The organism is Terrabacter sp. Root85, assembly GCF_001429185.1.
Lineage (GTDB): Bacteria > Actinomycetota > Actinomycetes > Actinomycetales > Dermatophilaceae > Terrabacter.
Genome location: NZ_LMIW01000001.1, coordinates 833,391 through 945,042 on the forward strand (window position 1 = coordinate 833,391; position 111,652 = coordinate 945,042).

At 71.0% G+C, this 111,652-nt stretch carries 110 protein-coding genes and 1 pseudogene (1 of these 111 running past the window's edge); 48 read left to right on the plus strand and 63 right to left on the minus strand.

Annotation, left to right across the window (positions count from 1 at the left end; genetic code table 11):
• A pseudogene (locus ASE25_RS23375) lies at positions 1-283 on the plus strand (HNH endonuclease); the annotation flags it as partial.
• Positions 284-328: 45 nt separating this feature from the next.
• Here the strand turns inward: ASE25_RS23375 and ASE25_RS03950 are convergent.
• Complete coding sequence (locus ASE25_RS03950) at positions 329-1,204, minus strand: CPBP family intramembrane glutamic endopeptidase (RefSeq protein WP_056822926.1); 876 nt, start codon at positions 1,202-1,204, stop codon at positions 329-331.
• 217 nt (positions 1,205-1,421) lie between these two features.
• Between ASE25_RS03950 and ASE25_RS03955 the strand changes: the two genes are divergently transcribed.
• On the plus strand, positions 1,422-1,874 hold the full coding sequence (locus tag ASE25_RS03955) for a GNAT family N-acetyltransferase (RefSeq protein ID WP_056822928.1): 453 nt from the start codon (positions 1,422-1,424) through the stop codon (positions 1,872-1,874).
• Positions 1,875-1,946: 72 nt separating this feature from the next.
• Complete coding sequence (locus tag ASE25_RS03960) at positions 1,947-2,339, plus strand: hypothetical protein (protein ID WP_056779034.1); 393 nt, start codon at positions 1,947-1,949, stop codon at positions 2,337-2,339.
• A gap of 19 nt (positions 2,340-2,358) precedes the next feature.
• Here the strand turns inward: ASE25_RS03960 and ASE25_RS03965 are convergent, their stop codons facing one another.
• The 4 genes from ASE25_RS03965 to ASE25_RS03980 form a co-directional block, all read right to left on the minus strand.
• Positions 2,359-2,682 carry a hypothetical protein gene (locus ASE25_RS03965; RefSeq protein WP_157623305.1) on the minus strand — a complete coding sequence of 108 codons (324 nt, stop codon included), beginning with the start codon at positions 2,680-2,682 and terminating at the stop codon, positions 2,359-2,361.
• A 153-nt stretch (positions 2,683-2,835) separates the two neighbouring features.
• Positions 2,836-3,144: a GNAT family N-acetyltransferase gene (locus tag ASE25_RS03970; RefSeq protein ID WP_235508528.1), complete on the minus strand. Its 309-nt coding sequence runs from the start codon at positions 3,142-3,144 to the stop codon at positions 2,836-2,838.
• Between the two features lie 177 nt (positions 3,145-3,321).
• Entirely contained in the window at positions 3,322-4,164 is an 843-nt protein-coding gene (locus tag ASE25_RS03975) for a uracil-DNA glycosylase (RefSeq protein WP_056822933.1), read from the minus strand.
• Positions 4,165-4,201: 37 nt separating this feature from the next.
• Entirely contained in the window at positions 4,202-4,723 is a 522-nt protein-coding gene (locus ASE25_RS03980) for a hypothetical protein (protein ID WP_056822936.1), read from the minus strand.
• A gap of 147 nt (positions 4,724-4,870) precedes the next feature.
• Here ASE25_RS03980 and ASE25_RS03985 point away from each other — a divergent pair, with 147 nt between their 5' ends.
• Entirely contained in the window at positions 4,871-5,359 is a 489-nt protein-coding gene (locus ASE25_RS03985; protein WP_020141884.1) for a sigma-70 family RNA polymerase sigma factor, read from the plus strand.
• A complete protein-coding gene (locus ASE25_RS03990; RefSeq protein WP_056822938.1) occupies positions 5,356-6,048 on the plus strand; it encodes a zf-HC2 domain-containing protein in 693 nt (230 codons plus the stop codon). Before ASE25_RS03985 ends, ASE25_RS03990 begins: the two co-directional genes overlap by 4 nt.
• Before the next feature lie 220 nt (positions 6,049-6,268).
• On the opposite strand, the gene ASE25_RS03995 is transcribed toward ASE25_RS03990, so the two are convergent.
• Genes ASE25_RS03995 through ASE25_RS04020 form a run of 6 tightly spaced genes read right to left on the minus strand, consistent with a single transcriptional unit; the run spans position 6,269 to position 14,327 of the window.
• A complete protein-coding gene (locus tag ASE25_RS03995) occupies positions 6,269-7,303 on the minus strand; it encodes a glycoside hydrolase family 43 protein (protein WP_056822939.1) in 1,035 nt (344 codons plus the stop codon).
• Positions 7,300-9,621 (minus strand): family 43 glycosylhydrolase, encoded by a 2,322-nt coding sequence (locus tag ASE25_RS04000; protein WP_082622671.1) that lies wholly within the window; start codon positions 9,619-9,621, stop codon positions 7,300-7,302. Before ASE25_RS04000 ends, ASE25_RS03995 begins: the two co-directional genes overlap by 4 nt.
• 9 nt (positions 9,622-9,630) lie before the next feature.
• Positions 9,631-10,458 carry a carbohydrate ABC transporter permease gene (locus ASE25_RS04005; RefSeq protein WP_056822941.1) on the minus strand — a complete coding sequence of 276 codons (828 nt, stop codon included), beginning with the start codon at positions 10,456-10,458 and terminating at the stop codon, positions 9,631-9,633.
• Positions 10,455-11,426 (minus strand): carbohydrate ABC transporter permease, encoded by a 972-nt coding sequence (locus tag ASE25_RS04010; RefSeq protein ID WP_056779056.1) that lies wholly within the window; start codon positions 11,424-11,426, stop codon positions 10,455-10,457. The genes ASE25_RS04005 and ASE25_RS04010 overlap by 4 nt, the downstream gene beginning before the upstream one ends.
• Positions 11,427-11,430: 4 nt before the next feature.
• The gene (locus tag ASE25_RS04015) at positions 11,431-12,795 is read right to left on the minus strand and encodes an ABC transporter substrate-binding protein (protein ID WP_056779059.1); all 1,365 of its coding nucleotides are present in this window, start codon (positions 12,793-12,795) and stop codon (positions 11,431-11,433) included.
• Positions 12,792-14,327 carry an alpha-N-arabinofuranosidase gene (locus ASE25_RS04020; protein ID WP_056822944.1) on the minus strand — a complete coding sequence of 512 codons (1,536 nt, stop codon included), beginning with the start codon at positions 14,325-14,327 and terminating at the stop codon, positions 12,792-12,794. Before ASE25_RS04020 ends, ASE25_RS04015 begins: the two co-directional genes overlap by 4 nt.
• A gap of 245 nt (positions 14,328-14,572) precedes the next feature.
• Here ASE25_RS04020 and ASE25_RS04025 point away from each other — a divergent pair, with 245 nt between their 5' ends.
• Positions 14,573-15,589 (plus strand): LacI family DNA-binding transcriptional regulator, encoded by a 1,017-nt coding sequence (locus ASE25_RS04025; protein ID WP_255358373.1) that lies wholly within the window; start codon positions 14,573-14,575, stop codon positions 15,587-15,589.
• A 10-nt stretch (positions 15,590-15,599) separates the two neighbouring features.
• Here ASE25_RS04025 and ASE25_RS04030 read toward each other — a convergent pair whose 3' ends face one another.
• The 4 genes from ASE25_RS04030 to ASE25_RS04040 all read right to left on the minus strand — a co-directional run bounded on the left by ASE25_RS04030 (position 15,600) and on the right by ASE25_RS04040 (position 17,948).
• Entirely contained in the window at positions 15,600-16,298 is a 699-nt protein-coding gene (locus ASE25_RS04030; protein WP_056822951.1) for a hypothetical protein, read from the minus strand.
• Between the two features lie 142 nt (positions 16,299-16,440).
• Complete coding sequence (locus ASE25_RS04035; protein WP_056823852.1) at positions 16,441-17,037, minus strand: DinB family protein; 597 nt, start codon at positions 17,035-17,037, stop codon at positions 16,441-16,443.
• A gap of 49 nt (positions 17,038-17,086) precedes the next feature.
• Positions 17,087-17,254 (minus strand): hypothetical protein, encoded by a 168-nt coding sequence (locus ASE25_RS23135; RefSeq protein WP_200958960.1) that lies wholly within the window; start codon positions 17,252-17,254, stop codon positions 17,087-17,089.
• Positions 17,255-17,264: 10 nt separating this feature from the next.
• Positions 17,265-17,948: an alpha/beta fold hydrolase gene (locus tag ASE25_RS04040; protein WP_056822954.1), complete on the minus strand. Its 684-nt coding sequence runs from the start codon at positions 17,946-17,948 to the stop codon at positions 17,265-17,267.
• 53 nt (positions 17,949-18,001) lie between these two features.
• Between ASE25_RS04040 and ASE25_RS04045 the strand changes: the two genes are divergently transcribed.
• Positions 18,002-18,250, plus strand: coding sequence for a DUF2630 family protein (locus ASE25_RS04045; RefSeq protein WP_020141871.1), 249 nt, complete (start codon positions 18,002-18,004; stop codon positions 18,248-18,250).
• A gap of 16 nt (positions 18,251-18,266) precedes the next feature.
• Here the strand turns inward: ASE25_RS04045 and ASE25_RS04050 are convergent, their stop codons facing one another.
• From ASE25_RS04050 to ASE25_RS04085, 8 genes are all read right to left on the minus strand, one after another.
• The gene (locus ASE25_RS04050; protein ID WP_056822958.1) at positions 18,267-20,093 is read right to left on the minus strand and encodes a glycoside hydrolase family 3 protein; all 1,827 of its coding nucleotides are present in this window, start codon (positions 20,091-20,093) and stop codon (positions 18,267-18,269) included.
• A gap of 39 nt (positions 20,094-20,132) precedes the next feature.
• Positions 20,133-21,758 carry a glucoamylase family protein gene (locus ASE25_RS04055; protein ID WP_056779077.1) on the minus strand — a complete coding sequence of 542 codons (1,626 nt, stop codon included), beginning with the start codon at positions 21,756-21,758 and terminating at the stop codon, positions 20,133-20,135.
• Positions 21,759-21,790: 32 nt separating this feature from the next.
• Positions 21,791-22,705: a carbohydrate ABC transporter permease gene (locus ASE25_RS04060; protein ID WP_082622672.1), complete on the minus strand. Its 915-nt coding sequence runs from the start codon at positions 22,703-22,705 to the stop codon at positions 21,791-21,793.
• Between the two features lies 1 nt (position 22,706).
• On the minus strand, positions 22,707-23,717 hold the full coding sequence (locus ASE25_RS04065) for a carbohydrate ABC transporter permease (RefSeq protein ID WP_056822961.1): 1,011 nt from the start codon (positions 23,715-23,717) through the stop codon (positions 22,707-22,709).
• Positions 23,718-23,721: 4 nt separating this feature from the next.
• Positions 23,722-25,008: a sugar ABC transporter substrate-binding protein gene (locus tag ASE25_RS04070; RefSeq protein WP_056822963.1), complete on the minus strand. Its 1,287-nt coding sequence runs from the start codon at positions 25,006-25,008 to the stop codon at positions 23,722-23,724.
• A 102-nt stretch (positions 25,009-25,110) separates the two neighbouring features.
• Positions 25,111-26,142 carry a LacI family DNA-binding transcriptional regulator gene (locus ASE25_RS04075; protein ID WP_056822965.1) on the minus strand — a complete coding sequence of 344 codons (1,032 nt, stop codon included), beginning with the start codon at positions 26,140-26,142 and terminating at the stop codon, positions 25,111-25,113.
• Between the two features lie 314 nt (positions 26,143-26,456).
• On the minus strand, positions 26,457-26,987 hold the full coding sequence (locus ASE25_RS04080) for a pyridoxamine 5'-phosphate oxidase (protein ID WP_082622673.1): 531 nt from the start codon (positions 26,985-26,987) through the stop codon (positions 26,457-26,459).
• Positions 26,984-27,322 carry a VOC family protein gene (locus ASE25_RS04085; protein WP_056822967.1) on the minus strand — a complete coding sequence of 113 codons (339 nt, stop codon included), beginning with the start codon at positions 27,320-27,322 and terminating at the stop codon, positions 26,984-26,986. The genes ASE25_RS04080 and ASE25_RS04085 overlap by 4 nt, the downstream gene beginning before the upstream one ends.
• A gap of 111 nt (positions 27,323-27,433) precedes the next feature.
• Between ASE25_RS04085 and ASE25_RS04090 the strand changes: the two genes are divergently transcribed.
• The 5 genes from ASE25_RS04090 (at position 27,434) to ASE25_RS04110 (ending at position 33,038) form a co-directional block, all read left to right on the plus strand.
• The gene (locus ASE25_RS04090; RefSeq protein ID WP_056822969.1) at positions 27,434-28,354 is read left to right on the plus strand and encodes a sigma-70 family RNA polymerase sigma factor; all 921 of its coding nucleotides are present in this window, start codon (positions 27,434-27,436) and stop codon (positions 28,352-28,354) included.
• Positions 28,355-28,396: 42 nt separating this feature from the next.
• Positions 28,397-29,410, plus strand: coding sequence for a patatin-like phospholipase family protein (locus ASE25_RS04095; protein ID WP_235508530.1), 1,014 nt, complete (start codon positions 28,397-28,399; stop codon positions 29,408-29,410).
• A 117-nt stretch (positions 29,411-29,527) separates the two neighbouring features.
• On the plus strand, positions 29,528-30,550 hold the full coding sequence (locus ASE25_RS04100; protein WP_056822972.1) for a DNA polymerase IV: 1,023 nt from the start codon (positions 29,528-29,530) through the stop codon (positions 30,548-30,550).
• A 33-nt stretch (positions 30,551-30,583) separates the two neighbouring features.
• Complete coding sequence (locus ASE25_RS04105; RefSeq protein ID WP_056779105.1) at positions 30,584-31,381, plus strand: arylamine N-acetyltransferase; 798 nt, start codon at positions 30,584-30,586, stop codon at positions 31,379-31,381.
• A gap of 58 nt (positions 31,382-31,439) precedes the next feature.
• Positions 31,440-33,038 carry an MFS transporter gene (locus tag ASE25_RS04110; protein ID WP_056822973.1) on the plus strand — a complete coding sequence of 533 codons (1,599 nt, stop codon included), beginning with the start codon at positions 31,440-31,442 and terminating at the stop codon, positions 33,036-33,038.
• A gap of 16 nt (positions 33,039-33,054) precedes the next feature.
• Here the strand turns inward: ASE25_RS04110 and ASE25_RS04115 are convergent, their stop codons facing one another.
• The 3 genes from ASE25_RS04115 to ASE25_RS04125 form a co-directional block, all read right to left on the minus strand.
• Positions 33,055-33,465: a VOC family protein gene (locus ASE25_RS04115; protein ID WP_082622724.1), complete on the minus strand. Its 411-nt coding sequence runs from the start codon at positions 33,463-33,465 to the stop codon at positions 33,055-33,057.
• 282 nt (positions 33,466-33,747) lie between these two features.
• Positions 33,748-35,292, minus strand: a complete 1,545-nt coding sequence (locus ASE25_RS04120) for an HNH endonuclease signature motif containing protein (RefSeq protein ID WP_056822975.1) — start codon at positions 35,290-35,292, stop codon at positions 33,748-33,750.
• Between the two features lie 111 nt (positions 35,293-35,403).
• Complete coding sequence (locus tag ASE25_RS04125; protein WP_056822977.1) at positions 35,404-36,825, minus strand: triacylglycerol lipase; 1,422 nt, start codon at positions 36,823-36,825, stop codon at positions 35,404-35,406.
• A 196-nt stretch (positions 36,826-37,021) separates the two neighbouring features.
• Between ASE25_RS04125 and ASE25_RS04130 the strand changes: the two genes are divergently transcribed.
• Positions 37,022-37,654, plus strand: a complete 633-nt coding sequence (locus ASE25_RS04130; RefSeq protein ID WP_056822979.1) for a hemerythrin domain-containing protein — start codon at positions 37,022-37,024, stop codon at positions 37,652-37,654.
• Here ASE25_RS04130 and ASE25_RS04135 read toward each other — a convergent pair whose 3' ends face one another.
• The 3 genes from ASE25_RS04135 to ASE25_RS04145 are packed head-to-tail and all read right to left on the minus strand — an operon-like array spanning position 37,655 to position 41,302.
• Complete coding sequence (locus tag ASE25_RS04135; RefSeq protein WP_056823861.1) at positions 37,655-38,890, minus strand: benzoate/H(+) symporter BenE family transporter; 1,236 nt, start codon at positions 38,888-38,890, stop codon at positions 37,655-37,657. It abuts the gene before it with no gap.
• A gap of 7 nt (positions 38,891-38,897) precedes the next feature.
• On the minus strand, positions 38,898-39,698 hold the full coding sequence (locus ASE25_RS04140) for an inositol monophosphatase (protein WP_056822981.1): 801 nt from the start codon (positions 39,696-39,698) through the stop codon (positions 38,898-38,900).
• Positions 39,699-39,727: 29 nt separating this feature from the next.
• Positions 39,728-41,302: a hypothetical protein gene (locus ASE25_RS04145; protein WP_157623306.1), complete on the minus strand. Its 1,575-nt coding sequence runs from the start codon at positions 41,300-41,302 to the stop codon at positions 39,728-39,730.
• Positions 41,303-41,756: 454 nt separating this feature from the next.
• Here ASE25_RS04145 and ASE25_RS04150 point away from each other — a divergent pair, with 454 nt between their 5' ends.
• The 3 genes from ASE25_RS04150 (at position 41,757) to ASE25_RS04160 (ending at position 44,677) form a co-directional block, all read left to right on the plus strand.
• Complete coding sequence (locus ASE25_RS04150) at positions 41,757-42,965, plus strand: GNAT family N-acetyltransferase (protein ID WP_056822985.1); 1,209 nt, start codon at positions 41,757-41,759, stop codon at positions 42,963-42,965.
• Between the two features lie 129 nt (positions 42,966-43,094).
• A complete protein-coding gene (locus ASE25_RS04155) occupies positions 43,095-43,649 on the plus strand; it encodes an SRPBCC domain-containing protein (RefSeq protein WP_056822990.1) in 555 nt (184 codons plus the stop codon).
• Positions 43,646-44,677, plus strand: a complete 1,032-nt coding sequence (locus tag ASE25_RS04160) for an NAD-dependent epimerase/dehydratase family protein (RefSeq protein WP_056822991.1) — start codon at positions 43,646-43,648, stop codon at positions 44,675-44,677. Before ASE25_RS04155 ends, ASE25_RS04160 begins: the two co-directional genes overlap by 4 nt.
• Here the strand turns inward: ASE25_RS04160 and ASE25_RS04165 are convergent.
• Positions 44,674-45,426 carry an SDR family NAD(P)-dependent oxidoreductase gene (locus tag ASE25_RS04165; protein ID WP_056823864.1) on the minus strand — a complete coding sequence of 251 codons (753 nt, stop codon included), beginning with the start codon at positions 45,424-45,426 and terminating at the stop codon, positions 44,674-44,676. The genes ASE25_RS04160 and ASE25_RS04165 overlap by 4 nt on opposite strands.
• A 300-nt stretch (positions 45,427-45,726) precedes the next feature.
• On the opposite strand from ASE25_RS04165, the gene ASE25_RS04170 reads away from it, so the two are divergent.
• The gene (locus ASE25_RS04170; RefSeq protein WP_056822995.1) at positions 45,727-46,092 is read left to right on the plus strand and encodes an antitoxin; all 366 of its coding nucleotides are present in this window, start codon (positions 45,727-45,729) and stop codon (positions 46,090-46,092) included.
• An 84-nt stretch (positions 46,093-46,176) separates the two neighbouring features.
• On the opposite strand, the gene ASE25_RS04175 is transcribed toward ASE25_RS04170, so the two are convergent.
• From ASE25_RS04175 to ASE25_RS04185, 3 genes are read right to left on the minus strand one after another with little or no spacing between them, the layout of a single operon-like run.
• Positions 46,177-47,109 carry a DUF4097 family beta strand repeat-containing protein gene (locus tag ASE25_RS04175; protein WP_056822998.1) on the minus strand — a complete coding sequence of 311 codons (933 nt, stop codon included), beginning with the start codon at positions 47,107-47,109 and terminating at the stop codon, positions 46,177-46,179.
• 10 nt (positions 47,110-47,119) lie between these two features.
• Positions 47,120-47,761, minus strand: coding sequence for a response regulator transcription factor (locus ASE25_RS04180; RefSeq protein ID WP_056779137.1), 642 nt, complete (start codon positions 47,759-47,761; stop codon positions 47,120-47,122).
• Positions 47,749-48,996 carry a sensor histidine kinase gene (locus ASE25_RS04185; RefSeq protein ID WP_082622674.1) on the minus strand — a complete coding sequence of 416 codons (1,248 nt, stop codon included), beginning with the start codon at positions 48,994-48,996 and terminating at the stop codon, positions 47,749-47,751. The genes ASE25_RS04180 and ASE25_RS04185 overlap by 13 nt, the downstream gene beginning before the upstream one ends.
• Before the next feature lie 174 nt (positions 48,997-49,170).
• Between ASE25_RS04185 and ASE25_RS22225 the strand changes: the two genes are divergently transcribed.
• From ASE25_RS22225 to ASE25_RS04215, 6 genes are all read left to right on the plus strand, one after another.
• Complete coding sequence (locus tag ASE25_RS22225; RefSeq protein WP_082622675.1) at positions 49,171-49,605, plus strand: NINE protein; 435 nt, start codon at positions 49,171-49,173, stop codon at positions 49,603-49,605.
• Between the two features lie 186 nt (positions 49,606-49,791).
• Entirely contained in the window at positions 49,792-50,343 is a 552-nt protein-coding gene (locus ASE25_RS04195) for a DoxX family membrane protein (protein WP_056823000.1), read from the plus strand.
• 84 nt (positions 50,344-50,427) lie between these two features.
• On the plus strand, positions 50,428-50,883 hold the full coding sequence (locus tag ASE25_RS04200; protein ID WP_056823002.1) for a hypothetical protein: 456 nt from the start codon (positions 50,428-50,430) through the stop codon (positions 50,881-50,883).
• Between the two features lie 32 nt (positions 50,884-50,915).
• The gene (locus tag ASE25_RS04205) at positions 50,916-51,626 is read left to right on the plus strand and encodes a dienelactone hydrolase family protein (protein WP_056823005.1); all 711 of its coding nucleotides are present in this window, start codon (positions 50,916-50,918) and stop codon (positions 51,624-51,626) included.
• Positions 51,627-51,754: 128 nt separating this feature from the next.
• Positions 51,755-52,102 (plus strand): YciI family protein, encoded by a 348-nt coding sequence (locus ASE25_RS04210; RefSeq protein WP_056823008.1) that lies wholly within the window; start codon positions 51,755-51,757, stop codon positions 52,100-52,102.
• A gap of 187 nt (positions 52,103-52,289) precedes the next feature.
• Entirely contained in the window at positions 52,290-52,736 is a 447-nt protein-coding gene (locus ASE25_RS04215; protein ID WP_056779155.1) for a hypothetical protein, read from the plus strand.
• A gap of 76 nt (positions 52,737-52,812) precedes the next feature.
• Here ASE25_RS04215 and ASE25_RS04220 read toward each other — a convergent pair whose 3' ends face one another.
• The 5 genes from ASE25_RS04220 to ASE25_RS04240 form a co-directional block, all read right to left on the minus strand.
• Entirely contained in the window at positions 52,813-53,508 is a 696-nt protein-coding gene (locus tag ASE25_RS04220; protein WP_235508531.1) for a phosphodiesterase, read from the minus strand.
• Positions 53,509-53,582: 74 nt separating this feature from the next.
• Positions 53,583-54,215 carry an isopentenyl-diphosphate Delta-isomerase gene (idi, locus tag ASE25_RS04225; RefSeq protein WP_056823010.1) on the minus strand — a complete coding sequence of 211 codons (633 nt, stop codon included), beginning with the start codon at positions 54,213-54,215 and terminating at the stop codon, positions 53,583-53,585.
• Complete coding sequence (locus ASE25_RS04230) at positions 54,212-55,333, minus strand: NAD(P)/FAD-dependent oxidoreductase (protein ID WP_082622676.1); 1,122 nt, start codon at positions 55,331-55,333, stop codon at positions 54,212-54,214. The genes idi and ASE25_RS04230 overlap by 4 nt, the downstream gene beginning before the upstream one ends.
• Complete coding sequence (locus ASE25_RS04235) at positions 55,330-55,881, minus strand: isoprenylcysteine carboxyl methyltransferase family protein (protein WP_056779160.1); 552 nt, start codon at positions 55,879-55,881, stop codon at positions 55,330-55,332. The genes ASE25_RS04230 and ASE25_RS04235 overlap by 4 nt, the downstream gene beginning before the upstream one ends.
• A 12-nt stretch (positions 55,882-55,893) precedes the next feature.
• A complete protein-coding gene (locus ASE25_RS04240) occupies positions 55,894-56,964 on the minus strand; it encodes a type III polyketide synthase (RefSeq protein WP_056823012.1) in 1,071 nt (356 codons plus the stop codon).
• Positions 56,965-57,071: 107 nt separating this feature from the next.
• Here ASE25_RS04240 and ASE25_RS04245 point away from each other — a divergent pair, with 107 nt between their 5' ends.
• On the plus strand, positions 57,072-57,863 hold the full coding sequence (locus ASE25_RS04245) for a UbiA family prenyltransferase (protein ID WP_056823014.1): 792 nt from the start codon (positions 57,072-57,074) through the stop codon (positions 57,861-57,863).
• A 12-nt stretch (positions 57,864-57,875) separates the two neighbouring features.
• On the opposite strand, the gene ASE25_RS04250 is transcribed toward ASE25_RS04245, so the two are convergent.
• On the minus strand, positions 57,876-58,277 hold the full coding sequence (locus tag ASE25_RS04250; RefSeq protein WP_056779166.1) for a PPOX class F420-dependent oxidoreductase: 402 nt from the start codon (positions 58,275-58,277) through the stop codon (positions 57,876-57,878).
• 170 nt (positions 58,278-58,447) lie between these two features.
• Entirely contained in the window at positions 58,448-59,116 is a 669-nt protein-coding gene (locus ASE25_RS04255) for a hypothetical protein (protein ID WP_157623308.1), read from the minus strand.
• A 130-nt stretch (positions 59,117-59,246) separates the two neighbouring features.
• Here ASE25_RS04255 and ASE25_RS23745 point away from each other — a divergent pair, with 130 nt between their 5' ends.
• Positions 59,247-61,448: an ATP-dependent DNA ligase gene (locus ASE25_RS23745; RefSeq protein WP_082622678.1), complete on the plus strand. Its 2,202-nt coding sequence runs from the start codon at positions 59,247-59,249 to the stop codon at positions 61,446-61,448.
• Positions 61,449-61,504: 56 nt separating this feature from the next.
• On the opposite strand, the gene ASE25_RS04265 is transcribed toward ASE25_RS23745, so the two are convergent.
• Positions 61,505-61,846, minus strand: coding sequence for a hypothetical protein (locus tag ASE25_RS04265; RefSeq protein ID WP_235508532.1), 342 nt, complete (start codon positions 61,844-61,846; stop codon positions 61,505-61,507).
• Between the two features lie 210 nt (positions 61,847-62,056).
• Between ASE25_RS04265 and ASE25_RS04270 the strand changes: the two genes are divergently transcribed.
• The 3 genes from ASE25_RS04270 to ASE25_RS04280 all read left to right on the plus strand — a co-directional run bounded on the left by ASE25_RS04270 (position 62,057) and on the right by ASE25_RS04280 (position 65,272).
• Positions 62,057-63,058 carry a methyltransferase gene (locus ASE25_RS04270; RefSeq protein ID WP_056823020.1) on the plus strand — a complete coding sequence of 334 codons (1,002 nt, stop codon included), beginning with the start codon at positions 62,057-62,059 and terminating at the stop codon, positions 63,056-63,058.
• Between the two features lie 69 nt (positions 63,059-63,127).
• Complete coding sequence (locus tag ASE25_RS04275) at positions 63,128-64,789, plus strand: hypothetical protein (RefSeq protein ID WP_157623309.1); 1,662 nt, start codon at positions 63,128-63,130, stop codon at positions 64,787-64,789.
• Between the two features lie 42 nt (positions 64,790-64,831).
• Complete coding sequence (locus tag ASE25_RS04280) at positions 64,832-65,272, plus strand: SRPBCC family protein (RefSeq protein WP_056823024.1); 441 nt, start codon at positions 64,832-64,834, stop codon at positions 65,270-65,272.
• A gap of 39 nt (positions 65,273-65,311) precedes the next feature.
• Here the strand turns inward: ASE25_RS04280 and ptsP are convergent, their stop codons facing one another.
• The 5 genes from ptsP to ASE25_RS04305 all read right to left on the minus strand — a co-directional run bounded on the left by ptsP (position 65,312) and on the right by ASE25_RS04305 (position 71,231).
• Positions 65,312-67,018 carry a phosphoenolpyruvate--protein phosphotransferase gene (ptsP, locus tag ASE25_RS04285; protein ID WP_056823025.1) on the minus strand — a complete coding sequence of 569 codons (1,707 nt, stop codon included), beginning with the start codon at positions 67,016-67,018 and terminating at the stop codon, positions 65,312-65,314.
• A gap of 5 nt (positions 67,019-67,023) precedes the next feature.
• Positions 67,024-67,293 (minus strand): HPr family phosphocarrier protein, encoded by a 270-nt coding sequence (locus ASE25_RS04290; RefSeq protein ID WP_020141825.1) that lies wholly within the window; start codon positions 67,291-67,293, stop codon positions 67,024-67,026.
• A gap of 75 nt (positions 67,294-67,368) precedes the next feature.
• Positions 67,369-69,459 carry a fructose-specific PTS transporter subunit EIIC gene (locus ASE25_RS04295; protein ID WP_056823028.1) on the minus strand — a complete coding sequence of 697 codons (2,091 nt, stop codon included), beginning with the start codon at positions 69,457-69,459 and terminating at the stop codon, positions 67,369-67,371.
• Positions 69,460-69,528: 69 nt separating this feature from the next.
• Positions 69,529-70,473 carry a 1-phosphofructokinase gene (gene pfkB / locus ASE25_RS04300; protein ID WP_056823031.1) on the minus strand — a complete coding sequence of 315 codons (945 nt, stop codon included), beginning with the start codon at positions 70,471-70,473 and terminating at the stop codon, positions 69,529-69,531.
• On the minus strand, positions 70,470-71,231 hold the full coding sequence (locus tag ASE25_RS04305) for a DeoR/GlpR family DNA-binding transcription regulator (protein WP_056779207.1): 762 nt from the start codon (positions 71,229-71,231) through the stop codon (positions 70,470-70,472). The genes pfkB and ASE25_RS04305 overlap by 4 nt, the downstream gene beginning before the upstream one ends.
• Before the next feature lie 267 nt (positions 71,232-71,498).
• Here ASE25_RS04305 and ASE25_RS04310 point away from each other — a divergent pair, with 267 nt between their 5' ends.
• Positions 71,499-72,425, plus strand: a complete 927-nt coding sequence (locus ASE25_RS04310; protein WP_056823032.1) for an alpha/beta hydrolase — start codon at positions 71,499-71,501, stop codon at positions 72,423-72,425.
• 69 nt (positions 72,426-72,494) lie between these two features.
• Here ASE25_RS04310 and ASE25_RS04315 read toward each other — a convergent pair whose 3' ends face one another.
• Entirely contained in the window at positions 72,495-74,279 is a 1,785-nt protein-coding gene (locus ASE25_RS04315) for an alkaline phosphatase (protein ID WP_056823034.1), read from the minus strand.
• Positions 74,280-74,462: 183 nt separating this feature from the next.
• Between ASE25_RS04315 and ASE25_RS04320 the strand changes: the two genes are divergently transcribed.
• Entirely contained in the window at positions 74,463-74,651 is a 189-nt protein-coding gene (locus tag ASE25_RS04320; protein ID WP_020141819.1) for a hypothetical protein, read from the plus strand.
• 36 nt (positions 74,652-74,687) lie between these two features.
• Here the strand turns inward: ASE25_RS04320 and ASE25_RS23140 are convergent, their stop codons facing one another.
• Genes ASE25_RS23140 through ASE25_RS04335 form a run of 3 tightly spaced genes read right to left on the minus strand, consistent with a single transcriptional unit; the run spans position 74,688 to position 78,216 of the window.
• Entirely contained in the window at positions 74,688-76,304 is a 1,617-nt protein-coding gene (locus tag ASE25_RS23140) for a DUF4389 domain-containing protein (protein WP_200958962.1), read from the minus strand.
• Between the two features lie 5 nt (positions 76,305-76,309).
• A complete protein-coding gene (locus ASE25_RS22645) occupies positions 76,310-76,795 on the minus strand; it encodes a hypothetical protein (protein ID WP_056823037.1) in 486 nt (161 codons plus the stop codon).
• Entirely contained in the window at positions 76,792-78,216 is a 1,425-nt protein-coding gene (locus ASE25_RS04335; protein ID WP_056823878.1) for a cyclic 2,3-diphosphoglycerate synthase, read from the minus strand. The genes ASE25_RS22645 and ASE25_RS04335 overlap by 4 nt, the downstream gene beginning before the upstream one ends.
• 186 nt (positions 78,217-78,402) lie before the next feature.
• Between ASE25_RS04335 and rocD the strand changes: the two genes are divergently transcribed.
• Both rocD and ASE25_RS04345 read left to right on the plus strand, forming a co-directional pair.
• Positions 78,403-79,623, plus strand: coding sequence for an ornithine--oxo-acid transaminase (rocD, locus tag ASE25_RS04340; RefSeq protein ID WP_056823039.1), 1,221 nt, complete (start codon positions 78,403-78,405; stop codon positions 79,621-79,623).
• Positions 79,624-79,695: 72 nt separating this feature from the next.
• Positions 79,696-79,935, plus strand: a complete 240-nt coding sequence (locus ASE25_RS04345; RefSeq protein WP_056823041.1) for a hypothetical protein — start codon at positions 79,696-79,698, stop codon at positions 79,933-79,935.
• A gap of 29 nt (positions 79,936-79,964) precedes the next feature.
• On the opposite strand, the gene ASE25_RS04350 is transcribed toward ASE25_RS04345, so the two are convergent.
• From ASE25_RS04350 to ASE25_RS04365, 4 genes are all read right to left on the minus strand, one after another.
• Entirely contained in the window at positions 79,965-80,597 is a 633-nt protein-coding gene (locus tag ASE25_RS04350; RefSeq protein WP_056823881.1) for a hypothetical protein, read from the minus strand.
• A 310-nt stretch (positions 80,598-80,907) separates the two neighbouring features.
• Entirely contained in the window at positions 80,908-82,056 is a 1,149-nt protein-coding gene (locus ASE25_RS04355; protein WP_056823043.1) for a hypothetical protein, read from the minus strand.
• A 94-nt stretch (positions 82,057-82,150) separates the two neighbouring features.
• Entirely contained in the window at positions 82,151-82,675 is a 525-nt protein-coding gene (locus ASE25_RS04360; protein WP_056823045.1) for a 2'-5' RNA ligase family protein, read from the minus strand.
• Between the two features lie 68 nt (positions 82,676-82,743).
• Positions 82,744-82,965 carry a hypothetical protein gene (locus tag ASE25_RS04365; protein WP_056823046.1) on the minus strand — a complete coding sequence of 74 codons (222 nt, stop codon included), beginning with the start codon at positions 82,963-82,965 and terminating at the stop codon, positions 82,744-82,746.
• Between the two features lie 70 nt (positions 82,966-83,035).
• Here ASE25_RS04365 and ASE25_RS04370 point away from each other — a divergent pair, with 70 nt between their 5' ends.
• The 5 genes from ASE25_RS04370 to ASE25_RS04390 all read left to right on the plus strand — a co-directional run bounded on the left by ASE25_RS04370 (position 83,036) and on the right by ASE25_RS04390 (position 86,962).
• Entirely contained in the window at positions 83,036-83,425 is a 390-nt protein-coding gene (locus ASE25_RS04370; RefSeq protein ID WP_056779232.1) for a hypothetical protein, read from the plus strand.
• Positions 83,422-84,774 carry a hypothetical protein gene (locus tag ASE25_RS04375; protein WP_056823048.1) on the plus strand — a complete coding sequence of 451 codons (1,353 nt, stop codon included), beginning with the start codon at positions 83,422-83,424 and terminating at the stop codon, positions 84,772-84,774. Before ASE25_RS04370 ends, ASE25_RS04375 begins: the two co-directional genes overlap by 4 nt.
• Positions 84,775-84,846: 72 nt before the next feature.
• On the plus strand, positions 84,847-85,242 hold the full coding sequence (locus ASE25_RS04380) for a PPOX class F420-dependent oxidoreductase (RefSeq protein WP_056823049.1): 396 nt from the start codon (positions 84,847-84,849) through the stop codon (positions 85,240-85,242).
• 62 nt (positions 85,243-85,304) lie between these two features.
• Positions 85,305-86,261, plus strand: a complete 957-nt coding sequence (locus ASE25_RS04385) for an oxygenase MpaB family protein (RefSeq protein ID WP_056823885.1) — start codon at positions 85,305-85,307, stop codon at positions 86,259-86,261.
• 182 nt (positions 86,262-86,443) lie between these two features.
• Complete coding sequence (locus ASE25_RS04390) at positions 86,444-86,962, plus strand: glycine cleavage system protein R (protein ID WP_056823052.1); 519 nt, start codon at positions 86,444-86,446, stop codon at positions 86,960-86,962.
• Positions 86,963-87,260: 298 nt separating this feature from the next.
• Here the strand turns inward: ASE25_RS04390 and ASE25_RS04395 are convergent, their stop codons facing one another.
• The 3 genes from ASE25_RS04395 to ASE25_RS04405 are packed head-to-tail and all read right to left on the minus strand — an operon-like array spanning position 87,261 to position 88,488.
• Positions 87,261-87,689, minus strand: coding sequence for a type II toxin-antitoxin system VapC family toxin (locus ASE25_RS04395; protein ID WP_056823054.1), 429 nt, complete (start codon positions 87,687-87,689; stop codon positions 87,261-87,263).
• Positions 87,686-87,967 (minus strand): type II toxin-antitoxin system Phd/YefM family antitoxin, encoded by a 282-nt coding sequence (locus ASE25_RS04400; RefSeq protein ID WP_200958966.1) that lies wholly within the window; start codon positions 87,965-87,967, stop codon positions 87,686-87,688. Before ASE25_RS04400 ends, ASE25_RS04395 begins: the two co-directional genes overlap by 4 nt.
• Positions 87,968-87,981: 14 nt before the next feature.
• On the minus strand, positions 87,982-88,488 hold the full coding sequence (locus tag ASE25_RS04405; RefSeq protein ID WP_056779247.1) for a hypothetical protein: 507 nt from the start codon (positions 88,486-88,488) through the stop codon (positions 87,982-87,984).
• Between the two features lie 167 nt (positions 88,489-88,655).
• Between ASE25_RS04405 and ASE25_RS04410 the strand changes: the two genes are divergently transcribed.
• The 9 genes from ASE25_RS04410 (at position 88,656) to ASE25_RS04450 (ending at position 96,481) form a co-directional block, all read left to right on the plus strand.
• Positions 88,656-89,159, plus strand: coding sequence for a hypothetical protein (locus ASE25_RS04410; RefSeq protein WP_056823057.1), 504 nt, complete (start codon positions 88,656-88,658; stop codon positions 89,157-89,159).
• A 29-nt stretch (positions 89,160-89,188) separates the two neighbouring features.
• Positions 89,189-91,117: a glycoside hydrolase family 15 protein gene (locus ASE25_RS04415; RefSeq protein WP_157623310.1), complete on the plus strand. Its 1,929-nt coding sequence runs from the start codon at positions 89,189-89,191 to the stop codon at positions 91,115-91,117.
• 66 nt (positions 91,118-91,183) lie between these two features.
• Entirely contained in the window at positions 91,184-91,738 is a 555-nt protein-coding gene (locus tag ASE25_RS04420; protein ID WP_056823058.1) for an RNA polymerase sigma factor, read from the plus strand.
• Positions 91,735-92,673 (plus strand): hypothetical protein, encoded by a 939-nt coding sequence (locus ASE25_RS04425; protein ID WP_157623311.1) that lies wholly within the window; start codon positions 91,735-91,737, stop codon positions 92,671-92,673. The genes ASE25_RS04420 and ASE25_RS04425 overlap by 4 nt, the downstream gene beginning before the upstream one ends.
• The gene (locus tag ASE25_RS04430) at positions 92,670-93,569 is read left to right on the plus strand and encodes an ATP-binding cassette domain-containing protein (RefSeq protein WP_056823065.1); all 900 of its coding nucleotides are present in this window, start codon (positions 92,670-92,672) and stop codon (positions 93,567-93,569) included. Before ASE25_RS04425 ends, ASE25_RS04430 begins: the two co-directional genes overlap by 4 nt.
• Complete coding sequence (locus tag ASE25_RS04435) at positions 93,569-94,522, plus strand: hypothetical protein (protein ID WP_056823068.1); 954 nt, start codon at positions 93,569-93,571, stop codon at positions 94,520-94,522. Before ASE25_RS04430 ends, ASE25_RS04435 begins: the two co-directional genes overlap by 1 nt.
• On the plus strand, positions 94,519-95,121 hold the full coding sequence (locus tag ASE25_RS04440) for a hypothetical protein (RefSeq protein WP_056823070.1): 603 nt from the start codon (positions 94,519-94,521) through the stop codon (positions 95,119-95,121). Before ASE25_RS04435 ends, ASE25_RS04440 begins: the two co-directional genes overlap by 4 nt.
• A gap of 92 nt (positions 95,122-95,213) precedes the next feature.
• On the plus strand, positions 95,214-95,828 hold the full coding sequence (locus ASE25_RS04445; protein ID WP_056823072.1) for an isochorismatase family cysteine hydrolase: 615 nt from the start codon (positions 95,214-95,216) through the stop codon (positions 95,826-95,828).
• Positions 95,829-95,926: 98 nt separating this feature from the next.
• Positions 95,927-96,481: a hypothetical protein gene (locus ASE25_RS04450; RefSeq protein ID WP_056823075.1), complete on the plus strand. Its 555-nt coding sequence runs from the start codon at positions 95,927-95,929 to the stop codon at positions 96,479-96,481.
• Between the two features lie 160 nt (positions 96,482-96,641).
• On the opposite strand, the gene ASE25_RS04455 is transcribed toward ASE25_RS04450, so the two are convergent.
• Complete coding sequence (locus ASE25_RS04455; RefSeq protein ID WP_056823077.1) at positions 96,642-99,629, minus strand: DUF3427 domain-containing protein; 2,988 nt, start codon at positions 99,627-99,629, stop codon at positions 96,642-96,644.
• A complete protein-coding gene (locus tag ASE25_RS04460) occupies positions 99,619-100,032 on the minus strand; it encodes a (deoxy)nucleoside triphosphate pyrophosphohydrolase (RefSeq protein ID WP_056823079.1) in 414 nt (137 codons plus the stop codon). Before ASE25_RS04460 ends, ASE25_RS04455 begins: the two co-directional genes overlap by 11 nt.
• 937 nt (positions 100,033-100,969) lie before the next feature.
• Here ASE25_RS04460 and ASE25_RS04465 point away from each other — a divergent pair.
• Both ASE25_RS04465 and ASE25_RS04470 read left to right on the plus strand, forming a co-directional pair.
• On the plus strand, positions 100,970-103,087 hold the full coding sequence (locus tag ASE25_RS04465) for a DUF262 domain-containing protein (RefSeq protein ID WP_056823081.1): 2,118 nt from the start codon (positions 100,970-100,972) through the stop codon (positions 103,085-103,087).
• 341 nt (positions 103,088-103,428) lie between these two features.
• Entirely contained in the window at positions 103,429-106,464 is a 3,036-nt protein-coding gene (locus ASE25_RS04470) for a helicase-related protein (RefSeq protein WP_056823083.1), read from the plus strand.
• Here ASE25_RS04470 and ASE25_RS04475 read toward each other — a convergent pair.
• From ASE25_RS04475 to ASE25_RS04490, 4 genes are all read right to left on the minus strand, one after another.
• Positions 106,457-108,109, minus strand: a complete 1,653-nt coding sequence (locus ASE25_RS04475; RefSeq protein WP_157623312.1) for an Hsp70 family protein — start codon at positions 108,107-108,109, stop codon at positions 106,457-106,459. The two genes, ASE25_RS04470 and ASE25_RS04475, sit on opposite strands and share 8 nt — an antisense overlap.
• Before the next feature lie 12 nt (positions 108,110-108,121).
• A complete protein-coding gene (locus tag ASE25_RS22650) occupies positions 108,122-110,335 on the minus strand; it encodes a nucleotide exchange factor GrpE (protein WP_162260585.1) in 2,214 nt (737 codons plus the stop codon).
• A 184-nt stretch (positions 110,336-110,519) separates the two neighbouring features.
• The gene (locus tag ASE25_RS04485; RefSeq protein WP_056823090.1) at positions 110,520-111,248 is read right to left on the minus strand and encodes a M48 family metallopeptidase; all 729 of its coding nucleotides are present in this window, start codon (positions 111,246-111,248) and stop codon (positions 110,520-110,522) included.
• On the minus strand, positions 111,235-111,652 hold the 3' end of the coding sequence (locus ASE25_RS04490; RefSeq protein WP_056823091.1) for a type I restriction endonuclease subunit R. It continues 2,675 nt past the right edge of the window; the window shows 418 of its 3,093 coding nt (coding positions 2,676-3,093); its start codon lies beyond the right edge, outside the window — the gene reads right to left on this strand; the stop codon is at positions 111,235-111,237. Before ASE25_RS04490 ends, ASE25_RS04485 begins: the two co-directional genes overlap by 14 nt.

Consider the following 111,652-nt stretch of genomic DNA (forward strand, 5'->3'; position numbering starts at 1 on the left):
CGGACACCACCGCGGCGAGTTCACCCTCACCGGCGACCCCACCCACCCGGACGGCCTCACCTTCCACACCGACACCGGCCTGCTCATCGGCCCACCCCRGAAACCACCCCCGCCACACCGGCTCACCCTGGCCCCCGACCCCCACCAACCGGACGGGTCAGACGGGTCGGACGGGTCAGACGAGCCGGACCGCCGCAGACCACCAGCCCGACTCGGTCGCCGCTATCCCGCGCCCTCCGGTGGCACGCTGCACCTGCACCTCGTCGACTTCACCCCGACCTGAGGGCGCGGCCGCCTGACGCGAACGGGGCTCAGGCCCACATCGGCATCAGGCCTGTGTGGCGCCGATCCCCTCAGCGGCCGTCACGTCGGTCCGCTCCACGACGCGTCCTCGGACGAACCACACGAGGATCAGGCCCGCGACGATGATGATGAAGCTGAACGACCCCGCGACGGTCAGCAGGGTGTTCTGGGTCCCGTTCGTGCCCACCTCGTCGATGCCACCCGTCGACAGCAGGACGAAGGGGTCGGTCAGCCCGTGGAGCACGATCGCCGGGATGATCGATCGCGTCACGCGCATCGTGAGGTACATGCAGACACCGAACCCGAACGTGTAGGCCATCGTGACGCCCACGGTCGAGACCGCTTGACCGCTCAGCAGGTTGACCGAGTGGAGCGCCGCGAAGACCAACGAGGAGACGAGCGCCACGACGCGCTCCGAGTGACCCGCATCGCGCAGCATCTTGACCGCGATGCCGCGCGTCAGCACCTCCTCGACGAGTCCGACGAGCAACCCCGTCACGATCGTGAGCACGATGACGGCGATGCCGTACTTCCCGTAGTCCGGGCCGATCACGCGCAGCACGATGGGGATCGTGACGAGGATCGGGCCCAGCCACATCCACCGCGACCCACCGATCGGCTGCGGGCCGAAGATCTCGCGCGTCCAGCCCATCGCCCACAGGAAGACGCCGAGGACGACAGCGCCGACGATGAGCGCGAAGGTGACGTCGACGAAGACGCTGCCGACGGTCGTCAGCAGCTCCTCCTCACTCTGTCGGGCGAAGACCCTCGACGCGAGCAGGCCCGCGCCGAGGTAGATCGCAAGGTAGACGACGACGAGGGGGAAGAGCCTCCAGAAGCCGCCCCGGTCGAAGAACGAGCGCAAACGGCCCCTGAGTGCTGTGGCTGAGACGTCGGACATGTGGACCTCAACTCCCCTGTCGTGCGATGAGGCTGACACGTCGGCGGGTCAGCGAGTCACCACGATCATCACCCATCGCTCTGCTCGATGCCATGCGGGTTCGTCACGCCGCGGCGCCTGCGTGCGCCATACTCCCCACGCGACAGGGGACGAACCGACGCGGTGGGTCGACGGTAACCTTCACCGCTACGGAGCACGGCAGAACGTTCTCCGCGAGATGACCGCGGCAGACGTACCGGCGGTCGTCGCGGTCCAGGAGCCGGGCGCGGTCCTCGGGCTGGCCGACGTCTTCTCGCAGGACGAGCACCCGTTCCCACGGGAGGCGATCGCCGAACGCTGGCTGCGTGAGATCGACCTCCCGGGGACCGACTGCTTCGTGGTCGGGCGCGACGACGCGGTCGCCGGTTTCGCCGCCACCCGTGGTGACGAGTTCCTGCACTTCGGCATCGCCGTCGAGCACTGGGGCACGGGCCTGGCCACGCTCGCGCACGACGACGTCCTCGACCACCTGCGTGGCGGCAGGGTCACGCAGGCCCGGCTCCGCGTCTTCACCGGCAACGGCCGAGGACGCCGCTTCTACGAGAAGCACGGCTGGCGGCCGACCGGCGAGCGCAGCAGGAGCTCGTTCGCGCCCTGCCCCGAGCTCCTCGGCTACTCGCGTCACCTCTGAGAGCGCCCGACCGCCCAGGTCGAGTACGCATACGGACGCGGTCCACGACAGTGAGCCGCGAGGATGGCGCCCATGGGCGCGGCAGAGTCGGCGGAGGGCCGGTGGGGACTCAGCCTGCCGTGGTGGTCACTGGCCATCGGCGTCCTGACGACGGCGTTCCTGGTCGGTCTGGCCTTCGCGCTGCTCGTCATGCACGCCCTGACCTTCGGCTTCACCTCCGTCGCGGGGCTCGGTTCGGTCGACGAGCCGGACGTCGACCGCTACGAGCTGGCGCTGGCGGTCGGCATCGGCACCAACGTCTTCGGCGCGCTGGGCCTGTCGCGACTGGCCCTCCGGACGCGGGCCGCCGCGTGGCCCCGGGTGCTGACGGCTCTGCTGATCGCCGTGGTCACCGGTGCGCTGGCCACAGCCGGGATGCTCGCAGTCCTGGGGATCGACCCCCTGCTGCTCGTCGACGGCCTCTGACGTCGAAGCACCGACAGCGTCAAACCTGGGGGTCGACGTCCGCGGGGTCGTGAGCCGTCCTGCCCTCGTCACGGCCTGCGGCGCGCCGGTCACGACGGCCGCGGACGACGGCGATGACGAGGCAGGCCACCATGCCGAGGAGGAAGAGAGGCAGGGCCGCCAGGTAGCCGAGGAAGAGGACGGCGTCCGAGGGAGCCGGGGCGCAGCCGAAGCCGAGACCCGTGCACTGCCCCGAGGCGTTGTAGTCCGGGAGCGTCAGGTGCAGCACGAGCACGAGGACGGCCGGGACGATCCAGAGCAGGCCGAGGGCGACGATGTACGGGCGAACGCTGCGTGGCTCCACACCCCCACCCTCGCCCATGACCGCCGGCCGCGCATCGTCGCCCCTCCTCAGCGCCGCCGACTTCCGCCTCGCGTCGACGACGCCGAGCGTCCGCATCCGCTCCTACGGTGACGGCATGGCCACTCACTGGACCTCGGCTGCGTCGCCTGACGGTCACAGCTCCTTGCGGAAGTGCACGTCGGCCGCGTCCGCCGTGGGTACGCCCTCCCAGCGGAAGATCTCGCGATAGCCCTGCTTCTCGTAGAAGCCGGGAGCCTGGAACGTGAACGACGTGACGAAGACGTGGCTGCAGCCACGCGACCGCGCCTCGGACTCGAAGTCGGCGAGCAGTCGCTCCCCGAGCCCGGTCCCGCGCACGTCCTCACGCACCCAGGTCATGCCGATGCCAGCCGCGACACCCCAGGTCCAGCCGCTGACGCCGGCCGCCAGCTCCCCCGACGCGTGTTCGAGCTCCGCACCCACGACCCGGTCGCGGGCACGTGGCCCTCGATGGTCGAGGGCAGCGACACCGGGTGTTGCCGCCGATGACGGAGTAGTCGCCGGTGCGGGGCCGACGCCGCACCGGTGCTGCCGGACCAGCCGATGATGCGTCCCTGATGTCCCCCGACGGGCACGTCGAGCACGACGACGGCGCGCCAGTCAGAGGCGCGCGATGACCTCGTCGAGCATCGTCTCGGTGAGCTTGCCCGTGAAGGTGTTCTGCTGGCTCACGTGGTAGCTGCCGACGAGTCGCACCCGCCGCCCGGTGTCGGTGGCCAGCACGGCCTCGGCACCGTGGCCGAACCTCGGCTTGGGTCTCGGCACGTCCCACCCCCGGCGGCGGGCCGCCCCGAGCGCCGCGTCCCAGGCGATGGACCCGAGGGCGAGCATCGAGCGCAGCCGCGGCTCGGAGAGCTCGAGGTCCCGGTCGAGCCACGCCGCGCACGTCGCCTTCTCCTCGGTCGTGGGCTTGTTGGCGGGCGGGGCGCACCGGACGGCGGCGACGATGCGCAGGCCCGTCAGCACGAGCCCGTCGCCCGAGGCCACCGACGTGGGCTGGCTCGCGTACCCACCTCGGTGGAGGGCGGCATACAACCAGTCGCCGGAGCGGTCGCCGGTGAACATCCGACCGGTCCGGTTGGTGCCGTTGGCCGCCGGGGCCAGGCCGACGACGAGCACCTCCGCGTCCGGGTCCCCGAAGGAGGGCCCGGGGCGCCCCCAGTACGGCTGGTCGGCGAACGCCGCGCGACGTCCCGCCGTCGCCACCGACTCCCGCCACGCGACGAGCCGCGGGCACGCGCGGCACACGCTGATGCGGGCATCGAGCTCGCGTATGCCGTCCGCACCCGTGGCTAGTCGGCGCACCTGCGCAGGGGTGGCCGCGACCGGTGTCTCGGACGTGGCCGGGTCACCCGGCCAGCCCGAGCCCGCCGGCACCGGCGACAGGAAGAGGCCGCCGGTGACGGGGTGCTGGGCCGGGTTCGGCAGGTCGGCGGGGCACATGGCCCCACGCTAGGCCGACCCGGCCCGCCCGTAGGTTCTAGGACTTGGTCTTGATCGGTGTCCCGGCGGCGTCGAGCACCCACCACACGTCCTTGACCGCCTGCCCCGTCACGTCACCGGGCTTCGTGTCCTTGGCCCAGTAGTAGAGCGGCCATCCACCCAGGGTGAGCTGCTTCTTGCCGTCCGGCGTGTCGATCGCAGCGACCGTGCCGGTGACCCCGGACGCCGTGGGCGCGGCCGCACCCATGAGGGCCGGTGGCCAGGCCGCCAGGCACTGACCCGTGCAGGCGCTCGTCGCGCCACCCTTCGTGTCCTTGTCGAACATGTAGAGCGTCATGCCCTTGCCGTCCGTCACGATCGTCCCGAGGGACGAGGTCGCCGTCTTGAGCTCGGCGACCTCGGCGCCGCCACCTCCGGCCGGAGTTCCGGCGGACGTGGAGGCCGACGGTGACGGGGCTGCCGGGCTGGCAGGTTCGGGAGTCGACGACCCACAGGCCGTCGTGAGCACCAGGACCGCGGCGGCGAGCGCCGTCGTGCTGATGGATCGGGTTCGCATCATGATGACCTCCTCGATCTCGACGCCCGGGTGGCGTCCATGTCGGATACGTCTCCCGGCGTGAGACGGTTCAGGGGTTGACAGAGTGAACCTGACGCGCCGCGCAGGCGTCTCTGGACGGTGGAGCACCAGTGAGGAGGTGGCTGCGGGATGCCGCTGGACGACGAGGCGGTCGCTGAGATCTACCGCGAGCACGGGCCGATGCTGCGACGCGTCGTCTGGCGCGCGACGAGCGACGCCAACCGGGTCGAGGACATCGTCCAGGAGGTCATCCTGCGCGTGTGGAAGCAGGCGCCCGAGGCCGACAACCTGCGCGCCTACCTCATCACGACCGCCCGCCACCTCATCGTCGACCAGCACCGTGCCGCCGGCCGGCGCCCCCAGCAGGCGCAGCTCGTCGACGTGGCCGAGGCGGACTCCGCCCTCGACCGCGCCCTCGACCAGGTGCTCGTCGAGGAAGCCCTCGGCCGCCTCCAGACCAACCACCGAGAGATCGTGCGCTACCTCTACTTCGAACGCCTGACCGTCGCCGAGACCTCCACCCGCGTGGGGGTGCCCGAGGGCACCGTGAAGTCGCGGGCCTACTACGCCGTGCGCAACCTGCGCGTCATCCTCGACGAGATGGGAGTGACGAGATGACCACCGGATCGGACGACCTGCACGTGCTGCTCGGCGCGTACGTGCTCGGTGGCCTGTCCGACGACGACCACCGTGCCTTCAGCGAGCACCTGCGCTCGTGCCGGCAGTGCCAGACCGAGCTCGGCCAGGTCTCCGGGATGCCGCGTCTGCTCGACCTCGCCGGCCCCGAGGGCGGGCCGCACCTCAGCGACACCCCCGTCGCCGTACCCGCTCCCCTCCTGACCGACCACGACGACGAGCATCTCGTCACCCTGCTCGGTGAGGTCGGCCGACGCCGCCGCCGACGTCGGGCGTGGATGTCCGTCGTGGCCGCCGCGGCCGCGGTCGTGCTCTTCGCCGCCGGCGCCTGGCTCGGTCCACAGCTGCTGACACCCACCACGCCGACACTGCCGACGACGCACGTCGCTGCGGCCGCCGTCGCGGGCAGCCAGGTCCGGATCGACATCGCCCTCGTGACGCGCGGCTGGGGGACCCAGCTCGACGTCAACTGCGAGGACATGCCGACCAACGGTGAGCTCGCCCTCTGGGTCATCGACCGGAGCGGCAAGGCGACGACCGCCGCGTCGTGGCGGGCGACCCCCGCCGGCTACTCCCGCGTCACGGGCGCGACGGCCTTGCGACCCAACGAGATCCAGGCACTCGAGGTGCGCACCGGCACCGGCAAGGTGCTCGCCGAGGCCCGCACGTGAGCCGGCCGACCTGACGGCCCGGGCACGCCCGAAGAGCACGCCTGAGGGCCCGGCTCGCGACTGATCAGGTCTGCGATCCCGGGCCCTGATGGCGGTTAACGTACCTCAACGGGCCAGCCGCCCAAGCGATTCGGGGTGTGGTGCGGGGCAGCCCCCCTGCCCCGCACCGTTTCCCCTGACACTCAGAGCCTCTTCAGAGGTGGTTGATACACCGCAGACCTCACAAGCCGGACGGCAGCCGCGTCGCCGGCGGCGTGACCGAGACCTTCTTCCCGGCGACGGTGACCTCACTGAGCCACATCGTCCGGCCGGGCACCTCCGAGCCGATCGAGTCGGGCGCCCACGCGTGGTAGACCATGAGCACGCGCCCGTCCTTCTCGAGGAGCGCGCAGTGGCCCGGGCCCGCCGCGACGTCGCTGCTCGTCAGCACCGGATCGGGGTCCTTCGTGAAGGGCCCGGTCGGGGACGCCGCCGTGGCGTGCCCGACGGCGTACCGGTCGCTGCCGTAGTCGTTGGCGGAGTAGAAGAGGTGGAAGACGCCGTCCCGCTCCCACACGAAGGGCGCCTCGACGAGCTGGCCCTCCCATGGGAGGTCCTGTCGGATCAGGCGTCTCGGCTCGCCCTCGAGTCGCAGTCCGTCGGCCGACAGTCGCTGGACGGAGATCCACGTGTCCCTGCCGACGGCGTTGCCGTCGTTCTTCCAGTAGAGGTATGCCGTGCCGTCCGACGCGACGAAGGGTGACGCGTCGATGGAGCCGCCCTGGTCCTGCTCGCAGACGAGGGGCTTGCCGCTCGTGTCGCGGTACGGGCCCTTGGGGTCGTCGGCGACGGCGAGACCGATGCACTGGATGGCGGGGTCCGGCGCCATCGTCGTGTAGTACATGACCCACCGGTCGCCGAAGCGGTGCGCCTCGGGCGCCCAGACCTTGCCGGGTGTCGTCCACGACGCGAGCTCGGGCAGGGCGTCACTGCCCTGGGTCCACGTGGCGAGGTCGTCGCTGACGAGCGTCTGGACGTTCATCCCGTTGCCGTTGGTGGCGATGGCCACCCAGCCGTCGCCGTCCGGGAGGATCTGCGGGTCGGGGAAGTTGCTCGGCCAGACCGGATTGGTCGCGGCCGGTGCTGCCTGCGTGGCGGGGGTGGTCACGGTGCCTCCGGGATTGGTGGACAGGCTGGTCGGGGCCCCGCCCCCGCACCCGACGAGGAGCACGGCTGCGAGGGCGACGGTGGTGGTGCGGATGAGGGTGCGCCTCATCCGGCGCCCGGGTCGGCCGGCCAGCTCGACGCGTAGAACCGCAGGTGGTCGACCTCGGCGGTGACCGCCGGGCTCGCCCCGCCGTGCGCGACGAGCCCGATGCGCGGGTGGGTGTCGGTGCGGAACGTCCACGTCGCTCCCCACGTCCAGTGCACGCCGTCGCGGCTCGTGCCGGCCCGGTAGAGGTGCTCGCCGGCGGCGTTGCGGTGGTGGGCGAGCCGCAGCCACAGCGTCGTCGCCGACGTGCCGATGACGGCACCGCCGTAGCTCGTCGGCCCGTCGGGAGCGGCCGGGTCGGCGGCGGTCTCCCGCCCGAACTCGGTCTGCCGGGTGTTCCAGATCGCGACGTTGGAGAGGCGCGCGAAGTCGTCGTCGTCCTCGTAGGCGACGAGACCGACCTGCTGGTAGTTGCGCACGGTGCCGACGCCGAGGTCGAGCGTCGTCCTCGCCTCGGCGATCCAGTCGCCGTCGCCCGGGGTGTCGTGGAGCAGGACGCTCGCGGTGTTGCCGCCGCCGACGAGGTCGGCGCCCTCGACCGGCCAGCGCAGGCTGCCGCCGGAGACGGTGACGGCCGGGTTGCGCCGCACCCACGTGAAGCCGGCGAGGCTCGGGTCGTCGAACTCCTCGGACTCGAGCAGGGCCCCGGCCACGGGCACGGGCGCGAGGCCGGTTGCGTCCGTGGCTGCCGGGTTGACCACGACGTTGTCGACGACCGCGTTGCTGCTGCTGAGGCGTACGGGGGCGGCGGCGGGCCTGGTGTCGCCGGACACCTGCACCCGGGCCACGACGTCGGCGAGGTCGCTCTCGGTCACCTCGGCGGTGAGCCCGTCGGCCGTCGCCTCGACGGTGAGCGTGCGCCACGCCCCGGTCGGGAGCGGGGACAGCGCCGTCGTCGACGAGCGCACGGTGCCGTCCCGCTCGACCTGGGCCGTGAGCCGGGCGCCCTTGGGGTCGAGCGTGACCTTGACGGCGGGGTCGCGACCGAGCAGGACCCGGAGCGGCTCGGTGCCGCGGTGGTCGAGGCGCACGTGGATCGGGCCGGTCGGGGCCGAGGCGGTCGTCGAGGCGGTGCCGTGGACGAGGGCCGTCCGCCCGGCCACGGGATCCGTCGGCCCCGCGCCCAGACCCCTGAAGCCGCTCGCGGACGGGTCGGTCGGTGTGACCCCGAGCCCGGAGGCCAGCGACGGCGCCGGCTGGGGCGTGTCCGAGGGTCCGGCGCCCGCACGGGTGCGCGGCCAGCCGTCGACCCAGTCGAGGCGGTCGAGGAGCATCGGTCGACGGTTGATGCCGAAGGTCGTCGTCAGCCAAGGGTTCGTCCGGTCGATGGCGTGGTAGGCGATGAAGTCGCGCCCCTCGGCATCCGTGACGACGGCGTGGTGGCCGGCGCCGACGAAGCGGTTGCCGTTCTGCGTCAGGACCGTCGTGCCGCCGACGCGCGACGTGAGGAGCGAGGTGCCCTCGGCGTCGACGAACGGCCCGAGCGGCGACCGCGAGCGACCGGCGAAGACGGAGTAGCCCGTCGTCGGACCCGCGCAGCAGTTCGCGGCCGAGCCCATGAGGTAGTAGAAGTCGCCGTGGCGCACCACGTAGGAACCCTCGTAGCGGTTGTCGACGGCGACCTGTGTGGCCGGGCCGACCGGGGTCAGGCCGTCGGCCGACATCCTCGTCACCCACAGGCCGCCGAAGTAGCTGCCGTAGTAGAGGTAGCGCTGGCCGTCGACGTCCGTGAAGCCCGCCGGGTCGAACGTCCAGAGGAACCCGCCACCCGACGCCGGCCGGGGTGGGACGGCCGGCGCGGGGGCGGGAGTCCAGGGACCTGCCGGGGTGGGCGCCGTCGCCGCACCGATCGCGGAGTCGTCACCGGGGTTGAGGGTCGTGTCCGTCACGGTGAAGTAGAGGACGTACCGTCCTGCGACATAGCGGATGTCGGGCGCCCACAGGCCCGACGTCGCGGTCGCCCACGAGGGACGGTTGCCCGCGTCGAAGACCGTGCCGAGATACTCCCAGCTCGACCAGTCTCGGGTGCGCGCCACGTGGATCGCGCCCGGTGCGTCACCCGCGCGCAGCGGGTCCGACGTCGCATACGCGTACCACCAGCCGTCGCGTCCGCGGATGACGGACGGGTCGGCGAAGGTGTCCGAGAACGCGTCCGAGACGGCGTTGTCGTAGGTCGATGGGGCGGCAGCGGACGGCATCCGACCGGCCGACGCGGAGGCCGCCGGGACCGCGGCGCTCACACCGACGGCCGTGACGAGTGCTGCGAGACAGGCGGTTCCGCGCCGCAGGGCACGGTGGCGCAGGGAGGTCAGGGGACGCATACGGACTCCTCAGCCCTTGACGCCGCTGCTGGCGACGCCCTCGATGACGTAGCGCTGCACGAAGACGTAGAGCGCGAGGACGGGGATCGCGGCGAGCATGGCGCCCGCCATGACCACGGGGTAGTCGATCGTGTACGCGCCCTGGAGGCGACTCAGGCCGGCGGGCAGGGTGAGCCGCTCCGGCGAGAAGAGGACGTAGATCGGCCAGATGAAGTCGTTCCAGTTGGCGAGGTAGCTGAGCACGCCGAGCGTGACGAGCGCCGGCCGCGCGTTGGGCAGCACGATCGACCACCACGTGCGGAAGGGCCCAGCGCCGTCGAGCCGGGCGCTCTCCTCGAGCTCCTTGGGCAGGCCCATGAAGAACTGCCGCATGAAGAAGACGCCGAACGCACCCGCCGCTCCGGGCACGACGAGCGCCCAGATCTGGTCGAGCCAGCCGAGCTTGTCGAGGAGCAGGAAGTTCGGCATGAGGAAGATGAACCCCGGCACGAAGAGGGTGAGGATGATGGCGCCGAAGATCGCCTTCTTGAAGCGGAACTCCATGCGAGCCAAGGCGTAGCCGGCGAGGGAGCAGACGACGAGGACGAGCGCGGCGTGCATCGTCGCGGCTGCCATCGAGTTGAGGAACCACCGCAGCACCGGGCTGGCAGCGTCCTGGAAGAAGAGGACGTCGAAGGCGCGCAGGCTCCACTCGGACGGGAAGTACGTCGGCGGCACGGTGCGCGACTCGCTCTGCGACTTGAACGCCGTGAGCAGCACGAGCAGCAGCGGCCCGATGAAGATGACGCTGAGCACGCCCATGCCGAGCCAGAAGAGTGGTCCGTTGCGGCGCTTCACGACTTCTTCTCCCTCAGGGCCCAGACGTTGACGAGGGAGACGAGGGCGAGGAAGACCGCGAGGACGTAGCTCATCGCCGAGGCCTGGCCCATCCGGTACTGCGAGAGGCCGAGGTCGGTGATCTCCATGATCGCCGTGCGGGTCGAGTCGCCCGGTCCGCCCTTGGTGATGAGGTAGCTCTGGCCGAACATGTTGGCGCTGGCGAGCACCGTGGTGACGACGACGAAGACGAGCACGGGCCGCAAGCCGGGGATCGTGATGTAGCGCAGCTTCTGCCACGCCGTCGCCCCGTCGATCTCGGCCGCCTCGTAGTGCTCGGCCGGGATGTCGGCGAGGCCTGCGAGGTAGATGACGGCGTTGAAGCCGATGGTCCACCAGACGGTGACGGCCGCGAGCGAGATCCACGCCCACGGCTGCTCGGTCGTCCACGCCGTGTCGCCCGGCAGGCCGAGCGCGGAGAGCACACCGTTGACCATGCCGAACGACGGGTCGAGCAGGTAGCGCCACATGAGGCCGACGACAGCGACCCCGAGCACGAACGGTGCGAAGAAGACGGCCCGGAAGAACGTGCGTCCGGGGAACCGACGGTTGAGCAGGATCGCGAGCAGCAGCGGCAGCACCACGAGGAACGGCACGCTGATGACGACGAAGATGCCGGTCGCCTTCATGCCGTTCCAGAACGGCTCGAACTGCGGCGACCCGCTGTCGAAGAGGTCGGCGTAGTTCTGGCCCCCCACGAACGGCTTGTTGGGCAGCAGGAAGTCCCAGTCGTGCAAGGAGATCCAGATGCCGAGGAGGCCCGGGACGGCGACGAAGGTGATGAAGAGGAGCAGGAAGGGCGACAGGAAGAGGTAGGGAGTCCACCGGGACCCGTGGATGCCGGATGTCGCTCCCCGGGAGCGACGCCCACCCGGCGCAGGCGTCGCTCCCGAAGGCGGTCTCGTGGGCTGTGTCGTGGTCACAGCCATGGCGTCAGCCGCCGTACTTCTTGGCGTTGGCCTCGAGGATCTTCGTCGCGCGGCCGGCTGCGTCGGACAGGACCGTCTTCGGGTCCTGCCCGCCGAGCACCGCGGCGTTGACGGCCTTGTCGAACTCCGGCATGGCGTCGCCGATGCCGGCGACGGCCGGCGTGAAGTGCAGGTCGTCGATCTGGCTGGCGAGCGTCGCCTGCTCGGTCAGGGCCTTGAACTCGGCCGACTCGCGGACGGAGTTGCGGGCCGGCACCTGGCCGCCCTTGGCCCACTCGAGGCTCTTCGTGCTGATCCAGTTGAGGAAGACACGGGCCGCGACCTGCTTGTTCGGGTCGGGCGTGCGCATCGTCGGAAGGACGAACTGGTGGGAGCCGGCCCAGGCGGCCTTGGTGCCACCGATGTCGGGCAGCGGCGCCACGCCCCACTGCAGGCCGGACTTCTCCTTGAGGGTGTTGATCGTCCAGATGCCGTTCCAGTTGAAGGCGGTCTTGCCGTTCTGGAGCGCGACGATGTCGGCGTCCTGGGCGATCTTCCCGGCCGAGTATCCCTTCGTGACGAGGTCCTGGAACCACGTCAGCGCCTTGACGCCGGCGTCGTCGGCCCAGAGCACCTGCTTGCCGTCGTCGGAGAAGAGCGAGCCGCCGAACTGGTAGATGAGCGACTGGATCGACAGGCCGCCGGTGAAGGGGAACGGGCTGGCCCAGTGGCCCTCGATGCCCTTGCCCTTCATCGTCTCGAGGGCCGCCATGTAGTCGTCGGCCGTCATCGGCGGCTTCTCGGGGTCGAGGCCGCCCTGCTCCATGACGCTCTTGTTGTAGAAGAAGCCGAGCGGGTGCACGTCCAGCGGGATCGAGTAGCGCTTGCCGTTGTAGACGCCGGCCTTCCACGGCACGGGCGCGAAGTCGCTCTCGTCGAGCTTGAGGGCGGTGGCGACGTCGTCGAGCGGCTGGACGACGTTGCGTGCGGCGTTCGTCGCGACCGAGTCGACGTGCATGATGCCGATGTCGGGGCCCTTGCCGGCCGCGACGGCGGCCGGGAGCTTGGCGTAGTAGTCGGCCCACTGCATCGTGTTCATGCTGACGGCGATGTTGGCGTGCTCCGTGTTGAACTGGTCGACGAGGCGCTTCATGTACGGGCCGTCGCCACCGGTGAAGCCGTTCCAGAACTGGAGGGCCACCTTCGGGCCGCTGTAGCCGGTCGCTCCCCCGCCGGCCGACACGGCAGGAGCCTGGCCGGGGACGCCGCTCGAGCCGGAGCCGCATGCGGCGAGGCCGGCCACGCCGGCGATCCCGAGTGCTCCCGACAGGATCGAGCGCCGCGAGAGCGGGGTGAGGGGTGACTGGGGGCGGGGCGTGGTGTTCGTCATTGAACGGTCCCTTCGGAGAGTCGGATGCAGTGCCAGGAGATGGGCGGCAGGGTTGCCGTGAGGGTGGTGCCGTCGGTGCCGTCGACCGCCGCGTCCCCCGGGCGCGGGGTCACCCGGTCGGGGTGGTCCTCGGTGTTCGTCGCCGAGGGGTCGTCGTCGTGCACCTGGAGGTGCTCGACGAGGGCGTATGCCGTGGGGTGGCCCCCCACGGCGGCCGCGACGTCGAGCGTCAGCTCGGCCGTCTCGGTGCGGCTGCGGTTGACGACGAAGACGGTGAGGTCTCCGGTGTCGGGGTCGTGGGTCGCGGTGACGACGAGCGCGTCGACGGGACCGAAGGCCTGGGTCGGGGTCGCGTCGCAGCGGACGGCGGGGCGCAGCACGGTGCCCCGGGCATACCTCGCCGTGAGCGCGAAGGGGTGGAAGATCGTCTGCTTCCACGCGGCGCCGCCGGGGCGGGTGGCGATGGGAGCGATGACGTTGACGAGCTGCGCCTGGCACGCCATCGAGACGCGATCGGTGTGCTGCAGGAGGGTGATGAGCAGGCTGCCGACGACGACGGCGTCGGTGACGTCGTAGACGTCCTCGATGAGCTCGGGTGCCTCGCGGATCTCGAGGGAGCTCTCGCCGTGGAAGCGCTCCTGGAACCACACGTTCCACTCGTCGAAGGAGACCATGATCCGCTTGTCGGAGCCCTTGACGGCGGCGACGTGGTCAGCCGTCGCCACGACCGACTCGATGAAGCGGTGCATGTCCTCGCCGCTCGCGAGGAAGGAGTCGACGTCGCCGTCGACGGGCTCGTAGTAGGCGTGCGCCGAGACGTGGTCGACGAGGTCGAAGCAGCGCTCGAGGACGACGCGCTCCCACGTGCCGAAGGTCGGCATGCCGCGGTTGGACGAACCGCAGGCGACGAGCTCGAGGCCGGGGTCGACGCGGCGCATGGCGCGCGCGGTCTCCTCGGCGACCCGGGCGTACTCCTCGGCGGTCTTGTGGCCCATCTGCCACGGGCCGTCCATCTCGTTGCCGAGGCACCAGACGCGCACGTCGTGCGGCTCGGGGTGGCCGTTCTTCGCCCGCTGGTCGGGCCACGAGGTGCCGGTCTCGGCGTTGCAGTAGAGGAGCAGGTCGATGGCCTCCTGCACACCACGCGTGCCGAGGTTGACGGCCATCATCGGCTCGACGCCGACGCCGCGGGCCCAGTCGACGAAGTCGTCGGTGCCGACCTGGTTCGTCTCGACGGAGCGCCAGGCGAGGTCGAGCTGCGTGGGACGGTCGGCCTTGGGCCCGACGCCGTCCTCCCACCGGTAGTTCGAGACGAAGTTGCCGCCGGGGTAGCGCACGACGGTGACTCCGAGCTCGCGGACGAGCTGCGCGACGTCGGTGCGGAAGCCCAGCTCGTCGGCATCGGGGTGGTCGGGCTCGTAGATGCCGGTGTAGACGCACCGGCCCATGTGCTCGACGAAGGACCCGAAGGTCCTCGGCCGCACGGGCCCCACCGTGAAGGCGGGGTCCAGCCGCACCGTCGCTCGTCCCATGCGCTCCTCCTTGACCGTCGGCGTCGGGTCGCACCGTGATGTACAACGGTTACCCATTTGCATCTGGGCTGAAAATTACAACGGTTACCGAAAAGTGTCCAGAGGTGTCCCGAGGTCATCACGCAGCGGGTCCCCGGGCGCTAGCCTGTTCCTCGACGGGGGCACACGGGTGCACTCAGGGGCAGTCAGGAGCCGGACAGGGCTCCGCACGGACGGAGGCACGGTTGGCGGCGCGGCTGCGGGACGTGGCGGAGCGTGCGGGAGTGTCGGTCAAGACCGCCTCCAACGTGCTCAACCACCACCCCCACGTGAAGGCCAGCACGCGCGAGCGCGTCGAGGCCGCCATGGCCGAGCTGCACTACCGCCCCAACCTGTCGGCGCGCAGCCTCAAGCACGGCCGCGCCGGGTTCCTCGCCCTCGCCGTGCCGGCGATGGACTCGCCCTACTTCGCCGAGCTCGCGGCGCGCATCACCGAGGAGGCGGCCGCCCTCGGCTTCATCGTCCTGCTCGACGTGACGGGAGGCGACGCCGACGCCGAGCGCGTCGTCCTCGAAGGTATGCGCTCGCACGTCATCGACGGCGTCATCTTCTCGCCGCTCGCCCTCTCCCCCGACGAGATCAGCCGGCGCGCTGACATCCTGCCCATGGTGCTGCTCGGCGAACGGCCCGTCCCCACGGGCTTCGACCACATCGCGGTCGACTCCGTCGCTGCCGCGAGAGCTGCCACGGAACACCTTGTGGCGCAAGGACGCCGGCGCATCGCAGCCGTCGGGCGCGAGACGATGAGGGGCACCGCCTCCGCTCGTCTGCGCGGCTACCGCCAGGCGCTCAAGGGCGCCGGCCTCCCCTACGACCCCGACCTCGTCATCGGCGTGCCCCACTTCGAGCGCGCCGACGGCCACGCCGCGATGCAACGGCTGCTCGCGCTGCCCGAGCCTCCCGACGCCGTCTTCTGCTTCAACGACCTCATGGCCATCGGCGCCCTGCGCGCCTGCGTCGAGGCCGGCGTGGACGTGCCGGGCGAGGTCGCCATCGTCGGGTTCGACGACATCGCCGAGACCCGCTACTCCAACCCGACGGTCACGACGATCTCGCCCGACCTCACCGGCCTGGCGCGAGCCGCGCTCGAGCTGCTGTCACGCCGCATCGACGGCGAGCGCGGTGACGCCGAGGAGGTCGAGGTGGCGTGGACGCTCGAGGCGCGCGAGACGACGCTCGGGGTCCCGGCCCGTCGGCACCGCCCGGCGGCGACCCAGGGCTGAGCCGGAGCGCTCAGTCGGCCGAGCTCGACGTCGCCGCAGCCGGGTCGGCCAGGGCGGCCGCGGGGGCGGCCGACGGAGGCTGGACCGGGAGCGTGACGCGGTAGGTCCGGGTGACGCTCGTGCCGACGCAGGGGGTGGAGGCCCTGGCGTCCGTGCCCGCCTTGCCCGTGGCGCCCGCGGCGCCCGCGGTGCTCGCGGTGCTCGTGCCGCTCGTCGTCGTGTAGCTCGCCGTGACGTCGGCCGTGACCACCTTCGCGGCAGAGAAGGCCGGCACGAGGAAGCGCACGGCGGTGTAGTCGTGGACGGATGCCGCGAGACGGTCCTGACGGTAGAAGGAGGAGTAGCCGCCGGTGTTGACCGGGTAGCCGACGTCGGCACCGTCCGCCGTCACCGTCACGGCCACCGAGCAGACGGGGGCGTCCGTCGTCCACGGGATCCGCACCCACGACTGCTGTCCGGCCACGACGGCGCCGAGCGCCCGGGTGACGGGCCGCAGGCCCGTGGAGACGCTGGCGTCCACGAGGTCGCTCTCCGCCGCTAGAGGCGTGACCGGCGCGGCCGGTGCGCTGCTCACGGCCGCCGCTGCGCGTGGCGCCGGCGTGGGCGCCGGTTCCATCGACTGGGCCCCGAGGACGACGGCGCCGGCTCCCACCGCGACCAGGACGGCACGACCGAGCAGCGTGCGGCGCGCCTGGGCGGGGGCAGACATGGGCGGTCCTCCGGGGACGGTCGGTCACGTGACGGCGCCGGGACCGGCGCCGCTGCCCCAGTGTGTCGAGGTCGCCGCAAGGGCAGCCGCGATAAGCAGCAGGAATCCCGCAAGGTCGGCGCAAGAGCAGCCCGGACCGGCGTCAGTCCCTAGGAGCTGAGGCGCCGGATCCCGCTGCGCGAGCGGCCTGCTCGACGCGCTCGCGGTGGGCCGCCCATTCGGCCGCGTCGTCGCTCGTCGACACCGGGTCGTCGCCGACGACGCCGTCGACCTGCTCCCGGAGGATGTCGGCGTGGCCGACGTGACGGTTGGTCTCGGTGAGGACGTGCACCATGAGGTTGAAGAGCATGACGTCCGGCCGGGGCCACCACGGCACGTGGCCGGGCGCGTCGATCGGCAGCGCCTCGATCGTCGCGTCGGCGTGGGCGCAGGCGCGGCGGTAGCGCTCGACGACCTCGGCCCGCGACTCGTCCACCCTGACCCACAGCTGGTCCCGGCTCACGAAGCCCGGGTCGTCGAACTGCGGCAGCGGCTCGGGGAAGGGCCGGCCCACGATGCCGCCGAGGTAGCGCGCCTCGGACAGCGTGAGGTGCTTGACGAGGCCGAGCAGGTTGGTGCCGGTCGTCGTCAGGGGTCGGCGTGCGTCGTACTCCGAGACCCCGTCCAGCTTCTGCAGCAGGGACGCCCGGACCCATCGCAGGTTGTCGTGGAGGTACGCCTTGGCGAAGTCGTCGATCACGGGCCCAGCCTCGCACGCGGGCACCTCGCTCACCCGTCGTGCGGCGCGGTCACACGGATCGGAAGAACCGCAGGTAGAAGGCCCCGAACACGAGGACGATGCCCACGTTGACCATGAGCCGCGCCCACACGTGGTCCCGGAAGAAGAGGACGTCGACGGCCACGACGACGGCCACCATCACGAGCGCGTAGAGCACGCCGAGCACGGGCCGTCCCATACCCCCAGTCCTACTCCCGATGTCCGCCGGAAGCCATGAGGTATGCCGTCAGCTCGGCCGGGTGCGAGAGCGCGGCCAGGTGCCCGCCGGGCACGACGTCGATGTCGAGTCCCAGCCGGTCGCGCGCCACGCGACGCTGGAGGTCGACCGGGAAGAAGCGGTCGTCGGCGCCGGCGACGACGCAGATCGGCACGTCGGGCCAGGCGTCGATGGCGCACGGCGTCTCGAAGGCACGCTCGACCTCGGGACGCTGGTGCTCCTCGCCACTCGCCGCGACCGCCGGGTCGACGTCGTGGAGGAAGTACGTGTCGAGGTCGAACTCCTCGCTCCACCCACCGGCGCGGGCCGCCGCGACCCGGGCCTCCTCGCACCGCACGGCGTCCCACCACGCCCCGGCGGTCTCGCCCGGCAGCGGGACCATGGCGTTGAGCAGGACGATGCCGGCGACGGGCCGCCGCGCGGCCACCATCGGCACGGTGAAGCCGCCCATCGACTGCCCGACGACCACGACGTCGTCACGACCCTCGACCGCCGAGGTCACGAGGGCGGCATACTCCGGCAGCCCGGCGTCCGGGTCGTCGGCGGGCAGCTCGACGGCGACGGCCTCGTGGCCGGCGTCCTCGAGGAGCGGCACGACCCGGTGCCAGTACCAGGCGGCGCCACCGGCGCCGGGGACGAGCGCGAATGTGGTCACTGTCCACATGCTAGCCCTCGACGGCGCCCGTGGGGCCGTGCGATCGTGGCCCCATGGCTGACGACCCCTCGATCCAGGACCGCATCGGCTCACTCATCGACGAGGAGCACCGGCTGCGCTCCGCCCTGCAGGCCGGCGACATCACCGTCGACGAGGAGCACGCCCGACTGCGCAGCGTCGAGGTCGAGCTCGACCAGTGCTGGGACCTGCTGCGCCAGCGACGGGCGCGGCGCGAGTTCGGCCAGGACCCCGACGGCGCCGAGGTGCGCTCCGAACGCACCGTCGAGGGCTACACCGGCTGACCGCCCCGAACACGCCTCAGATCGTGAGGCCGTGGCCGAAGGGGAAGAGCGCGTCGTCGTAGCCCGGCACGTCCTCGCCGTGCGCCCGCACCTGGTCCATCGACCGCGGGAGGTCGAAGGGCAGCCGCCCCTCGGGCGCGATGGTGCCGGTGACGGCGTCGAGCAGGGCGTCGTCGCTGCTGCCGTAGCTGCCGACGACGGCCGACGCGAAGCGCAGCAGCGGGGTGACGACGGCCGGCCGGTCGAGCACGACGTCGACGACGAGCGGGCAGACCGCGGCGATCCGCTCGAGCCGGGCGACGAGGCCGGGCGGGAAGTCGAGCGAGCCCTGGTGGAACCACGACTCGAGGAAGAGGTCCGACCGCGGGTCGAACGGGGCGTTGAGCCGCACGACGGCGACGTCGGCGTCCTCGGGCCGGTCGACGAGCTTGCCGTGCCGGACGACCGCCTCGGGTGAGACGCGCTCGGCGTAGATGCGCAGGCCCTGCTCGAGCGGGAGCCGATCGTCCACGTTGTGCAGCACGGTCACCGAGCGGGCCTGGGCGGCATACCCCTCCTCGCGGAAGTCTCCCCGACCCACGGTCGTGGCGGCAGCGTCCTCGTCGACGTAGGGGTCGTCGAACAGCCCGAGCCGGAACTTGACCGCGAGGATGCGGCGCGCCGACTCGTCGACCCGGGCCTCGGTGACCCGACCCTGGGCGACGAGGTCGAGGAGGATGTCGACGCACTCCTCGCCGCCGAACTGGTCGGCACCGGCCTCGAGGATCAGCTCCATGCGGCCGTGCGGGTCGAGGTGCTCGACGCCCCACGCGCGCGCCGGGAGCACCTGGTCACCGACGTGGTTGTCGTTGACGAGCTCCCAGTCCGTGACGACGACGCCGTCGTAGCCGAGCTTCTCGCGGAGCAGGCCGGTGACGACCTGCCTGTTGTAGCCGAAGCCGATCGGCTCGATCTCGACGCCGTCGACGACGAGGTCGACCGGCATCCCGTAGTACGGCATGATCCCCGCGGTGCCGGCCTCGATGATCGGCGGGAACGGCTTGAGGTGGTCGGCGAATCGCCCACCGGGATAGACCTGCTCGCGGCCGTAGGGGAAGTGCGCGTCCTCGCCGTCCTTCTGCGGACCGCCGCCGGGGAAGTGCTTGCTCGTGCACGCGACACTGCCCGCACCGAGCGAATCTCCTTGGAAACCCTTGAGATACGCCACTCCGAGCTCGGTCACGAGGTCGGGGTCCTGGCCGAAGGTGCCGGCCTGGCGCGCCCAGCGCGGCTCGGTCGCGAGGTCGAGCGTCGGGTGCAGGGCGGCCCGGATGCCGACGGCGGCATACTCCTGGCGGGCGATGTCGGCGAAGCGCCGCACCGCGTCCGCGTCGCGCAGCGCCGCGAGCCCCAGCGGCTCGGGCCACTGCGAGAACGCGCCCGCGGAGAAGGAGACCCCGACGTTCTCGATGAACGCGTGCCGCGGGTCGGTCGACACCGTCACGGGTATGCCGTGTGGCGTGCGCTCGGCGAGCGCCTGCAGCGCGTTGCTCCACCGGGCCGCCATCCGCGGGTCGGCGAGCGCGTGGACGTTGAAGTGGTTGAGGTGCTTGTCGAGCACGACCGTGCTCGTCGGCGACTTGCTGATGGTGCCCGGGTGCTCGAGCACCGTGCCGTCCGAACCGGCCTCGATGACGGTCTGGAACATCAGACCGACCTTCTCCTCGAGGGAGAGCCGGCCGAGCAGGTCCTCGACCCGCTCCTCGACGGTCAGGCGTGGGTCCTCGTAGGGATCCATCCGGCCGTTGCCGTTGAGGTCGCGGTAGGCGACGCCGTCCTCGGAGGTGGAGAGCTCGGGGCGCACGGGTGTGCCTTTCGTCGGTGCGGGAAGTTCATACGCGGGTCAGGCGATCGGGCTCGCGCCGAACTCCTCGACACCGATGACCGGGCGCAGGGCGCGCTCGACGGCCGTGGTGCTGAAGGCGCGACGGAGGACGTCGTTGCCGAGCACGTTGCCCGCGGCGCCCATGACCATGGCCTGGTCGAGCGAGAGGTAGCGGCGGGCGACGGTCCCCGACCGGACGGCCACGGCGTCGAAGAAGCCACCGCGGTCGTAGGAGTGGAAGTCGGCCTTGAGGTTGGCGAGGTTGGTGAACGCCTCGTCCGGCTCGTGCATCATCGCGAGGAACGCCGCGTGCGGCGTGACGACGCCGTCGCCGTAGGTCGGGCTCGGGTTCGTCGCCGCCCGGCAGTCACCGAAGCCGGGGTCGTAGTTCGTGCTCTCCTGGTCGGACATGTAGCCCGTCGGGTTGAGCCCGAGCGCGTCGACGCCGTACTCCCGGTAGCCGCCCTTGGGGTTGCTCGACGGGCTGAAGCCCCAGTAGCCGTAGCCGGCGTCGATGAGCCCGTGCTCCCGCTGCGCCCGGACGTGGAGCGGGTGGTTGCGACCCCACGATCGGGGCGCCCAGGCGGCCTCGTCGACGAAGACGTCGGGCATGAGCTCCTCGAACATCGAGCCGCCCCAGCCGGGCACGATGTGCATGCCGCGGTAGGTGTACGCACCCTCGTAGACGTCGAGGCCGTAGTAGGTGCGGTTCTCGCCGACCGGCTGCATCTCGTGCCACGACCAGTCGCACGTCGCGGGGAAGGTGCGCCACATCGCGAAGTACTGCTTGGCCGGCACTTGGCCGGTGATGATGCCGAGGTAGCTCGTGATGCGGGTCTCCGACACCGTCGTGTCGTAGTGGTGCGTCGTGAGCCAGACGGGGTCGCCGCCGATGTGGGTGCCCTGGTAGGTGCCCCCGGGGCGACCGTCCTCGTAGGGGTAGAAGCCGCCGTGGATGAGGCCACCCGGACGCACCTGGTGCGCGGGGTCGCTGTTGTCGTTGTAGAAGGAGTCCCAGCGCATCCGGCCGAAGATCCTCTTGGCCCACGGAGCGGCCGCGGCGTCGGAGCCGGCGACGACGAGCAGCGCGGCGCCGAGCCAGCCGTTGTCGACGCTCGAGCAGAAGGGGACGACCTTGTCGCCCGAGTCCGGCCACGTGTGCAGCGCCTTGGCGGTCGCCTCGTCGTACCAGTTGTAGTACATGCCGCTCGGCGTGTGGTGCTCCATCCGCTCCACCGTCTTGAGCGTGCGGATGAGGCGGGCCGACGCCTCGCCACGGGTGATGATGCCGAGCTCGCGGGCGACGACGGTCGACCAGAGGTAGCCACCGATGTTGGTCGGCGACGTGTAGCCCGAACGGTCGCCGGCGGCGAGCGACGCGGGGATGTTGTCGGCCGGCAGACCGGTCCTCGGGTCGGTCATCGCGACGAGGCTGCGCCACGTGTCGGCCGCCCACGTGCGCACCGTGGCGCTCTCGAGGGAGCGGACGGCATTCGGGCCCGTCGACCGCAGGAAGGCGGGCGCCTGGCGCGCGCCGGTCGTCGACGCGGACGCCGACGGTGCGAGCGCGAAGGCGGCGACGGAGGCCGCGCCCCCGACGAGCATCGAGCGGCGGCTGGGGGTGTAGAGCTTCTTCTCGGACATGGTGCAGTGCTCCTGTTTCCGGGGTGGGAGGCCTACTTGAGGCCGGTGGTGGCGATGCCCTCGATGAAGCGCTTCTGGAAGATGAGGAAGACGACGAGGATCGGGATGATGACGACGGTGGCGCCGGCGAGCAGCAGCCCGTAGTTCGTGCTGTTCTGGCCGGTCGAGTAGAGGGCCAGGGCCACCGGGAGGGTGTACTTGTCCTCGGACTGCGCCACGACGAGCGGCCACAGGAAGTTGTTCCAGCTGCCGAGGAAGGTCAGGATGCCGAGCGTCGCGAGCGCAGGACCGCAGAGCGGCAGGATGATCTTCCAGAAGATCCGCAGCTCACCGGCACCGTCCACGCGCCCTGCGTCGAGCAGGTCCCTCGGCAGGCCGAGGATGAACTGGCGCATGAGGAAGACGCCGAACGGGCTGACGAGGAACGGCAGGAAGAGGCCGGGCAGGGTGTTGACGAGTCCGGCGTTCGCGACGAGCACGAAGAGCGGCACGAAGGTCACGACGCCCGGGATCATGAGCGTGCCCATGACCGCGATGAAGATCGCCTTCTTGCCCCTGAAGTCGAGCATCGCCAGGGCATAGCCGAGCATCGAGCAGAAGACGAGGTTGCCGGCCGTCACGACGACGGCGACGACGATCGAGTTCGTGAAGAACTGTCCGAAGTTCAGCTTGCTGAACAGCTGCGTGTAGTTGTCGAGTGAGGCGCTCTCGGGCAGCCACGTCGGCGGGATCTGGCGCAGCTCCCCCTCACCCTTGAAGCTGCCGAGCACCATCCAGACGAACGGTGCGATGACGGCGACGAGCGCGACGGTCAGCAGCACGTAGAGCCACCAGCGGCTGCCCTGGCTCGAGCCGACCATGCCGGACCCTGTCCTGCTCGCCTTCGCCTTCGGTGCCGGGGCCGGAGCGGTCGGCCCGGTCGGCCGCGGTGCGGTGTCGACGGACATGTCAGGTCCTCTCTCGGAGCAGGCGGAACTGCAGGGCCGTGACGATCGCGATGACGACGAAGATGATGTAGCTCATCGCCGACGCGAGACCGTAGTTGCCGAAGCCGAACTGCTGGTAGGTGTACATCGACAGCGAGATCGTGCTGTTGAGCGGGCCGCCCTTGGTCATGACGAACGGCTCCTCGAAGAACTGGAGGTAGCCGATGGCCGTCGTGACCATGACGAAGAGCAGGGTCGGTCGCAGCAGCGGCATCGTGACGTGGCGGAACCGCTTCCAGGCGTTGGCGCCGTCGATGGCGGCCGCCTCGTGCAGCTCGGCCGGCACGGCCTGCAGCCCCGCGAGGAAGATGATCATCGCCGTGCCGAAGTTGCGCCACGAGGCCATCATGATGAGCGCCGGCATCGACCAGTTCGGGTCACCGAGCCAGTTGGGACCGGTGATGCCGAACCACCCGAGGGCGGTGTTGATGAGACCGCCAGGGTCCTGCAGGAGGAAGCGCCACACGACGGCCACCGCGACGATCGAGGTGATGACCGGCATGTAGAAGCCGAGGCGGAAGACCGCGCGGAAACGGGTGATCCCCTTGTCGAGCGCGACCGCAGCGGCGAGCGCCACGACGAGCGTCAGCGGCATACCGACGAGGACGAAGTACGCCGTGTTGGCGGCGGCCTTGCGGAAGGTCGGGTCCGACAACGCCTTGGTGAAGTTGTCGAGGCCGACGATGTTGACGCTGAAGGGGTGTCGCAGGTCGCGGGCCTTGGTGTCCGTGATGCTCATGAAGAGCGACTGGACCACCGGCCAGGCGGTGAAGGCGAGGAAGAGCAGGCAGAAGGGGATCGCGAGGATCCAGGCCGCCCGCCCCTCCCGACGGCGGGCCGATCCGACCCGGCCGGGGGAGCCTCCGTCGCCCGCCCCCCGGGACGACCCGTTCGCGGGTCGTCCCGGGGCGGTGACCGGAGGTGGCGTCACGGGTCCGGCGGGGGACCCGGTCGTGCCGGTCTGGGCGGTCATCGGATCACATTCCCGTGCCGATGGACTCGGCCTGCTGCTGGGCCGTCTTGAGTCCGGTGGCCGGGTCCTCGCCGGTCTTGGTGACCTTCTCCATCTCGGTGTCGAGCCCCTTGACGGCCTGCTCCCACGTCGGGAACGACGGCGGCGCCTTGGCGGTCTCGAGCTGCTTGCCGAAGACGGCGAGCTTCTTGTCCGAGGCGAGCGCGGGGTCCTGCCAGGCGCTCTTGACCGACGGGAGGTCGGTCGAGATGGTGTACCACTTCGACTGGACCTTGGGGTCGGCGAGCCACTGGACGAACTTCCAGGCGGTGTCGCGGTTCTTCGTGTTCTTGAAGACGACGAAGTTCGAGCCACCGACGAACGACGACGACCCGGCCGAGCCGGCGGGGATCGGGGCGACGTTGTACTTGTCCTTGAAGCCGGCGCCGCCGACCTTCTCGACCGCGGACATCATCCACGGGCCGGAGATGAACATCGGGACCTTGCCGCTCGCGAAGTCGGGCTCGGTCGTCGGGGTCGCCGGGGCGCTCTTGTTGGAGATGCCGTCGGTGAAGTACGACTGGTAGTACTTCGCAGCCTTGACCATCTCGGGGCTGTCGAAGTTGTACGCCTTGCCGCCGTCCTTCGTGAGGTCGGCGCCGTCGCTCCAGGCGAACGGCATGAGGGTCTGCCACGAGCCCTCGCCACCGGCCTGGAGGCCGATGCCGTACTGCGCGCCGGCCTTGGTCTGCATGGCCTTGGCCATGTCCTTGAGGCCCTGCGCGTCGGTGGGCACGCTGTCGTAGCCGGCCTTCTTGGCGAGGTCGGTGCGGTAGAAGAGCACGCGGGTCTCGACGTACCAGGGGATGCCGTAGGACGTGCCGTTGACCTCGGTGGTCTTCTGCGCACCCTCGAAGAAGGCGGACGTGTCGATCTGCGCCGGCGTCGGGTCGATGGCGTCGCTGCTCGCGAACTCGCCCATCCACGTGGTGCCGACCATGGCGACGTCCGGCGTGTTGCCGGAGGCGATCGAGGCCGTGAACTTGTCGTGCGCGGCATCCCACGGGATGGCCGTGACCTGGACCTTGACGCCGGGGTTGGCGGCCTCGAAGTCCTTCGTCAGCTTGGGCAGGTTGTCCCCCTCGGCACCCATCGCCCAGACGGTGATCGTGCCGGTGGCCTTGCCGGTGCTGACCGCGGCGCCTGTCTGACCGGCGGTGGTGCCGCCGTTCTCGGCGCTGCGACCGCAGGCGGTCACGGTGAGGGCCGCGGCAGTCATGCACGCGACCGTGATGGCTGTGGTGCGTCTCATCGGTGTCTCACTTTCTCGGGTGTCTCCGACATCGGTGTCGAGGGTTGGGGAGGAACGGACGGGGGCAGGGGGATGGCGGTGGAGGAGCCTGGCGGGTCGCGCTCAGCGGGTGGGGCAGCCGCAGGACCCGCGGATGACCACTTCCGTCCGCAGGATCTGCGGCTCGAGCCGCGGCAGTGCGCCGGAGACCCGCTGGTGCAGGCGCTCGGCGGCGATGACGCCGAGCTCGTGGACGGGCTGGCGCACGGTGGTGAGGCCGGGGCGCACGTAGCGGGACGTCATGACGTCGTCCCAGCCGACGACGGCGATCTCGCCGGGGACGTCGCGGCCGGCGTCCTGGAGGTGGCTCATGATCGCGAGGGCGAGCTCGTCGTTGGCGCAGACGAGGGCGTCGGCCTCGATCTCGCCGGCGAGGATGCGCTCGGCGACGGCCTCGCCCTCCCCCTCGCGGAACGGGACGCGGACGGGGGCTGCGGGCTCGAGGCCGCGCGCCCGGTGGGCGGCGACGAAGCCGGCGTGGCGCTCGGCGATGTCGGGTGCGCCCTCGGGGTCACCGACGAAGACGAGGCGCGTGCGTCCGTGGGCGAGCACGTGCTCGGTGAGCTGCTCGGCGCTGTGGGCGTTCTCGGCGCGGACGCTCTCGATGCCCTCCTGGGGCGTGCCCGCGATGATGACGACGGGCTTCTGGCCGTGCAGGGCCCGGGCGACGGCGGGCGGCATGGCGGCCGAGCCGAGCACGGCGATGGCGTCGACGCGGGTGGCGAGCTGGCGCACGGCGCGAGCGAGGTCGGCCTTGCCGTCGGTGAGCATCAGGGTGACGCTCTGGCCGAGCTCGGCGGCCCGCGACTCGAAGCCCATGAGCAGCTCGGAGTAGTAGGGACCGGTGAGCTCGGGCAGCACAAGACCGTGTGCCTCGTGGTGGCGCACGGCGAGGCTGCGGGCGGCGCCGAGCGGCACGTAGTTGAGCTGGTCGACGGCGTCGAGGACCTTCTGGGCCGTCGTCGACGACACGGTGCCGGCGCCCTGGAGGACGCGGGAGACGGTGGCGATCGAGACGCCGGCGCGCTCGGCGACGGAGTAGATGGTGGCGCCCGCCGAGGCCGCGCCGTCCGGGTGCTTGCGTGCTGTCGCCATGGGTCCCACCTCTCGCGTCTCGTCGTTGAGTGATGTGTCGCGACCAGGCCCCTGACCGGGTCTCCCCGGCTCTGTAAGCGCTTACATCTGCACCTCCATACTGCACAGGTCAGCGCGGGGGCGCAAGACCCGCCCCTCGCTGCGGACAGCCGTGAGGGGCCGGGCGGGCGTCGGTGACACCCCTCCCGGCCCCTCGTCACAGGACGTCGCCGGCGCCGATCGCGTATGCCGTCACGCCCCGGCGGAGCAACCGCCACGTCACCCTGTGGCTCGGGCGGGTTCGACTGTGCCACAAGTGAACTCGATATGCGCGATCACTCGTCGGACGTGATCCACCGCCCGTCGAGCATCACGTCGCGGCCGCGCAGCTCGTTCTCCTCGCGCCAGGCCTGGATGCGGCTCGGAACGACCCGGAAGAAGAGGTATGAACCCGAGGTCTCCCGAGGGTCGAATCCGGTCCGCTGGGCGAAACGGTCGGCCTCCGCGGGCTCGAGCGCGGTGGTCGGGACCACCTCGACGGACCCGTCGACCATGACGACGTCACGCGTCGCGCCGAGCCCGATCCGCACCCCTGCGCCGGACGCCAGACCGCGTCCCGCGACGCTGCGCTCACCCGTCGAGAGCAGCATCGCGCGCCCGTCCCAGTCGAACGACAGGGGCACGAGGTGCGGTGCGCCGGTGGCGGGATCGGTCGTCGCGACCCAGCAGTCGATCTCCCGGCCCAGCAGCTCTCGGGTGTCCCGGACCCTCTGTGCGGTCGGTCGCGGCGGCCGAGGGGACGCGGGCACCTCGGCGGGCGGACGGCATACGCCCTCGGTGCTGTCGGGGACGTCGTCGGCCGTCATCCCTGCATCACGCCGATCATGTTGCCGTCGGCATCGAGGAGCACGGCCACGGTGCGCCCGCCTCCGACGGCGGTCGGCTGCTGGTTGACGGTCGCGCCGGCTGCGGTGAGCGCGGCGACGGTCGCCTCGAGGTCGTCGACCGACCAGTAGGGCGTCGCGCCGGTCAGGCCCTTGCGGTGCCCGTTCGGGTCGAGGGCGATCTCCTGGCCGTCGACGGAGTAGCCGACGTAGTAGGACTCGTCGGTGTGTGGCTCGGTGCCGAGCAGGGTCGTGAAGACCTGCTTCGCGGCGGCGAGGTCGGCGACGGGGTAGATGAGGGTGTTCACGGCGGACATCTTGGACTCCTGGTGAGTGATCGCGGTGGGTTGCCGAGCGGTGGTGGTGTCACATCCGGTGGCGCCGGCTCGTCAGTGCTATGACGGATCACGACCGAAGGATGTGACGAAATGGACGACGAGACCCGCGAGCAGTGGCTCGCCCGCGACTTCGAGCAGCAGCGCCCACGGCTGCGGGCCGTGGCCTACCGCGTGCTCGGGTCCGCCGCGGACGCCGACGACGCCGTGCAGGAGGCGTGGCTGCGCCTCAGCCGCAGCGACACGACCGAGGTCACCAACCTCGCGGGCTGGCTGACGACCGTCGTCGGGCGGATCAGCCTCGACATGCTGCGGTCGCGCAGCTCGCGCCGCGAGGACAGCTGGGACACCGGGCTCGCCGAGCTCGTCGCGGGTGGTGACGTGCGCACCGCGCTGACCCAACCGACGCGCCCCGCCCCCGATCCGGCGAGCGAGGTCGAGCTCGCCGACAGCATCGGCCTGGCCCTGCTCGTCGTCCTCGACACCCTCGCCCCGGCCGAGCGGCTCGCCTTCGTGCTCCACGACCTCTTCGGGATGCCGTTCGAGCAGATCGCCGACATCCTCGACCGCTCCCCCGCCGCGACCCGCCAGCTCGCGAGCCGCGCCCGTCGCCGGGTGCGCGCCGCCGACGCGGACGGGTCCGGGCCGGCCCGCACCCGGCAGCGCGAGGTCGTCACCGCCTTCCTCGCCGCCGCACGGGGCGGCGACTTCTCCGCCCTGCTCGAGATGCTCGACCCCGACGTCGTGCTGAGCGCCGACGAGGCAGCGGTCGCGATGGGCTCGCCCGACGTGCTCCGCGGGCCCGAGGCCGTGGCCCAGCGGTTCAACGGCGGCGCCAGGTCGGCACGGCTGGCCGCCTTCGACGGCGGCATCGGCGCCGTGTGGACGCTGCGGGGCGAGGCCATGGTGGCCTTCCGCTTCACGGTGGACGACCGCGACCTCGTCACCGGCATCGAGATGGTCGCCGACCGTGCGCGGCTCGACGCGATGGAGATCTTGTTCCTGACGTCCTGACCGGCGCGCGAGCCGTCCGGGAGGCGGACTATCGTCGAGGACGTGGCTGAGGGGATGCGTGCAGCGGTCGTGCTCGGGTCGGGCGGGGCGCGCGGCTACGCCCACATCGGCGCGCTCGAGGTGCTCGCCGAGCGCGGCTTCGAGATCGTGACGATCGCGGGCACGTCGATGGGCGCGCTCGTCGGCGGGGTGGCGGCCGCAGGGAGGCTCGACGCGTACACCGAGTGGGCCCGGAGCCTGACCCAGCGCGAGGTGTGGCGGCTGCTCGACCTCAGCATCACCTCGCCGAACGGCGCGATCCGGGCCGAGCGGATCATCGCGAAGGTCGGGGAGATCCTCGACGGCGCGACGATCGAGAGCCTGCCGATCCCCTACACGGCCGTCGCGACCGACATCAACGCGCGCCGCGAGGTGTGGTTCCAGCGCGGGCCGGTCGAGCACGCGATTCGCGCCTCCATCGCGATCCCCGGCGTCATCACCCCCGCCGTCATCAACGGCCGGGTCCTCGTCGACGGCGGTCTCATCAACCCGATCCCCATCGAGCCGACCGCGGCGACCTCGGCGGACCTCACGATCGCCGTCTCCCTGTCGGGCATGCGGGCCACCGGCGGACCGACGACCCCCGTCAAGGAGTCGTCGGAGCCGGTGTCGCGCGAGGAGTGGACGACCCGGCTGCGGCGCAGTGCCGCCGAGGTGCTCGAGTCCGATCGGGTCCGTGCCATCACGAGCCGCTTCGGCGGGCACGCCCGCGACCACGACCACGACGTCGAGCACGACCAGCCGATCCCGCCGGAGGCCGTCGACCGGCTGGCGCAGACGCCGACCGATGCGCTCGTCGTCCGGTCGGCCGACGTCGGGCTCGTCGACCTGCTCAACATGTCGTTCGAGACGATGAGCGCCCTCATCTCGCGCTATCGGATGGCCAGCAACCCGCCGGACGTGCTCGTCACCGTGCCGTCCAACGCCGTGCGGACCCTCGACTTCCACCGGGCCGCGGAGATGATCGAGCTCGGTCGGCAGCTGACGACCGAGGCGCTCGACCACGCCGGCTACTGAGCCTCGTCATGACCCGGCGGGTCGTGTCGCGGATGGTGGGGTGATCACCCCACCGAGCGCAGCACCATCACGCACGCCATCCGTCGGCCTGTCGGTGGCCGGGCGGAGACTGGGCCGGTGGTGATCCTGCACGCCGACGCCGACGCGTTCTTCGCCTCCGTCGAGCAGCGCGACGACCCGGCGCTGCGCGGGCGGCCGATGGTCGTGGCCCACGAGGTCGTCGCGTGCCCGTCCTACGAGGCACGTGCGCTCGGCATCCACGCCGGTATGCCGCTGCGGCAGGTCCAGCGCCGTTGGCCGCAGGTGCTCGTCACCGGCTACCGCGCGGAGGCCTACGAGGAGGCCTCCGTCCGGCTGTTCGAGGTGTTCCGCCGCTTCACGCCCCTCGTCGAGCCCGGATCGGTCGAGGAGGCCTTCCTCGACGTCACCGGACGCGACCGCGGCGATCCGCGCGGGATGGCAGTGGCCCTGCGCGCGGCCGCCCGCGCCGAGGTCGGGCTCCCGGTCTCGGTCGGCGTCGGGCGCACCAAGCTCATGGCCAAGCTCGCGAGCCGCCGCGCCAAGCCCGACGGCCTCGTCGTCGTCGACGCCGAGCTCGAGGCGCGCGTCCGGCCTCGTCTGCGCCTCGACGAGCTCTGGGGTGTCGGTCCGACGACCTACGGAAAGCTCCACGCCGCAGGGCTGTTCGTCGTCGCCGACCTCCACGCCCTCGACGAGGACGACCTCAAGCACCTCGTCACCACGGCGATGGCCCGGCGTCTCGTCTCCATCGCGCGGGGCACCGACGACGCGACGATCCGCCTGCCCGGGCCGCGCAGGTCGGTCAGCGCGAGCCGGTCACTGCCCGCGACGCGGACCAGGTCCAAGGTCGTGGCGGTGCTCGACGGCTGCGTCGAGCGTGCCGTCGCGCGGGTGCTCTCGCTCGACGGGCCGCCGCGTCTCCCCCGCCGCCTCGAGGTCCTCGTCCGCTACGACGACGGCACCCAGGTGCTCCAGCGCGGCCCGCTCGCCGCCCCGTCGCTCGACCCGACCGTCCTGCGGTCCGCGGCGGGAGACCTGCTCGAGCGCACGGCCTACGAGTGGGACGGGCGCGGCGTGACGATGGTCGGCGTGACGCTGCCACTTCCGGCGCCGGCTTGACCTCAAGGTGGCTCGAGGTCGCAGGATGACCGGGTGACCTCACCGACGACGACCGACGCGCTGACGACGACCGAGGCGACGGCATACCTCCGGCGCATCGGCGCGGCCGCTCCCGAGTCCCCCACCCTGGCGGCGCTCGCGTCGCTCCACCGGGCGCACCTGCTGGCCGTGCCGTTCGAGAGCCTCGACATCTCGCTCGGCCGGCCGATCCGCCTCGACAACGCGTCGCTGCTGGCCAAGGTCGTCGACGCCCGGCGCGGCGGTTACTGCTACGAGCTCAACGGTCTCTTCGCCCTGCTGCTGCGCAGCCTCGGGTATGCCGTCGACCTCGTCTCCGCGCGCGTGACCACCGCGGCCGGTGGGCTCACCGACGACTTCGACCACGTCGCGCTCGTCGTGTCGGGCGGCCGGCTCGAGGAGCCCGTGCTCGCGGACGTCGGGTTCGGCGAGGGGTTCATCGAGCCGCTGCCGTTGCGCGACGGCTTCGAGCGACGCGAACGCGGACACCTCGTAGGACTCGTGCGGCGCGACGACACGTGGGTCTCCCGCGAGCGCCGCGACGGCGAGGACTGGCGCGACTGCTTCGTCTTCTCGACGGTGCCCCACCCGCTGACCGACTTCGCGGCGCGCAACGAGTGGCAGCAGACCTCGCCCGACAGCCACTTCACGCGGTCCCGGCTCGCGTCGCTGCTGACGCCCACGGGCCGGGTCACCCTGAGCGGCGACCGGCTCATCACGACGACACAGGGCCGACGCGAGGAGACCGAGCTCGCCGACGAGGACGCCGTGCGCGCCGCCCTCGTCGCCCACTTCCTCATCCTCCTCGACTGACTGACGCACCCCCTCGACCTCGCTAGACTGCGACCCATTCGGTGGCCGAGAGGGTGACATGACGCAGAACCCCGCCCAAGGTTCGGATCCCGATGTGCCGGGGAGCCGCCGCCTGATGCTCCTGCTGGCCATGGCGATGTTCGTCCTCGTGGTCGACACCTCCTTGATGAACGTGTCGATCTCGGCGGTCATCACCGACCTCGACACGACGGCCAGCGGGGTGCAGTCGGCCATCGCGCTCGAGGCGCTCGTCTCGGCCGCGTTCATCCTCATCAACAGCAAGGTCGGCGACCTCATCGGCCGCAAGCGGGCCTACGTCCTGGGCCTGCTCGGATACGCCATCGGGGCGCTCGCGATGACGCTCGCCCAGAGCCTCACGGCGATCATCATCTTCTGGGCGATCATCGGGGGCCTGGGAGCCTCGTTGCTCCTGCCGGCGATGCAGTCACTGATCCACGGCAACTTCGCCGGGGCAGCCCAGAAGCAGGCCTACGCGCTCGTCGGGGCCTCGGCCGCCATCGCCGCCGCGATCGGCCCACTGCTCGGCGGGTTCGTCACGACGTACCTGTCGTGGCGGGTCGGTTTCGCCCTCGAGGTCCTCATCATCGTCGTCGTGCTGAGCCAGATCCGGCTGGTCCGGGACGTCGAGTACACCGGTTCGCGCCAGATCGACGTGGTCGGCGCGATCCTGTCCGCCCTCGGCATGGGCGGGGTGGTGCTGGGCATCCTCGTCTGGCAGGAGGGGGGTCAGTACGTCGGCCTGCTCCTCGTCGTCGGGGCGACCGCGCTCGTGCTCTTGGCCCGGTGGCTCCGCCGGCGCAAGCGCGCCGGGCAGGTCACCCTGCTCGACCCGGACCTGTTCCGGCACCCGAACTTCACGGCCGGTGTCACGGGCCAGCTGCTGCAGCAGGTCACCCTGGGCGGCGCGATGATCGCCCTCCCGCTCTACTTCCAGATGACGCTGGAGTACAACGCCCTCCAGTCCGGCCTGTCGCTGGCTCCGCTGTCGCTGACGATGTTCGGGGCAGCCCTGCTGGCCGGACGCAAGGCCGGTGACCGGCGACCGGCCTCGATCATCCGCACCGGCTTCGTCCTCACGAGTCTGGGTGTCGCGATCATCCTCCCGCTCGTGCCCCGCGCCGACAGCGCGTGGTACTTCGTGGTCCCGCTCGCGATCACCGGTTGCGGCCTCGGCCTCCTGGTCTCGCAGCTGAACAACTACACCCTCGCCCCCGTCGAGGAGGAGCGCGTCAGCGAGGCCGCCGGCGTCAACTCCGCGGCAGGGTCCTTCGGGCTCTCCTTCGGTCTCGCGATGGCGGGCGGCCTCATGCTCGCTGCGCTGTCGGTCGGCTTCTCCCAGCTGGCGCAGAACAGCTCCGTCATCCCGGCCGCGCAGCAGCAGCAGATCGCCCAGGCCCTCGAGCACGACGCCGAGATCATGAGCAACACCCAGCTGGAGCAGCAGATCTCTGGCCAGCCGGCCGAGGTCGAGGCCGAGGTGCTGGCCATCAACGACGAAGCCCGCAACCGCTCTCTCCAGATCGCCTTGCTGGTCCCTCTCCTCGCCGGCCTGCTGGGTCTGGGCAACTCGTTCCGCATGCTGCGGTTGCCCGACCAGAAGCCGTCGACGTCACTCGACGGGCTCGACTTCGGCTGACGGTCGCGGGCCGGACTCAGGCCCAGGCGTCCGGGGTCGGACGGCAGAGGCAGAACGGGTGGCCGGCCGGGTCGGCGTAGACGCGGAACCCGCGGTCCGGCGCCGGCTGCGGCGGCTCGACAGGATCGAGTGCCGTGCCGCCGAGGGCGAGCACCCGCTCATGGGCGGCGGCGATGTCGGCGACGACGAAGTCGAGGTGCGCCTGCTGCTGGCCGCGGGGCCAGTCAGGAGACTCGTGCCCGGGTGCGAGCTGGGTCGCGATGCGCGGGCCGTCCCACAGCACGTTGAACCAGTCGCCCTCGGGGTCGGCCTCCACTCGGCCGCCCAGGAGGTCGGCGTAGAACTGCGCCACCCCTGCCGCGTCCGCGCAGTCGAGCGCGACGCAGTCCCAGCCGATCGTCGATCCAGTGCTCTTCTCTGAAGTCATGCCCACCACCCAACCACCGCCTGACGACAGTGCGTCAGACCGACGGAGCGGAGGTCGACAGAACGGGAGCGACAGAACGGGATGGGCCAGGGCCCGACCGGCGGCACCCCGCGCGTGGCGGCGCACGACATCGCGGGGTCGGAGAGCGTCCGAGCGCGGGAGGCGGGCCGCACCTGGACTTCGCCCCAGCCTTCGCTCGCCTCCTGGTCCCGCCGAGCAGGGATCATCGCCACCGGAATGGACCCGGGACCATGTGGTGCACGCGTCCCGGCCCGTGCCGGGTCAGGGCCGTCGATGCTCGCGCGGTGGCTGCCAGATGACGTCGCTCGGCGTGACGATCGCCGTCACCCCGAGCTGGTGGACGATCGTGTGGTGCCTCCCACAGAGGAGGGCACCGTTGGACAGGTCGGTCGTTCCGCCGTGAAGCCAGTGCACCACGTGGTGGGCCTCGCACCACTGCGGAGGTACGGAGCACCCCGGGTAGCTGCAGCCGTGGTCACGCTGCGCCAGCGCCAGTCTCTGGGCGGGAGTGAAGTAGCGATCCTCGCGGCCGATGTCGAGCGACTGGGACGGACCGCCCAGCACCATCGGGATGACCTCGGCCTCGCAGGCCAGCCGGCGCACCGTCGCTGCGGACAGGACCTCGTCGTTGTCGGCCAGCCCGGCACCGCGCAGGCGGTCGAGCAACGCCTCCAGCGACATCGTGACCACGAGCTTCGTCCTCGGCGTTCTGGTGACGCCTAGGGGCGCCGCGACGGCGCGTCCGATCAGCTCGAGCAGGGCGTCGGCACGGCGCGTCGCCGCCGACCGGGGATCGACGGACCCGCGCTGGACTCTCGCGCCGCCGTCCCCCGCATCGACGCCCCGCGCGCGTCGACCAGCCGCCCCACCAGCCGGCCCACCAGCGCCCTCGTCAGCCGCACCACCAGCGGCCTCGCCAGCCGCCCCACGCGCGGCGGCTGACCCTCGGCCGATCCGGCCAGATGATTCTCCACTGCCGGGCAGTGTGGGCCAACGACTCCAGTCCACATCAGGGCGCGGCCGCGCCAAGGCGTCGATCGCTGCGTCGACGATCGCCGAACCCTCGGGATCGAGTCTCCAGAGGTACTCCGTCATCCCGGCGCACCGGCCGATCTTCGTCAGCGACCGGGCTGCGCGGAGGCGCTGATCATCGTCCTCGACCACCGCCGGTGGTCGAAGGCCCGCCCGGGCGTGCGATGCCAGACGCCTCAGGTCCTTGATGCCGAGCGCCGACGCGCCCTCGACCATCGCGTCGACCACACTGTCCACCTGGGCGACATCAGCACACTGGATGACGTCGTCGCGCAAGCGCACGATGACCGCAGCCTTGTCGACCGAGATCGAGCCGTCGCGCACTCCTCCTGACAGTGCAGCCCACCGTGGCTCGTTCATGGCCGCGCCCACGGCGGTCAGAGCAGCCGACGCCCCTGCGGCCAAGCCGGGAGCGTGACCCGCGACCCAGTCGTTGCGGGAGAGCCCGGATCTGTCAGGCAGCCCTCGCGCGCTCACCTCGGCGGCCAGCACTGCGGACAGGTTGTGCGCCATCTCGCGCACGGCCTGAGCCTGCTCGATCGCGTCCCCGAGTCCCGTCTCGGCCATGGCCCACAGCGGCGTGCTGCGGGCGACCAGCCGGAGCTCCGCAGCCATGGCCGCCAGTCGTGCCGCGAGCCCCGGGAGGTCGGTCAGCCCGATCACCTCTGCGACAGCGGACTCCTGCTCGCCCACCGGACGCGCCGGCCGCTCGGGATGAGCGACACCGGCGCGGCGCGCGCCACCCCCGGGGCGCTCCATGGTCGATGCGGTCATGGTTCGATCATACGTTCGACTGCCGACAGTGCTCGCCGACTGTCCACAGGCCCAGGGGCCCTCGACGATCCCCGTCCGCGCGAATCCGCCGGCACCACCGGGCTCGCGCCCTCAGCGGGTCGGCCTCGGCCAGACGAGGGTCGTCGAGGTGACGGGGCGCACCGTCGAGGTGGGACCGGATCCGGTGACGGTCACGGTGTGCGTGCCTGGGGGAAGGTCGTCGAAGGTTGCGACGCCGTGCCCCTTCCGCAGGGTCGGCTCGGCAGTCGCGAGCACCTTGCCCTTCGCGCTGCTGACCGTGATGGTCACGGCCTTGCGCGGCGGGTCGGCGCCCGGGTCGTCCGACTCGAGGTCGAATGACACCTTGAGCGCCTGACCCTGCGTGACGAGGTCAGGCACGACGGCGCGGACGTTCGTGTCGGTGATCTCCCGCCTCCGGACGGGCTTGGCGCTGAGGATCTCCTGCACCTGGTCGAGGACGAGCTGGTTGCACTGGAGGTTGGTGTGCTGGTCGGGCACGCGGACCGCCAGGTTGGTGTCGAGCGCCTCGCCGAGACCGACGGCCCCGGTCAGCGGCACCGTGCCGTCGCCGAAGTCGTTGTCGGTGCCGAAGTCCTGGTAGGCCGTGGCCGTGCCGCCCGAGAGCTGGGCCGTGGTCGCGGTGGGCTGCCGGATGCCGACGATCATGTGGGCGGAGGTCCGGCTGTCCGGCCGGGCCGCCTCGGCGGCCTGGAGGTCGGTGTGGAAGGCCATCGCGTCGGCGACCATCGTGGTGCTGACGTTGGGCACCGACACCTCGGTCGTCTTGGCGTAGCCCCCGCCGTTGCCGATGCACGCGAACTCCGGCAGCAGCTGGAAGAGCGAGGGCATGCTCCGCGAGAAGTCCGTGAGGTCGATCGACAGCGGGCCGATGCCCTTCTTGACGCCGTTGACGAGCTGGGTCAGCGCGTCGGTCGCCCCGCGCCACGGCGTGCCGAGGGTGATGAGCTTGCGCGTCACCTCGGCGCCGCCGCACTTCTCGATGTACCAGCGGGCGACGAGGCCACCCATGGAGTGGCAGACGAAGACGACCTTCGCGTCGGCATACGCCCCGCCCTGCGCCCGCAGCTGCTCGAGCGCCGGCTCGACGACGGTCTTCAGGCGAGCGCCGTTGTAGCGGTTGGAGAGGCGCCAGTCGTACGCGTACGTGATGAGAGTGGCCGGCTTGCCGCCGGCGCCCCGCTGGTAGCCCTGCTTCTCGAGGGCGCCGACGAGAACGTCGTAGCCGCGGATCGGCGTCCAGATGCCCGGCAGGACGTGGACGTCGGGCATGAGCGCGACCGGTTCGACGCCGTCGCCCGGGTGGTCGTCGCCGATCCCCTCCGGCAGGACCTTCTTGAGGATCGACTGGCCGCCGGTCAGCAGCTTCCAGACGGCCCCGGCGCTCGGGGCCCAGATGAGGTTCTCGCTCGCCGGCGAGCCGTCGTCACCCCGGACCCCGAGCGTGCTGCCGGTGATCCCCGGAAGCACCACGACCAGGTCGTTGCTCGTCATGCGGACCCACCACCATCCTGCGTCGATGAACTGCGCCGGTGAACTGCGTCGATGAACTGCGTCGGACACTCCCGACCAACCAACGGTGGCACCAGCAGGGCCCGCTGATACGCGAAACGGCCAAGCCCGCGACGGCATCGGGTATGGATGCGGCACAGTGGATCCGGAACCCGCCGGACGACAGAGAGGCCCTCCCGTGGACATCACCGACGTCATCCTCCGCCAGCACGACGAGCAGCGACGGATGTTCGCCATGCTCGAGGAGTGGCCGCGCGACGACCACGAGGGCCTCGCCGCCGTCTGGAAGCGGCTCGAGATCCTCCTCGAGACGCACGCCGAGGCCGAGGAGCTCTACTTCTACCCGGAGCTGCTGCGCATCGGCACGGGCGGCGCCGACGCCGAGTCCGTCGACGAGGAGGTCGAGGACGCCGTCAAGGACCACAACGACATCCGCAAGTCCCTGCGCAAGGTCGGGCGCTGCCGCATCGGGTCCGACGCGTGGTGGACGGCGGTCGTCGACGCCAACGTCCACAACAGCGACCACATGGGCGAGGAGGAGCGCCAGGACCTCGCCGACTTCCGCCAGCGCGCGAGCCTCGAGCTGCGCCACGAGATCGCGGTCCAGTTCCTGCGCTACGAGGCGGTCCGCTGGGCCGAGGGGATCACCCCGAAGGACAAGGACCCGGAGCGTTACGTGGCCGCCAGGAAGACGACCAAGGCGTCGGCCACGGCGAAGAAGGCCGCCCGCGACGCGAAGAAGGCCGCCACGACCGCGCCTGCTCGCGCGGCCCGGTCCAAGAAGGCCTCCGCAGGCGCCTCCGAGGAGTGACTAGCCGGTCAGCCGGTCCCGGCGGCGACGTTCGAGCCGGAGTGCGGCGAGGACGAGCACGCCGGCGACCAGCCCCCAGAAGGCGGCACCCACGCCGGCGACGGTGATGCCCGACGCGGCCACGACGAGGGTGACGGCGCCGGCCTCGCGGGTCGAGGCGTCGGTCAGGGCGGCCGCCGCAGCACTCGCGAAGGTGCCGAGCAGGGCGAGGCCGGCGATGGTCTCGATGAGGCCTGCGGGCGCCGAACGCGCTGCGGCCGTGACGATCCCGGCGAGCGGGCCGAAGGCGAGGTAGGTGACGCCGCACGCGACACCCGCGACCCAGCGCCGGCTGCGGTCCGGGTGTGCCTCGGGCCCGGCGGCGAGCGCCGCGGAGATCGCGGCGAGGTTGATCGCGTGCGCGCCGCCGACGGCGCCGAGCGCGCTCGCACCACCGGTGTAGAGCAGCGGACCGCGGATGCCGGGCCGGTAGCCGAAGGACGCGAGCACGGCCATGCCGGGGATGTTCTGGCTCGTCATCGTGACGATGAAGAGCGGGATCGCCACGGCGAGAAGGGTCGTCGCGTCCCAGTTCGGCATGACGAGGACGACGGACGGGGCCGCCGCCCCGAGATCGAGCCGCCCGAAGACCCCCTGCACCGCCATGACGACGAGGGCCGCCCCGAGCGCGCCGATGACCGCCCACCGCCGCGCGACCGCGACGAGGACGAGCCACGTCACCATGACCGGCGCGATCGCGGCCGGCGACGCGACGACCGCCCGGAACGGGGCGACGCAGAGCGTCAGCAGCACCCCCGCGAGCATGGCGCTCGCGAGCGGCTTGGGGATCGCCTCGACGACCCGCTCGAGCGGTCGCACGAGACCGCACAGTGCGAGCAAGAGTCCACAGACGACGAAAGCGCCCACCGCAGAGGCGAACCCACCGCTCGGCACCGCGGCCGCGGCGAGCAGCGCCGCGCCAGGCGTCGACCACGCCATGGTGATCGGCATCCGCAGCCGCCACGAGAAGAGCACGCAGCCGAGGCCCATCGTCACGCAGAGCACGAGCAGACCCGAGGCCGCCTCCTCCGGACCGGCGCCGACCGCCCGCAGGCCCGTCAGCACGACGGCGAACGAGCTCGTGAAGCCGACGAGCCCGCAGACGACACCGGCCAGCACCGCGTGCGCCGTGGAGCCGGACGGGACGGGCGAGCCGGACGGGCCGGGCGAGCCGGACGGGCGGGTGTGCGACGTCACCGGCGGGTCAGGGCAGGTGGGCGCTCGCGGCGAGCGCACGGCATACGTGGTCGTATGCCGTGGGGCTGCCGGCGGCGACGAGCCCCGGGGGCGCCATGTCGCGAGGTGAGTACGTGACGCCCGCGGTCGTGCCGAGCAGGCCGCCGGCCTCGGAGAGCAGGAGCGAGCCGGGCACGTGGTCCCACGGCGCGGCCTTGGCGTAGACGATGTAGTCGGCCGCGCCCTCGACGAGCTTGGGGTAGTCGATGCCGCACGACACCCACGTCAGGGTCATCGGCTCGAGGCCGTCGAGCGACTGGCCGATCCACGCGCGGCGGGAGGTGCGGCCGCGCAGGGCACCCTCGGGCGGCTCGGGGACCGTCAGGCGACGCGACCCCTCGGCGTCGTGTCGCCACGTGCCGGCCCCGCGCTCGGCGACGAAGCCGAGCTCGTGCTGCGGCTGCCAGATCCACGCCCGCACGGCCGCGCCGGCGACCGTCTCGGCGACCATGACGGCGTGGTCCTTGGAGCCGTGGACGAAGTTCTTCGTGCCGTCGACGGGGTCGACGGTGAACGCGTGGTCCGCGGCGGCATACCGCTCCATGAGCGCGGGGTCGCCCGCGAACGTCTCCTCCCCGAGCACGACGGCGTCGGGGTAGGCGCCGACGAGGGCTGCCGTGATGAGCACCTCGGCCTCGCGGTCGGCGTCGGTGACGAGGTCGCCGGGTCGCTTCTCGTGGATCTCGCCGGCGGCGAGCGCCCGGAACCGGGGGTTGATGACCTCCTCGGCCACGTCCTTGAGCAGGCTCAGCACCTCGTCGGTCTCCACGCCCCCAACCTAGCGAGCGACGGTCGGCCTCAGCGGAGCGGTCTCAGGTGCTCGCGCACGTCGAGCCACCAGGCGAGGGTGGCGCGAGCCTGCTCGGCCATCGCCAGCGGGTCGGGCCCCGGCTCGGGCAGGGCGTCGACGAGGGCGGAGACGAGGTCCTGCCGCCCTCGCATGCCGAGGGCGTAGACGAGGCCGCGGAGCAGCTGGACCTCGGGCTCGTCCCGGCCGGTGGCGACGATCTCGGCGATCCGACGGGCGACGGCCTCCTCGCGCTCGTCGCGACGCCGACCCCGCGGCTCCATCGTGTTGCCGACGACGTAGCCCGCCTCCTTGGCGACATCGGGCGCCGAGGACGGCGAGAGCGCGACGCGCTCGAAGAGGTCGAGGTCCTCGACCTGGGCCATCCACGTCAGCACGGTCATGCTCTCGTGCGCCGCCACGGTGTCCTGGCGCGCGAGGGCGTCGGCGAAGGCCGCGGCGTGGACCCGGCCGATGATCCGGCTCTGCGGCGACAGCATGAGGATGCCGAGGGCGTAGGAGCGGTCCTCCTCGTTCGTCTCGCCGAGCGCCGTCTGCAGCAGGTCGCCGAGGATCGGCTCGTGGGCGGTCGCATGCCCTTCGGCTGCCTCGAGCTCGCCCCGGATGCGCAGGTGCGCCTCGCGGATCGCCTGGGCGGTGATGGCTCGACCGTTGCGGATGATCGAGGCCGCGGCCCGACGGTCCTCGGCCGTGAGCCCCGTCGCGACGCGGTGGCCGTCGGGACCCAGCGTGCGCACGAGGTTGGCGGCGCCGCGGTGCACGAGATAGGGGTGCGAGGGGTCGCGCAGGTGGTCGACCGCGAGCCGGACCGCCTCGAGCCGGGTCTCGGGGTCGAGACCGGTGCCGCGCACGAGCGTCGTCAGCACGCTGAGGCAGGCCCGCAGCGAGCTGGCGTTGGTGGGCTCGCGCAGCTGGCCGACGAGGACGGCGTAGCCCCGCGGGGCCTCCATGAAGCGCAGCAGGCTCAGGGTGTCGACGTAGAACTGCGCGTCGGGGCGGCCCACGACCTCCGCAGCCAGCGAGGCGACGACACCGGCGCTGCGGGGGTGCCCGGCCAGGCGCGCGATGGCCTCGGCCCGCTGCACGTAGTCGAGGCCGAGCCCGAGGCTGACCTCCTGGAGGAGGCGCCGGATCAGCCCCTCCCAGTCGCCGGCCCGCACCATCGCGTGCGGCATCCGTCCCAGGTGGTCCGAGAGCCGGTCCCAGTCGCCGCCGCTCATCCGCTCGTCGGCGAGCGCCCGCTCGAGCAGGACCAGGGTGGCGTCGACGTCGGGCGGGGTCGGCGGAGGGAGCGTGGCGGCCGGGCGCACGGGCTGGTGCGAGCGCGAGAAGAGGTCGACGGCGGCGAGGAGCTGGCCGTCGCGCAGGCCGAGCACCGTCTCGTAGCGGCGCACGAGCGACCGGGTCACCTCGACGCGGCCGTTCTCCCAGCGCCCGACCTGGGCCCGGTGCACCGGCTCGGCCCGACCCGCCCCCTGGGCGAAACCCGCAGCGCTGCGCAGGGCGGGGTCGGCGGCCTGCAGTCGGGCGTTGCGCAGCACCCACTGCACCTGTTCGTTCAGCACGACGACGCCCGGGCACGGCGCCCTGTTGCGCGTGGCGCCCACGTGCGCAACGACGACCCGTCGCGGCGCCCGACCTTCGTATCGTGACACCTGGCACCGGTGGGTCGGGGCGGGAGTCGAGGCCAGGGGGAGACTCCCGCCCCACCACCGGGCTGTCGCCGCATGAGCGTCGGGCATCGCACGCCCCGCTCGGCCCCTGTCTCCACGGCAACCCTTCCTCGCGTCGCGAGCCGGTCGGCTCCCACGCATCCTCCCCCGAGTTGCGATGTCGAGGGTTCACCGCAACGCGTGTTCGTGCGGGCCACCCATTGGGTACGGTAAGCCTCGGTACGCAGCCTGTGGAGGGGAAGCGGGCCTATGGACCGGGAGTCAGCACGCTGGCTCCCGGTCCTTCTTCTTCGGGGCGCTCGAATCGCGGGTGACGAGGGCGTATGCCGGCTGGCAGGCTGACGCCGTGACCGACGCCTCCCAGCCGCCCGCCGTGACCTCGCCCGAGACCTCGCCCGAGACCCCGCCCGAGACCCCGCCCGTGACCCTGCTGACCGACGGCGTCGTGACCCTGCGCGCCCACTCGGTCGACGACGCCGACGCGATCGTCGACCAGAGCCGCGACCCGGAGAGCCTGCGGTGGACGACCGTCCCGAGGCCCTACGCGCGCGAGGACGCGCTCGGCTGGGTCGAGCACAACCTCAGCGCCTGGGGCGAGCCCCGGGGCACGCGGTCGTGGGCCATCGCGTGGACCGACGCGACGGGCACGCCCCGCTACGCCGGGACCATCGACCTGCGCCCCGGCGCCGCGCCGTCGGCCGGAGAGCTCGGCTTCGGGCTGCACCCGGACGCCCGCGGCCACGGGCTCATGTCACGCGCCGTCCGGCTCGTCGTCGCGCACGCCTTCGCGACGCCGGTCTGGGGCGCACCGGTGACCCGTGTCCACTGGCGCGCCGTCGTCGGCAACTGGGGCTCGCGGCGGACCGCGTGGTCCACGGGCTTCACCTTCCACGGCACGCTCCCGGGCAGCCACCCCGACCCCGAGGGCGGCACCGAGGCGCTCGACACGTGGACCGCCAGCATCACCCCGGGCGTCCCGCTCGAGCCGCAGGCGCCGTGGTTCGCCGCGGTGCAGATCGACGGCGAGCGCGTCCGGCTGCGGCCCTGGCGGGCCGAGGACGTCGACGCGATCGAGCCGCGCGACGACCCCGGGCACTGGATGCCGTCCCGGTCGATCCTGCGACCCGAGACCTTCCCGGCGTGGCTGCGCACCCGGCAGGAGCGGATGTCCGAGGGCACGGCGGTCGACTGGTGCGTCGCCGACCTCAGCACCGACCGCGCCCTGGGGAGCGTCACCGTCTTCAGCCGCGGCGGGGCCATCACCGACACGGCCGAGCTCGGCTACCAGTTCTTCCCGAGCGCCCGCGGCCGTGGCGCCGCCAAGGAGGCGGCCCGGCTCGCCGTCGACCACGCGCTGGCCCCGGCGAGCGAGGGCGGGCTCGGCGTGCGGCGCCTCGTCGCCGAGACGGCCGCCGACAACGAGGCGAGCAACGGCGTGCTCCGGTCCGTCGGCTTCGTGGAGTTCGGTCGCGAGCACGCGGTCGACCGCGTGGCGGACGGCGGCTGGGGCGACGGCCTGCACTGGGAGCTGCTGCCGCCCGGCTCGACCGACTGAGGCCACACGCTGGACCGAGGTGCTCACCCTGGACACGGGCGCCCCTGTCGGCGGCCGTTCGGGTATGCCACGGTTGACGAAGCGCCGCCGGCCAGCCACCGGGCGGCGCGCCTGACGGAAGGACACGCGATGAGACTCGGGCACGAGCAGGAGCTCGACGCACCGCGGAGCGTGGTCTGGACGAACTTCATGGACCTGCGCCGGATCGGCCGCTGCTTCCCCGGTGCCGAGGTCACCGAGGTCGACGGCGACGACTTCGTCGGCGAGATCACGGCCAAGCTCGGGCCGCTCTCGATGTACTTCGACGGCACCGGCTCGATGGTCGAGCGCGATGAGAAGGCCGGACGAGCCCGCCTCACGGCCACCGGGCAGGAGCGTCACGGCCTCGGCAAGGCGACCATCGACATCACGCTGACGCTGCACCAGGTGTTGGGCGACGACACCCGCACCCGCGCGCACCTCGTGACCGACCTCGTCTTCCTCGGCTTCCCGATGGACTTCGGCACCGGCCTCGTCCAGCGCGCCTCCGACCCGCTCATCGAGCGCTTCCTCACGTGCATGTCGGTGTCGGGGCCGGTCCCAGATGCCGACGCGGACGACGACAGCCCGCTCGACCTCGTCCGCTCGGCGACCGACCTCTTCGGCTCCTTCCGGCGCGACCGCCGCGAGCGCAAGCGGCGATGAGGGTCGCCGTCGTCGGCGCGAGCGGCTACATCGGGTCCCGGCTCGTCCCCGAGCTGCTCCGCCGCGGCCACGACGTCGTGGCCACCCACCACCGGAGCCCGGCCACGGCATACCCCTGGTCCGGCGACGTCGAGTGGCGGCGGGTCGACGTGCACGACGAGGACCGCGTTCTCGAGGCGCTCGAGGGCGTCGACGCCATCTGCTACCTCGTGCACGGCCTCGACGCGGACGACTTCATGCAGCGCGACCGCCAGGCCGCCGACAACGTCGCGTATGCCGCTGGCGTCGTCGGCGCGGGCCGCCTCGTCTACTTCTCCGGCATCGTGCCCGACCTGCCCGACGACGAGCTCTCGGACCACCTGCTCTCGCGGCTCGAGGTCGAGGAGATCCTCGCGACGGCCGACTGCCCCGTGCTGACCCTGCGCGCGTCGATGGTCGTCGGGGCCGGGTCGACGAGCTTCGAGGTGATGCGCCAGATGTCGACCCGGCTCGGGGTCGTGCAGACCGTGCCGGCGTGGATGGGCAGCTCGGTCATCCAGCCGGTGGCGGTCGCGGACGCCGTCTGGTTCCTCGCCGAGGCGCTCGAGCGACCCGACGTGACGGGACACCTCGACGTCGTCGGGCCCGACCGGCTCAGCTACGTCTCGCTCCTGCGGACGTATGCCGCCCGCGCCCGACTGCTGCGCGTGCAGGTCCCCGTGTGGCTGGCCCCCGTCGAGACGGTCGCGCGCGTGGCCGGGGCCCTCGTCGACGTGCCGAACGGGACGGTGGAGTCGCTCATCCCGAGCCTCGGGCACGACATGGTCGGTGAGCGCGACGCCGCCGACGTGTTCGGCGAGCCGCCGGGTGGACGGCTCGGCGTCTCCGACGCGGTGACCCGGTCGCTCGCGACGACGCGGGCCGGAGACGGGGCCCCCGACGGGGCCGCGGTCGACGGCGACCCCCAGGCGCCGTCGGCCGGTGACCCGACGTGGTCCCGCCACCGGTCGGTCCTCGACTGGGCGTGGTCGACCGCCCGCGGGCGCTAACGGGCGATGTAACCGCCGTCGATGTAGAGCTCGAGGCCGGTGACGAAGGCCGCGTCGTCGCTGACGAGGTAGGCCACGCCGGCCGCGATCTCGTCGGGCCGACCGAGTCGACCCATCGGGGTCAGGTCGATCATCGCCTGCTCGAACGGGGTGCCCCGCGCGCCGTCGAGGATCGGGGTGTCGATGAAGCCGGGGTGGATCGAGTTGACCCGCACGCCATCCGTGGCCCAGTGCAGGGCGACGTTCTTCGTCAGCGTCCGGACCGCACCCTTGGCCGCGTGGTAGGCGGGCGAGGTGCCGAAGCCGCCGCTCGTGCCGAAGATCGAGCTGATGTTGACGACCGTGCCGTGGCCCGAGGCCTTGAGGTGCGCGGCGGCGGTCTTCATGCCGAGGAAGACCCCGGTCTGGTCGATGGCGATGGTGCGCTCCCAGTCGGCGAGGCTCGTCTCCTCGATGGGGGCGAGGTCACCCATCCCGGCGTTGTTGACGAGGATGTCGAGCGACCCGAACGCCTCGACCGCCCGGGCGACGGCGGCCTCCCAGTCGGCCTCGCTCGTGACGTCGTGCCGGAGGAACTCGGTTCTGGCACCGGAGGCCGTGAGCTCCTCGGTCGTCGTGGCCCCGAGCGCCTCGTTGACGTCGGTCAGCAGGACCGCTGCGCCCTCGTCGGCGAGCCGCCGCGCCGTGGCCTTGCCGATGCCGCTCGCCGCGCCCGTCACCAGTGCCACGCGTCCGTCGAGTCGCTTCATGGTGATCACTCCAGTTCAGTTGTGGGGCAGGCGCTCCGCCTTCCCCTCCAGTCTCTGCCGGTGGCGCGGGGGACGCAGTTCCCCACGTCACAGATCGGCCCACGTGACCGACGAGACACGGGCCTGGGGACGATCCTGACCAATGCCGACATGTCGGTCAGAGGGATCGGGAGGCCTGCGAATCAGGGTCGATCGGGGTCGATTTCGGGGTCGACCCCGGTTGCGGGAGACAGGCGCCGGGTATGACTGTGGATGCAGTGAGCCGACGAGGGTCGGACCAGTGCGAGATGAGGAGACACCGTGTCATTCGGTGAGCAGCTGAAGAGCAATGCGGACGAGGTCCACCTGCAGGAGAAGGCCAAGGACTTCGGCGACGCAGTCGTCGAGATGGCCAAGGCCGCGATGTCGGTTGCCGCGAGCTACGCGCACGACAACCGGGGCAAGGTCGACGGGGCCCTCGACAAGGCCGAGGCCAAGATCGACGAGAAGACCGGCGGCAAGCACGCCGACACCGTGACCAAGGTCCGTGCCTCGGTCGACAAGGGCATCGACAAGATCGTCGAGCATCACGACCAGGCGGCTCCTCCCACCCCCGCCGCCTCCGCCGTGCCCGACGACAAGCACAGTGCCTTCGACGAGGACACCCCCGCCGGCAACCCCACCTGAGCCGGCACCTCCCAGGGCCGTATGCCGCCGAAACCCCCTCGGCGGCATACGGCTTCGTCGTGTGCGGGTGCCGTGTCGGCCGCGTCAGCGTTGGTCGACGGAGATGTCGCCGGACCCGGTCCTGATTCGCAGCGTCGAGGTGCTGCCCGGGTTGGTCGGCACGCTCACCTCCGCGTCGCCGGACCCCGTCTCGGTGTCCACGGCATAGACGGTGTCCTGCGGCAGGCGCACCGAGACCTCGCCCGAGCCCGTCCTGACCGACACCGGCGAGGCCGCGGTCGCGAGCTCGACGTCGATGTCGCCGCTGCCCGCCTCGGCCGTGACCTGGTCGGCGCTCAGGTTTGCCGTCGCGATGTCCCCGGAGCCCGCCTTGAGCGTGACGTCGCCGAGGGAACCGGTCAGCGTGATGTCGCCGGACCCGGTGTCGACCGTGACGTCGGCCGCGTCAGGGACGATGACGACGTAGTCCACCGAGCACCAGGCGACGAAGCCGTGGCACTCCGCGTCGACGGTGAGCGTCGACCCGGTCCACTCCTCTCGCGGCGTCGGCTCGCTCGATCCCGGACCCCACGACACGTGCCGGCCGACCTGCACCGTGCCCGCCCTGCCGCCGCCCTGGACCTCGATGTCGCCCGCCCCACCCTTGATCGTCAGGGCGCCGGCGGGTCGCTCGTAGGTCTGGTGCTGGTCTGCGCTGCGCCAGAGACCGCCGGTGGCCGCGCCCCACGTCGTGGCACCGGCGGCGCTCGCGAGGACGAGGGTCGCCCCGAGCCCGGCGAGGAGCCACCAGGGGCGTGCCGTCGGGGTGGCGGGTCCGTCGCCGCTGCCGTGCGACCCGGCGGCCGGACCGACGGACGGCTCGGTCGTCAGGGTCGGGCGCAGCCAGGAGTCGCCGTAGGGCTCGGCGCCGCGCAGCGAGTCGCCGTGCACACGGTCGTCGGGGACGGACGTCGGCTGGCTCGTCGGCCGGTTCGGCGGCGGGTTCGTCGGCGGGTTCGTCGGTTCGTGCATGGACATGGTGGATCCCCTATTCCGAGAGGTACTGGAGCACGGCCAGGACGCGGCGGTGGTCGCCCGCCGTCGTCGGCATGTCGAGCTTGGTGAAGATGGCGTTGACGTGCTTGGCGATCGCGCTCTCGCTGACCTGCAGGGCGCGGGCGATGCCGGTGTTGGAGCGGCCCTCGGCCATGAGCGAGAGCGTCTCGCGCTCCCGGTCGGTGAGTCGCTGCAAGGGACTCTTGTCGCGTCGCAGCAGCAGCTGGGCGACGACCTCGGGGTCGAGCGCGGTGCCGCCGTCCGCGACGCGGCGCAGCGAGTCGACGAACTCGTCGACGTCGGCGACGCGGTCCTTGAGGAGGTAGCCGACGGCGGAGGTGGTGCTGGCGAGGAGGTCGGCGGCATACCGCTCCTCGACGTACTGGCTGAGGATGAGCAGCGCGACCTCCGGCCACTGCGCGCGGATGACGAGCGCTGCGCGCAGCCCCTCGTCGGTGTGGCTCGGCGGCATCCGCACGTCGAGCAGGGCGAGGTCGGGTCGGTGCCGCTCCACGGCGGCGAGGGCGGCCTCGGCGTCACCGACGGCCTCGACGACCTCGATGCCGTTGGCGGCGAGCAGCCGGATCAGCCCGTCCCGCAGCAGGATCGAGTCCTCGGCGATCACGACCCGCATGGCATCTCCGCCCTGAGCACGGTGGGACCGCCCGGCGGGCTGGTCACGGTGAGGGTGCCGTCGACTGACGCGACCCGGTGGGACAGCCCCGTGAGCCCGGAGCCCCCGCCGGTGGCCGCGCCACCCTGGCCGTCGTCGCCGACCTCGACGACGAGACGGTGGGCGTCCGAGGTGACCCGGACCGTGGCCCGCGTGGCACCGGAGTGCTTCGCGACGTTGGTCAAGGCCTCCGACACGACGAAGTAGGCGACGGCCTCGAGCGTGCGCGGCGGACGCTGGGCCAGGAGCACGTGCAGGCTCGTCGGCACCGGCGCGCGGGCGACGATCCCCGACAGGGCCGCGTCGAGCCCTCGCTCGTCGAGCACCGCGGGGTGCAGGCCGCGGACGAAGCCGCGCAGCTCGGCCAGTGCCTGCTTCGCCTCGTCGTGCGCCTCCTCGATGGCCCGCCGCGTCTCGGGCGGCGCGTCGGGCGCCAGCGCCGAGCGGGCCATCCCGAGGTTGAGGGCGAGCGAGGTGAGGCGCTGCTGGGCGCCGTCGTGGAGGTCGCGCTCGATCCGGCGGCGCTCGGCGTCGGCGGCGTCGATCACCCCGGCACGCGTCTGCTCGAGCGCAGTGACCCGCGGCGAGAGCTGCTCGCCACGCGTCTCGCCGAGCATCGGCCGGAGGATCGCGAGGTCGAGCGCGCCGAGCCGGCGGGCCGCGTGCGGGGCGAGGACGATGAGACCGAAGCCGACGGCGGTCGAGACCCAGATGCGGCCGACCCCCTGGAGGAGGCCACCGGAGAGGGCGAGCACCTCGGGGCTGATCCGGGCCCAGAGCGGCGACGTCACGAGGACGAGGCCGCCGCCCCAGCAGGACGCGACGACCGCGGCCGAGGCCGCGAGCAGCGTGGGACCGACGAACGCGTGGTACGCCAGCTGCCGCCACGTCGACGCACGCCCCAGCCGGGCCAGCCAGCCGCGCCATCCCGGTTCGACGGGGTCGGCCGGCGCGTGGACGACGACACCGAGCAGCGCCGCGGCCCGCGCGCGGTGCCAGCGGCTCAGCCCCTCCGACACGAGCAGGAGGAGGGCGACGAACGCGACGCCGACGACGACGACGAGCAGTCCCGTCGCGAGGCCCGCGAGCGTCCACACCACCGGAGCCGCCAGGGCACCGACGACCCCGCCGAGCACGACGTATGCCGTGTGGCGGGGTGCGAGGCGCCGCCCGACGCGGGCACGGATCGTGGTCACGCGACCACGGTAGGGGTCGGCGGGCGCGCCGGACCATGACGTTGATGACCGACCGGGGGTGGAGAAAAGTACAGGGCGGTCCGGTGTCGTAGGGGCTGCCACGGGGAAGCGGTGTCCACCATGCTGGGAGTGAGGCCGGGTCCGCCCGACGTCCACCCACCCTCGGAGGCCACCATGACGCAGCAACCCGACCAGCCGATCCCCCCGGCACCGCGCGAGATCCCGGCCGGCTGGTATCCCGACCCGGAGGGCAAGCCCCAGTCGCGCTACTGGGACGGCGACTCGTGGACCGACCAGCTCGGCCCGCTGCTGCCGCCCGCCCCGGCTCAGCCCGTCCAGGCCGCACCGTCCCTCGCGGCGGCCTTCGCGCCCGTGGCTCTCGACGCTGAGGGCCTGCCCGTCAGCGACCGGTCGCGGCTCGCGGCGGCGCTGCTCTGCTTCTTCGTCGGCGTCCTCGGCGTGCACCGCTTCTACGTCGGCAAGGTCGGCACCGGCATCCTCCAGCTCGTCACCTTCGGTGGGCTCGGCATCTGGGCGCTCATCGACTTCATCCTCATCCTCGTGGGGACCTTCCGCGACAAGCAGGAGCGGCTGCTCGTCAACTGGTGACCGCACGACATGCCACCAATGTGCTTCTGCGTCAATCGAATTGAAGGCGCCCGCTCAACGTCCGTTTTGCCCGCGTCAGCCCGGGTTTGGTCTAGGTAGATCGACTCAACCCGGCCGTCCGGCGTATCTTCCGGCGGTCCTGCTCCTTCTGAGGTCTCGACAGTTCGACCTCAAGGAGCAACCACCATGTCGCAGTTCGTCCTCGACCGTCCCGGAGAGCCCGGGGCCCACCGATCCATCTCGTCCAGCCGCCTCGGATCCCTCCGAGGGACCGTCACCGGCGCAGCCACCACGGCCGTGGACCGCCTCCAGGCGTTCCTCGTGGCCTACAGCCTCCAGGCCCTGCGGATCAGCCTCGGGCTGGTCTTCCTCGGCTTCGGTGTCATCAAGTTCGTCCCGGGCCTCAGCCCGGCCGAGGCCATCGCCTCGGCGACGATCGACCGTCTGACGTTCGGCCTCGTCTCCGGCCACACCGCGGTGCTGCTCACCGCCGTGACCGAGACCGTCATCGGGCTGACGCTCGTCACCGGCAAGTTCCTGCGCGTCGGCATCGTCGTCCTCGGCGGAGCGCTCATCGGGATCATGTCGCCGCTCGCCCTCTTCACGGCCGAGCTCTTCCCGCACGGCCCGACGCTCATGGGCCAGTACGTCCTCAAGGACATCGTCCTGGCCGCCTCGGCCCTCGTCGTCGCCGCCTACGCCCTCGGGGCCCGGCTGCACGCCGGCACGGACGACTGACCGGAACCGCGATCACGCAGCCGCCGCTGGGTGCACCCCGATGGTGATGGGGTGCACCCAGCGGCCGAGTGAAGGAGCCCACCGATGACCGCACTGACCACGAACCCCGCGCCGGCCCTCGGCGCACCCCGACCCCACCTCGTCGACGTCCCCACGGACCACCGGCTGCAGGCGCGCGGTCGCCGCCGCGACACGCACCGCTTCCCGGCCGCGACCTACCTGTGCCGCAGCGTCGCCCGCGAGGAGCGTGCCGTCGCCCAGCAGGCACTCGAGACGACGGACCGGTCCGCGTCGCGCCGGATCGGCGGCCTCGGGGGCGTCGTCGCCCTGCTCTTCACCGCCGCCCTCGTGGTGCTCGCGACCGGTCGTGCCGACACGCGGCCCGGCGTCCTGGCGCTCGTCGCCCTCGGCGGACTCCTCGTCGCCGCCATCGTGGCCCTCGTCGCGGTGCTGCGCAGCCACGAGCGCGAGCACGACGTCCTCGCCGAGCGGGTGCGGATGTACGACTCCCGCCTGCTGGAGCTGCGACCCCGACGCTGACCGTGGGGACGGACGGTCGACATACTGACGGCATGACCGAACACGTGACCATCACGACCGACGCCGGCGAGATGCCCGCGCACCTCTGGCTCCCGCCGAGCGGGCAGGGCCCGGGCATCGTCGTGCTGCAGGAGATCTTCGGCGTCAGCGACTACATCCAGCGCCGGGCCGCCCAGCTCGCCGAGCAGGGCTACGTCGTCGTGGCACCCGAGATCTTCTGGCGCCTCGGCGTCACCTCGCCCGTCGAGGGCGAGGACGCGCTGCAGCAGGGCATGGGTCTCGTGCAGCGCCTCGACTGGCCGGCGGCCGTCTCCGACGCCGCCGCGACGGTCGAGTGGCTGCGCGACCGTGACGAGGTCACGGCCGGTGTCGGCGCGGTCGGCTTCTGCTTCGGCGGCGGGCTCGGCTTCAACGTCGCCGGCCACCTCGAGTCCGACGGCTCGGCTCCGCTCGACGCGCTCGTCAGCTACTACGGCTCGGCCCTGCCGGGACTGCACGACGTCGTGACCGTGACCGCGCCGAGCCTGCACCACTTCGGCCTCGCCGACTCGTTCATCGACACCGAGACGGTGCGCCGGATCGAGGCGTCCGTGACCGTTCAGCCCGCCACCGTCTTCGAGACGTATGCCGGCGCCGACCACGCGTTCGACAACGACGACATGCCGTGGCACGACCCGGCGTCCTCGGCCCTCGCCTGGGCGACGACGAGCGAGTTCCTCCGCGAACGGCTGCCCGTCGACTGAGCATCTCCCTCTCTCTCCCGGAACGTCCTCGTCGAGCCGTGTCGAGGCCGCGCCGCGCCGATCGACGTGGGGGTGAGCCGGCAGCGAGCCGGGACCAGCCAACACCATCGAAGCCAGGAGCACCTCCCATGACGCAGTTCCTTCTCTCCGTCCACCACCGCGGGGGCGACGCCATGCCGTCCGAGGACGAGATCCAGCACATGTACGCCTCCGTCGACGCCTTCAACCGGAGGCTCCAGGAGACCGGGGCGTGGGTCCACGCCGGCGGGCTCACCGACGTGAGCCAGGCCAAGGTCGTCGACGCGTCGGCCGGGGCGGGGTCGATCACCGACGGGCCGTTCAGCGAGGCCCGCGAGTGGCTCGGTGGCTTCTGGATCGTCGAGGCCGCCGACCTCGACACCGCGCTGGCCCTGGCCCAGGAGGGCTCGGCCGCGTGTCATGGTCCGGTGGAGGTCCGGGCCCTCCAGGGCGAGTGACCTCGTACCGACCCGATGCGGACGACCCCGGGCACTGGGTGCCGCCGGGGCCGTTTGCGTGTGTTCGTGGTGGTCCGGCACGTGATCTCCCGGGCGGACGTCCGCACACCGGGTGGGCGGGTGCCGGAGCGGGTATGGCCCCGTGGGCTGTTGCTGCAGCCCTGCCCGTGACCGTCGAGGAGTACCCGTGAAGCTGCACCCGGTCGAGGCGGTGGCTCCCGGCCTCGCCGCGCGCATCGCGGGCGCCGAGCGCGGGGACGCCCGACGGTTCGCCTTCCGCGTCGCTCGCCTCGCGTGCGCGGTCGCGGGGGTGCACGACCGCAACGCGCTCGAGGTCGCCCGCGGGGGTCTCGAGCACTACCCGGAGGTCGAGGACCTCGTGGCGCTCTGGGACCTGGAGCGCGACCTCGACTCCGCCTGCGAGGCCCATCTCGGCACGCACCCCGACACGTGCAACCTCGACCAGCTCCGGCTGCACGACGAGTGCGTCGAGGCCCGTGCCGTCGCTGCCGTCATCGCCGCCCTCAAGCCCGACGCGCTCGTCGCCGCCCGGCAGGCCACCCACGAGGCATTCGCCGCCGGGTGCGAGGCCGCTGCCCTCGAAGCCCTCGCCGACCAGCTTCTCGTCAACTGACCCGACGCTCACTCGAGTGAGCGCCCCGCCCCACTCGAGTGAGCGCCCCGCCCCACGGGGCACCACGGGGGCAGTGTCAGGCGTTCCGCCGACCCAGCCGTCGCGCCCACCGATAGGCGGGCTCGCGCACGGCGACGACCCAGGCCGGCGGGGAGGTGCCGGCGAGCTCGTTGACGATCGGGTCGAACCGCGTGGCGGCGTCAGCCTGCTCGAGGCGCAGCTGCAGGAGCCCCACCGCGCGCCAGGGGCCACCGTCGAGCGATGCCGCCAGCTCGTACTCCCGCGGCACGACCTCGTCGCCACTGGGTCTCGCGAGCAGGGCGAGCGAGTGCTCCCCGGCCCTCGTCGGTAGCAGGGTCGTCAGTGATCGGCTCGCGGCCCACCGGACCGGACGCAGGACGTAGCGGCTGACCCGGCCCGTCCCCGTCGTGGCGAGGAGGAGGTCGGCGGGCCCACCGGACGTGCCGGCCGTCGGCAGCCGCACGGCGAGGCCACCGATGTCCCACCAACCGGGCCGGGTGCTCATGGCGCGCGAGACGCGGACCGTGCACGGGTGCACACCACGGTCGACAAGCAGCGGGACCCCCAGGTGCGCGGCCGGCGCGTCGATGCGCAGCTCGGCGTCCCAGGTCCTCCCGACGGCATGGAGCGGCTTGCGTCCGGAGGCCCATGCGACGAGCCCGAGTCCCGCGGCGAGCACGACGCCGGCAGCGCGCTCGGGAGGGGTGGGCACACGAGGCGAAGCGGGTCTCGCGATGGAGGTGGTGGTCACGAGGTCCACCTACCCAGCCGGAGGCGACTGCGCCGCCCCTGGGGCGGAGCGCTCACTCGAGTGGGACGGGGTGCTCACTCGAGTGGGGGTTGCGTCGTGTGGGAGGACATCGCGGGTGGGAGGTCGGCGGCGTCGCCGGTGGGCCAGGCCGCCGGATCGGGGCCGAGCGCGGCGAGCTCGGTCACCTGCTCGCGGCACCACGTCGACACCTCGCGTCGGCCGGAGAGGACGTCGGCGGCGAACTCACGCCACGGCACCCACTCGGCCGCCTCGACCTCGGCGGGGTCGTGGCCTGGCTGGGGTGCGACCCCGCTGACCCGGCCGACGAGGACCGGGCACAGCTCCCACTCGACGACTCCGTCCATCTCGGCGCGGTAGGAGAAGCGGGGCAGCACGAGGCGCAGGTCGTCCACGTCGAGGCCGAGCTCGTCGCGCGCACGCCGGCCGACGGCGTCCTCGACCGGCTCACCGGGCGCCGGGTGACCGCACGCAGAGTTGGTCCAGACTCCCGGGAAGGTCGCCTTGGCCAGGGCGCGCTGGGTCACGAGGAGCGAGCCGGCGTCGTCGAGGAGGTAGACGGAGAAGGCGAGGTGGAGCGGGGTGTCGGCGTGGTGGACCGTCGCCTTGGGCGCTGTGCCGATCGCCTCACCGTCCGGGGAGACGAGGACGACGAGCTCCTCGTCGGCGTCCGGCGTCACGACGGTCACCGGCCGGGCCTCGCGAGCTCGTTGACCGCGCCGCGGAAGACCGGGGGCAGCGTCGCGGCGGCGGGGACGAGCAGCCGCCGGGTCCAGGCCGGTCGCGTGACCTGGACGAGCGCGTGGGTGAGCAGCGTGTAGCGCCGGGTGGCCGCACGCCACGACCGCTCGTAGGACTGCGGGTCATCGGCGACGACCGCCGCGACCGCCGCCCGCGCGTGGGCGAGGCCGAGCGAGATGCCTTCTCCCGTCAGGGCGTCGACGTAGCCGCTCGCGTCTCCGGCGAGCAGGACGCGGCCCTCGACGCGGTGTGTCGTGCGCTGGCGCAGCGGCCCCGCGCCGCGCACCGACGTCACGACCGGCGCCCCGTCGAGGCGGTCGCGCAGCTCCGGGAACTCGGCGAGGCTCTCGGACAGGGGGTTTCGCTGCTTGCTGAGCACAGCCACCCCGACGAGGTCGTCGGCGACGGGCGTCACGTACGCCTCCCCGTGCGCGCCCCAGTGCACCTCGACGTGGTCTCCCCAAGGGCGTATGCCGTAGTGCTGGCGCAGCCCGTAGCGGCGGAGCGGGCGCGTGTCGGCGGTCCGAGCGACGCCTCCGCTCCCGCTCCCGCTCGACAGGCGGCGGACGGTGGTGTGGTCGCGGTCGAGCCCGAGGGAGCGGCGGGTCGGCGAGTGCAGCCCGTCGGCGGCGATGACCCACGGCGCGGTGAGTGTCGGCCCCTCACCACCCGAGTCGTCGGTGCGCACGGTCACGGCGGTGTCGTCCTGCGTCACCTCGGTCGCGCCGAACGGGAGCACCTCGACGCCGGCGGCGGCGACGGCCTCGCTCAGGGCGGCGTGCAGGGTGGTGCGCCGGATGCCGCGGCCGGGACCGGCCGTGAAGTCCGCCTCGGCGACCCGGCCCCGGGCGACGTAGCGGATGCCGCGGAGGTCGTGTCCGTCCGGGTCGACCCCCAGGCCGGCGAGCGCCTGGAGACCGCCGGGCATCAGACCCTCGCCGCAGGCCTTGTCGATGGAGCCGGCCCGCGGCTCGAGGACGACGGGAGACAGACCGGAGCGGACGGCATACAACGCCGTGGCGAGACCGACGGGTCCGCCGCCGATGACGATGACGTCGATACTCACGTCACGGCCCCGCTGGGGGCGTCTGCGGGAGAGGCGATCTCGCGGAGGGCGGCATTCTCGACGCGGATGCGGACGGTGAGCAGCGCTGCATTCGCGACGGTGAAGACGAGCGCCGTCACCCAGGCGGTGTGCACGAGGGGCAGGGCGAAGCCCTCGACGACGACGGCGACGTAGTTCGGGTGCGGGATGACGCCGTAGGGCCCGCGGCGGACGAGCGGGAGGCCGGGCACGACGATGACCCGGGTGTTCCACTGGTTGCCGAGGGTCGTGATGCACCACCAGCGCAGGGCCTGGCTGGCCACGACGAGCGCGAGCATGACCCAGGCGAGGGCCGGGACGAACGGGCGGTCGGCGAGCCACACCTCCGCGACGGCACCGACGAGCAGCCCGGTGTGGAGCACGACCATGACGGGGTAGTGCGACTGGCCCCGCTCGACGCCGCCACGCGAGAACGCCCACGCCGCATGGCGTTTCGACACGACGAGCTCGGCGAGACGCTCGAGCCCGACGAGCAGGACGAGGCCGGTGAAGAGCCACTGGGAGGTCATCGGCGCCTCCTGTCAGTCGGCCGCGCGGAGCAGGACGAGCTCGAGGCAGAAGCCGGGGCCCATCGCCATGAGCACGCCCCACGAGCCGGGCTCGGGGGTGTGGTCGGCGAGGGTGTCGGCGAGCACGTGGAGCACGGATGCGGAGCTGAGGTTGCCGATGCGGTCGAGCGAGCTCCACGTGACGCCGAGCGCCTCGCGGTCCACCTCGAGGGCCTCCTGCATCGCCTCGAGGACCTTGGGGCCGCCGGGGTGGGCGACCCACCAGCCGATGTCGGCGCGGGTCAGGCCCTCGCCCGCGAGGAAACGGTCGACGTCGTCGCGGACGTTCTCGCGCACGAGGTCGGGGACCTCGGCGCCGAGGACGATGCGCAGCCCCGTCGCGCCGACGTCCCAGCCCATGGCGCGCTCGGTCCCGGGGTAGAGGCGGCTGCGGGTGGCGACGACGCGCGGCTGGCCGGGCGCGAGCGCGGCGGCGCGGTCGGCCCCCACCATGACGACCGCGGCGGCCCCGTCGCCGAAGAGGCCGCTGGCGACGAGGTTCGCGGTCGACCGGTCGTCGCGCTGGACCGTCAGGCTGCACAGCTCGACCGAGAGGAGCACCGCGACGTCGGCGGGGTGGCCGAGGAGGTAGTCGTGGACGCGGGCCACACCGGCGGCACCGGCGACGCACCCGAGACCGACGAGCGGGACGCGCTTCACGTCGTCGCGCAGCCCGATCTCGGCGGCGACCCGGGCCTCGATCGAAGGGACGGCGAGGCCGGTGATCGTCGTCGACACGATGAGATCGACGTCCCGCGGGGTGAGACCGCACGCCGCGAGCGCCTTGGTGACGGCGTGCGAGCCGAGCTCGGTGGCGACCCGGATGAACTCGTCGTTGGCCGCGCCGAAGTCCGCGAGCTGCCAGTAGCGCTCGAGCGGCAGGGCGAGGTGGCGCTGGCTCACCCCGGCGTTGGCGTGGAACCGCTCGAGGAGCGCTCGGTCGGACCCCGTCGATCCGAGCACGTCGGCGAAGGCCGCCGTGACCTCGTCCTGCGCGTAGCTGTGCTCGGGCAGGACGCCGCGGACGGCCGCTAGGTGGCTCACCCGGCCAGCCTAGGCGTCGCCGACGCACCCGGGGGCGACGTTGGACAGCGGCCGTCGGGGCGCTCGGCCCCGGGGACACCTAGGCTCGGCGCGTGGCGGTGCGGCGGATGGTGCGAGGACTGGCGCTCGCCTGCCATCCGGGCCCGACCGTGGCCGTCACCGTGCTCACGGCGCTGCTCGCCTGGTCGGCCGGACACACGCTGGGTCGCGGCGTCCTCGTGACCACGGCCGTGCTCACCGGACAGCTGTCGATCGGGTGGTCCAACGACCTCGTCGACGCGCGCCGGGACCGCGCCGTGGGGCGCACCGACAAGCCCCTGGCCGCCGGCGCCGTGACCGAGCGGGTCGTCCGGGCCGCCTGCGCGGCAGCCCTGGCCGCGTGCGTCGTGCTGTCGCTCGCGTGCGGCTGGGCCTCGGGCCTCGTCCACCTGCTCCTCGGCGTCGCGTCCGGCTGGGCCTACAACCTGTGGTTCAAGCGCACCGCGCTCTCCCCGCTGCCGTATGCCGTCGCGTTCGCCGCGCTGCCGGCCGTCGTCACGCTCGCCCTCCCCCACCCCGTCTGGCCGCCGGCGTGGGTGCTCGTGACCGGGGCGCTGCTCGGGGTGGGCGCCCACCTGCTCAACGCCCTGCCCGACCTCGCCGACGACGAGGCGACCGGGGTGCGCGGGCTGCCGCACCGGCTCGGGGAGCCGGTCGTGCGGTGGCTGGCACCCGCGGTGCTGCTCGCGGGGTCGGTCGTGGCGGCATTCGGCCCCGGTCTCGACGCCACGGGGCTGGGACTGCTCGCGGCGTGCGTGGCCCTCGCGGTCGTGGCCGTCGTGGGGCGCGGGCGGCTGCCGTTCGTCGCGGCGGTGCTCATCGCCCTCGCGAACGTCGTCAGCCTCGTCGCGCGCAGCTGACCCTCGTCGCGCTCAGTCGGTCGGGGTGATCCGGACGACGACGCGGGTGCTGTTGCCGCGACGCACGACCCACTCGATGGCCATGAAGATCCGGAACTCGACGCCGTACTTGCGGCTGAGCCTGCGGTTCACGGCCTCGGAGGCGGCGGAGTCGCGGATGATCTCGGCGCGGCCCTCGACGACGGGCGCGTCGGGCTTGACGTTGCCCCGGCGGTCGCACGGCTGCAGCGTGACGCGCGGGTCGTGGCGCAGGCGCTTGAGCTTGCCGGCACCCTCGGGGGTGCTGACGATCGCGGCGCCGGCGTCGGGCAGCACCCACACGGGGGTTGGGACCGGCTCGCCGTTGCGGCGGTAGGTCGTCAGCAGCACGAAGCGTTCGCCACCGAGGTTGTGGAGCGTGGGCGCCTGGGTCATGGGCAGGACGTACCCGCTCCGGGCGTGCCGCGAGCAGGGTGCCCCGGTCGGCACCCTGTGCATTGGGTCACCCCGTGACTCACGGCCGGTTCGTCCGGCTCCCGCAGACCTGAGTCACCCCCTGACCCAATGCACAGCGCAGCCGACGGCATGAGGCGCCGCGGGGGCCTCTACCCGGCGAGCTCCACGTCCGCCACGTAGGCGTCATGGTCGGAGAGGTGGCGACCGCCCGACTGCATCGACAGGCGCCGTGCCTCGCGCGTCAGGAGCCTGCCGCTGGGGACTGCGATGTGGTCGATCGAGAACAGGCCCTGGAGCCGGTGCGGCTGGGACGCGGTCAACAGCTCGGCTCCGAGCAGGGTCAGCCCGGCACGGATCTCCTCTCGACCGGCCAGGCTGCCAGCCGCCTCCGTGCCGTCGAAGGCGTGGTTCCAGTCACCACCCCAGACCGTCGAGGCGGCTGGCAGGGCAGCGACCAACCGGCCCACTGCATGCTTCGTGCGGCTCGCCGTGTCGTCGCCCTGCCACGGGTCCCCACCGCCGCAGGAGCGCCACGGCAGGACCGAGCTGCAGAACGTCAGTCCTCCGACGTCGGCACAGGCGCTGGCCGGGTGCGGGTCCTTCTTCCATGGCTTCGCACTGAGGGCCGTTCGCACGGCGACCGCTGCCCAGGCGCGCTCAGGAGCCATTCGGGCTCTCGTCGCGTGGATAGTGAAGCCCGGAAGGGTGGTCCTGGTCGGCATCTCCGTGAGAAGCCAGATGTCGCAGGCGGCGTCGGTCATCAGGGGCGCGTGCGCGTCGGACCACTTGCCCTCGAGATTCCACGTTCCCAGCCTCATGTGGCCGACGCTAACCATGATCACCAGGGACGGTGGCCGTTCGTCGTGAAGCAGCACGCTGAAGGAGGCCGACACGAACTCGCCGCGGCGGAGCCCGGGCGCTGTCGTGGTGCGTGGCTACGATCGGCGGGTGAGCGCCAAGCCCGTCGTCGTCGAAGCGCCCAGTCCGTCGAGCCCGTCGGGCGTGCGGGAGGTCCGCGTCTCGAGCCCCGACCGGGTGCTGTGGCCGGCGTCCGGGATGGCCGACGGCCAGCCGGTGACGAAGCTCGACATGGCGCACTACCTCGTCGCCGTCGCCGACCCGATGCTCCGGGCGCTCGGCGACCGGCCGGTGACGCTCCAGCGCTTCCCGGAGGGCATCGAGGGTGAGGAGTTCTTCTCCAAGAACCCGCCCAAGGGTGTGCCCGACGGCACGCGCACCGTCATGTGCACCTATCCGTCGGGCCGCAAGCACCCGCAGCTCGTCATCGACGAGATCGCCGACGCCGTGTGGGCCGCGCAGATGAACACCATCACCTTCCACCCGTGGCCGGTCCGCACGGCCGACGTCGACAAGCCCGACGAGCTGCGCATCGACCTCGACCCGCAGCCGGGGCGCGGCTTCAAGGACGCCGTCGAAGCCGCGGTCGCGCTGCGCGAGGTGATGGCCGAGATCGGGCTGACCGCGTGGGCCAAGACGTCCGGCAACCGCGGCGTGCACGTCTACGCGCGGGTCGCGCCGACGCACGAGTTCCTCGACGTGCGCCACGGCGTCATCGGCATCGCGCGCGAGCTCGAGCGGCGGCTCCCCGACCTCGTGACGACCTCGTGGTGGAAGGAGGAGCGCGGCGAGAAGATCTTCGTCGACTTCAACCAGGCCTGCCGCGACCGCACCATCGCCTCCGCCTACTCGCCCCGACCGCTCCCGGGCGCGCCGGTCTCGACGCCGGTGACGTGGGACGAGCTCGGGTCCGTCGACCCCAAGGAGCTGACGGTGCGCACCGTGCCGCAGCTCGTCGCCGACCGCGGCGACGCGTGGGCCGGCATCGACGACGAGCTGGGCGACGTCGCGGCCGCGATCGCCTTGTGGGACAAGGACGTCAGTGAGCGCGGGCTCGGCGAGCTGAACTTCCCGCCCGACTACCCGAAGATGCCCGGCGAGCCGCCGCGCGTCCAGCCGAGCAAGCGCCGCCAGGACAAGGCGGATACGGAGTACATGGCTCCCAAGGCGGAGCGTGACGCCGACCTGCGCACGACGTGGGGCATGCCGGTCGTCCCTCCCGTCTCCCCGATGCTCGCCAAGCCGGTCAAGGACTTCACGGCGGTCAAGGTCGATGTGCTCTACGAGCCGAAGTGGGACGGCTTCCGGTCGATCATCTTCCGCTCCGGCGACCTCGTCGAGATCGGGTCGCGCAACGAGAAGCCGATGACGCGCTACTTCCCCGACGTCGTCGAGGCGGTGCTCGCCAACTTCCCCGACAAGTGCGTCATCGACGGCGAGATCGTCCTCGTCTCGCCCGAGTCCGGCGACCGGCTCGACTTCGACCTGCTCCAGCAGCGCATCCACCCGGCGGCCTCACGCGTCAAGAAGCTCGCCGCCGAGACCCCGGCGTCCTTCATCGCCTTCGACCTGCTCGCACTCGGTGAGGAGTCCTACCTCGACAAGCCCTTCGCCGAGCGCCGGGCCGCGCTCGAGAAAGCCCTCGCCACGGCCGAGGCCCCGGTCCACCTGACCGCCGCAACCGCCGACCGCGACGTCGCCCAGGGCTGGTTCACCCAGTTCGAGGGCGCCGGGCTCGACGGGGTCATCGCCAAGCCGGTCGACATCGCCTACGAGCCCGACAAGCGCCTCATGTTCAAGATCAAGCACGAGCGCACCGCCGACTGCGTCGTCGCCGGCTACCGGGTCCACAAGAGCGGACCCGACGCCATCGGCTCGCTCCTGCTCGGGCTCTACGGCGAGGACGGGCAGCTCGCCTCGGTCGGTGTCATCGGCGCCTTCCCCATGGCCCGCCGCAAGGAGCTCTTCGAGGAGCTCCAGCCGCTCGTCGCCGAGTGGGACGAGCACCCGTGGAACTGGGCTGCTCCCACGGAGGACACCGGCGGCGTACGCACTCCGCGGTCGTCTGAGTACTCCCGCTGGAACAACCAGAAGGACCTCTCCTTCGTGCCGCTGCGGCCCGAGCGGGTCGTCGAGGTGCGCTACGACCACATGGAGGGCACGCGCTTCCGGCACACGGCGCAGTTCGTCCGGTGGCGTGAGGACCGCACCCCCGAGTCGTGCACCTTCGACCAGCTCGACGAGCCCGTCAGCTACGACCTCGCCGACGTCCTCTCCGCCGGATCCGACTGAGCGACAGCGCGTCTCGGCCGATTCAGGTGCCGCGTCAGTGCCGCTTCGGTGCCGCGTCAGTGGCGCGGCTGGCGAGGGCGGCGGTCGTGGTGTCGGTCGGCGGCCTCGCGCAGCTGGGACACGACCTTCGTCTCGGCGTCGTTGAGGGCGGCCTTGGTGTCGGTGAGGTGGGAGACGCCGATCACCGTCGGCAGACCGCTGATGCAGACCTCGACGGAGGTGTGCATGCCCGGCTGGCCGCGGTCCTTGACCCGCAGCCCGATGTGGACCATCGACGGGTCGAAGCGCTCCAGCTGGGTGAACAGCTGGCTCAGCGCGTGCTCGATGAAGGGAAGGTCGTCCTCGTGGTACCCGTCCTCGAGACGGACCCGATCCATGAAGAGGCTGGACGTGCTCATGCCGAGCTCCTTTGCCGCGTGGGCGCCGGTGTCGACGTCCACCTCGATTCTATCGAGCCGCCTTGGCGTCCAACTGTTCCGGACCTATGAGGGTGGTCACCACGAAGATGCGACACCGCCTCTCCGTGCCCCCAGCGCCTGACACGGCTGCGGACGTATCGGGCCATGCCGAGTCCGTCCGCCGCCCCCTTTCCGGAGGACGATGGCGAGATGGACGCGACCCCTGACCTCAGATCGATGATCATCGGCTTCCGGACGTCGGCGGCCGTCAGCACGGCCGCCGAGCTCGGGCTCAGCGACGAGCTGGCGTCCGGGTCGATGTCCCTGGCACAGCTCGCCGCACGCGTGGGGGCGGACGAGGACACTCTCAGCCGGCTCATGCGGATGCTCGTCGCACTGGGTTTGTATGCCGTGTCGACCGAGGGCACCTACACCGCAACGTCGCTCGGGGCCGGGTTGCGCACCGATGCCCCCGGCTCGCTGCGCCCCCTGGCCCGCACGATCCAGGACCCGGCGACGTGGGCGGCCTGGGGTCACCTCACCCACAGCGTCCGGACGGGCGACACCGCCTTCTCGGCCCTGCACGGTGAGGACGTCTGGACCTACCGGGCCTCCCACGCGCGGGCCAACGCGGTCTTCAACGACACCATGGCGGCTCTGACGTCGAGGGTGGCCACGGCGGTGGCGAGCTCATACGACTTCACGGGGCTGACCTCGGTCGTCGACGTCGGCGGCGGGCTGGGGGCGCTGCTCGAGGCCGTCCTGGCCGGCCACGAGCACCTCGACGGCACGGTGTTCGACCTTCCCCAGGCGCTACCAGCCGGGCCGCCCTCGACGGCGAGCGAGTCGGTCGCGTCCCGGTGGTCGGTCGCGGCGGGCAGCTTCTTCGACGCGGTCCCGCCTGCCGATGCATACCTGCTCAAGAAGGTGCTGCACGACTGGTCCGACACGAAGTGTGTCGAGATCCTGCGCACCTGCCGCCGCTCGCTCGCACCGGGCGGGGTGGTGCTCGTCGTTGAGCTCGTGCTCGACCGACCGGGCCACGAGCTCCAGTCGGCCCTGTCCGACCTCAACATGCTCGTGCTGCCGGGTGGGCGCGAGCGCACGGCGGCGGAGTTCGACGCGTTGTTCGTCGCCGCCGGCTTCGAGCCCGCGCGACTGGTGGAGACCGACGCCGACGTCGTGATCCTCGAGGCACGCACTGACCGCTGAGCGCACTGGCCGGGAGCGGATCCCAGCCAATGTCCTGCGGACGCGTGGCGTGAGCGGTTCCATGGGGTGATGACGCAGGTGGGACTTCGCACCCGGCTGGGAGACGGCTTCCGGGCGAGAGCGCTCCGGGTGGGCACGTCCAACCTCGAGCGCGCCGTCAGGGTCGTGGTGCTCCTGGGTCATGCCTGGGCAGCACTGCTGTGCCTCATGATCGCCACCGGTTGGCGCGGACGCGCCGTGCTCAACGAGATCAGCGGGGACACGTACTGGCCGTGGCAGTCGATCGTCACCGTGGTTGCCCTGGGCGTGGTCATGGTGACGATCAGCATCGGTGCCGTACGCTCTGCCCCACGTCAGCGCGTCGTGCTGAGTGGCGCCGCACTGATCATCGCCCTCTTCACCATGGACGCCCTGTCCCTGGGGTCGGCGCGGCTGTGGCTCGTCGCACTCGGACTCGCTTGCACTGCAGCGGCGCTCACGCTGCCAGCGGGAGGGCGCAACCACGAGGCCGCGCGCTGCTCCCTGGCGTCCGCGCCTGCGGTCATGGCACTCGTCGCCACGGTCCGGAGCTCGGACGTCGACCAGGCGCTCGCCGCGATCCGAGGCCGCAGCCTCGCTCCGGCGGCGTCAATCCTCCTGTCGCTGCTGACGATCTTCGCCCTGGCTACCTCGGTCGAGGGGCAGCGGGAGCGCACCGGCCGTTTGCTGCGCTGGCGCGTCACCCGGCAGGCGGTGATCGCGGCGGTGGTCCTCAAGCTCCTGCTCCTCGCAGGGCTCTACCTCCACGTGACGGGTGGATTCCTCGGCGGAGAGGTCTTCTGGCGACCTCGCGTCGACCAGCCCCTGTCCTGGTTGCATGCCGCGCTCGTTGCCGGGTTGATGGTGTCCGTCGCCGCATGGAGTGCGCGTCGCCCCTTGGCTGCGGGCGGTTTCCCGCCGCGGCTCGCCGCTGTCTCGCTCGGCGTCGGCATCATGGAGGTGGCGGCCCTCGCGACGCTCGTCGCGATCACCGTGGTGGGGACCGTCGTGCCCTCGGCCGACACCAGCTCCTTCTTCGGCCTGCCCAACTGGGTGATCGACCACGTCGAGCGGGTGCAGGTCGTCATCGCGGGCGTCATCCTTCTCGCGGCCCTGGCCGAGCTGCTGGTTCGACGCGCTCTGAGCGCAGGCCTCTACCTCTGGCTCGCGGCGGGGCTCTGGCTGGTCCCCGCCCTGATCGGGATCGCCTTCGCGTCCGACACCTCTCCCACGGCCTGGGCGGCTCCGGGCCAGGTGGAGGCCGTCGTGACCGTCGCCGTGCTCGCGATGGTCGTGACCGGCCGGACGGCGGGTCTCCAGCCTCGAGCCCTGATGGTGCTCGTCGTGGTCCCCTTCGTCGTGCTGCACCTGGACAGCTTCTGGCCGGACGCGTGGATGGACCACGTGACCCAGATCGCGGTCGTTGCGGCGGTCGTCATCGCCCTGTGGCTCAACCCGCCGCCCGCCTACGCCGACCAGCGCCGCAACGAACGCAGTCGCTCGTTGCTCGTGGCCGGGCAGGTCGGGCTGCTCACGCTCTACCTCTACCTCTTCAACGACGCTCAGCTGAGCGGCGTCCTGGGGTCATCGACGACGATCGCCTGGCTCTGGCTCGGCATCCCGATCACGGCCGTCCTCACGGCACGCGTCGCCGGCCGAATGGGGGCCGGCCCCGAACCGACAGCCACGGCCTCCGAGCCGGGTCACGCGTGACGCTTCGACCCGCGTGACGGGCCGCGGCAGTACGGTTCGCGCATGGAGTTCACCCAGGAGGTCGTCGTCCAGGTGCCGCGGGCGCGGTTCATCGAGCTCTTCGACGACCCGGACAACCTGCCGAAGTGGCAGGAGGGCCTCGTCTCGTTCGAGCCGATCCACGGCGAGCAGGGCCACCCGGGGGCCCAGTCGCGGCTGACCTTCCGGCGTGGGCGCGGCACCCTCGAGATGGTCGAGACCGTGACGCGCCGGGACCTGCCGTATGCGTTCGAGGGCACCTACGACGCCAAGGGCGTCCACTCGACGACGCGCAACGAGTTCCACGAGGCCGGTCCCGACGCCACGCGCTGGGTGACCCACAACGACTTCGAGTTCCACGGCGTCATGAAGGTCGTCGGCCTCGTGCTCGCCAAGAGCTTCCCGAAGCAGAGCCTGTCGATGATGGAGGCGTTCAAGACCTTCGCCGAGTCGCAGCCGCGCTAGCGGCCACGACCCGGCCCAGGTCGTCTCAGGGCAACGGGCTCAGAGCAGGTCGGTGAGCTCCGTCCGCGCGGCCTCGCGCACGGCCGTGAGGGCGTCGATGGCGGTGCGCGCCCCGCGAGCCGCGGCCGCGAGGTCCTGACACTCGGCCACGGAGTGGAGCGACAGGGCCAGGCGCACGACCGGCACCTTGCTCGGCGCCATCGACAGCGACGAGACCCCGAGGCCGACGAGGACGAGGGCGAGCAGGGGGTCACCGGCTGACTCGCCGCAGACCCCGATGGGGCGGCCGGCTCGGGCGGCCCCCTCGCACGCGAGCCCGACGACGTCGAGGACGCCCGGCTGCCACGGGTCGAGCAGGTCGGACAGCGCGCCCTGCATGCGGTCGGCGGCCATCGTGTACTGAGCGAGGTCGTTGGTGCCGAGCGAGCCGAAGTCGACCTCGCCGAGCACGTCGTGGGCCCGCAGCGCTGCGCCGGGCACCTCGATCATGACGCCGGCCTTCGGCAGCCCGTTCTCGCGGACGCGGCGCGCGAACCACGCCGCCTCCTCCGCCGTCGCGACCATCGGGGCCATGACGCGCACGTCGGCCCCGGTCTCGCGGGCGGCGATGGCGAGCGCCTCGAGCTGGGCGTCGAGCAGGTCGGGCCGCTCGGCCGAGAGCCGCAGGCCGCGACGCCCGAGCGCGGGGTTCTCCTCCGGCCCGAGGTCGGCGAACTTGAGCGGCTTGTCGGCGCCGGCGTCGAGGGTGCGCACGACGACGCGCCGGCCCTCGAAGGGCGCGAAGACCCCGCGGTAGATCTCGGTCTGCTCCTCGACCGTCGGGGCCTTCGTCGCCGAGAGGTAGACGAACTCGGTGCGGAAGAGCCCGACGCCCTCGAGGTCCTGCGCGCCGGCAGCGACGGCGTCCTCCACGCCACCGATGTTGGCGAGCAGCGCGATCTCGGCGCCGTCGGAGGTCCGCCCGGCCCCGGAGAGGTGCGAGAGCGCCTCGGCGCGACGCGCCGCCCGCTCCCGCTGGGCGGTGACGAGCTCCATGTCGGGGTCGATCGTCACTTCACCGGTGTCGCCGTCGAGCGCGACGGGCGTGCCCGGGGCGATCTCGGTGGCCCCGGCGAGCTGGACGACGGCGGGGATCCCCATCTGCGCGGCGAGGATCGCCGTGTGGCTCGTCCGGCCGCCGGCCTCGGTGATGATCCCGACGACGAGCCGCCGGTCGAGCGTCGCCGTCTCGGCGGGCGCGAGGTCCTCGGCGACGATGACGCTGGGCTCGGTGAAGGAGGGTACGCCGGGGGCCGGGACCCCGAGCACCGCGGCGACCGCGCGTGACCCGACGTCACGCAGGTCGGCCACCCGCTCGGCGAAGTAGCCGCCGAGCGCCTCGAACTGGGCGGCATACGTCTCGACGGCGTTCTCGATGGAGTGCGCCCGACCGTGCCCGGCGGCGAGCTCCTTGGCCGCGGCCTTGACGAGGCCCTTGTCGCGGGCGATGAGGGCGGTCGCCTTGAGGATCTGCTGGGCCGTGTCGTCGACCCGGGTCGCCCGCTCCTCGAGCGAGACGGCGACCGACTCGAAGGCCGCGCGCACGTCGGCGAGCGCCGCCTCCTGGTCGTCGACCGCCGTCTCGTCGGCCGGCGGCCGGACCGGAGGTGCGACCTGCACCACCGGTCCGTACGCCGTGCCCGGACTGACACCGATGCCGTGCCTGGTCTCCGAAGGAGTCTCCGAACGGGTCTCCGACTCGGCCATGCTCGTTACTCCGCGTCGAGGTCGCGCGAGAGGAGCTCGACGAGCGAGTCGAGCGTCTCGTCGGCGCCGTCGCCCTCGGCCGTCAGGACGACCTCCTCGCCGTGCCTGGCCCCGAGGGCCATGACGCCGAGGATGCTCGTCGCGTCGACGGGGTCCTCGCCGGGCTTGGCGATCTCGACGTCGAGCCCGGAGGCGCTCGCGGCCTCGACGAAGAGGGCGGCCGGGCGGGCGTGGAGGCCCACCGAGGAGGCGATGGTGACGGTGCGGGTAGCCATGGACGTGCTCCTTCTATGGATTCAGGTGGTCGTGCTGTCGATGTGGATCAGACGGCGATCGAGCTCACGCCCTGGTCAGACCGTAGCGCTCGCGTCGACCTCTGCAAGGTGCGTGTCGCGGGACTTCAGTGCGACGACGATCGCGGTCATGACGAGGACGCCGATGACCAGGGCGAGCAGGAAGAGGAGGAAGTTGCCGATGAGCGGCAGCACCCAGATGCCTCCGTGCGGGGCCCGGAGCGTCGCGCCGAACATCATCACGAGGCCACCGGTGACGGCGGAGCCGATCACGGAGGAGGTGATGATGCGCACCGGGTCGGCCGCCGCGAACGGGATGGCTCCCTCGGAGATGAACGAGGCGCCGAGCAGCCAGGCGGCCTTGCCGTTCTCACGCTCCGGCTCGGAGAAGAGGTGCGGGCGGACCGTCGTGGCGAGGGCCATGGCGAGCGGCGCGACCATGCCGGCCGCCATGACGGCGGCCATGATCTTCAGCTGGGGAGCGTCGGACACCGTGCCGGCCGTGGCGAGGCCCGCGGTGGCGAAGAAGTAGGCCGCCTTGTTGACCGGGCCACCGAGGTCGAAGCCCATCATGGCGCCGAGCACGATGCCGAGCAGCAGCGCGCTCGAGCCGCTCATGTTGTTGAGGCCGCTCGTCAGCGCGTCGCTCAGGGCCTTGATCGGACGGCCGAGGACGGTGATGAAGAGCCCGGCGGTGATGAGGGTCGACAGGAGCGGGATGACGACGACCGGCATGACGCCCCGGACCCCCTTGGCCACCTTCCAGTGGGCGATCCAGCGGGCGACGAAGCCGGCGAGGAAGCCGGTGGCGAGGCCGCCGAGGAAGCCGGCGCCCATCGTCGCGGCAATGGAGCCGCCGACGATGCCGGGCACGAGGCCGGGACGGTCGGCGATCGCGAAGGCGATGAAGCCGGAGAGGATCGGCACGAGGAAGCCGAACGAGGCGCCGCCGATGACGAAGAGCAGGCCGGCCCACGACTCGAGGCTGAAGGCGCTGAAGCTCTGCGTGATGTTGTACTTCCCCTCGGCCGTCAGGCCGTACTTGACGATCTCGATCGGCCCCTGCTCACCGAGGGCGACCTGGGCGAGCATGAACGACAGGGCGATGAGGATGCCGCCTGCTGCGACGAACGGGATCATGTAGGAGACACCGGTCATCAGCCACTGGCGGATCTTCGTACCGGTGCTCGCGCCGCTCTCGACCTTCGAGGTCAGACCGCCGGAGGGACCACCGGCAGCGGCGGCCGCGACGGCGGCTGTGCGCTTGCTCGGGTCGGCGTCCCACTCGGTGACGAGCTGCTCGGCCTGGGAGACGAGCGCCGGGCCGTCGGAGATGCCCTTCTTGACGCCGACGTCGACGAGGGGCTTGCCGGCGAAGCGGCCGGCGTCCTTGACGGGCAGGTCGTGGGCGAAGATGACGGCGTCGGCCGCCGCGATCTCGGTCGCGCTGAGCGGCGTCGAGCCGGCGGAGCCCTGGGTCTCGACCTTGATCGTGTGACCCGCGGCCTTCGCGGCGTTCTCGAGGCCCTCGGCCGCCATGTAGGTGTGGGCGATGCCGGTCGGGCACGAGGTGACCCCGACGAGGTTGAGCACGCGCTTGGCGGCCGGTGCTGCTGCAGCGCCCGTGGTGTCCGTGCCTGCGGCACCAGCACCGGCACCGGCGGTTCCCGCGGCCCCGGCGGCCGCGGCGGCCATGACCGGCTGGTCGAGCTCGACCTCGGCGCTGACGATGCGGACGACCTCGGCCTCGGTCGTCGCGGCGGCGAGCGCCGCCTTGAAGTCCTTCTTCATGAGGGCGCGGGCGAGCTTGGGCAGCATCTGCATGTGCGCGTCGCCGCCGCCCTCGGGGGCCGCGATGAGGAAGACGAGCGTCGCGGGACCGTCCTTGGCGCCCCAGTCGATGCCGTCCGTGCGGCCGAACACGAGCGACGGCTCGGTGATGGCGGCGCTGCGGGCGTGCGGGATGCCGATGCCGCCGGGCAGCCCGGTCGCCATGGTCTCCTCGCGCTTGCGCACGTCGCCCAGGAAGGCGTCGAGGTCGGTGCACCGGCCGGAGGCGACGAGGCGCTCGCCGAGCGTCCGGGTCGCCTCGTGGCGATCGGCACCGGTGAGGTCGAGGACGACCTGGTCTTCGGTGATCAGGGACATGGTGTTTCCTTTCGGACGATCAGGACGATCGGTGCTTGTCGTTCCGGGTGTTCGGCGTCTCGTGGCGCGTCAGGAGAGGACGCGGTCGAAGTCGGGCTCGCGAGTCAGCTCGGCGCGTATGCCGTCGAGGTCGTCGGGTGAGGGCACGCGGCTTCCGGGGAGGGTGACCGCCGCGGCGCCCCACGTCACCCCCGTCATGAGGGCGTCCGCCGGGGTGAGCCCGGTGGACAGGCCGTGGAGCAGGCCGGCGAGCATGCAGTCGCCGGCGCCCACGGTGGACAGGGGGGCCGTGATCGTCGCGCGTGCGTGGGCGCACTCGTCGGCGGTCACGAGCAGGGCGCCATCGCCGCCGAGGCTGACGGCCACGACGTCGATGCCACCGGCGACGAGCTCACGGGCGGCGTCGCGGACGTGGCCCAGGGTGGTCAGGTCGTGGCCGACGAGCTCGGCGAGCTCCTCGTGGTTGGGCTTGATGAGGTGCGGCTTCGCGGCGACGGCGGCGGCGAACGGCGCGCCGGACGAGTCGATGGCGACCCGCAGCCCGCGCTCGCGCACCCGGCCGACGAGGCCGGCATACAGGTCGGTGGGCGCTCCGGGAGGGAGGCTGCCGCAGCCGACGACCCACTGGGCGCCGTCGGCGTGCTCGAGCGTCGTCGCGAGGAGGGACTCGACCTCGTCGGCCGAGAGGTCGGGGCCGGGCTCGTTGAGCTTGGTCGTCGTGCCGTCGGGCTCGAGGACGCTGATGTTCATCCGGACCGACCCGCACACCGGCACGGAGACGTGGCCGACCCCGGCCGCCTCGAGCAGCTCCTCGAGGAGGTGCCCCTCGGGTCCTCCGCTCGGCAGGACCGCGATGGTGGAGCCGCCCTGCGCGGCGAGGGCGCGGGAGACGTTGACGCCCTTGCCGCCCGGGTCGATGCGGCTGCTCGTGGCGCGGTGCACCTCGCCACGGCGGAGCGCGTCGATGAGGACGGCCCGGTCGATGCTGGGGTTGGGCGTGAGCGTGACGATCATGCGGTCACCACTTCCGGTCCGGCCGCGCGGATCTCGGCGGCGACGTCGTCGTCGAGGTCGGTGTCGGTGATGACGACGTCGACGTCGGCGAGCTGGGCGAATCGGTGGAGGTGGTCGTCGCCGGCCTTGCTCGAGTCGGTGAGGACCACGCACTTGCGGGCGGCGCCGACCATGGCGCGCTTGACGAGCGACTCGGACTGGTCGGGCGTCGTCAGGCCGCGGGCGACGGACAGGCCGTTGGTGCCGATGACGGCGACGTCGACGACGACGTCGGCGAGAGCGCCGGTGGCCCAGTCGCCGACGGCGGCGCCGGTCGTGCCGCGGACGCGTCCACCGAGGAGGTAGAGCTTGATGCCGGGGTGGGTCGACAGGACGGTCGCCGCGGCGAGGCTGTTGGTGAGGACGGTGAGGTCGAGGTCGGGCGGGAGCATCTCGGCGACGGCCAGGGTCGTCGACCCGCCGTCGAGGATGATGCTGCCGCCGCTGGGCAGCTCGTCGAGGGCGCGGGCCGCGATGCGGCGCTTGACGTCGGCGAGGCGGCCGGAGCGGGTGGCGAGGGTCGGCTCGACCTCGAGGCGCTCGACGGGGATCGCACCGCCGTGGACCCGGCGCAGGGAGCCACGACGCTCGAGGGCGGTGAGGTCGCGGCGCACGGTCTCGGCGGCGACACCCAGGGAGTCGGCGAGGGCGGTGACCTCGACCCGGCCGGCACGACGTGCCTCAGCGATGATCCGCTGCTGCCGCTCCGCTGCGTACATCGGACTCCCTCGTCCTGTGTGTTTCCCATCGTGCCCTCTGGGCCCGTGACACAAGGAAACCACCGGCTCGGCGTGAAGTAAATAGATTCGGGCACCCGTTTCTGTTGATTTCTGCGAGTGGAGCGGGCTAAACGGGCATACCGGGCGGGCCGCGCCCGTGCCCGAGCCAAGACCGAGCCACCTCGTGAGCAGACGCTCCCCCGAGACGCGGCGGACGGCATACGCTGCCGCTCGACGGCCAGTCACCGAGCAGATCGAGGACGATCCATGCAGAGCAGCACGTTCACGCTGACCACGCCCGACGGCACCGACGTCTTCGTCAACCGGTGGCTCCCCGACGGTGACGCGAGGGCGGTCGTCCAGATCGCGCACGGCCTCGCCGAGCACTCGAGCCGCTACGCCCGCTTCGCGCAGCGCCTCACCGACCACGGGTATGCCGTCTACGGCTCCGACCACCGCGGGCACGGCAAGACGTCGAGCCCACGCGGCTCCTTCGCCGAGCGGGACGGCTGGCAGACGGTCATCGACGACCTGCACGCCGTCACCGACAAGGCCCGCGAGGAGCAGCCGGGGCTGCCCGTCGTCCTCGTCGGCCACAGCATGGGCTCGTTCATCTCGAGGGGGTATGCCGCCCAGTACGGTCCCGAGCTCGCCGGCCTCGTGCTCACGGGCACCGCCGGCGGCGCCGGCGCCATCGGCAAGGTCGGCGTCTTCCTCGCCTCGACCCAGTCCAGGCTCCGCGGGCACCAGCACGCGAGCGGCCTGATGAACACGCTGAGCTTCGGGCAGTACAACTCGGCATTCAAACCGACCCGCACCGACTTCGACTGGCTCTCGAGGGACCCCGCCGAGGTCGACAAGTACATCAACGACCCCGACTGCGGATTCGTCTTCAGCGCAGGCGGATTCGCCGACCTGCTGCGCGGGCTCGAGTCGGTCAACACCGACCGCGTGGCCTCGCGCATCCCCAAGGACCTGCCGGTCCACCTCGCCTCGGGCGACCAGGACCCGGTCGGCGCCAACGGCAAGGGCGTGCAGCAGGTCGCCGACCAGCTGCGACGGCTCGGCGTGCAGGACGTCACGGTGAAGCTGTGGCCGCAGGCCCGCCACGAGATCCTCAACGAGACGAACCGCGACGAGGTCGAGGTCGAGATCGTCGACTGGATCGACGCCCACCTCGCCGCTCAGGGCTGACCCACATCGCGAGCGCACGGCAGCGCCCACTCGACCACGAACGTCGAGCGGGCGCTGCCGTTCTGGTGGTCAGCCGCCGCGCGGCAGGTCCGAGCGCGGGCCGACCGGCCCGGTCGCCGGCGAGAGGCGGCGTGTGCCCGCGAGCGTCTGGAGGCTGCGCGTGTAGGTGGGCACGATCGTCGGGACGACGCGCGGGTCGGGCTGGGCGCTCGTCGGCACCGGGGTGTGGTGGTAGTCGGCCTGCACGCGCTCGGGCGTCACGTCGATGACGACGTAGCCGTGGCTGACCCCGTCGATGTAGCGCAGCCACGGGTTGAGCTGCTGCGCCGCGTTGATGGCTTGCCGGGTCACGGCCACGACGACCTCGGGCGGCTGTCCGGCGAGCTGCGACGTGCGGCCGAGCACCTCGAAGAAGCCGTCGCTCGTCACCGACGGGCAGACGAACTCGACCCCCGCGGAGGCGTAGGCCGTCTGGCCGGGTGACGACCTGACGGGAAGGTCGCACGAGAACGACGCGTGGATGTCGCCGGTCAGCACGACCGCGTCACCGGCGGCCGGCGGCTGCGCGGCGAGGTGGTCGAGCAGGCTCGTGCGATCGGCGGTGTAGCCGTCCCACTGGTCGGCGTTGACGAAGGTCATCCCGGCGGCGCCGAGCGCGGCACCCGGGTAGAGGACCGGCGCGACCATGACCTGGTTGCCGAGCAGGTGCCACTGGCGACCCTGCTCGGCGAGGCCCTCCTTGAGCCAGGTCAGCTGCTCCGGCTCGGGCAGGTGCCGGGCCGGCGAGGCGATGGCCCCGTCGATCGCCGGGCTGACCCCGATCGGGACGAACCCGTCGAACGGCACGTCGGGCACGGTCACCTGGGCGCTGCGGTTCTGCCTCGTCTCGAGGATCGAGAGGTCGCCGAGGGCGCCGAACGTGAACCGCTTGAAGAAGCGCGTGCCCCGGTGCGGCACGGACTGGTCGGGCATCCGGAACGGCATCCACTCGAGGTAGGCCTGCATGGCCTGGGCCCGGCGCGCGAGGTAGTCGCCCTCGCCCGCCTGGTGGTTCTGGGCCCCGCCGGCCCACGCGTTGTTGGCGACCTCGTGGTCGTCGAAGATCGTGATCCACGGCAGCTTCTGGTGCGCAGCCTGCGCGTCGGGGTCGGCCTTGTGCAGCGCGTGGCGCAGCCGGTAGCCGGTCAGGTCGATGGTCTCGGTCGCGGGCTGGCCGTCGCGGACGCCGACGAGCGCGGCGGGGCCGTAGCGGTCGGCGCCGTTGCCGTACTCGTAGATGTAGTCGCCGACGTGGAGCACGAAGTCGAGGTCGTCGCGGGCGGCGATGGCGCGGTAGGCCGTGAAGAAGCCGCCCGTGTAGTTGCTGCAGCTGACGAGGGCCATCCGCAGCGCGTGGGTCTCGCCCGCGATGTCGCCTGCGGTCTGGGTGCGCCCGACGTCGCTGAACTCACCGAGCGACTGGAAGCGGTAGAAGTAGCGCGTGTAGGGGTCGAGCCCGGTGACGTCGACCTTGACCGTGTGGTCGCTGTCGGGCGTGGTCATGACGGTGCCGTGGGCGGCGATCCGCGTGAAGCGCTGGTCGCGGGCGACCTGCCAGCGCACCGGGATCGACCGACCCAGGCCGCTGCCCGGAGTGGCGACGGGCTCTCCGGGTCGGGCCGGTGGCGTGGCGCGGGTCCAGATGATGACGGAGTCGGCGGTGGGGTCGCCACTGGCGATCCCGTAGCCGAAGATGCCCCGACTCGCCGGCGCCGCAGCGGCGGCCGGGTCGAAGACGCGAGGGACGGCGAGGGCGGCGGTGGCCGCGGCCACACCCTTGAGGAGGGTGCGCCGGTCGAGGGACGGCGTTGTCATGCCCTGGAGGCTATGCCCGCCCGGTGACCGCCAGGGGCCTACGCGTCGACCGGCATCGGGCGACCGCGTGACCGACCGTGGTCGGCGACGGCATACGGCCTCCGGGGGCGCCGGCGCGTGGGGTGACGTGGCGGGTCCGGCGACGTAGCGTCGGCACATGAGCACCTACCTGCGGGTCCGGTCATGACCCGCCCGGTCCGCGTCATCGTCGGCGTCCTCGTGCTGCTCGTCGGAGCGCTGTGGACGCTGCAGGGTCTCGGCTACGTCGGCGGCAGCGCGATGTCGGGCAACACGCTGTGGGCCGTCATCGGGCCGATCGTCGCCGTCGCGGGTCTCGGGCTCGCGCTGTCGCGACCTCGCCGCCGCCCCTGACCGAGGCGGCAGGAGCCCTGCGGCGAGGTCAGCCGGTCAGCCGACGCGGGTCGGGCCGGTCGGGCGGACGGCGTCGTCGGCCACCGGCGGTGGGAGCGCGGGGGGTGGCGGCGGTCCCGGCAGTCCCGGGGGCACCTCGGCACCACCCTCGTCGAGCTGGAACGGCGGGTAGACGTCCGTCATGAGCGCGGCGTAGGCGATGACGCGGTAGACCCACCGGTTGAGGCCGGCGACGAGGTCGAAGAGCGCTCGCGGGTAGTGGCCGGCGAAGAGGAGCGACAGCCCCGCGACGAGGACGAGCAGTCCGAGCAGGCCTCCGCTCAGGATGTTGAGGCGACCGTTCCCGTCGGTGTCCCTCGCCCAGGTCCATGCCCACGAGCCGCCACCGACGAGCAGGCCGACGATGAGGTAGTGCGGGATCGCGAGCAGCCACCACTTGACGAGGACGAGCCCCCGGGAGAGCCGCCCCGGGTAGGCGATGTCGAGCCGCGCCGGATAGTCGGGCTCGTCGTCCAGGCTGAACGGCGGGTAGCGGTCGGTGCCGAGGCCGCCGCTGCTCGCGTAGTAGGACACGCGCCAGGTCCACCGGAGCACCCCGAGGTTGAAGTCGAAGAGCCCGCGGGGGTAGCGACCGGTGAAGAGGATCGCGAAGAACGCGAAGACACTGACGACCGAGAACGCGATCCACAGGAAGCCGAGCACGATGACGTGCGGGATCGCGAGGAACCACTTGACGAGCCACAGCCACCGCGAGAGCGGCTCGTCGAGGCGCGCATCGAGCGCGACCGGACTCACGGCTCGGGGGTGCGTCGACAGCGACGTCGGTGCGGCGACGGGGGACGCCTCGACGGTCGAGGCGGGCCGGACGCCGTCCGGCGGCGCGATGCCGCCAGGCTGGGGCGGCCTGGTGCCGTTCGCGCCGCGGACGATCAGGGCCACGGCGACCCCAGTCAGCACGAGACCGATTCCGAGCATGACGAGAGCGAGGGGCAGGAGGAAGCCGGCCCGCACCCCGACGGTGGCGGCGACGGCGACTCCCGCGCTCCCGTCGGCGTTCATGATGACGGCGGCCCACTGGCCCCCGGTGACGCGCCAGGACAGCTGCTGCTGGCCGGCACCGGTGGCCGAGGTGGTCCAGAAGGTCTGCGTCGTCGGGGCGGCCACGGTCGAGGCGCCCGGAGTCGCCCGCAGCACCGCGGCGCTCGCGCTCCCGTCGCGGGCCCGCGCGATGCCGACGACCTGCTCGTGGGCGACGCCCTGGAGGTATGCCGTGAGGTCGCCCGCCGGTGCCACGCCGAGGAACACGTCCGTCCCGGACGCGAGCGGACGTGCCGTGAGCCGGAGGTCGAGGTCGAGCCGGTCGAGCACCCAGGCGGGCACGTCGGGACCCGTCTCGACGACGATGTCCTCGGCGGTGATGGCCGGCGACTGGCTCGTGAGAGCAGGGAGCGTCAGGGAGAGGTAGCCCGCGTCGTCCCGACCCACGGCATACGTGATGGCGAGGCCGGCGCCGCCGAGGAGCAGACCGAGCCCGGGCAGGATGAGCAGGCAGCCGATGACGAGGGCCGCGATGTGGCGCCCAGCGGGATGGAACCCACCCGTCGGGCCCGGAGGGGCGATGGGGCCAACGGGGTTGGGACTGGTGGTGGTCACGACGATCACATCCTCGGGAAGCGGCCCGTGACGAGCCGCACGATGGCCTCGACGATCCCGACGACGCTGCCGACGACGCCGATCGCGAGCAGCACGCGCGCGACGACCTCCCAGCCGGTGCCGATGACGTCGAGCGGGAAGACCTGCCACATCTGCACCAGGGCGATGAGGCCGAAGCCGATGGAGATGATGTCGCCGAAGGCCCGCGGACGGGGCTGGTCGACGACGACGTTGACGAGGTCGGCGATGGCTCTCGCGATGATCGAGGCGTTGATCGCGCCGATGACGAGGACCGTGCGCGGGGTGAGGAACGGCACGACCTCCCAGCCGGGCCAGACGTTGATGAGCAGGAGCATGACGAGGCTGGTGAGGAGCGACCCGGCGTAGCCCGCACGCCGGCCTCGCTGGGGTACGGGCGCACGGGGGTCGAGCTCGTGGCCGGTCCGGTGGTCTCGCGAGTCGGAGGGCAGGTGTCCGGTCGGCGTGGTCATGACGCGCTCCCGGCGAACGTGGAACCCGCATGGGTGCCGAGGACGTCCTGGACGTCGAGGGGTAGCGCGGTCCGGAGCGCGGCCGCGAGGCCACCGGGCACGATCTCGCGCAGCTCGTAGCGAGCCCGCACGAGGGGTGCGGGCACCGTCAGCACCCGGGTGAGGTCGATGGGCGTGCCGCTGACGACGGCTTCGCACTCACCCGCGACGACGGCCGACCGGATCGTCGCCTCGAGGTCGCGCACCTGGCCGCCGCCGTAGCCCATGGCCGGCAGGACGCCTCGCGCGTTCGGGTACTTCGCGTAGGTCGCGGCGATGGACCCCACGGCATACGGGGTCGGGTCGACGATCAGGGCGGCACCGGCCGCGCGCGCGCCGACGACGCCGGCGCCGTAGGTCATCGAGCCGTGCGTCAGGGTCGGTCCGTCCTCGACGACGATGACTCGGCGGCCGTGGACGGCGGCGGGATCGTCGACGGTGACCGGGCTGTCGGCGCGCAGCACCGTGGCACGGGGGTTGAGGGCGCGCACCGATGCCTCGACGGCCTCGATGTCGGCGGTGCGGGCCGAGTCGCACTTGGCGATGACGACGACGTCAGCCATCCGGACGTTGGCCTCGCCCGGGTGGTAGGCCGCCTCGTCGCCGGGTCGCAGCGGGTCGGCGAGGACGACGTGGAGGTCGGGGACGTAGAAGGGGAGGTCGTTGTTGCCGCCGTCCCAGAGGATCACGTCGGCCTCCTGCTCGGCCTCGCGGAGGATCCGCTCGTAGTCGACGCCGGCGTAGACGACGACGCCCGCGTCGAGGTGCGGCTCGTACTCCTCGCGCTCCTCGATCGTGCAGTCGTGGCGGTCGAGGTCGGCGTAGGTCGCGAAGCGCTGGCACGCCTGGGCGGCGAGGTCGCCGTAGGGCATCGGGTGTCGGACCGCGACGACGCGCTGGCCGAGGTCGAGGAGCAGCCGGGCGAGGTAGCGCGTCGTCTGGCTCTTGCCGACGCCCGTGCGCACGGCGGTCACGGCTACCACGGGCTTCGTACTGCGCAGCATCGTGCGCCGGGCGCTGTGGAGACGGAAGTCGGCGCCGGCGGCGATGCAGCGTGATGCGAGGTGCATGACCTGCTCGTGCCGCACGTCGGAGTAGGCGAAGACGACGACGTCGACGTGCTCCCGCTCGACGAGGTCGGGCAGCTCGGACTCCGCGACGATCGGAATGCCTTGCGGATAGAGCGATCCCGCGAGCTCGGGCGGATAACGGCGGCCGTCGATGTCGGGGATCTGCGTCGCGGTGAAGGCGACGACCTCGGAGGCAGGGTCGTCGCGGAAGACGACGTTGAAGTCGTGGAAGTCCCGGCCGGCCGCGCCGAGGATGACGACGCGAGTCCGGGCTGCACGGTAAGTGTCGGTGCTGGGGCTGGTGGTGCTCATGGCCATCTCCACGGCTGGGTCACCGACGTGACCGACACACCTCACCACGGGTAGTCCTGGCTGCGGGACCCGCCTCTTCGAGTGTGCCACCGGGGCGTCGTGGCGGCGATGGTCCGAGAGCGGGATCACCCCGGTTTCGAGTCACATTCGGCCGCCGCCGGAGCGGGCCGGTGCCACGATCGAAGGGTGAGCGACACGGCGGCACGAACCGGGACCACGCACGAGCACGTCTCCTTGGCGCAGAGCTGGATCGCCAACAACTACAGCCCGTTACCCGTCGTCATCGCATCTGCCGAGGGCGCCTGGGTGACCGACGTCGACGGCCGCCGCTACCTCGACGCGCTGGCCGGCTACTCGGCGCTCAACTTCGGTCACCTCCACCCGACGCTCGTCGCCGCGGCCCGGTCGCAGCTCGACCGGCTGACGCTGACGAGCCGCGCCTTCCACAGCGACCGGCTCGGGCCCTTCTGCAGGGACCTCGCGACCCTCGCCGGCAAGGAGCTCGTGCTGCCGATGAACACCGGCGCCGAGGCCGTCGAGACGGCGATCAAGACGGCGCGACGGTGGGGCTACGAGGTCAAGGGCGTGCCGGACGGACGGGCCCGCATCGTCGTCATGGCCGGCAACTTCCACGGCCGCACGACGACGATCGTCAGCTTCTCCGACGACCCTCTCGCGCACGACCACTACGGCCCCTACACGCCCGGGTTCGACATGGTGCCCTTCGGTGACCTCGAGGCGCTCGAGGCCGCGATCACCGACGAGACCGTCGCCGTGCTCCTCGAGCCGATCCAGGGCGAGGGCGGCGTCATCCTCCCGCCGGACGGGTGGCTGCGCGACGTGCGCCGGCTGACCCGGGACCGGAACGTGCTCATGGTCGCCGACGAGATCCAGTCGGGGCTCGGTCGCACCGGCACGACCTTCGCCTGCGACGTCGAGGGCGTCGTGCCCGACATCTACGTCCTCGGCAAGGCACTCGGCGGCGGCATCGTCCCGGTGTCGGCGGTCGTCGCGGACCGTGACGTGCTCGGCGTCTTCACGCCCGGCAGCCACGGGTCGACCTTCGGCGGCAACCCGCTCGGGGCGGCGGTCGGGCAGGCGGTCGTCGGACTGCTCTCGACCGGCGAGTTCCAGCACCGGGCGAGGCACCTCGGCGCGCTGCTCGACGACGGGCTGCGCGACCTGATCGGGCACGGCGTCGACGCGGTGCGCTGTCGCGGCCTCTGGGCCGGTGTCGACCTCGACCCGGGCCTCATGACCGGGCGCGAGGCGTCGCACCGACTTCTCGAGCACGGCGTCCTCGTCAAGGACACGCACGGCTCGACGGTGCGCATCGCTCCCCCGCTCGTCGTCGGCGAGATGGAGCTCGAGATCCTCCTCGACGCCTTCCGGGCGATCCTGCGCTGAGGGGTCGATCCTGCATCCGTCTTGCGACCCGCGTTCCAGCACCGAGAGCTCCACCGTCCCTGAGGAGGGGTCATGGCACAGAAGAAGTGGTCGGACCTGACGAGCGGCCAGCAGCGGGCGATCCTCGTCGCGGGCTGCGTGCAGCTGTCGCTGGCGGCGACGGCATGGGCCGACCTGGCCCGACGGCCGGCGAGCGAGATCGTGGGGAGCAAGGGGAGGTGGGCCGCGATCATCGCGATCAACTTCGTCGGACCGCTCGCCTACTTCGCGAGGGGACGGCGGGTGGTCGCCCCGGAGGCGTCGGCCGCCTGAGTCGCGATGTCACGCGTACGGAGTGCGGCCTACGCCATGGCCGCGCGCTCGGCGCGGTCGCGGATGCCGCGGAGCATCTTCTGGCTCATGAGGGAGCTCGCGGCCGAGACCGGCTCGACGAGGAGCGGCGACCAGCGGTGGGTGTAGGCGAAGCGCTCGCGGGTGATGAGCCGTGTCGCGCGGTGCGGGTGCCGGCGCAGGACGAACGACCACGTGAAGTCGTACGGCGCGGCCTCCGGGTCGCCGGGCACGGCCGGCGCGGCGTGCAGCACGAGTGAGCGCCCGGGTTCGACCGAGGCGACGGCGAGGGCGACCTGCGGGTGGAGGCGCACGAGGTCACCGACGGCGAGCTGCTGCCATTCGGGGGCGATGGCGTCGGCGCTGTGCAGTCGGCAGCCGGCGAGGTTCTCGAGCCGGTCGTAGCTGTAGAAGCCGCCCCGATCGGCACCGAGCTGCACGACCCACGGCCAGACGTCCTCGGGCGGCGCTTCGATGGTGATGGCGCGCGTCGCCACGAGGCCGGCGACCGGGAGGATCTCGTCGCCCGGGAGGTGCTCGCGCGTCTCCTCGGTCGTCGCGCCCCAGTGCAGCGCAGACCAGCGCAACGTCACCACGGACAGGACCGCGGCGCCGGCGACCAACGGTGCGACGAGGCGCCTCATGATCTTCACGGTAGTCCGGAAACCGTTGGCGGTCGGCGAGATCCGCGTCACCGTCGGGTCGGGCGCCGGGGCGGCGTCGACACGAAACACCCCGGAAAGTGTTGGAGCCCGGCTCGCGTTCGCGAGTCCGGGCTACCAGTGACGGTTCACGTACCACAACGGGCCAACCGTCGAAGTCTTGGTCTTCCTGGGAACGAGTGTCCCGCCCCAGGGCGACCGCGCCAGAGTGACACGCCGGTGTCGGCGCAGTTCGTGGAAATGACGCAAGATGGCACAAACGGACCAGAAGTGACTAGTCCCCTATGCCTTCTCAGCTGATCGGCGACCCCGTTGCGAGACCAGTGAGAGCGCCGTCGGGGACGACGCGGACGCAGCCCCACTCGAGGCCGAGCCGGTCCATGACGGCCTGGCTCGTGACGTGACGCAGGCGGCCGCCGTCGACGAGCCACACCGGGTCGGCGGACCGCTCGCGCAGCAGGGTTCGGTCGAGCGGCATCTGGCGCAGGCCACTGAGGGACCCCTGCGGGATCTCGCGGACCTTGCCCCAGTCGAGGCCGAGACCCTCGAAGACCTCGGGCGACGGGATCCAGAAGGCCTTGCCGCCGTAGACGACGTGGATCGGGTCGGTGCCGCGCTCGCGGACGAGCGTGCCGTTGCCGGGGTGGGTCGCGACGTGGGCCATCGACCCGGGCTTGGCCGACACGACGGCGTCCCAGCGCAGCCCGCACGCGTCGAACTCCGCGGGTGACGGCACCCAGAACTGGCCCCCACCGCGGATCACCATGATGCGCGGGTCGGTCGAGTCGTGGATGACGCGGCCGTCGGCGAGGTAGCCCGGCACCTTGCGGGTGTAGCTCTCGACGAAGAGCCCGCGCCACGTCTTGCCGTTGCTGCCGGTGATGGCGCGCTCGGCCGGGTCGTCCACCGACGTGAGCTTGAGCCGCACCTCCTGGCCCGGGTTGTTATTGTCGTAGACGAGGACGTAGGTGTAGCGGCTGTCCTGCTCCCAGCCGTACGCGACGACCTGGTGGTCGTTGCCGAGCTCGGTGACCGAGCGGGCCTGGGTGAGTCCGAGCAGGACCGGCTGGCCGGAGTCGAGACGCGCCTTGAGCTTGGGCAGCTCGTCCTCGCGGGTCATCCGGGCGACGCCCTTGCCGCGCAGCCACGTCGGGTGGTCGAGGCTCGTCGCGTACTGGACGAACGTCAGGCCGTTGTCGACGAAGGTGTCCATGAGCCGGGAGTAGATGTAATCGGCGACGAGCGAGCCGTCTTGCGGCAGAGTGCCGTTCGTTGACATGGCGAGGCCGGCGTACCAGTAGTCCATGGCGGCGGCCGCCATGCCGCCGCAGCGGCCGCGGGTCGTGATGTCGACCCCGACGGCCGGGATCCGCAGGACGTGGTTGGTGAAGCCGTTGCTGAAGGCGAAGCCGTTCTCGGCGGGCGTGAAGCTGATGCGCATGGTCGTGTGTCTCTCCCCGAAGGTTTGGTTGGTCGGGGAGAAGAGACGCGGGCGCCCCTGTCGATACTGGGCACCGGTACTCATACCGGTCTCGTCAGGGCACTCCGGACAGGTCCCACGTCGTGCCGTCGGTCGTGTCGATGAGAGCGGCCCGGTCGCACCGGAGCGTCAGGGGCAGCCGGTCGGACACCGCGTCGACGACGACCTGCAGGCGCGCCCCGGGCACCCCGGTCGTGGCCGACACGTGCGGCATCCAGTGTCCGGGCTCGTAGTGCCGGTGGATCGTGGCGCCGGTCCGACGCAGCGCCTCGACCGCCCGGGCCTGCCGCGTGGCGAGAGCGACCGAGGCCGAGCCGGCGAGCGCCACGCGTCCGCGCGGGAAGACGACCGTGCCCTGCACCGAGACCTCGACCGGCCCGCCGTGGCCCAGCCCGGCCACGGCGGCGCCGGCCGCCTCCTGGTCCCAGGTCAGCAGGACGGCATACGACAGGTGGGGCACGTGGTGGCCGTGGGTGTGGGAGAGCAGCGTCGGGACGCCGTCCTCCTCGAGCCGCTCCCAGAGTGCGCGGACGGCGCGGTCGGACCTGCGGTCGAGCAGCAGGCAGAGCGCGAGCGCCATGGCCCATTGTGCGCACGCCGCCCGGCGACGGGGCGCCGTCGGCACGTATCACCGGCCCCGCTCGACCGTCAGATCAGAAGGGGCACCGTCGAGGCGCCCGGTACGAGGAGGGCGAGCCCGATGCCCGAGCAGATGGACCACCACATGACCTCGCAACGACCGGACCGGACCCGGTGGCGCCGGACCGCGATGCTCGCGCTCGCCGCGGTGACGGTGGTCCCGTCGTCGCTCTCCGCGTGTTCGACGGCACCGCCGGGTGCGACGCCGAGCCCGGCGACCGTCACGGTCACGCGCCCTCCAACGCCGCTCCCGACGTCGACTCCAGCCCCGGCATCCACCTCGACCTCCACCCCAGCCCCCGTGCCGGACGCGGTCGTCCCGGGCGAGCTCGAGGGCACGTGGCGCAGCCTCGACCAGGGATCGGCCGAGGTGCTCTACACCTTCCGGCCCGACGGCCGGTTCGAGCGGGCGGAGGTCATGATGCAGTCGCGCTCGAGCGGCACCTTCGAGTTCGACATCGGCACCAAGGGCGTGGTCGACGTGACCGGCCCGACGCTGACGCTGACCCCGCAGGGCGGCGTGCAGACCCTCCACGACCCTGACTCGCCGTCCGGCAGCTACGACGGGCGCCCGCTCGACGACCTGTCGAAGGAGACGTACAGGTGGTCGCGGGAGGGAGAGAACCTCGTCCTCGTCGGCAGGTTCGGAGCGGTGACCTACGAGCCGATGACGCAGGAGGCACCCCGGTGAGCGGCCCCGACTCACCGGCCGAACGCGCCGCCGGCCGGCTGGACGGGTGGGCGGCGCGGATCCGCTCGAACCCGGCGCAGGTCGCCGTCTCGGTCCTCGTCGCGGCGCTGCTCGCCGGTGGCACGTGGCTGGCTGCCCAGGCGGGCGGCGACTGGCTGCAGTCGACGCGGCTCGAGACCCGCTCCATGGCCCTGACCGTCGAGGAGGTGCGTCACCTCTACCAGGACCAGGCTCCGGTCGCACTCGACCTCGCGCTGCTCGAGGTGCGCGCCGACGCCTACCAGGACGCGTCCGACGCGGTCACGTCGCGGGGTCTCGCAACGCCCGGCAGCCGGCTCGCGGCCGCGGAGGCGGCGACGCTGCGCAAGACCGCGGGCGAGCTCCGGGCCGGGCTGCAGCAGGCGGGCAGCTCCCTGCTGTCCGCGGACTACGAGCGAGGCGACCACGGGTATGCCGTGAGCTCGCGCCTCGCGGACGCGCTCACTTTGACGGGGGCCGACCCCCAAGGCGTCCAGGACGCCGTCGCCGACGGTGACGCCCGAGCGGCGTGGGCGTTGCGGCTCGCTGCCATGTCGGTCGTCGCCGCGGCCGCGTTCGTCGTCGTACGCACGGCGGGCCACCGTCACCGGGCGCAGGCGGCGACGGGCCCGCACGCCCAGGGCACGCCTGAGGGTGCCGACGACGTCGGGCTGGTGCCCCAGCCGTGGCAGGAGCGGACCCGGGCCCAGCGCCTGGCCGCCGGCGTCGCTCTCGTCGCGTGGCTGCTGCTGCCGGTCCTCACCGCGGCCCAGCTCGTGCTCTCGAGCGGGTCCGCGCGCGACGACGCCGAGTCGTCACGACGGGCGACGACGATCACGGGCTCGCTGCTCGCGAGCCAGCTCTACAGCTCGTTCGCGCTCCGGAGCCAGCAAGAGCAGGTGCAGCTCGGGATGCTCTCTCTCGCACGGCAGTTCGTCGCCGTGGGAGACGACGTGCCGGGCCAGCCCGAGCTCGCGAAAGCCGACGCCGCCGCGGCGGCGACGTGGGCGCAGGTCGCGGGCGCGATGACGGCGCCGCCCACCGAGTCCGACGGGGTCCCGGCCGACGTCGTCGCGATGGTGACGTCCGAGCCGGCGGACTACGACCGGCTCCTCGCCGCCCAGCACGAGGCGGTCGACTCCTCGCAGCGACGCGGCGACGCGGCGAACCTCATGACCCTCGGCCTCCTCCTTGCCGCGTTCACGGCGACGGCCGCAGCGTTGGCGCGACGCCCCGGACGGGCCGGCACGACCGCGACGACGACCGCGGCGCTCATGGCGGCGACGGCCCTCGCCATCGGCGTCGTCGCGGTGCTCCGCTCGCTCGCCTGAGGACGTCGCCGGGCACGTCCTCGACACGGGCTGGGAGCCGGCGACACGGCATACGCTGACGGCGTGAGCCCCATGCCGGACGACCTCGACGTCGTCAACGCCAACCGCTACGTGTCGCTGACGACGTTCCGCCGGACGGGCGCTCCGGTGAGCTCGCCCGTGTGGGTCGCCCGCGACGCCGGTGAGCTCGTCGTCATCACCGTCGACCCGAGCGGCAAGCTCAAGCGGCTCGCACACACAGCCCGGGTCGAGCTGCGCCCCTGCGACATCCGCGGGCGCGTGCCCGACGGGGCGCCGACGTATGCCGGCACGGCCGTCGTCGACCGCAGCCCGGAGGGCGTCGCCGCGGTCAAACGCGCCATGGGCCGCAAGTACGTCATGGCGCGGCTCGGTGACGCCCTGGCCGCGGTCACCGACCGGGTGCGGCCGCGTGGCCCGCGCGCCGGCATCCGCATCACCCTGGGCTGACGCGAACAAAGGTTGGACACGCCGTTTCCGCGCGCCGCTGACCTGCAGTTATGTTGTCGAGCATGAGTCCCACCGCAGGAGCCCGGCTGGTCCAGCGCCAGCTCGGCGTCATGCTGCGCAGCAAGGTCGCGGGCGATGATGCGCCCGACCGCGCGCAGCGGATCTGGGGGGCCCAGGGCGAGCGGTGGTTCACGCCCGCGGACCCGGTGTGGCGGGTGCACGCGGACGCCTCGATGTTCCCGGCGGGCGTGACGTCCCTGCTGCTCCAGATGCTCCACCCGATGGCGATGGCCGGGGTGGCCGGCCACAGCGGCTACAAGAGCGACCCGTGGGGGCGCCTCCAGCGCACGAGCCACTACCTCGCGACGACGACCTTCGGCACGATCGAGCACGCCGAGGAGGCCATCGCGATGGTCCGCTCGATCCACGAGCGGGTGCGCGGCAAGGACCACCTCGGGCGGCCCTACCGCGCCGATGACCCGCACCTGCTCACGTGGGTGCACGCCGCCGAGATCGACTCGTTCCTCCGCGGCTACCAGACCTTCGGCGACACGCCCCTGACCGATGCCGAGGCCGACGTCTACGTCGCGCAGGCCGGCATCCCGGCCGGACGTCTCGGCGTCATCGACCCGCCCGCCTCGGTCGCCGAGCTGCGGGCCGTCCTCGCGTCCTACCGTCCCGAGCTCGAGACGTCGCCGGCCGCCCGCGAGGCCGCACGCTTCCTCCTGCTCGACCCGCCACTGCCCTTCTACGCTCGTCCGGGCTACGGGACCCTCGCCTCCGGAGGCGTGTCCCTGCTGCCCGGATGGGCGCGCGAGATGCTCGGCATCCCCCTGCCCGGCGTCGTCTCGACGCTCGTGGCGCGGCCGCTCGGGCACCTCGGCACGGCGGCGGTGCGCTGGGGCATGGCCGGGCTCGCCGAGCGTCGCCCGTCCGACACCCCTCCCGACACCCCGTCGGGCTCCCCCAGACCCCCCGACGAGCCGGATGAACTCGTCGGGGCCCAGGCCGCCAGCTGAGCGGCCACCTTTTGACCGGGCCGGGTTGCACTCAAGAAGCGGGTGCACCCGGCCCGGCGCCTACCTCCTGACGGCGAGCCGCCGTCGTCGCCCCGATGGCGTATGCCGTGGGCCGCCTCATCGCGTGGCCTGACGTCGCGCGGCCTGCCGCGCGAGCGGGCCCCGATCAGTAGGCTGCGGATGTGCCCAGACTCGTGCTCACCGTCATCGGCGACGACCGCGCCGGCCTCGTCAGTGCCCTCGCGGACGTCGTCACCGCGCACGACGGCAACTGGGAGGACAGCCAGCTCGCCGAGCTGGCCGGCAAGTTCGCCGGCATCGTCGTCGTGGGTGTGCCCGGTGACCGGGTGGATGCACTGACGGCCGCGCTGGGCGAGCTCGACGGGCTGCTCGAGGTGGCCGCCCATCCGGGCGCCGACGCCTCGGGCGTTGCTGACGACGCCGACGCGCAACGGCTCACGATCGACCTGCTCGGCAACGACAGCCCGGGCATCGTCCGCGAGGTGTCGTCGGTGCTGAGCCGGCACGAGCTGTCGATCGAGACGATGACGACCGGGACGCGGGAGGCGCCGATGGCGGGCGGGCTGCTCTTCGAGGCGCACGTTGTCGTGCGGGTGCCGGGCGGTTCGGACTCGGCGGCACTGCGGGCCGACCTCGAGCGCCTCGCAACGGAGCTGCTCGTCGACATCGCCGTCGCCTGACGGGGGCTTGCCTGAGGCCCTGGCCGCGGCGACTGTGCATTGGGTCATCAGGTGACTCAGCGCGGCGTGGCGGCTGCCCGGGGATGACGATGGGGCCCGCCTCGCGATGCGAGCTCGGGCCCCGTGACGGTTCACGTACCACAACGGGCCAACCGCCGAAGTCTGCGTCGTCGGTGGACGACTCCCTCCAGTGGAGACCCGCGCACGCGCCCGAATGTCCGAATTCGTGAGACCTTGCGGGACTCTTGTCGGGCTCTTGCGGAAGCGGACGGCATACGCCCTCTGTGCGTCTGGCGTCCTACGTCGCGGCGCCGATGTCGCAGGTCGCGAGGTGCGCCTGCCAGGTCGCGAGCAGCGAGCGGTCGCCCGAGGCGGCCAGCCCCTCCTGCCCGACGACCATGAGGGCGGTGGCGGCATGGACGGCGTCGTAGCCCCGGAGGCCGTGGGCCGAGGCCAGGTCGGCTGCACGCCTGGACAGTCGGTCGTCGACGACCACGAGGTGCATCTGCCCGGTCAGCTCGGCCAGGTGGTCGAGCAGCTCGGTGTGCTGAACGGCGCTGATGCGACCGGAGTGTCGGGCTCGCCACAGGGCGGAGGCGGCCTCCGGTCGCAGGGCCACGGAGGAGACGACGTCGTCGGCGTCGTCCCAGAGCCGCCGGCACCGGGCCGAGGTGGGTTCGGCGACGAGCAGGGGCACGAGGGCCGACGTGTCGAGGTAAAGGATCACCGGCTCTGGTCGCCGACGAGGTCGCCGATCCCACCGTCGACCGCGAGGGGTTCGGGTGACGGACGCTTGGGGTGTGCGCGCGTCGCGAGTCCCTCATCGAGGAGGGTCTCGAGGGCCGTGCGGCCGGACAGCGGGCGGATCTCGGCGACGGGTCGACCGCGGTCGGTGATGACCAGCGTCTCGCCCGCTCGGGCACGGTCGACGTACTCGCTCAGCCGGCTCTTCAGCTCACGGATCCCGACCTGTTGACCGCCCATGGTGACCACCTCATGGGTCATTGTAGTCACTTTGATCACCAGCCTGACGGATCACCGGCGACGAGAGTCTCGGTGGTGATGACGTTGTCGACGGCACGGATCAGGTAGAGCTCGCGCGTGTCCCCACGCTCGGCCGCGATGACTCCGTTGACGACGTGGTCGAAGGTGAAGTCCTCGAAGTCAGCCCGTGCGCCGCGGGCCAGGCCGTCGGGGCCGAGGAAGTGGCCGACGAGGTGCTCGAGCCACGGCACGGCGTGGTTGGACTTCTCGACCTCACGCCAGTGCAGGCAGCACCCTTCGACACAGGGGACCCAGTCGCACATCCCCCACGGGGTCAGGATCTCCGGATCGCTCAGCGGCGCAACGCCCCTGCCCGAGCCGCGCGCTCGTTCCGCTCTCTCGGCTCGCGGGTTCAGAGGGACGTCGTAGCCGTGCTCTCGCGGGTCGATGAGCTCGGCGTAGGCACGGAGCCACTCGATCTCCGGCTCGCGCAGACGCGGCCTGATGTCGAGTCGCCCGAGATAGTGCGTGCTGTATCCCATCGGTCCTCCGTGCCGGTCGCAGAAGCAAGTAGTGGTGGAGCCGAGCCAACCACCGCGAAGCGCTCGTGGGCGGGTGTCATCCACAGGCGAAGAGCGACCGCTGTGCGGCGGCGCGCTGCTGGGGACAACCTCGACGGGAACACCCAGTTCGCTGGCACGGTCGAGCCATGACCAGATCTCGTGAGCGTTGGGAGCTCGAGGACCCAGAGCTCGTCCTGCAATCCATCGACGACGTGTGTCCGCTCGTCTCCGGTCGTGTCGTGGTCGCGGCCCTGGAGCTCGAGACCCAGGAGGTGGTTGGCGCCTCCGTGGTGCCGGATCCGACCGAAACACAACCGTGCTGGGACCCGTATGACGCAGGTGCGCGGCTGCGCAGTGTCGCGGTCGACCTCGTCCCGGAGCCGAGAAGCACGCCGCGGGGCTGGAGGCCGATCACGCACCTGCTGGTGACAGTCGTGTGCCGCGAGGGCCGGGTCATCGACACCATCGCCGAGCACCGATGGTTTCAGGCGTGGCGCTACAGCAACCACCTCACCAGTGCGATCGATGGTGACGTCTACGTTGTGACTCCTCACGGCTGGACGGGCGTCATGGACCAGCGCGGAGGCCAACTGCCTCGGCTCCGCCCGCGCCTCGCCGTAGCCGTGAATCGGTCGACACGGGTCTTGTGATGCCGGCGGGTGCCGAGGATTCTGAGCACATGGACGCATCTGCTGACGTCGCGACCTCGCACGCCCCGACGCGCACGACAGGCTCGCCGGGGCCGACGGGCCACGTGAAGGCGGTCCCGATCGCGGACTACGGGTTCCTGTCCGACGGTGAGGTGACAGCCCTCGTGGCGCCGGGCGGCGACGTCGACTGGATGTGCCTGCCGCGGCTGGACTCGCCGAGCGTCTTCGGGGCGGTGCTCGGGCGGCACTCGGGGCGCTTCCGGCTCGGGCCGTCCGACGTCAGCGTGCCGACGGCGCGGCGCTACCTGCCGGGCACGATGGTGCTCGAGACGAGCTGGGGCACCCCGACGGGCTGGATCATCGTCCGCGACGTGCTGCTCATCGGGCCGTGGCGCCACGACGAGGACGTGTCACCGAAGCACCGGCGCACGCCGATGGACTACGACGCCGAGCACACGCTGCTGCGGACGATCCGTTGCGTGTCGGGCGAGGTGCAGACGGTGATGGAGTGCGAGCCGGTGCTCGACTACGGGCGCCAGCCGGTGACGTGGGACTACACCGACCTGGGCTACCACCAGGGCCGAGCGACCGGCGCGGGGTCGGACGTGGTGCTCACGCTGACGACGGACCTGCGGCTCGGCTTCGAGGGTGGGCAGGCTGCTGCGAGAACGCTGCTCAGGGAGGGCGACGTCCGCTACATCGCGCTCTCGTGGGGTGAGAAGGCGCCTCCGACCGACTTCGGCCAGGCGTACCAGCGGCTCGTGTGGACGGCCCACCACTGGCAGCACTGGCTCGCGCGCGGCCGTTTCCCCGACCACCCGTGGCGCGGCTACCTCCAGCGGAGTGCCTTGACGCTCAAGGGACTGACGTATGCGCCGACGGGTGCGATCGCTGCCGCGTCGACGACGTCGCTGCCGGAAACCATTGGTGGGGAACGGAACTACGACTACCGCTACACGTGGATCCGCGACGCGACGTTCGCCCTGTGGGGGATGTACTCGCTGGGGTTCGACTGGGAGGCCGTGGACTTCTTCTCGTTCATCGCCGACATGGCCGAGCGCGACGAGGACTTGCAGATCATGTACGGCATCGGCGGGGAGCGTGAGCTGCCGGAGTTCGAGCTCGACCACCTGCCGGGGTACGCCGGGTCGCGCCCCGTGCGCATCGGCAACGCCGCGCACTCGCAGGTGCAGCACGACGTCTGGGGCGCGCTGCTCGACTCGGTCTACCTCCACTCGAAGGTCGCCGACCACCTCGACGGGCGCATCTGGCCGATCCTCGGCAAGCAGGTGCGGACGGCGCTCAAGCACTGGCGCGAGCCCGACGCCGGCATCTGGGAGGTGCGCGGGGAGCTCAAGCACTTCACGTCGTCGAAGATCATGTGCTGGGTCGCGGTCGACCGCGGCGCGAAGCTCGCGTCGATGATCGGGGAGGACTCTCAGGCCGCGGAGTGGGAGCTGGCCGCCGAGGAGATCATGGCCGACATCCTCGAGCACGGGGTCGACGAGCGTGGGGTGCTGACGCAGTACTACGGGTCGTCGGCGCTGGACGCCTCGTTGCTGCTGGCGCCGCTGGTGCGCTTCCTGCCGCCGGACCACCCGGTGATCCGAGCGACGGTGCTGGCCATCGCGGACGAGCTGACCGTCGACGGGCTGGTGCTGCGCTATCGCGTCGACGAGACGGACGACGGCTTCTCCGGCGAGGAGGGGACCTTCACGATCTGCTCGTTCTGGCTCGTGTCGGCGCTGTCGGAGATCGGCGAGCACAAGCGGGCGCACGAGCTGTGCGCGAAGCTGCTCTCGTTTGCGGGGCCGCTCGAGCTGTATGCCGAGGAGATCGACACCCACACGGGGCGCCACCTCGGCAACTTCCCCCAGGCGTTCACCCATCTGGCCCTCATCAACGCGGTCATGCACGTCATCGCCACCGAGACGGGCGGCGAGCTGCCTCCCCGCTGACGCCCCGCACCGCGCTTCGTCGCCATACCGAGAACCGATCGGGCCCTCCGGGTCGACAGTAGAGATGTGTCACCGCTCGTCGCTCCCGACGACCAGAGCCTCCTCGAGGCGCTGGCCTCCGGGGACGTCGGCGCCCTCGAGAGGCTCTACGAGCGTCACGCACCGTGGCTCTCGGTCCGGCTGATGCGGCGCTGCAACGACCGTGAGGTCGTGGCCGACGTGCTCCAGGACACCTTCGTGGCCGTGTGGCAGGGGGCCCGGCGCTACCAGGGGACGGGCGAGGTCGGCGCCTGGATGTGGGGGATCGCGATCCGGCGGCTCGTCAGCCGTCTCCGGTCGCGCCGGGACGTCGTGCTCCTGCGCGACCCGGGGGCATCCGGCACTGCCGCGCCCACCGCCGAGGACGAGCTGCTCCTCGGCGTCGAGTACGGCGATCTCGGTCGGGCGATGGCCGCCCTGTCCCCCGAGCTGCGCGCCGTCATGCAGGCGACCGTGCTCGACGGCCTCACCACCCGGGAGGCCGCGCGACTGCTGGGCATCCCCCAGAACACCGTCAAGACGCGGGCCCACCGCGCGAGGGCGCGCCTGCGGGCGAGCCTGCTGGAAGGAGCCTCGTCATGAGTACGAGCCACGTGCGGCCGGACGACCTGCGTGCGTGGGTCCACGGCCACGCTGACGCCGTCACGTCGATGTCGCTGGAGCAGCACCTCGTGCGGTGCCCGCAGTGCCAGGCGAGCGTCGCCGCCGAGCTGCCACCGATGGCGTATGCCGTCGGCTCCCTTCCCGGGGTCACGCCGCTTTCGGAGGCGGTAGGTCTCGAGCAGCCTGGGCCACCAGCGCTTTCCGAGGTTCCGGACGCACCGGACCTGCCGGACCTGCCGGACCTGGCGGCCGTCTGGACCGCCGTGCGCGACGAGATCGAGGTGCCACGTGTGTCGCTGCTGGAGCGGCTCCTCGCGCGGCTCGGCCTTCCGCCCGGCGACGCGATGCTCGTGGCCGCGGCGCCGGCGCTGCGCGGATCCTGGATCTGCGCGGTCGCCCTCGCCGTCGCCTTCGCGGTCGGTGGGGCCGTGGCCGCGCGCAACGGCAGCGTCATGATCTTCCTCGTCGTGGCGCCGATCGTGCCGGTGCTCGCCGTGGCGACGGCCTTCGGCCCCGAGGGCGGGCCGGCGCTCGAGCAGGAGAGCTCGGCGCCGTACCCGCTCGCTCGCCTGCTGCTGCTCCGGACCGCCGCCGTGCTCCTCGCGGCGCTCCCCGTCGTGCTCGTCGGGCAGTTCGTCTTCCCCGAGTCGGCGGCGTGGGTGTGGCTCCTCCCGGCGCTGGGCTTCACCGCGGCGGTGCTCGCCCTCTCGACGTGGTTCGGGCCGTGGCGCCCGGCGAGCGCCATCACCGTCGCCTGGGTCTTCGCCACCGGCGCGGCCTCCCGCCTCGACACGATCTGGGCCGTCTTCGCGCCGCAGTACCTCGTCCTCTACCTCCTCATGCTCCTCATCGGGCCGCTCGTCCTCGTCCTTCGAGCCCGGCGACTCGGCACGATCGGAAGGATCGCGTCATGACCACAACCGGCTCGACCCCGGTCTCCCTGCGCGGTGTCACCAAGCGCTACCGCTCCCTCGCGGCCCTCGACGACGTCGACCTCGACCTCGGGCCCGGCATCACCGGACTGCTCGGTCCGAACGGCGCCGGCAAGACGACGATGCTCCGCGTCATGGCGACGGTGCTGCGGCCCGACGCCGGCGAGGTGCGGCTCCTCGGCCGCGACCCGAGCCAGCCGGATGCCCGCACCGAGGTCAGGCGGCGGCTCGGCTACCAACCGCAGGAGCTCGGCTTCCCGCGCGGGTTCTCCACCTTCGCCTTCGTCAACTACATGGCGGTCCTCAAGGAGTGGGCCGACCGTGGGACTCGCACCACGGAGGTGAGACGGGTGCTCGACCTCGTCGGCCTCGGCGACGTCGCTACGAAACGCATCAGTCGGCTCTCGGGTGGGCAGCGGCGCCGGGTCGCCCTGGCCCAGGCCCTGCTCGGCACACCGGAGCTGCTGGTCCTCGACGAGCCGACGACCGGGCTCGACCCCGAGCAGCGCGCGTCCTTGCGTGGCGTGCTCGCCGACATCGCCGCGACGTCCACCATGGTCATCTCGACGCACCAGACCGAGGACGTCGCCGCACTCTGCCGCCGGGTCGTCGTGCTCGATGCCGGGCGCGTGCACTTCGACGGCACGGTGCCCGAGCTCGTGTCGCTCGCAGCCGGACGGGTCTGGATGGCCGCGGCCCCGGATGCCGCGGCGCAGGCGTCGTGGCGCACCGCGTCCGGGCGCTATCGCAACGTCGGGGAGTCGGTGCCGAGGGGCGCCGAGCTCGTCGAGCCCAGCCTCGAGGACGCCTACCTGCTGCTGCGGGGCGCCACCGCCCCCACGTCCGCTGACGCCACGACCTCGGCGGAGGTGGCGTGATGACCACCACCCCGCAGGACGCCCTTGCCGTGACGACCGCCCTCGCCCCGCATGGCGGCTACCGCAGCCCGTTCGCCGCGCTCGCCCGCATCGAGGCATGGCGCTTCGCCCGACACCCGATGTTCCTCGTGGGCACGGCGCTCGGCGTCGTCTTCACGGCCATGGCCCTCAACGAGCAGGCACACCAGGTCACCAGCGACTCGCTCAGCCTGCCCGTCGTCGCCCTGACGGTGGGGGTGGCCTCGATGATCACCGCCTACCACCTGACGCGGTCCTTCCACAGGGCCGGCGAGCTGCTCGAGGCGTCGCCCACCTCCGTCACCACCCGGACGGCCGCGCTCTGCCTGATGGCTGGTGTCCCTGCCCTCGTCGCCTCGGCGTGGCTCGTCCTCTACTACGCCATCGGCCCGTCGGCGTTGAGTGCGCCGGAGTGGATGTACGGCCCCTTCTCGCCCGCAGCGGTCGCGACGGTCCTCGTGCAGAACTCGATCGCCTGCTCCGTCGGCGGGACCCTGCTCGGCGTCGCTGCCGGCCGGTGGTGGCGCTTCCGCGGCGCGTCAGCCGTCCTCGTGCTGGCGGTGGTGGTGTGGACCTTCGGCGTCCTCGGCGTCTTCACCAACACCGAGTCAGCACCAGCTGAGTGGTACCGCTGGGTCAGGCTGTTCGAGCCCCTCGGCATCTTCACTAACGCAGCGCAGGGTTACGTCGCGGTCACCAGCCTGACCGGGTCGCCGGCGTGGTACCTCGCGTGGACCCTCACGCTCTGCGGCCTTGCCGCCCTGGCCGCGTTGCTGTGGCGGTCGGAGGGTCGGACGCGGCGGCGTCTCGTCCGGATCGGCGTGGTCCTCGTCGCCCTCTCCGTCCTCACCTACGGCTTGGCCTCCGCCGGCGGGCTCAGCGAGCCGGTGCGCTCCTACCCCGACGGCCACAGCGTCGTCCTCGTCTCGAAGTGAACGCGACTCGCACGCTCGGGCCGGCAGCGGGCATCCCGTGGCGGCCCGTGGCGGCCCTGACTGTCGCCGGGCTGCTCCTCGTCGGGGTCGCGGCGACGTGGACCACCAGCGCCGTCGCGGGCACCACGCTGGTGGTGGGCGTGGCCGCCCTCGCCGCGGCGACGGCATACGTCCTCGACGAGGCGGCAGCCGAGGCAGTGGGGGCCGCGCCCACGTCACTGTGGAGGCGCAGCCGAGCCCGACTCGTCGTCGCCGGAGGGGTGCTCGTCGCGGGGTCGATGGGGGTCGCCGCTCTGGCGGTCAGGAGCGGGTCGAGCGCTCGGTTCGGCGTCATGGTGTGGCTGACAGGCTGTGTGCTCGTGGCCGTCGCCGCGGCCGCCGGCCTGCGTCGGAACGTGCCCGAGCCCGGGGACGCGGTCGGTGGCGCACTGCTGACGGTGGTCATCGCGCTGGCCGTCGTGAACCCGCTCTCGCGTTGGGTCGACGTCTTCCCGAGTGAGCCGGACGCACGGTGGGCAAGCTCGTTCGTGCTCTGGGGTGGCGTGGGCGCCCTCTGCCTGGCGGTGCTGACGCGCGCGACCCGGGACCCGCTCGCCTGACGAGTGGCGGTGCTGCTGTTCGATTCGCCGGTGGCGATGGGCCGTCGAGCCGTAGCGTGCACCCAGGGGCCGAGGCGACCGGAAGGCGCACCATGATGCAGTTCGAGGTCGACCCGCGCCGGATGGCCCTGCTCACCATCGACGTCCAGAACGTCTTCGTCGAGATCGGGGCGGACGCGCGCGCCGTGGTCGAGCGCATCAACCGCCTGGCGGAGGTATGCCGTGTGGCCGGCATCCCGGTCATCCACGTGCGGCACGCGGTGCCTGCGGACGCCGATCTCGGGATCCTCGGGGAGATGTTCCCGCCGGTGCGGGAGGGGATGCTCGACCGCACGTCCCGCACCGCCGCGTTCCACGAGTCGCTCGTCATGGACCCGTCCGACCACGTGCTCGAGAAGCCGCACTTCGGCGCCTTCCACGACACCGACCTGCTGACTCGGCTCGAGCTGCTCGGCGTCGACACGATCATCATCACCGGGATCGAGACGAACGTCTGCTGCGAGACGACGGCGCGCGAGGCGATGGTCCGCGACGTGCGCGCGTTCTTCATCAGCGACGCCACGACCACCGGCGGGGTGCCGGGGATGGAGGTCGCCGAGGTGCAGCGCGCCTCGCTGGCCACGGTCGGCACCTTCTTCGCCCAGGTCGCCACGACCGACGAGATGATCGACTGGATCGGTGCTGCGTCTGAGTCCACCGAGCGATAAGCGGTTGGCTCGTCGGTGGGTGGGGTGACGGCCGCCGAGGCGAAGGGTGGAGACTGGGGGTTCGGCGACTGCACCACGAAGGAAGCGGATGACTGCCCATGTCTGACCAGGAGACGTTCGTGACTCCGAAGTTCGCCCAGCCCTACTGGGCGAAGCACGCCTACGAGGTGCTCGTGGAGACCGCGGGTCGCTACAACGCCGTCATCACCTACTCCGAGCTCGCCGAGGAGGTCCAGCGTCGCTCGTCACTGCGGACCAAGTCGCAGATGCGCAACTGGATCGGTGCTCTGCTCGCCGATCTGGTCAAGGTCAACCACGTGCGCAACGAGCCGCCGCTCGCGTCACTGGTCGTCCGCAAGGACGACGGCCAGGTCGGCGCCGGCTACGACGAGGCGCTACGTGTCGCCGGCGAGGCCCCGATCACCGACCCGCTCGAGCGCGAGAACAGCGCGGCCGCCGCGCGACTCGAGTGCTACCGCCACTGGGGAGCCGACGTGCCTGCTGACGCGGTGCCGACGCTGACGGCCAAGGCGCGGGTCGTTCGGGCGAGCACGCCGCGTGCGACTGCGGCCACTGAGGCTCGCCGCGGCGCGGTCTGCCCGACCTGCTTCATGGAGATGCCCGTCTCCGGCCCCTGCCCCAACTGCGACTGAGTCGACCAGACCGCCGCGGGAGCCCGTCAGCGGTGCGTGCGGCGGTCGCAGCCTGCGATGCCTTCGCCCGCGACGCGGGAGAAGACGTCATGCGCGTGTCTGCTTGCGCAACGACGCTACGCAGCAGTGCCAGGCAGTCACAGTGCGAACGACGAAGGGTCTACACCGTGATGACGGGGTGGAAGTAGTCAAAGAGCCCGGCCGGGATGGGCTCATCGAACTTAAGCTGCATACGCACCACCGGCAGGGCCTTCCCGTCGTCGTCGGGCATGCTCGTCTCCTCGAAGTCGAGTGGCGTCGCGCCGCCGAGGAAGTAGAACTGAGACCCCTCGGCCTCGTCCCGCTTCACGAAGACGTAGAGCTTCACCCGGCGCTGAACGATGTTGTCGACCTCGCCGCTGGCCAGCGTGCGCCGAGCGCGGGTGTACCAAAGCATCGTCGACTGGTCGAGGAGGGCGTCCTCGTAAGCGGTGCTCGAGGTGATGCCCTCGCTCTTGTGCAGTGTCACGAAGATCGGGCAGTCTCCGGTTGCCAGATCCGCCCGGTAGCCGTAGATCGTCGACGTGAACTTCCGCGGCCACCCGAGCAGCCGGCACACTTCCTTGCGCGTGTACTGCCGGCCGGACGTGAACGCGCTCGACGAGTCGTAGAGAGCGGTGGCCATCGCATCGCCGGTTTCAGCAACGTCGTCGACGTGAGCCCGGAATGACGAGGATCGCTCGTAGTCCCAGCGGAACTCCGGCGTCAGACCGATGCGACCATCGTCGCCACGTTCGACGATCCCGGTCTTGTAGCGCTTCTGGTCACCTTCCGCATGCCCTTGCAGGGTGAACGTGTCGATGATGCTGTCAAGACGGCGATCCGGCACCGTGCCGCCATCATCACCGACTGCGTCACGGGCGTCGGCACGGCTCAGAGTCGGCGTGGTGAGCAACGCCCGCAGGAGGCGTGCCTCGCCGGCGCGCTTGGCCGGGAGAACCTCGTGCGAGAGAAGCTCGAGGGCCTTTGCCTGGCGCGGCGTCAGGTCGGTCGGCTCCTTGAGCGCGGCCTGCAGCAGGCTCGGATAGTGGGCACGTCGGGTGGCGAGCACGACAGGGTCGGTGGACTTGAACCGCCAGAAGTCCCGCAGCCGCGGAGTGCGTCCGACGCGGTCGCGCATCGCCATCAGCGCAGCACGCAACTTTGGCATGTCGTCGAGCCTGGTCTGGCTGATCGAGGAGAGCACGCGCGCCTCAGCCAGCTTGTCGAAGCGGACGCTCGAGAGACCAGCGACGACGCCGACCTCTTCCGCGCCAATGAGGTTCTGCCGGAGCGACTCCTTGTTGAGCGACTCATCTTCAAAAAGCGCCACGGGGATGAGGAAGTTGTTGGCGTAGTTGCCGATGAAGTCGATAACGATGAGGTAGTCCTTGCCGGCCGCTTTGCGCAGGCCGCGACCGAGCTGCTGCGTAAACACGATGGCTGACTGCGTCTGCCGCAGCATGACCACCTGGTTGACGCTCGGAATGTCGACGCCCTCGTTGAAGACATCGACCGTCAGAAGGTAGTCGAGCTCTCCGCGCTCGAGACGCTCGACGGCGGACTCTCGCGCTGGAATGCTGTCATCACCGGTGAGTGCGAGAGTCCTGAGCCGTCGTCCTCGCAAGGTCGCGCCGTTGAAGGCCTGCGACAGCTGATGCGCTTCCTCCTTGCGGCTACAGAAGATGAGCCCCCGAGGGGCAACCCCCGCCTGACCGTACGTTTCGATGCCAGTGAGCACATGGCGTACGCGTTCAGGTGACGTCAGCTTGGCCAGCAGCGTGTAGTCCTCCGTCGTGCTTCCATCGTCAAAGGAGATGTCGGCGACCCCGTAGTAGTGGAAGGGCGCCAGCATCTCTTCTTCGAGCGCCTTGGTCAGGCGGATCTCGTACGGCACGACGTAGTCGAAGAGCTCGTAGACGTTGAAACGGTCCGTGCGCTCCGGCGTGGCCGTCATGCCCAGCAGGAAGGCCGGCTCGAGGTGATCGAGGACCGTGCGGTAACTCTGGGCGCCCGCGCGGTGCACCTCATCGACGAGGACGTAGTCGAAGGCCTGGGGATCGATGCTGGCGAGGGTGCTGGCCTTCGAGAGTGACTGTATTGTGGTGAACACAAAAGGCCGGTCCAGCTCCCGTGAGCCCCCAGCGAGTTTGCCGAAGTCACTCAAGGGTCGGTCCAGCACGCGGGCGTACTCGAGCATCGTTCGATCAAGAATCTGTTCTCGATGAACGATGAAGAGCATGCGCTTCGGATTCACCGCTTTGACGTCGAGCGCCGACAGGATCGTTTTGCCGGTGCCAGTCGCGGAGACGACAACCGCACGCCGGGCACCGTTGGCTCGCACGTCGGCAATCGCGGCGAGCGCTTCGCGCTGCATCCGGTTTGGCAGCACGAGCGGGTGTGCCCCGCCACCCGCCAGGCCGTCGTCTCCGCCGTCTGCCGTGGGCGAGTCGTCGAGGTTCTGGCCCAGCCGATCCTGGGCGTCGATCTGGCTCACGCTTGCCAAACCGGTCGGCTGGCGTCGTGGGCGGGGCGGGGGTGCCGTATAGCCCACCGCGTACGCGTCGACCCAGTCCTGCGTCAACGGAACGGAGTCCCTGACCTGATACTCGCTGAGTTGGCGCAGCTGCTTGCCCAGGTCACTCGTGCTCGCAGCCGAGACGCGCAGGTTCCACTCGTGGTTTCTCACCAGGGCGGTTTCGGTGAGGTTCGAGCTGCCCAGCATGGCGGTGACTGACGTGTCGTGCTGGAAGACGTAGCCCTTCGGGTGAAACGCCGGCGAGCGATGGATGCGCACGTCGATGCCGTGCTCTTGCAGACGGAGCAGCTCGGCGAAGGCGGCCGGTGAGTTGAAGGCGAGATAGTCGGAGGTGACGATCCGGCCCTCTCCCTCGAACTCGAGCAGGTCCGTCAGCAAGAGGGCGATCGCTCGCGGCGAGACGAACGCGACCGAGAACAGGAAGCTGTCGCACGTGGCGAGCTCTTCGCGGATCACGCGCAGCGCCGTGTTGTCGGCGTCGTTGTAGACGAGCTGAGGGTGGCGGCGTCGGGGTGCCAGCTGGTCGGTGCCGAGGTAGCCGAACTGGACGTCCCGCGACAGGTCGCCGAGCCAGTTGAAGTCAGTGGCCATGGGTCAGATCACGCCTCACGAGCTCCACCGCAGGGAGGTCGGCAGGTGCCCACTTCAGCGTGCTCATCTCCAGCGGGGTGCACCAGCGCACCTCATCGTGGTCGTTGAGGTGGGGCTCGCCCGTGATGAGGTCGCAGTAGAAAGTCGTGAGCACGATCGTCGCGGAGTCGTATGTGTGTCGCGTCGTCTCGATCTCGGCGCCCACCACGACTTCGCAGCGCAGTTCCTCGTCGATCTCACGGACGAGGGCGTCTCGAGGTGACTCGTCCGGCTCGACTTTGCCTCCGGGGAACTCCCAGTAGCCGGCGAGCTTCCCGGGTGCTGCCCGGCGGGCACATAGGACCTTGCCGTCGGACTGGATGACGGCCCCGACGACCGGAATAACCAGCTTCCCCTGATGCACTCACCGAGCTTAGGAGAATGCTGCGACAACGAAGGTGCCGACACGATAGGGCGGCGTTCGAATCACGACGGCCTCGGGGACGCGGAACCGGTTTTTGTCAGGGCTGTCTGAGCACAGACGTCACAGACGGGTCCGTCGGGCATCGCGTCGGGTCTGAGCCCGGCCACCTCATGTATCCATTCCGAACCTGCCTCATCCCATCGCCGTCGACCGGAGTCGTTCAGTGCCCTGCGATAGGGAATACCGTGATGTAACGTCTGGGTCCGCACCCCTGGCAAAGCACTTGATGCGCCGCCCCCGGGCCCCAGTGACGGAGTCATAGGGTGTCACCGCAGTTTCCGTCGCTTCGACACCGGCGACGTGGCCCAGCGGGCGATCCGGGCCGGCGATGACGCGTTCCTGCTCAAGATGGCGTCGCTAGGAGATCTGCAGCGCTACCGCAATATCCGTAGCGGGCTCGGCCCTGTGTCTCCCGACAGCAGTTCAGCTCTGCACCAGGGTCCGTGAAGCCCTGCGGCGGCTCAGCGAGCAGAGGCAACCCAGCTCATGGGCTCGCTGGAGTGCACGAGCTCGATGTCGTTTCCGGCTAGGCGCGGGCCGTCTCGAACGCCGCCCTTGCCCGCGAGCCCTACGTCAGCGGAACGACCGTGATGTCGCATTTGCACAGCGCCCTCAACAAGCGCGGCGTCGACAACCGCGTCTGGGCCGCCGTCATCGGGGTCCGAGTGGGAGTTACGCCGACCCTGTCGGCACGCAGAGCAACTGATCAGACGTCGACCGGTGTAGATCTCCTGGGCTGCGCTCGTGCTTAGGACCCTCGAGATCCATCCCCCTTTTTGGTTGGCACCCCCATTCAACCCAAAGCACCGCGGCCGCGTTCTAGGGTGCATGTGGCTGGTTGGCAGGTGAGCACAGAGGGCGCCAGGCAAGGAGAGCAATGGAAACCACAGTCAGAACCCCACTTGAGATCTTTAATCTTCCCCAACGGCTAGTGGTTCCACTCTTTCAGCGGCCATACGTGTGGACCCAGGACGAGCAGTGGGAGCCCCTATGGGGCGACATTCGACGCGTCGCAGAACTCCGCCTGATGCAGCCGTGGGTGACGGCGACGCACTTCATGGGCGCTGTGGTCATCCAAGCCATGGACAACGTCGTCGGCACCGTCCAGCCGCGGGCCGTGATCGACGGACAACAGCGTCTGACCACGCTGCAGTTGTTCATCGACGCCGCCGGCGCAGTCTTTGAGGATCGCGGGATCGAGCATCTTGCTGCGCAGATGGAGGGGCTCACGCATAACCCTCAGCACTTCGTCCAGGACGGCAACGCGCTCAAACTGCACCACACGAACCGGGACAAGGTGGCGTTCGCGGAGGTCATGAATGCCGATCCGCCGGTGGACTACACCGCTCTTGGATCGACAAACAGCCTCTTCGTCGAGGCGCACCGCTACTTCACCGAGCAGGTGCGCCTATGGCTCGACGCTCAAGGGGACGAGACGCACCGTCGGGCCGAGGCGTTGGCGTCTGTCCTGACCACCTCCCTTCAGTTAGTCGTCATCGACCTCAGGCGTGACGAGAACTCGCAGGAAATCTTCGAGACCCTCAACGCCCGAGGAACGCCGCTCACGGCCGCGGACCTCATCAAGAACCTGGTGTTCCAGCGCCTGGAGCGGGAGGGCGTGGACACCGCCGCCGCCTACGCACAGATATGGCCGTTCGACACGCAGTTCTGGGAAGAGCGCGTCAGCGTCGGGCGGTATCGCATGACCCGCAGCTCGCTCTTCCTCAATCAGTGGCTCATGTCGCGTCTGGCCGAAGAGGTCGGGCCGCAGTCAACGTTCACCCGGTTCAAGCATTACGTCGAGCACGAGGCGAATCGCCCCATGTCATCCGTGTTGGAGGAGGTCCGCGGTCAGGCCGACGCCTACCGATCATGGACCGAACGTGCTCGTGACCCACACGCAAAGCTCAGCCGAGTCGAGCTATGCGTCTACCGTTCTCGGGCACTCGATAGCGAGGTGCTTCAGCCGCTCCTTCTGTGGCTGCACGAGCCGGGAAGCCCGCACAACCCGCGCACGATCGACAGCGTCGTCGCTTCGGCAGAGAGCTGGTTAGTGCGCCGATCTCTGCTGCGTCTGGCTTCGGCGGATCAGGGTCGTGTTGTTGCGGACCTCATCTCCGCCTGCCGCGGTAGCGCGGACACAGAGCTGGCCGATCGTGCGGAGGCGTTCTTGGCTCGGCAGAAAGCGCCTAGCACCTACTGGCCGAGCGATGACGAGCTCAAAGCCTTGTCCATCGAGCCCGCTTACAGGCGGTACAAGCGGGGCCGACTTCGCATGTACCTAGAGGCCGCCGAGGACGCTGCGCGCGGCTTCTCGACTACCGCCGACTCGAAGACCTCAAGTCGTGTGGAACGCGTCGGCTATCACATCGAGCACATCCTGCCTCAACGGTGGAAGACCAACTGGCCAGTGGAATCCCTGGCTGACGAGATCGAGCGCGATAACCACGTGCACCGCTTTGGGAACCTGACGCTGTTAACCGGGAAGCTCAACCTGGCGGTGTCGAATGGACCGTGGCTTGGGATCAAGGGCAAGCGAGCAAAGCTCGAGGCCCATGATGTGTTTTTGCTCAACCGCCGCATTCGAGCGGTTAGCGAGCACGGATGGAACGAACAGCGCATCGACGAACGCGGCTTGGCCATCGTCGATGCCTTCATTGAGGCATGGCCCGTTCCGGCGGGCCATGTGGGACTCGATATCGACGCACGGGCCTCCGCCGCCACACCAAACGTCGCGTTGCGGGACCTTGTTGCTGCCGGGCTGCTTCCAGTTGGCACCGAGCTGCGAGCGCGGCAGGGGTCCTGGGGAGACCAGGTCGCGGAGGTCCTGGAGTCCGGTCATCTTCGTGTGGGCGACAAGACGTTCGGCACGCCTTCGGCTGCCGGTCACCACCTGCGAAAGGGGGCCACCAACGGATGGTGGTTCTGGCGTCTTCCTGATGGTCGCAGGCTGCAGGACCTGCGGGCCGAGTTTCTCGCAAGCAGCACGAACTAAGGATCGCCATGGTCACCGCAGGCGACGATCTGGCGTACTACCCACTGAGCCAGCTTCCTTCCGCTCTCGATGCAAGGCCCGCTAGTCGGTTGCTCGTTCGTGGACCCTTGGCAGACGCACTCTCAGAGCGCGTGGAGAGTCTGGGTGCAGAGATTCGGGAGCTGGACTCGGACCCATCTCGGACCTTGTTGCACGACGGAATCTACTTCGTAGAGCGCAAGGGCCGCTGGGAAGCTTGTCTCGTCGCGGGTGAGGCGCCGGAGACTCAGACGTCCTCGGCTCGCTATCGCCATACGGATGATGGACCACACGAGCATCTCGCCCGGGCACGAGAGTGCCTCGTGGAGGATTGGGAGGACGGGCGGACGTTCACCGGCAGCTGTCAGTTCGCAGTTGACGACCTCGTGCGAATCGTCGGACGCGATCGTTTCGGTCGCGTCGAGCGAGTTGTCCGCTCAGGGGCCGGCTACCGGATTGTCGTGGTGGTCGACGGAGTGCAGGAAATCGTTGGCGAGGACTCGCTTCAACGCATCGCTGGTGACCCTCGCGACCCGAAGATGTGGGTATCTGAAGCCGCCGCATCCGCGCGAGACCTCGCGCTGACGCTGACGTGGACGAAACTGCGTCACCCTCTCAGTGACGTGCTCTACTCCTTCAACTCCTCCAAGACGCTTTTCCGGCCGTACCAGTTCTTGCCCGCACTGAAGATTCTCGACTCACCGACGGGCCGCTTGCTCATCGCTGACGAGGTGGGCCTGGGCAAGACCATCGAGGCCGGCTTGGTGTGGACCGAGCTAGAACACCGCACGCCGATGCGCCGGACACTGGTCGTCACCCCCTCCTCCCTGACGCTCAAGTGGCGCATGGAGATGAGCCGACGGTTCGACCGCGAGCTCGAGATCATCAAGCCAAATCGGCTTGCCGAGCTGGCAGATGCGCTGGTGGCCGGGAATGATCCCGAGCTGCACGGCATCGTCTCCCTCGAGGGGTTGCGGTCTGCAACCGACCCTCTGGAGAAGCTCTCGAGGATGGCGCCACGTTTCGACCTGGTCATCGTCGACGAAGCGCACGCTCTCCGCAACCTCGGCACTAGATCGAACTTGTTAGGTCGGCTTCTGTCGGATTGGGCCGACCACCTACTCTTCCTTTCCGCCACCCCGATCAACCTCGGCTCGCAGGACCTCTACAACTTGCTTTCGCTCCTGGACGACGGACTCTTCCAGGACTCAGAAATCTTCCGTCTACAACTAGAGCCCAACCGGCACCTAAACGCGATCTCGCGCGCCGTCTCCCGCGGGGATGCGACTGGGTCAGCCTTGGCGCACGTCGACGCGATCCGGAAGGCACCGCTGGGTGCAACGGTGACCGCCCGCCCAAGTTTCCGAAGACTGGTGGAGCTGCTGCGCTCGGAGACGGGGCTCACTGCTGCGGAGCGCTCGGAGATCAAGCGACTCGTCAACGACCTCAACACTCTAAGCGGGGTCTTGTGCCGCACACGCAAGGTGGACGTGCCTGACGCCAAGGCAGTTCGGGAACCACATCAAATCGAAGTTTCATGGGCCGCTGAGGAGAAGGACTTCTACGAGGGCACCTACGACTACCTAATGGCGCGGGCCCGAGCCCAGGGGGTTCCTCCGGGTTTCGCCACTCAAATGCCCCTCCGTCAACTGGCGAGCTGCCTTCCGGCCATGCGCGCCCGCATGATCGGCGGAGACGTTGAGAGCTTCATCGCAGAGATCGATGATTCCGACGACGACCTCAGTGGCGCTGACCTCGATGCGCAGCTCCTGTCTGGGGTGCCGGTCGCAGCACTCAGTCAGGGGCTGGATTCGAAGTTTGACGCGCTGCAGGAGCGGCTCACCTCGCTCAAGGAGCAAGGAGTCCGTCAGGTCATGATCTTCTCGACGTTCCGCGGCACCATCGCCTACCTTCGAGCCAGGCTGGCGGATACCTTCACCGTGGACGTCTTACACGGCGGCATCCCAATGCAAGAACGGCAGCCCGTGATCGACCGGTTCCGCGACGGCGCCTTCGAGATCCTCATCGCGAGCGAGGTGGCCTCAGAGGGACTCGACTTCGAGTTCTGCAACGTCCTGGTCAACTATGACCTGCCGTGGAACCCTATGCGCGTTGAGCAGCGCATCGGACGCCTCGACCGATTCGGCCAGAAGAACGAAAAGATCCTTATCCTCAACATGCACGTGCCGGGGACCATCGAGTCGGACATTCTCGAGCGACTTTACGAGCGAATCGGCATCTTTAAGGACTCCATCGGCGACCTAGAGCCCATCCTTCGGGACGAGTTCAAAGACATTGCACAACAGATCCTCGACCCAAACTTGAATCGGGTGCAAAGGCAGCGGCGCGCCGACGAGATTGCGCTAGCTGTGGAGCAGCGGCACGCAGATCTGAAACGCCTCAACGAGTCACGAGGGGCCCTGTCGACCATCGACCAGCTCAGTGTCGAGGGGTTGACTGATTCCGGCCCGGCGGACGGCCGCTATGTAGGAGCGGCCGAGGTGCGGTTGGTGATGGAGGTGCTGACGCAGGGAACGGGCGCCAGCATCACACCGAGCAGCCAAGAGGGCATCTTCGAACTCGTAGGAAATGCGCAGCTGTCGGACCTCGTCTGGCACCACCACGCAAAGCGTCGAAGTCGCCAGTCGACCGTTCACCTCCAAGCCGACCTGCGCAACGGGACGCCCACCCGTGTGACGTTCGACGCGGCAGTCGCGAGTGCACGGGACGTCGAGCTCTTGTCAGCCCGCCACCCACTCGTTGAGGTCGCCGTGGGGTTCCTTGAGGCCGATGAGTTGCGTCTGCGTCGGTACGGCCTTGTCGAGGTTTCGACGCTCCCACCACGCAGCCACTACGCCGTCCAGGTCGACCTTGTCGACCAGAGGGGCATTCGTCCGGCGCTCGAGCTCTGGGCCACGGCTGTCGATGTGGACTCAGGCCAACCTGTTGAGGGAGTCGGCGAGGCGTTGTTGACGCAACTTGCTTCTGGGGACCTTCGTGACACGACCTGGGCTTCCGTACGTGGCATTGAAGACTTGCTGAGCTCGCTAGAGGATGCAGCCTGGGCCCGGCGCGGGCTGGAGGAGCCCAGCCGGCGAGCGGAGAACGAAGCGCTGGCGCTGAGCCGCATCGATGCGCGGCGTGCGTCCTTGAATCTCAAACTGCGCAAGGCGGGCGAGACGCTCGACCTGGTGCGGCGGGAAGGGCGAGATCAGCGCGTGATCCGTATGCACGAAGGGCGCATCCGCAACCTCTCGGCCGACCTTGACAAGCTCGACCTCGAGCTTGAAGAAGCGATGGCTTTCTCACTCGTCATGAGAACGGTGGCGTTGCTCGAGGTCGTCGGACCGGCTACTTAGTGTCCCAAGACCGGCGACGCTCAGGGATGAACCTGGCTTCCTCGACGGGCAGGGCCAACTTAGTGAAGCCGGAGCCGAGTGCGGGCCACCGGGTCACGCGGAGCGAGTGCGCGTCGCCGCGGCTGTCGCGAAGGATCATGCGCCCATCCGGCGCGAGGGAGAAGTGCAGGCCAGACTGACTGGATCCGAAGTTGACCCGAAGACTTTCCGAGCTCTTTCCGTCCTCCCTGAGTTCCACGGGCGTGCCGTCCAGGGCGAAGACGCTCAGGGTGCCGTAACCCCGCGTCGGAAGGAGCCGCTTCGCATCTCTGTTCACAGCCGTGGTCCCCCCCGGCCACTCGTATCGTAGGACCGACTTTTGCATGGCCTCCCACGGCTCATAAAACTTCGTATGCGCTCGGTACAGACTGACGGACTGGTGCTGCCCGTCAGCGCCCTCGAACTCGAGGACGAAATCAAAGGCGGGACGGTGGAGGTTAACTTGCTCGTAGGGGCTGGACTCTGCGAGGCCCGAGGCCACGATTTCCTGCGGGCCAGCACCCGCAAATGTGTGAATCTTGGCCCCAGGGAGCTTGTGTTCGAGGAAGCGGGCCACGGCGGGAATCCGACTCATGCCGCCCACCATGAGTACGTGGGCGACATCTTTCGTTAGTTCGCCTTCCGGCATTGCACGCAACACTGCGGGCACTGCGCCACGCCTCCGTGCGAGATGGGCGGCCTTCAACGTGTTCACGACAAGGTCCCACGCGCCTTCTAACTGCGACCGAAAGGCCTCCTCGAGTTGCTCCACCGCATAGCGGAGGCTGGGAAGACGCCCGTCCGGATAGGCGATGTCGACGTCAACAGAACGGCTGGTGGTGAGGTCTAGCTTGGCGTCCGCAGCAGCGCGACGCACGAAGGCCTCAGCAACGAGTGGTGAGGGAAGGGTCTCGAGATCGATCCCCTTTTCCCGGAGGGCCTGAATCAGGTCAGTGGCGATCGCCGAGTCGAGCGTGTCGCCCGCCTCGTTGAGACCATCGGAAGCCAACACGAAGACCTTCGGGTCACGTCCCGGACCTGCTGTCACGTCGAGCAGGGCGACATCAAGGGTTCCGCCCCCCATGTCGAACACGAGAACGCGGTCCTCATCCAGATGCTTGCCATTCCTGGTTTGACTCTCGATCCAGTTCAGTCCGGCAGCGATGGGCTCGTCGATGAGCGTGGCCGGGCCTACGGCGAAACCGGCATTCTCAGCAAGTCCCAGTAGCCTCAGCCGCTGGTCCGCGTCCCACATAGCGGGGCAGCCCAGCCTGGTGTCCCCGGCATTGCCGATCGGCAGTCGTTCTGCGCGTGAGCGCGTTGCGAGCTCGACCAGCAGGCCTTCGATGACCTCGTCAACCGACCGCTCGATCGATCCGTCGGGACTACAAACCGTTTGGCGCCGTTCGGTGATTGCCCTCTTGACTGAACTGATCAACAGTCCGGGCTGGTGAGTCAGTGCTGCTTCTGCGACGACGAGTCGACCGTCAACCTGCGAAGCGACTGAGGGCATCCAAGAGGTGGAAACGCCGATCGGCACCACCGCCGGACGACGCAGACCAACTCCCTCTGCGACCAAGGTGGTACTGGTCCCGAAGTCGACTCCGATGGTATGGGTTGCGGCCACTGCGCGGCACTCCTAGGTACTGGGGATCACAGTCGCCTTCAGGAGGATGAAGCTCTCACCGTTCGGCTCCGTCATTTTGTAGCCGATTTGCACCACATTTACAGGCGATTCTGGAGAATCCCTCGCACCAATCAACTCATGCTCTTCGGGAACGAACGTCACGGTGGCTCCGACAGCGCCGATCGGCGTTAGTCCATCTCTGGCGACCAGGCTTTGAACCCGCTGCGAGATCCGAGAAGGGTCACGACCCTCGACGACGGCCGCGGTCGCATACGCCGCCAATCCTGCAAGGGACCGCAACGCGTCAATCTGGGCCTGACGTGTCTGAGACTCACGGGCACGACCTGAATCCTCGCCCGCTTGGGCAAGGCGCTGCTCGAGACGCCGCATGCGCTCCTGGGCCTCCGACAACTCCCGACGCGCCGCGGCCAGCTGGTCGCCCATTGCTTGCGTCTTGGCTTGCAGTTCGGTGTTCTCATTCTCAAGAGAGCCCAGTCGGTCTGACTGGCCCACGTCGGTCAGCCATGAACGTGCAACATCATCGCCGCTGAGAACCCGACGAATCGCGTCGCCCACGTCCGCGCTGTCCACTGCTTGGAGCAGAGGGCGTGGCGCCGAGAGTATCGCGAACAGGTGGCGTCTAGTCGGGGCTGAGGACAACGCTTCGTTGAGGATCGGGAGCACCACCGTCGACACCAGCGTCGGGTCCTCTAGTGCGGCGGCCAAGGGCCCTGAAGCCGCGTCACTCAGGGCTTCGAAGCCTGCTCCTCGCCACCACTCCGGCCGCCGGGCTTCGCCCTTGTCATGAGCCCAGATCCACTTGAGCAGTCGGGCTCGGGCAGTGTCACGTCCCAGAGGTGCCGGGGTTAGCCGGCGGGCCACCTCCTGGCGTTCGCGCGGGCCGAGGGCCGTTGCCGGGTCGCCTCCGTTCTCGAGCGAGCGCCGGACAAGCTCGCCAAACCATGAAGCTGCGTCCGGATCTGAAGCGGACATCAGAGGTGCTGTGACCTCGAGGAGCTGAGCTGGTGTGAGGAAGCGAGATGAATCGCGAGCCAGGAACCGACGACAGACCAGCGCATACTCGTCGAGGTTCGCGCCGGTCCGCGATTCCAGGCCTTGCTTCGCGCCGGCAAGACTCCTGAGAAGCAGTGTCACGGCCGGGTCGGGCCCCAGCAAAGCAATAGGATCAGGCGCTTCCGCGAGCTTCGTGCGCCGCGTGACGAGGGCCAGCACAATCTGTTCATTACCGGTAAGTCGTTTTGCAGCGGCCGTCAGAACATCGTTAGGCAGGTTCGCGAGCTGGCGCCCGGCCAGCAGAGGCGCTGACAACGATTTCGCGAGCGCATGAGCACGCTGTGGACTGTTCTCCTCATCGAGGATTGCCGCACATACCAGAGCAAGAGCCGGACCTAGTCGCTCCGCTGACGCCTTCAGGTCTTCGACGTCCGTCGGAACCGCGCCGCCGCTGCCTATGCGATGTAGCTCAGAAATGAGCCGAGCCTCGTCGGCGCTGTCCCTAGAAAGCTCGGCGGCTTCATTCAAGCTCATGGCATTGGCCCCCATGCCCATTTGGCCACCCGCTTCGGTGACCTGCTGTGGGCCTTTCGCCACGTGGCTTGGCTGGTCATTGTTGCTCAGGGACCAGTCATCGGATGACGTCTCTGGTGCTTCGAGCTCCGGATCCAGGGCATGAGGAGCGGGACCCCGATGACCTCGGTCCAAATCACCCGCGACTGAGGCCTCATCGGGCGGCGCCACGAGGCCCGCCAAGGCGTCGATGACCTCATCAGAGGCCGATGTCCAGGTGTAGCGACGCTTCGGTCCGTCCCCCTTGATCTCCACATCGGGCCGGCCCTCGAAGGAAACCCGAGAACGCTTCCATGCCGCGCTGGCGTCAGCTCTCGGACAAAGCTGTTCCACTTGGGCGATGAGGTCCTTGCTCGAGGCGGCCTTATTAACATCACGAAGGGCCATCGCGAAGACCACGTCCGGTGCCTTCACGAGCAGCTCCGATACCTCGGGTGAAGCAACCTTCGCAAGGTGCCGAAGGCCCCCAGCCGCCATGGCAAGCCGCATCACGGCACCGTCACGCCCAAGCCTGACGTGCGTGGATGCACCGGACCCCCAATCGACATCCCGCTGCATGCCATGACCCGCAACCGCTCGCCCAGACCGCAGGAGCGTTTGCGACGAGCCGTCAAGCTCGAGAACCACCTCAGTCTTCACAGGCCGCACACTACCCATCTACGTCTCGACCGTGGCGGCCTCCGTGAGACAGCCCGGAGGGGCGGGGCCTCCTATGAGCGCCCGGGGCTTTAGACATTCTCTGCATTCGGCGATGCGACTTTTCCGGACGATTGCACTGGATCTCAACCGTCGGCGCGCCCGGCCCAGGAGGGCGTCGGTGGCCCTATCGTTCACCCCAATCTTCTTCGGCAAGTGGTGAACCGTTGAGTTGGTCTCGGCGGCGGCGCCAGTCGGGCATCTGTTTGTCCATCAATCTGGCGAAGCGCTCGCCATGGTTGCTTTCGAAGTAGTGAGCCAACTCGTGGACGACGATGTACTCAAGGCAGTCAGGGTGCTTCTTGGCGAGTTCCACGTTGAACCACAGATGTCGGGTCGCACGATTGCACGAACCCCACTTGGTCTTCATGCGGCGCAATGTCCACCCGGGCACCGACACTGCAAGCTTCTGCTCCCATGACTGGATGACACCGGGGATGGCCTCCCGCAGTTGCTGTCGATACCACTGATCGAGGGCGCTGCGCCGCTGCTCGGCAGTCGTTGTACTCGGGGTGAATAGCACGAGCCGCTCGCCCTCAACTTCAAAGTGAGTGCGGCCGGGTCGCTCGACGACCTTCAACCGTCGCCGGAGACCCCAAACGTAGTGAGACTCCCCCGTGACCATTTCCCGTTCGCTTTGTCGCCGCGCGGCCCTGAGCGTCTCGCGCTGGCGCTTGATCCATGGCAGTCGCTGGATGACGGCGAGCCTAACCTGGTCGTCGTCGAAGCGCTCGGGTGCTGCGACGCGGACGCGCCCAAGCGGGGGATAAACGCCGATGTGGAGGTTCTTGATGTCTTTGTATATGACATCGATGTCGATCCCTCGGACGGTCAGGTACGCATTAGCTGTACTCATGACGTGCCTTGACGAGTTCGAACAGTTCATCGAGCTTGGCCTGGTCGAAGCCGTCGCCGAGGTTGACGCGAATGGCGTTCTTGACCTTGCGTTCCTTGATCGGGTTGCCAACCCACGCGTCGGGCTTGGTGTGCCGCACGATGGTGTCGATCTCGATTGCGAGGTGCTCGTCGGGGGAGAAGAAATCGACCAGTGCCCGCCTCGCGCCGTTGTCAGCCCAGTCCGGATATTTGGTGTCCGACTCCTTGGTGCCAAGTTGCATAGCGGCATCAAGCAGCTTGGCCAGGTACTCCTGATAATCGATGGCCTGCTGGCGGCGTTCCTCGATTATGGCGTCGAGTAGTTCGCTCATCCGGTCGTAGTACTTGGGGTTCATCGCTCGCTCGTCGATGATCACCTTGCGC

Excerpts from the sequence above, each read along its gene's own strand:
- ASE25_RS03950 (WP_056822926.1), bottom strand. The coding sequence starts at position 1,204 with ATGTCCGACGTCTCAGCCACAGCACTCAGGGGCCGTTTGCGCTCGTTC.
- ASE25_RS03955 (WP_056822928.1), top strand. The coding sequence starts at position 1,422 with ATGACCGCGGCAGACGTACCGGCGGTCGTCGCGGTCCAGGAGCCGGGC.
- ASE25_RS03960 (WP_056779034.1), top strand. The coding sequence starts at position 1,947 with ATGGGCGCGGCAGAGTCGGCGGAGGGCCGGTGGGGACTCAGCCTGCCG.
- ASE25_RS03975 (WP_056822933.1), bottom strand. The coding sequence starts at position 4,164 with ATGTGCCCCGCCGACCTGCCGAACCCGGCCCAGCACCCCGTCACCGGC.
- ASE25_RS03980 (WP_056822936.1), bottom strand. The coding sequence starts at position 4,723 with ATGATGCGAACCCGATCCATCAGCACGACGGCGCTCGCCGCCGCGGTC.
- ASE25_RS03985 (WP_020141884.1), top strand. The coding sequence starts at position 4,871 with ATGCCGCTGGACGACGAGGCGGTCGCTGAGATCTACCGCGAGCACGGG.
- ASE25_RS03990 (WP_056822938.1), top strand. The coding sequence starts at position 5,356 with ATGACCACCGGATCGGACGACCTGCACGTGCTGCTCGGCGCGTACGTG.
- ASE25_RS03995 (WP_056822939.1), bottom strand. The coding sequence starts at position 7,303 with ATGAGGCGCACCCTCATCCGCACCACCACCGTCGCCCTCGCAGCCGTG.
- ASE25_RS04000 (WP_082622671.1), bottom strand. The coding sequence starts at position 9,621 with ATGCGTCCCCTGACCTCCCTGCGCCACCGTGCCCTGCGGCGCGGAACC.
- ASE25_RS04010 (WP_056779056.1), bottom strand. The coding sequence starts at position 11,426 with ATGGCTGTGACCACGACACAGCCCACGAGACCGCCTTCGGGAGCGACG.
- ASE25_RS04015 (WP_056779059.1), bottom strand. The coding sequence starts at position 12,795 with ATGACGAACACCACGCCCCGCCCCCAGTCACCCCTCACCCCGCTCTCG.
- ASE25_RS04020 (WP_056822944.1), bottom strand. The coding sequence starts at position 14,327 with ATGGGACGAGCGACGGTGCGGCTGGACCCCGCCTTCACGGTGGGGCCC.
- ASE25_RS04030 (WP_056822951.1), bottom strand. The coding sequence starts at position 16,298 with ATGTCTGCCCCCGCCCAGGCGCGCCGCACGCTGCTCGGTCGTGCCGTC.
- ASE25_RS23135 (WP_200958960.1), bottom strand. The coding sequence starts at position 17,254 with ATGGGACGGCCCGTGCTCGGCGTGCTCTACGCGCTCGTGATGGTGGCC.
- ASE25_RS04045 (WP_020141871.1), top strand. The coding sequence starts at position 18,002 with ATGGCTGACGACCCCTCGATCCAGGACCGCATCGGCTCACTCATCGAC.
- ASE25_RS04055 (WP_056779077.1), bottom strand. The coding sequence starts at position 21,758 with ATGTCCGAGAAGAAGCTCTACACCCCCAGCCGCCGCTCGATGCTCGTC.
- ASE25_RS04060 (WP_082622672.1), bottom strand. The coding sequence starts at position 22,705 with ATGTCCGTCGACACCGCACCGCGGCCGACCGGGCCGACCGCTCCGGCC.
- ASE25_RS04065 (WP_056822961.1), bottom strand. The coding sequence starts at position 23,717 with ATGACCGCCCAGACCGGCACGACCGGGTCCCCCGCCGGACCCGTGACG.
- ASE25_RS04070 (WP_056822963.1), bottom strand. The coding sequence starts at position 25,008 with ATGAGACGCACCACAGCCATCACGGTCGCGTGCATGACTGCCGCGGCC.
- ASE25_RS04075 (WP_056822965.1), bottom strand. The coding sequence starts at position 26,142 with ATGGCGACAGCACGCAAGCACCCGGACGGCGCGGCCTCGGCGGGCGCC.
- ASE25_RS04080 (WP_082622673.1), bottom strand. The coding sequence starts at position 26,987 with ATGACGGCCGACGACGTCCCCGACAGCACCGAGGGCGTATGCCGTCCG.
- ASE25_RS04085 (WP_056822967.1), bottom strand. The coding sequence starts at position 27,322 with ATGTCCGCCGTGAACACCCTCATCTACCCCGTCGCCGACCTCGCCGCC.
- ASE25_RS04090 (WP_056822969.1), top strand. The coding sequence starts at position 27,434 with ATGGACGACGAGACCCGCGAGCAGTGGCTCGCCCGCGACTTCGAGCAG.
- ASE25_RS04110 (WP_056822973.1), top strand. The coding sequence starts at position 31,440 with ATGACGCAGAACCCCGCCCAAGGTTCGGATCCCGATGTGCCGGGGAGC.
- ASE25_RS04115 (WP_082622724.1), bottom strand. The coding sequence starts at position 33,465 with ATGACTTCAGAGAAGAGCACTGGATCGACGATCGGCTGGGACTGCGTC.
- ASE25_RS04120 (WP_056822975.1), bottom strand. The coding sequence starts at position 35,292 with ATGACCGCATCGACCATGGAGCGCCCCGGGGGTGGCGCGCGCCGCGCC.
- ASE25_RS04125 (WP_056822977.1), bottom strand. The coding sequence starts at position 36,825 with ATGACGAGCAACGACCTGGTCGTGGTGCTTCCGGGGATCACCGGCAGC.
- ASE25_RS04155 (WP_056822990.1), top strand. The coding sequence starts at position 43,095 with ATGAGACTCGGGCACGAGCAGGAGCTCGACGCACCGCGGAGCGTGGTC.
- ASE25_RS04160 (WP_056822991.1), top strand. The coding sequence starts at position 43,646 with ATGAGGGTCGCCGTCGTCGGCGCGAGCGGCTACATCGGGTCCCGGCTC.
- ASE25_RS04165 (WP_056823864.1), bottom strand. The coding sequence starts at position 45,426 with ATGAAGCGACTCGACGGACGCGTGGCACTGGTGACGGGCGCGGCGAGC.
- ASE25_RS04175 (WP_056822998.1), bottom strand. The coding sequence starts at position 47,109 with ATGTCCATGCACGAACCGACGAACCCGCCGACGAACCCGCCGCCGAAC.
- ASE25_RS04180 (WP_056779137.1), bottom strand. The coding sequence starts at position 47,761 with ATGCGGGTCGTGATCGCCGAGGACTCGATCCTGCTGCGGGACGGGCTG.
- ASE25_RS22225 (WP_082622675.1), top strand. The coding sequence starts at position 49,171 with ATGACGCAGCAACCCGACCAGCCGATCCCCCCGGCACCGCGCGAGATC.
- ASE25_RS04195 (WP_056823000.1), top strand. The coding sequence starts at position 49,792 with ATGTCGCAGTTCGTCCTCGACCGTCCCGGAGAGCCCGGGGCCCACCGA.
- ASE25_RS04200 (WP_056823002.1), top strand. The coding sequence starts at position 50,428 with ATGACCGCACTGACCACGAACCCCGCGCCGGCCCTCGGCGCACCCCGA.
- ASE25_RS04205 (WP_056823005.1), top strand. The coding sequence starts at position 50,916 with ATGACCGAACACGTGACCATCACGACCGACGCCGGCGAGATGCCCGCG.
- ASE25_RS04210 (WP_056823008.1), top strand. The coding sequence starts at position 51,755 with ATGACGCAGTTCCTTCTCTCCGTCCACCACCGCGGGGGCGACGCCATG.
- ASE25_RS04235 (WP_056779160.1), bottom strand. The coding sequence starts at position 55,881 with ATGACCTCCCAGTGGCTCTTCACCGGCCTCGTCCTGCTCGTCGGGCTC.
- ASE25_RS04245 (WP_056823014.1), top strand. The coding sequence starts at position 57,072 with ATGGTGCGAGGACTGGCGCTCGCCTGCCATCCGGGCCCGACCGTGGCC.
- ASE25_RS04250 (WP_056779166.1), bottom strand. The coding sequence starts at position 58,277 with ATGACCCAGGCGCCCACGCTCCACAACCTCGGTGGCGAACGCTTCGTG.
- ASE25_RS04255 (WP_157623308.1), bottom strand. The coding sequence starts at position 59,116 with ATGAGGCTGGGAACGTGGAATCTCGAGGGCAAGTGGTCCGACGCGCAC.
- ASE25_RS04265 (WP_235508532.1), bottom strand. The coding sequence starts at position 61,846 with ATGAGCACGTCCAGCCTCTTCATGGATCGGGTCCGTCTCGAGGACGGG.
- ASE25_RS04270 (WP_056823020.1), top strand. The coding sequence starts at position 62,057 with ATGGACGCGACCCCTGACCTCAGATCGATGATCATCGGCTTCCGGACG.
- ASE25_RS04275 (WP_157623309.1), top strand. The coding sequence starts at position 63,128 with ATGACGCAGGTGGGACTTCGCACCCGGCTGGGAGACGGCTTCCGGGCG.
- ASE25_RS04280 (WP_056823024.1), top strand. The coding sequence starts at position 64,832 with ATGGAGTTCACCCAGGAGGTCGTCGTCCAGGTGCCGCGGGCGCGGTTC.
- ptsP (WP_056823025.1), bottom strand. The coding sequence starts at position 67,018 with ATGGCCGAGTCGGAGACCCGTTCGGAGACTCCTTCGGAGACCAGGCAC.
- ASE25_RS04290 (WP_020141825.1), bottom strand. The coding sequence starts at position 67,293 with ATGGCTACCCGCACCGTCACCATCGCCTCCTCGGTGGGCCTCCACGCC.
- ASE25_RS04295 (WP_056823028.1), bottom strand. The coding sequence starts at position 69,459 with ATGTCCCTGATCACCGAAGACCAGGTCGTCCTCGACCTCACCGGTGCC.
- pfkB (WP_056823031.1), bottom strand. The coding sequence starts at position 70,473 with ATGATCGTCACGCTCACGCCCAACCCCAGCATCGACCGGGCCGTCCTC.
- ASE25_RS04305 (WP_056779207.1), bottom strand. The coding sequence starts at position 71,231 with ATGTACGCAGCGGAGCGGCAGCAGCGGATCATCGCTGAGGCACGTCGT.
- ASE25_RS04310 (WP_056823032.1), top strand. The coding sequence starts at position 71,499 with ATGCAGAGCAGCACGTTCACGCTGACCACGCCCGACGGCACCGACGTC.
- ASE25_RS04315 (WP_056823034.1), bottom strand. The coding sequence starts at position 74,279 with ATGACAACGCCGTCCCTCGACCGGCGCACCCTCCTCAAGGGTGTGGCC.
- ASE25_RS04320 (WP_020141819.1), top strand. The coding sequence starts at position 74,463 with ATGACCCGCCCGGTCCGCGTCATCGTCGGCGTCCTCGTGCTGCTCGTC.
- ASE25_RS22645 (WP_056823037.1), bottom strand. The coding sequence starts at position 76,795 with ATGACCACGCCGACCGGACACCTGCCCTCCGACTCGCGAGACCACCGG.
- ASE25_RS04335 (WP_056823878.1), bottom strand. The coding sequence starts at position 78,216 with ATGAGCACCACCAGCCCCAGCACCGACACTTACCGTGCAGCCCGGACT.
- ASE25_RS04345 (WP_056823041.1), top strand. The coding sequence starts at position 79,696 with ATGGCACAGAAGAAGTGGTCGGACCTGACGAGCGGCCAGCAGCGGGCG.
- ASE25_RS04350 (WP_056823881.1), bottom strand. The coding sequence starts at position 80,597 with ATGAGGCGCCTCGTCGCACCGTTGGTCGCCGGCGCCGCGGTCCTGTCC.
- ASE25_RS04355 (WP_056823043.1), bottom strand. The coding sequence starts at position 82,056 with ATGCGCATCAGCTTCACGCCCGCCGAGAACGGCTTCGCCTTCAGCAAC.
- ASE25_RS04360 (WP_056823045.1), bottom strand. The coding sequence starts at position 82,675 with ATGGCGCTCGCGCTCTGCCTGCTGCTCGACCGCAGGTCCGACCGCGCC.
- ASE25_RS04380 (WP_056823049.1), top strand. The coding sequence starts at position 84,847 with ATGCCGGACGACCTCGACGTCGTCAACGCCAACCGCTACGTGTCGCTG.
- ASE25_RS04385 (WP_056823885.1), top strand. The coding sequence starts at position 85,305 with ATGAGTCCCACCGCAGGAGCCCGGCTGGTCCAGCGCCAGCTCGGCGTC.
- ASE25_RS04400 (WP_200958966.1), bottom strand. The coding sequence starts at position 87,967 with ATGACCCATGAGGTGGTCACCATGGGCGGTCAACAGGTCGGGATCCGT.
- ASE25_RS04405 (WP_056779247.1), bottom strand. The coding sequence starts at position 88,488 with ATGGGATACAGCACGCACTATCTCGGGCGACTCGACATCAGGCCGCGT.
- ASE25_RS04410 (WP_056823057.1), top strand. The coding sequence starts at position 88,656 with ATGACCAGATCTCGTGAGCGTTGGGAGCTCGAGGACCCAGAGCTCGTC.
- ASE25_RS04415 (WP_157623310.1), top strand. The coding sequence starts at position 89,189 with ATGGACGCATCTGCTGACGTCGCGACCTCGCACGCCCCGACGCGCACG.
- ASE25_RS04425 (WP_157623311.1), top strand. The coding sequence starts at position 91,735 with ATGAGTACGAGCCACGTGCGGCCGGACGACCTGCGTGCGTGGGTCCAC.
- ASE25_RS04430 (WP_056823065.1), top strand. The coding sequence starts at position 92,670 with ATGACCACAACCGGCTCGACCCCGGTCTCCCTGCGCGGTGTCACCAAG.
- ASE25_RS04435 (WP_056823068.1), top strand. The coding sequence starts at position 93,569 with ATGACCACCACCCCGCAGGACGCCCTTGCCGTGACGACCGCCCTCGCC.
- ASE25_RS04445 (WP_056823072.1), top strand. The coding sequence starts at position 95,214 with ATGATGCAGTTCGAGGTCGACCCGCGCCGGATGGCCCTGCTCACCATC.
- ASE25_RS04450 (WP_056823075.1), top strand. The coding sequence starts at position 95,927 with ATGTCTGACCAGGAGACGTTCGTGACTCCGAAGTTCGCCCAGCCCTAC.
- ASE25_RS04455 (WP_056823077.1), bottom strand. The coding sequence starts at position 99,629 with ATGGCCACTGACTTCAACTGGCTCGGCGACCTGTCGCGGGACGTCCAG.
- ASE25_RS04465 (WP_056823081.1), top strand. The coding sequence starts at position 100,970 with ATGGAAACCACAGTCAGAACCCCACTTGAGATCTTTAATCTTCCCCAA.
- ASE25_RS04485 (WP_056823090.1), bottom strand. The coding sequence starts at position 111,248 with ATGAGTACAGCTAATGCGTACCTGACCGTCCGAGGGATCGACATCGAT.